Below are 115,343 nucleotides of genomic sequence, written 5' to 3'. Positions count from 1 at the left end.
GAATTTCGGAGGTCGCATCCATCCCAAATCCAGGTTCCATGGCTTTAATGCATGTAAAGTAAGCAACGTGTACATCTGTGTATATACGATAGCCCTTCGATGATCGTGCAGGTATAGGGACAAGACCTTTGGTCTCATAATTTCTTAAAGTGCTCGTGCTTATATCAAGTTGATTCGCAATATCGATGGGTTTAATCATCATGGTTCACCTCATCCTAGCATCCTTCTAAGATTAAAGCAGAAGAATAAGGTTATTGCAATCAATGCTTATTAAAATAGGGGATTTTTATAACAAACTTTTGAATTAGCTTTAATGTTGTAAGATAACTATATAGCATTTCATTGAGGAGGTACTTACGGACCTATGTTGCATGAGGAGTTCGAACGACAAGTCGAGAATCTAATGGTTAAAGGATATCCAGAGGTAGTTGGATTAACCGCGGCTGCATTTAAGAAGGAATTAGAACCGTTAAAGCATAAAATCTCAGAAATACATCTTAACCAAATAGAATCACAGTCAAGTAAGATTCCTTTTGTCATTGTGATTAAAAGTGATTGGTTACATGCAGAGCGGGCGATGCAGCTAGTGGAACGTGAAGGGAAGAACGGGTTCAGCGTCATGGATGTCGAGGAAATCAATCGCTTTCAACCTATTGAGGGGATTGGGCTCCCTGAGGGGAGGGCTTATCTGTTATTAGATATCGATACTGGCACAGGAACATTAAATGTGACACCAACCGCAGCGTTGGCCTCCATAACGCAAGAAAATCGTTCTCCGCTTACCATAGAAGAAGGGATTAGTGTAATTACCCATTTTCCTGAAGTGTTGCGTAAAAATAATGGCTTCTCTCTGCTCGGTTCTCGCTGTGGTGACCGAAGAGTTACTGCGCTATGGATTAGTGACAAAAAGCCAAAGCTTGGCTGGTGCTGGGCGGGAAACCCACATACGTGGCTAGGCTCCGCCTCTTGTAGAGCTAGATGCTAAACGATTTTCATGATTTTTCCATCTTGTGTGGCCAGGTAAAGCTCGCCTGCTGCGTCCTTACCGAAGGAAGCAATATTCAAACCGGATGCTAGTAAGGTTCGGTTCTTGATCGTTCCGTCACTTTGTTGAGACAATGCCCAAATGTTCCCCGTACCATAATCTGCGTACACGTACCAACCGTATAATTCAGGGAGCTTCGTGCCCCTATACACATAACCTCCGGTAATCGATACGCCTTGATCACGACCATAGGTAAACAGCGGTTGCTCTAAGCCAGCCTTATTGCAGCCTTCTTTTGGTTCATAGCATTCAAATCCTTCTTGTATGCGCCACCCATAGTTTTTACCTTTTTCTATGAGATTAATTTCTTCAAATCTATTCTGGCCAACATCGGCTGCCCAAAGTTTTCCTGTGACGGTATCGAAACTGAATCGCCATGGATTCCGTAGTCCGTAGGCATAGATCTCCTTTGCTCCTTTGCTAATAAAAGGATTGTCCTCAGGGATTGCATAGAGAAGTCCACTATCTTGCTTGTCTACGTCGATACGAAGTATTTTGCCTAGCAGGGACTGAAGGTTTTGGCTATTATTCTGAGGATCTCCGCTGCTGCCACCGTCTCCCGTCGCTATGTACAAGTAACCATCTGGCCCGAAAGCCAGTTGACCGCCATTGTGATTCGGGTAGGGTTGCTTGAAAGTTAGCAACACTTTCTCACTAGTTGGATCCAGAAGAGAGGGATTGTTAGGAAGCGTGTTGTATCGAGCGATGACTGTATGCGTCTCTGTCGTATAGTTTACATAGGCTAACGTTGGATCCTTCGGATGGAAGGCTAGTCCTAGCAAACCTTGTTCGTTTCCACTATCATTGACCCGATCCGTAATATCAAGTACAAGAGCAGGCTTTTCCTTCGGCTTATCCATATTCACGCTGATGATCCTACCAGGCTGCTCTACAATATACATGAGTTGCGGTGCGCTAACGCGATGCTCAAGTCCAACGGGATGATCGAAGTTGTTTGGCTCGAAAAAAGGAGTCAGCGAAATGCTGTTCGATGTCGTGGAGGAAGGTTCGGAATCTTTTGACCAAAAGCATGCAGGTAGTATAAATAGAAGGATTAGGCTCATACATGCAAGGATATAACGCTTAATCATAATCAACCTCCTTATGGAAGACGCTACAGATCTTCGGTGTTCATTTTTTTGATTTTCTTAAAAAACCATAGAAAATACCAATAGGATAATAATAGTGTGATCATTATCGAGATGAAGCTCATATACCATGACCAATTTAAATACTTGATTAAATCGGTGTTCTTTTCTAGTAAAACCTCGACTACTGTCATGATGGATGGGAAGCTAAGCGTATACAACGTTTTGATCAACCATGATTTATCACGAGGGAAATGCACGTTGAAGATGGCACTTACAGCTGGGAAAACGAAATATTCAAAGGTAAAACTAGCTTTATAGACAACGCTAAGAAAACCAACAGGGTATTCAATTAACCTTCCCTTAACAACTAATGTACCGAATAACCAAGTTGGGACTTGCATGAACATGAAACTTAATTGTGCTTTCAATAAATTCTTTCTTCTGATGAAAATCACCAAGAGAATAGCCGTAACAATCCAAACGCAATAAAGAATAAGCGTATCCATAGTTTAATGTCCCCTAATTATTAACTAAATTAAATTATGGTCATAACTAGGGAATATTAATCACGGATGAAGGGAACTCTCGGTTTGATTTACGAATTGCCCCACAAGACTATAGCGGCGGTCGATGCCATGTCTACGGGCTGTATTTTAGTGTCTACGAATCCTCGAAACGATAAGCTTGTGCTTCAATCGGGAGTCGATTATATAGAGGTAGCATCAGATGCACAAACCATTGCAAATGTGTTGTTGTGGATTAAAGCAAACTTTAAGGAAGCTCTGGAAATAGGAACTCATGGAGCAGAAACAATAAAAGAACGTTTTGATGTGAAAAATATTGTTCATTCAAAATTAAAGCATATGTTAGGAAATTAGAAATAACCTCTTCTACACTACAGTAGATTCTTTTTAAATACGGCTGGGACACCAGCATATAATACCCCTCCGGGCACTTGATCCTTTACAAAAGCTCCTCCGCCTATCATGGACCAAGGGCCTATAGTAATTTTCTCACGAACAGCAGATCCGGTCCCTATAAAAACCCCTTCCTCCACTGTGACATTTCCACTTAAGTTAACGCCAGGGGATAGGGTAACATAGTCAGATATTCTGACATCATGGGCGATCGTTACGCTGCTGTTAACTATAACAAAGTGACCAATGTGAACATTGATTGTAATGATGGTGCCTGCACCAATAATAGATCCGATTCCCATATGAATCTTTCTTGATAGTTGTACAGCGGGATGAACAAGACTATCTGCAAACGAAAAACCGAAGTCACTCGTTTTCTGAACGAGCCGTTTTTTTAATTGAGGGCTCCCGACGCCAGCGCAAACGACCTTTATTTGATCACGAAGGTGAATAATATCTGACAAGTCACCGAGTACTGGTATTTCATCAATCATCTGTCCGCGCATCTCCGACCGTTCATCTAGAAAACCTACAACCTCAATATTCAGTAGTTCACACAAATGGTTAACCTCACGGCCCATCCCTCCGCAGCCCCAAATGGCAAGCTTGCTATCCTTCATGTGAGAGCCCTCGCAAAATCTTTTGCACATGGCTTTGGTCCATGTCTTCCCACAACGGCAAATTGATGATCCGCCTTCCAATTTGTTCCGTTATATGAAGAGATGTGCGAGGATATGACTGAAAAGCAGTCTGTATATGACAGGATGGGGTAAAATAAGTACGGGCTTGAATGCCATGTTTGGCTAGCTTTTGAACGAAATAGGCATTGCTGCTTTTTTCAGGGCATAACAAAGAAAAGAATGAATAGGCAACGCTCCCCCTTACTTCTTGCAGTTGCCAGCCAAGCTCAAGGAGCCCCGTTTGCACAAGCTCTTCCATATACCAATCAAAAATCTGCGCGCGCTTTTGCTTTTTCTGATGGAATACATGGAGAGTGGCGAGTCCGATTGCAGCTGCGTATTCCGATACTTTCCCATTAAGACCCGTTTGCATGGATTCTCGATCTTCGTTAAATCCGAAGTTAGACGCTTGTCGCACCCTATTGATCATCTCTTTATCACTACTGTATATGAGCCCGCCTTCCCCAATCCCAAAGCCCTTCGTTGCATGAAAGCTAAACACAACAGCACCTGAAAAGCCTTGACCAAAATGCTGATTCAGCCTAGACCCTATGCTTGCCGCAGCATCAATAACTACGGGGATATTCCGTTCTTGGAGGGTTTCGTAATACCTTGTATCCATATTCGTTCCAAAGGTCGCATAGGGGACCACAACAGCCACCTCATCCCCTAATTGTTGGATCACTTGGTCCAGCAGCTCTTCATTCATGCACCAATCTCGTTCGTTTATATCTATAAAATAAGGCTCCAAGCCGCACCACATTGCTGCTAATGGTGTTGCAGCGAACGTGAAACTAGGCATCAGCGCATATTTACCTGGGCGTTTAATCTGGGAGATAGCTAGGATAAGTCCTGTTGTTGCGTTATTGACAGTTACAGCATACCCTTCGTTTTGAAACAAATCATGAATTAATTGCTGTTCAAAGCTTGTATTCAATGCTCCGTAATTGGTATAGGATCTAGAATCATCAATCTGCTTCAAATAGTCCATATATTCTTCTTTCACTACAAGCTTGGGCCTTAGAAAGGGGATTTCAAACATGAAGGTTCCCACCTTCCTTATAATGGTTGGTCAGGGACCAGGATTTTGATTTCGAGACAGCCAAATAATAATGATCATCCAAAATGGTCACTCTCCTTCAGGGTAGCTGGAAAACATACTGACTGCGTATCGACTGAATAATTTACATGGGATTATTATATGAAATATACAATTTCCAAGTATCAGCAGGTGTACTAGGTATTACAAAAACCTCTACGATTGGATTTTTCTGGATTTTTAGACATGAGAAAGCCCCCCGATTTTTTTCAAACCAGTACATCAATGGGAGAAATAATAAAAGGGATATTCCAGATTTATCTAGAATAAATATTAAATTAATAAAAATGAATCTGCTATGTGAGGAGAATGGTGAAGTGATCTATTTATACATAGTGATTCTAATACTCTTCTTCTTTTATATTAATTTTATCTTACCTACACAATGGCTAAAAATTGAACGGATTACATATCATCTGGATTTAAATTTAAAAATCCTACAGATTAGTGACTTGCATGTAGAACGTTTAAGAATAAGTCCTACAAAACTAACTACTATTATCAATAATGAAAAACCAAACCTTATATGTATTACAGGTGATTTTACCAAACATCGTAATAGTCTCTTCAAACTAGAGAAGTATCTAAGAGCTATGACTATTGGACATGTACCCATTTATTGTGTACTCGGCAACCATGATTATCAGCAAAAGAATGTCATGGATCTAATAAAACTATTAAGGAAATATGGCTTACATGTATTAAGAAATGAATCGGTACATATAGATCAAATTGAACTTATTGGCATTGATGATTTTGATTCAGGCAAGAGCAACATAGAAAAATCGTTTCAAAATGTTGACCAAACTAAACCTAAAGTTATTATTACGCACGATCCTAACATCGTTCTACATCTAAATAAGTCCTATGATTATTTAATGGCTGGACATTTGCATGGCAAACAATTTAATCTTCCATTTTTGTTTAAATTGAAAGACGCGGGTGAATTGCCCCGCATGGGGATATATAAGGGTCTACATACAAATCAATATGGGGCTTACTACATATCTAAGGGAATTGGGCAGACAGGTATTAATGCAAGATTTTTAGTCAGAAGTGAGGTAACGATGCATTATTTATAGGGTGGAAGCGGAATGGAATAGAGTTCACATAGAACACGATGTATGAGTCCACAAGTAAATGTCGAATGCCACTCGCTGCCAATCGTTCATCACGAACTAAAGGGCTCAGCCCCATGATCCATACAAAAAACCACGATCCCAAAGGATCGTGGTTTTTATTGTATGGAGCCTAGGGGGATGCCACTTGCAAGGCAACCCTTGAAAGGGATGTCCGACAATTTCCGTATATAATATATCGAGTAAATAATAAACTTTACCGCTAAAATGGTTTAGTAGTGGAGGGAAATGAATGTTACAACAATTTAATTAGTTAATGGACTACATTGAAACACATCTGACGGAAGAAATCTCTGGAAAAAACATATCCAAAATTGTTGGCCTATCTGATTATCATTATAAAAGAATGTTTTCATATATGGCTAGAATGTCGTTGAATGAGTACATCAAAAATAGGAGATCATCCGATGCAAATGTTGAATTAATTAACGGAGAAAAAGTTACAGATATTTCCTATAAATATGGTTATCATGCGCATAACCTCAAGGTTTACTCCTTCCAACACACAGCCGTCGTCGAAAGCTTTGAAATTGAATCCTTTTGTGAAACTCCCGCCGATTTTTCCCATGTTCACGCACATCTTTTTATATACATGGCCATTTTAGGGCTCGATAGCTACAAAAACACAGTGCTTCATGCTGTTTCAAGCGGCACGTAATGTGCTCCAAATTTCCGCTACACTCCCGCGAAAAATGCCCCGCTCACAATCTATGATTCTAGCATCTACTATACTATTCCATTAAGAAAGGAGAATGCTATATGATCAGCAAAAAAGCTCTTGCAGTGATTAAAAGAGCACAACTCAAAACCGGCAAAAAATACACTGCCGCACGTACAGTTAACTACAGCATCAAAAACGCAATCAAAGCAACCGCTTTAGGTAATGGTTTCGGACGCTTCGTCATTTCAACTACAACCTTACCGCCAAACACTTTTCGGAGAATAGAAGTCTTCGGAAACGGCTTCAACATCATCAGTGGATCTTGGGTGTTTAGTGGCGACGAGCAAGGATACATGCTCGATAGCTACTCCAGTGCCGAAGACCATTGGTTCTTTACAGCGTGGAACCCAACTAACTCCACTCGCTTGGTAACAGTTACTGTTATTGCCAAACGTAAACCATAATACTGACAAGCCTATGTGCCCCCAGTGGCGCATTTTTTTTGTCGACGCAGAAACACTCGCGTGTTGCTTGCAGATTTTATGCTAGTGCACAATGAGGTTGAAAAGGTGTCTCGTAAGTTTTAAGGTATGCTTAGAAAGTGGAACAATTCTCGTTTCCTCGTTTTAGTGACCTCCGTCCTCAACGTAACAACAACGCTCGCATAGTTAATATCGCTTTTTTTAAGTGAAATGACCTCGTTATATATTCGCGTATGAGCTCCGTTGTAATATTCCGTGAATCTGGAACTAACTAGCGATGCTCGATGTATTCGATAAAATAGCGTTAATTTCCCCGATAAGAATCCAGTGTGTTTTCTGCGCGTCCCACCGCCATCTTCGCACGATAAGAAATCTCGAATAATGTATCGAGTTTATACGCGTTTCCTACTTCTATACCTCTCGCTGATTTAATCGATTTTCCTTTACGCTTGTCCAATACAAAAACGCTCCTTTACCGTCTGAATTGAACGGAAGAGAAGCGTAGGATTCGAGATATCGGAATAAACGGGATGCACATCGCTGAAATGCGGTGGAGCGCATAACTGCGAAGTAGTCATCGTAACAGTCAACGTCATGTCAACGAAAAAAGTCCGCTAAGATAGCGGACTTTTGAAAGCCCTTTTTATTAGCGCAAGGATTGCAGGGTTACATTACGCGATGAATCTTAATGAATATTGAAATACATGAGGAGGAAAAACATTGGGTGATTATTTTGAATGCCAATTGAAAATTCACATTGAGGCAGAGACTGTGGTGACTACTGTATGGTTGCGACTGTTGCCCCAGGCCAAGTTCATAATAGCACATATCAAAACATCATTTTTTCAAATTCATTTGTATGTAACTGTTATTGTGGAGGTGCTCCTGGTGGATAGTAATATGGAGGGATTTTAATCCAACCACGCTCTCGCATCATAAATTTAATATTCGCTCCAAGCACCATTTTTTCTGCTTGAAATTGTGTGAATAAGAGCGCAACATCATTTCTTACTGATTGTGCTGAAGCCGTAGCAGCACTAATAATAAGCGATACGATCTTTACAGATAACATGTTAACTAGCTCATCATCTGTAAATTTAGCTCCAAGTGGTACAGCGTTAGCATCCGACTTGGGTTTTGATTCTGGAGCTGCTGGTAAGGGTACCCCCTCATTCAACATAAACGTTTGAAGTCGTTGAATTTGGGAGAGTCCAAGCTGATGATCTTCTTCAAGCACATGTCTTAATTGGTTATCTACACTTGTATTTAAAGCAGATTGGACAAAAGATTTTGCTTCTTGAAGTCCTCCTAAGTAAATCCAACAAGACATCACCTCTCCAACATGAAGCGGATCTTTGGGTTCATCAACGAATATCGATTTAATTGTATTAATAGCTGCTTCAATTACATTTTCCATTTTTTCAAATCCTCTATAATAGAATATTTTGGCTTTATTGTTTGTAGTTGCTTTATAAAGTATTCATGGAGTAGATCAACACCAACTGAATATTGAGGAACACGAGGTGAAAAAATGCCAATGTATGAGAGTCTTTATTCGTCAGAATCTTTACGGACGACTGTAATAAGTACTGAGGTTCGGTTATCCTCCTCCATCTGCTGAATAATCTCAAGCAAATAAATGGCAGAACTATAGTTTGCCCGATCAATGCATTCGCGGATGAGTTCAATAACGTCTTGCTTGGATGCTAAATAATATAGCTGCAAATGATCACTTCCCTGAATGAGTACTTGCATAATAATTTATGCAAAGCATTCATTACAAGTGAACACTGAGGATCTTAACTGAAAATTATTACCTCATATCTTCAATTAGTTGCTTGATTTCCTTTAATTCTCGCATAAATTTTCTGTAGGTCAGATAGCCGATCAGTGATTTGCAAGCAAAGAATATAATTGCTGCAACAATAATTAGTATGTAATTATGGCTGATGATTCTAATCCAATTGTTGAGTTTTTCAAGGTGATCTATTTTATCCATCTCGGGCTCCACGTTGTATAAAGCTTGGATTTTAGAATGCCCTGATTATTTCCAAATTATCTAAATGGAGGGGTAATATTAAGGCATTTTAGAGATATTTAAGAAGTGGCTGCATGGCAACCCCTAAAGGGATGTCCTAATCTTGATTTAAATGGCTAACGAAGCATACTCGACGAGGACTTTTAGCGGTGGATTCAGACGCCGTTTTCTTACCCCACAAAGTGAAGATAAGCGTTGAAGCAAATTCCGATTACTTTGCGGGGGCCCCTTATTACGCCTCTGGCTACGTCCGCGCGGGCGAACCCTGAGGGGTTCTCACCCCAATGATCCATACAAAAAAACACGATCCCAAAGGATCGTGTTTTCTATTGTATGGAGCCTAGGGGGATCGAACCCCTGACCTCATCGCTGCCAGCGATGCGCTCTCCCAGCTGAGCTAAGGCCCCGTGTTGTCGCTTACAAACGTCGACTTTTTGTATTATACATGAATATATCGCGGCAGGCAATACCTGTCATTCAGGATTTTTCTTGCAAATGTGTATCTTAGATGCTCTATGTCGATTCTGTTGCAAAGGGGGGCCGAACGTTGTTTTCGTGCGTATGTTCATGCTAACCTAGTAATATAAACTAGTTGAACGTTTGGGAGTGACGTAGAAGTGTCAAATGCAGTATTGTATTGGATTTACTTGGGTATCGCTTTCGTTGTACCGTTTGTGATTGGTGTTCTTTTGATGCGAAAAACGAACCGTTTAGGATTCTCCTTTTGGATCACGACGGCGTTAAATATTGTGCTGACAGGTTTTGCAGTTTTGTGGTGGAAGTCTGTAACGACAGATCAGTTTCAGATGATGTTTGGGATGGCATTTTATGGCGTATCCGCTGTGAATTTAATGGTTATTGAATTTTTTGCTTTATTCAGTATTCGCAAGAAAATGAATCCGTGAGTGAGAAAGGGGCCGTTATGCCGAAGTTAACACGATCGAAGACGGTATTCTACGTGTTCCTAGTAGCAGCCATTCTATGGATGGCTTTCATCTATATGAAGTCTGCCGAGCCATACCAGCAGCAGAGCTTGAAGCCATACTTGGAATCGAAATTTTCCACTGAAAAGTTGAAAGAACATATCCCCAAAGTGAAGTTTACCTATGATCAGCAAGTGATTTCATGGCAAGATCCCATTAATTTGATTGAATTCTTCATAAGAAAAGCAGGGCACGTTAGCGAATACGCTGTGCTTGCCCTGCTTTGGTCAATAGCTTTACTTGCAAAACCTGTCAGAATGAACATAGCTTTGATCAGCTCCTTCCTAATCTCATTGCTCTACGCAATGTCGGATGAATGGCATCAATCGTTCGTGAAGGACCGAACGGGGCACGGCATCGATGTAGTCGTCGACGGAGTTGGTATTCTGTGTGCGCTCATTCTGATTGTGTTGGTAGTTACGATACGGAATCGAATTAAATCCAGAAGAATAAGCTAGTTAGAAGCACGTAGACTTTTCTTTTTCTACCGGCTTGCCATTTCCAATGCTCACGGGACTGGCTTTCCAAATCGTGCTGTTGCCACTCCATTAATTTCTCTGATACATATAGGTCTGTTGGTTGCATACGAGGGTCACTTTCCTTTCTTTTCCTGATACGTTTAGTTTACGCTAGAATAAGGGGAACAAAAAGAGTATAATTCACTTCAATGATTTCCCCTTTTATCGAAAGGACGTTGAAGATGCAGCTACTTACTCATTTTCTGGAGCTACGCGCGGGTTTTGAGCATGGTGTTGAGAATAAACCGCAGCCCATTACATTAGAAGAATTAGCGGAAAGATTATATTGCTCGACACGGAATGTAAAGATTTTATTGAAAAAGATGAGTGATCAGAATTGGATTTCCTGGAAACCCGGTCGGGGTAGAGGGAACATCTCAGAGCTTACTTTTTTGGTCTCATCGGAAGACATGATCTCGAAACAAGCGATGGCGCTTGCAAATCGAGGTGATTATTTAGGCACGATTGAGCTGATTCATCAACTAGGCAAGGGAGAAGCACTTCAGGACTCCTTTATCGAGTGGTTGTTCAGCTTTTTTGGCTACCGGACGGTTGAGCTTGAGGAGCGGTTTAAGGATACATTGCGTGTACCTGTTTACAAATGGTTGGTGACGCTGGATCCTGCGCACACTTTTTTTGCGTTTGATTTCCATCTAGTGAGTCAAATTTTCGATACCCTCATACGATATAATCCGCAGGCAAGGGTGATCGAGCCGCACTTGGCCCATTACTGGGAAATCAGCGAGGATGGTTTGCATTATACGTTTTATTTGCGAAAAGGCGTGCTGTTCCATCATGGCAGAGAGATGACAGCGCATGATGTAAGTTACTCTTTGGCGCGACTAAAGAAGCTTGGCCAGTCTGCCACGCAAGGATGGATAACCGAAAGCATTGAGACGATTACAGTGCTGAATCGAAGTTCGATTGCAATTGAATTAAGCCAGCCGAATGTGCTGTTTCTTCAACAGCTGGCACATACGTCTATGGCGATTGTCCCCGAGGAAATTTGCCGGGATAATGAATCGATTTTTGGGCGAATGCCCATTGGGACGGGGCCTTTCAGGCTAGAGTGGAACGATGATTATATTTGCAAGCTGCGAGCGTTTGATAGTTATTTCGGTGTGAGGCCGCATATGGATCTCATCGAATTTTGGCTGCTGCCCTCGGATCTACAGGAATCAACACCAAGCTGGGATAAGATCCAAGTGTATCGTGGGCAATCGAATTCGAGTAAGCCGGTAGGCGTGATTGATAAAGATTCAGAATGGCATCAAATTGAACAAACCATTATGGGGTGCAGTTTATTAACATTTAATCGCAATAAGAGAGGGCCGCAGTGCCATCGTAACTTTCGTAAAGCGGTTGATTTGGTCATAGATCGTGAGCGAATGATTGGCGAGCTGGGTGGTTTTCGAGAAGCACCGGCAAGCAGTTTTATCCCGACAATGGAGCCGCTAGTGAGGTCAAGAACGGATTTTGCAGAAGCAAAGCGTTTGCTAAATGAAATGGGCTACAACGGCGAGACGTTACATATGTATGTCTATCGGAATAACAATGAGGATGCCATATGGATTTGCCAGCAGTGTGCGCAGATTGGTATTCCGATCGAGATCACGATTCGGAGTGAGTCCGACATGACGCAGATGGACACCATTGATGAAGCCGATCTTATTTTTTATCACATTTGCATGGAAAGCAATTATGACCTTCATATCATCCAAACATTGAAACAAAGCAACAGTTATGTACGTGCACATTTGAATGAAGATCGGCTGGTGTGGGTGGATTCGAAAATGGAGGGGATTCTGAGTAATCCTAACCTGGATGAGCGTATTTGTGGATTACATCAATTGATTGCCGAGCTTCAAGAGGAGAAATCGTTTCTTTTCGTCCTGCATCGATCCCAACAAACGACGTATCATGACTCGATTAAAGGAGTAACGATCAACGATTTGGGCTGGATTGATTTCCGGGAAATTTGGTTTACACCGAGTGTTTGAATATGAAAAAAACGACCTTACGGTCGTCTAGGAGCAGGCGGCTCAAAGCGGTATTCCATCGCTACCCAGCGTCCATTCGCAACGAAAAACCCAATGAAAGCGAATACGATTAGTCGAATTGGAATCCAAGCGGAATTAACGGATTGGAAGCTTATATATTCAAGCAAGGTCGTGAGGATCGCAGCACCGATTCCCCAAGGTACAATCCCGAACATAATTAAATATCTAGAGCGGCCTAGTTTCTTTCTCTTAAGCCATATAGCCTTATGCGAATCTTTCATGTCAAAGCTCCCTTTTTTCTTTCTAGTATAGCACTGCTGGCGAAAAATCTCGAATGATAGAAGCTCCTTGCCTTTAAGACTTTTTTTTCTTAGGGGAGGGGTAAACATAATCAGCATAATATGGTAGTATAAGGAAGTTGAAAAGGGGGAGTACACCATGCTAATCAAAATACTACTATTTGGATTACTCTGGCGGATCGTTGGTAATCCGTTTCTAGCATTACTCATTCTACTTGTAATTTTGTATTTTTTGGACAGAAGATACGTTGGCATCCTGCCGAATATTTGGAGACCATTTCAGTTAAATCGAAGAGCATCACGTCTGCGAATTGACCTCCATGCGAACCCGCACAATACATCAGCGAAGCTGGAATTGGCGCGCATTCTGATTGAACGCAAAAAATTTCAAGAAGCGCTGCCCTACTTGGAACAAACACTACCGATTATGCAGGAATCTGCCGACGTTCATTACGAAATTGGACTGTGTCAACTGAAACTTGGCCGAATCGCCGAGGGTGAATCCTTTATGCTGAAAGCGATCGAACTCAATCCACGTGTAAAATATGGCGAAGCTTACCTGCGCCTCGGCGAGGCTCTGGCTCCCCAGCTACCTAAACGTGCGGCGCAGTTTATTGAACAATTCCGCGACCTGCACTCTTCCTCGGTCGAGGCTTACTACCGACTCGGCCAGCTGTATCAGCAGCTCGGCCGCCAGGAAGATGCCAAGCGCGCGTATCGCGAAGCGCTGGACATTTACCGCGGCTTGCCTCGCTACAGCCGCAGACAGCAGCGGCGCTGGGCCTGGCTGGCGCGCATGAAATAGAAAGGTTCCGCTCATCTGCGAGCGGAACCTTTTTGGACTGCGCGAGCGTAGCCGCGCGTGAGCAGCAAAGCGCCCAGCAGCCCGATAAGTACGGCTGCTGCGGTGTGCACATCATAGAGCCATAGGCGCCCAGGCGCTGGCTCTGGCGAAACGCGATCCCACAGGGTGAGAATCGCGGGATGCACGAGATAGATGCCGAAGGAGGCTGCGCCTAAGGCAGATAAGAAGGCGCTGAAGCGTGAGCCGAGCGCTAGCTGGTTGCGCGCCCATGGCACACAGACGAGTGGGATGGTCAGGCAGTAAACGAGCAGAGCTAGCTCGAACCAAGTATTTTCGATTACAGCAAGACCATATTGCTGAAGCAGGAGCATGCCGACATAAGCGCCACCGGCCACATAGACGGCGATCCATATCCACCTTTTGAAACGGATCACCCAAGTCACTAGCGTTGGATAATAAATGCCCATAAAGGCACCGAAGCAGAACGTAGCCATATAACTTAAGCACAACGAGGCATATTCAGGCAGCGGGATTACCCAATGATGAAAGGTATAGGAAGCCGCTTGAATGCCGATACCTAGAGGAATCAGGCCGCGACGCAACCATGCGTAACGCTTGATCGCAGACATCATCAAGGGGAACAGCACATAGAACTGAACGATAATGATAATGTAATAGAGATGATAGCTCGCATTGCCCGATAAGAGCAATTTAAGTAGATGAAACGCATCGAGCTGTATCGTGCCATGAAACATGATTTGATTATACAAATAATAGAATATGGACCAAATGACATAGGGGATTAATATCTTTTGTAGTCTTTTTGTCCAAAAAACACGTGCCATCCCTGGCTCCCAACGCTCATAATAGGAATAAAACAAAACGAGACCGCTAATCCAAATGAACAAAGGAACGGTAAACAAGCTAGCTTTGTTCAGGATGAAAAAGAAAGCCTGGGAGCCTGTCCCTACAGGAAGTTGAGTGGCGCCAGACGTACCATGAATGAGTACGACGGCAAAGATGGCAAGTGCGCGTACGATGTCGATTTCTGACAGTTTGGGCTTAGATAACATCAGGCAAATTCTCCTTTTTTCTCTCGTTTCACTGTAACATGATCGCTATAGGAGGACAATGCTTTTAGGAATGAAAGCCCGCGTGGCTTGACGCTCTCACCTACCCGAGATAAACTGTTGATAGCATGTAAAGAGATCAATCAAGAGGGTGAATGAACGTGAGTTATGAATATTTGATGCAGGCGGTTTTGCTCATATTTTTGGTTATTATCACTTTTTTTGCGATGTTGGTATGGACGAAATGGCGAAAAAGAGGACGGAGATAGACCATGTATTTTATTAATCATGAACAAATTGATGGGCGCATTCAGTTTCTGTCGGTACTTGCTGAGGCAAGTCAGCAGTTAGAAGCGCAGTGGGCACAAGGGAAGCAAGACCTGATTTTTCAGCTTTCACAAGAACGATTACTTCATTTGGCGATAGAAACCGTGACGGATATTGGGAGCTTGCTCATTGATGCTTTTATATTAAGAGATGCAAGCAGCTACGAAGACATCGTAGAAATCGTACATGGAGAAGGGGCTTATTCAGAGTCTTTGACGGAGACGCTGTTGCAATTAGTGAAGCTGCGCAAGCCGCTAGTCCAGGACTTTGTAGAATGGCCACGACAAGACTTACATCCATTAATACCGAAACTCCCAGCGGCTTTTGAGGAATTCGCGGCATCGGTTCGTGCATTTATTAAAAGCGAATTGGCATAACATACATAAGTGTTTCATAATTTACTTATTGCCTGTGATGCTGTAAAATGAGACCTAAACGAGTTCCGAGGGCAGGTGAGAGCGTGAATCAAACACTAGAAACATCGACGCGTAAAGTGATTCTTTCTATGCTCAAAACGCAGGGACCGTTAAGTGTACAAGATATGGCTAAACAACTTGGGATTACAGAGATGGCCGTTAGACGACATATTCATTCGATGGAGAAGGATGATTTGCTCGAGGCTAAGCTCGTAAGGCAAGCTATGGGACGTCCTACAAGTGTATATACTTTAGCACCACAGGCTGACGAATTATTTCCCAAGAAATATTCGCAGTTAACTTTGGATTTATTAGACGAGTTATTAGAAGACGAAGGTCAAGATAAAATCGAACGGCTCTTTGAAGGTAGGCAGGGGAAGCTCGAAGCTCGCTATCAGTCAAGGATGCAAGCCAAAAGCTTAGAAGAGCGCGTGGCTGAACTAGCACACATTCAGAATGAGAATGGCTACATGGTTGACTGGTCCGCGCAAGGTGATGATGCTTATATCTTTAATGAGCATAACTGCCCCATTGCGAAGGTGGCCAATACCTTTCAGCAGGCATGTCAGTGTGAATTAGCGCTGTTTCGCAATTTGCTAGATGCCCAAGTAGAACGTACAGAATGTCTCGCCAAAGGTGCTAACAAATGTGTGTATATCATACGTAAAAATAAATAGCTTTGAAGGAGATAAGCAGACAGTGTCTGCTTATTTTTTTTTTGGGAATTTGAGATCACGGTTTCTCTACCCTATTTCAATCCACCGGACGTTCATTATCTATTATTTTCATATATTCAGTTTCATAGATTCAGAATTTGTTTATAAATACTTACGGGGATTATTTTTGGTACAAATTTCCAAGATACGGACTGAAATGGAACCTAATCTATCGAAGTCTATACTACATAGGTAGTAGAGGAGGTGAATCTATAGATGATGACAAATAATCAGTTCGATTCAAGATCAAGTCAAATAGAGAGAAAAAGGAGTGCATTTAGAGTGAAATCAATGATGGGGAAAATATCTCATGCTTTGGCTCTATTCATGATCGTTTCTATTCTAGTACCAGTGATTGCCTTCGGGGCGACGCTAGGTATAAAGTCGTACACATACGACAAGACGACTGGCAATGTGACAGCAACTGTTTATAGCGACGTTTATGACAATGTAACTGGCGCCGTTTATCTGAATGTGTATGCTCCTGATAACAGTCTGTTGAAGAAAGCTTACATGTCTAATTACACGAACACGGAGACAGTAAATGGCGTTACATACTACAATTTCACGTTCAATACAGGGATAACAGCTAATGTATATGACGCCGTATATTTAGCAGGCCAATATAATTCTACAGTATCTAGCCGCGTGTACGCGACTGATGCCAATCCTGATGTGCCAGGATGTACAAGTTACTGTGGCGGAGGGTATGGCGGAGGAGGATGGATACCACCAGTAACTGGGACTAGTATTAATGTTCCTACTAATGGTGAAGTTAACGAAGATACTCTGAAAAATGCACTAACTTCAAGTGTGAATATAGAACTCAAATTATCCGGTGACATCGCCCTTATTCCAGCTTCTGCTTTACTTGATGCTGTAGGTAAAGTGGGCTCCACGATTACTGTGCGTTCAGACAATGGAACTTATATACTTCCTCTTTCAATATTAGATCTGAATGCTCTAGCCAAATCGCTAGGTATTTCCATTAAGGATCTGAAGATCAAAGTAAGTATTACGAAGTTAACTGGTGATTCCGCTGCTGCGGTTACTTCTGCAGCCACTACAATTGGTGCTAAAGCCATCACTGATGCCGTAGACTTTAATGTCATTGCTCTAGGTCCTGGAGACAAAACAAGTTCGATTGATTTTGGCAAAACGTACGTTTCACGTTCGATTAACATCTCAAATGCTGTAGATACCAAGATGGTTACTGGCGTTCTCTACAATGAAACAACGAAGAAGCTAAGCTTTGTTCCTGCAATCTTTGAAGTTAAAGATGGCAAAACAGTTGCTACACTGAAGCGTAACGGTAATAGCATCTACACGGTTGTCGAAATGAACAAAAACTTTACAGATACGATTTCCCACTGGTCTAAGGATGATGTAAGTCTCCTTGCCAATAAGCTCGTGATTGATGGCATGACAGATACAACATTCGCTCCTGACCTTCAAATTACACGTGCGGAATTTGCTGCCTTGGCTGTTCGTTCCTTAGGGTTAGACCTGGAAACAACACTATCGACATTCAGCGATGTCCAAGCTTCCGATTGGTACGCAGCGACAGTTGCAACTGCAGCTAAAGCAGGTATTATCGATGGATATGAAGACGGCACATTTAAGCCAAATGCTCAGATCACTCGTGAAGAGCTTGCGGCTATGATTGTACGAACAATGAACTATGCAGGATTGGAATCCAATCTTTCTGATGCTCAGCAACTCGCGTTATTAAGCAATTTCAGCGATTCTAACAAGATCGTGTGGGCACAGAAAGAAATTGCTAGGGCTATCGATGCTGGTATTATCAATGGTTTGACGGATACAACCATCGGCTCTAGCAACCAGGCGACTCGTGCAGAGGCTGCTACTATGCTGAAACGATTCCTAAGTAAAGCTGGATTCATTAATTAATATGTTTTGAAATAAGACCTGATTCTGTGGACCCATGTGTCTAGGATCAGGTCTTTTTTATCTTTGCAACCCTTCAGCATACTTTCAGCTAGCATTCATGCGGCTATCAGCCCAATTTAAGTAACACTTCAGGTTGGCGGTCTATACTTGATCTATCAGCAAGATAACAAAATGATAGCAATCGAGAGGCGGTAATCGTATGAATGAAGATATGAACAATAACGTGAACTTGAATGACATAAAAGTTGTAAACAAACCAAGCAGTTCTAGAGTCAAGCCAATCTTTGCAGCTTTTATGGCGGGGGCAGTTGTCGTTGGTGGGTTGATGTTTACTTCGGACAAATTGAACCTTTTTGGCTATGATACGAAAACGGTACAGTCCAGCGCAACCGCGGTACCAGCGAACTCAGCAGCAGCTGGTGTCCAAACGGCGTCACTTAACAATTTAGGGACCAATAGCATTTCCCAAATTACGAAGGCATCGAGTCCGGCCATTGTCAAAATTGAAACAAAAGTTAAGCAAACAAGCACTCCAAGCAATCGAAGAAATTCGCAGCAGCAAGGAACGCAAAGTGGAGATACGATTGAGAATGGGATCGGTTCTGGCTTCATTTTTGAAGATAGCGGTTATATCTTAACGAATGAGCATGTCATTGACGGAGCAGACGAAATCGATGTTTACGTACAAGGGTATGATACCCCATTTAAAGCAACACTACTTGGCAGCAGCTATGATATAGATTTGGCTGTACTCAAAATTCAAGGAGACAAAGCTTTTCCAGCACTGAAAATCGGGGATTCAAATGCAGCTGAAGTAGGAGAGTGGGTTGTTGCGATTGGGAACCCGTATGACTTCGATTATTCCGTTACAACAGGTGTGTTAAGCGCCAAGGAACGCGAAATCAGCATTGATGATGAGCAGGGGACACGTAATTACAAGCATTTGTTACAAACAGATACAGCTATTAACCCTGGTAACTCCGGTGGTCCATTATTGAATTTGAATGGTGAAGTCATTGGGATTAATACGGCTGTCAACGCCGAAGCACAGGGAATGGGCTTTGCCATTCCGGCAAGCACCATTAGCTCGGTTGTAGATAAATTGAAAAACAACGAAACCATCCCGAAAGATCCAGCCCCCTACATTGGCGTAGCTTTGCAAAATATTACCGATGACATGCTGCAGGATTTGAAAATCAGCAGCACTAATGGCGTGGTGGTTGCTGAGGTACAGCAAGGTTCGCCAGCTTTCAAAGCAGGAATTCGCCAGTTTGATGTCATTACGGAAGTGAATGGGAAAGGAATTGCGAATACTGAAGAACTGACCAAAGCGGTTCAAGCCGCGGCAGTTGGTGATGCTTTGAAGGTGAAAATTTCGCGTGATGGTCAAACGAAGGACGTTTCTGTAGAAGTTGGGGATAAAAATGCAGTTACCGCCTATCAGAGCTAAATAGTCCACGAAGATGTAAAAAACGGAGCAGCGATCATTCGCGTGCTCCGTTTTCTTATACATCACAGTATTATGCACGCGACGCCGCGAGCAATTGAACCGCCTTATCCGTGATCCAGCCGAAATTGCCAGCTTCAATTTCCTTCAGGTTGATGAGTGAGCCGCCAATGCCTAGTCCATAGCAGCCGATGCTCAAAAATTGCTTGATATTGCCCTCGGTTACACCACCGACAGCTATCATAGGGATTGTATCCAGTGGTCCCATTAATTCCTTGATATAGGGCAAGCCTAAGCTTGCACTTGGGAATATTTTAACGGCCGTAGCTCCGGCTTTCCATGCTTTCACAACTTCGGTCGGCGTCATCGCACCAGGGAAGATCGGAATGCCCTCTTGCTTCGACCAGCGGATGACCTCCTCATCCAAATTGGGAGTGACCAGGAAAGCAGCTCCGGCAGCAACAGCTTGTTTAGCGTCCTCCAGATCCAGCACAGTGCCGGCTCCGATGAACATGTGATCTCCCCATTGCTTTTGAAGGTTAGTGATCATGGTGAGCGCACCAGGTGTGTTTAGCGTTACTTCCATAACGGTGACCCCACCTTGGTGAAGTGCTTCGGCAACAGACAGTATGTGTGCCTCTTGCACGCCTCGGACGATTGCCACGATACGCGTACGCTCAATTTCTTGTAGGCCTTGTTCTCGATTCATTTCTCGATTCCCCCAACTCAAATACGACGCATTTGCTATTTATTATGACAGGTTCCAGAAATTTTTCCAATCCGTTTGTGTCAAAACAAGCCCTACCTACCTATACTGTAGTAATTCATAGGCATTCGTCTAGAAGCCTCATCAACCCTCACAGCTTTCAGCTCATAGGAGGTGACCTACATGACATGGAGTGAGATCAGTATCGTCAGCTTGGCAGCCGCTTGTTTAGTGCTCATTGTCTTTACCGTTCGTATGTTCATTACGGCTACGCGAACGCTTCGCTTGTTAGGGGATACGGTTATTGAAGTTAAGCAGCAAGTTGTCCACACAACAGAACATGCGGAGAATCTAATGAAGCAATTAGGGCAGCTTACGGAAGAGGTACATTTGCAAGTCCTTGCCTTAGAACCAAGTATTCAATCGGTTGAAAAGGCAGGGAAGGCAGTTGGGGAAGTCGCTTCCACGCTGCGCAATGCCTCACGCATGATGAATGATTCCTTACTAGGTGCGGAAAAGGTCGTACACACGCACCAGAAGCGCATTCACGACATCATGGAATGGGCAACCACAGGGTATGAGCTATGGCAGAGATGGCAGGCGCAGCGGAGTGCGAAATCAGATCAATAAGGAGTGGATATCACATGTCCAATGGAAAAAAAGGAAAAGATCTTCTCATCGGTGCAGTCGTAGGCGGTTTAGTTGGAGCTGCAGCAGCGCTGCTGTTCGCACCGAAATCTGGTCGTGAACTACGAAGTGATATTGCAGAGGGAGCTACCGTAGTTAGCGACAAAACCGTGCAACTAGCCAGTACAGTTAGTCAAAAAACACAAGCAGCTGCCAAAACAGTGAGTACGACAACTACGGATCTCGTAGGTAAAGCAAGGGACACAGCAGCAAGTGTAGTCGAGACAGTTCGCTCGTGGAAGGATTCGCAATCTGAGGATGACATTCAAGACGAGATCGCGGCATCGGAAGCCGCTGAAGATTTGGTCATTGTAGGCCGATAGAATTCTAATGAAAGAAGCAGAGCGCTCCTTCTAGGAGTACTCTGCTTCTTTGTTGTTACCATTTGGAAGGATCAATTTTACTAATATCCAGCCCTTCCCAAACATTCTTAATATCAGCAGTCTCAGGATGATCGAAAAGCAACCATGCAGTAGGGAGATAGCGTTCACCGTATTCACTAGAAGGTTTATTAATAATAGCATTATTGTGCACCAGTACGGTTGAAGCGCCACCATCCAGGTTCGCCGCGGTAATTGCGCCATGCGCTAAGAAAATTTCCTGCACATCATAGAGCGTTGCACCTATACTGTGCGTTTGTCTGCCATCAATAATGGCGAATAGAATCGCTCCGTCCTTCGTTTGAGCCATGCACGTTCGCGGTGCGATACCCCAGCCATCTGCTTGACTTTTGACTTGGCCAACACCATTCACGATGAAACGTGGGCTGAAGGAGACGGCTTCTTGAACACCCATTTCGAGCAGCTCAGATACTTTGTATTTGCCTGAAATCATTCGGCCTTGCTTATCAATCCCAACGATCTGTACAGTACCGTTCATACCCTTGTCATTGTAGAAGATTTTGCCTCCGGAGATCACAACGCCTTCTGGTTGAAAACCATTGCCTTCCCAGTTCGGGTCAATAAATCCACCGCCATTCACACCGAGGATCGCCCCGGTACGTTTGACCATGGAGGATACTTTCTCCCCTTTACCTGCTTTCTCTGGCACTGCTATGCGAAGCTTGGTAGGGTCTGAAATGGTTACAAGCTTACCTTTGAAATTGGGACCCGAAATATTCTCGATGGTGACTAAATCTTTTTTTACTGGGGCTACAACTTCGGTAGGTGTGTAGGATGGCAAAGGTGCGATTTCTACAAGTCCTAAATCCTTCTCGGTACCCATTTCGTCAAAGCTTTTCGTATATGCGGCTACACGTTTCTGCAACTCGGATGTGCCTATTAAATATTTGGCCCAATCCCGATGCTGTGTGGTGATGATGGTATCGGCCATCATGAAACGCAGGCTCGACCCCGAAGCAGTCAGGAAAAACCAGCTTAAACCTAAAATTGCTAGAACGGTAATCGTAAGGACTGTATACGACAAAAAGCGTATTCCAGCAGAACGTTTGCGCTTTACGCGGGCTTGCAAAGTAGTCTGGGTGGTTGTTTGTTGAACAGCCATGCTTAGGCATCTATCCTCTCTAACACAAATCAAGTCCACACTGTCAACTAATAAGACGAAAAGAAAGGAGAATAAGTTTCAGAATTCCCTGAAATTATCTCCTTTTTTTGTAAAATGCTTAATTTTGTCGTTGAAGTGAAGCCAGTAGAGAGTCTTTACCCGTGCTTTTTTCAAATTGATATTCAAGATCGTTCCCTGCATGATAGGCGACACTGCGTAAAATAAGATCATGATATTTCTTCTGGCGCAGGGCAGCAATCGTCACACTCAGACTCACACCTAGCGGATCGAAATATAGTTTGCCTGCTTGTGCATCATATTTCTTAACGTGAGACAAATTGACGAATAGATCCGTATCCATTTTCTTAAACCCTTGATCTTCTAGTTGGTCTAAGAAATGACTGAAATCTAATAGTGACTGCATGGGAATCGTGCGATTACCGATCCGTGTATGATAGGTCATTTCGGTAGATCCAATTTCTATAAAAAGGATATCTTCTAGGGGCAGTGTCAACGGTGCCGATTGACTATCTGAGATACCTTTTTCAAGATATCCAGCTTTCTCCATAAGATCTGTATACGAAAACTTATAGGCATCCGACAGTTTCTTTAATGTGACAGGGGATGGCTTAATCTTTTCATTCGTCGAACGGTTACGTTCTAATTCTAAATCTCGAATATAGGCATGGGACAGGCCACTCTTGTTGGCAGCTTCACGTAAGGACATCTTTCCACGTAAGCTCTCCAAAAATTTACCGAATCCTTCAAATTGCTTCATCATAGGAATCCCTCCATATGTTAATTGTAATTGAATTGGCTCAAAATAGAAACGTTTATAGCACTTATTGGTACTAATTACCTGAGTAGAATGTGAACATCTTATATGATTCGTAAGTAAATTGCGAATTTGGTAGGTCGCGAGAATCAATCCCGTGACTTCTTACTTCTATTTTTTTATAATAGGGAAGTAGAAAGGGGACGATTTCATCATGTTTAAAAAATGGCTGAGAGACAACGGCATGCATATATCATGGCTAGTTGCCTTAGTTGCGACACTAGGAAGCTTATATTTTTCGGAAATCTTGCATTTTGCACCATGCAAACTTTGCTGGTATCAGCGAATTCTTATGTATCCATTAGTCGTAATTCTTGGCATTGCAGCTGTTCGTAGAGATTACAAATTAACTATCTACGTGTTGCCGTTAACGATTTGGGGAGCATGCATCTCCATCTATCATGTTTTATTACAAATGGGTGTTTTCAAAGAAACGGGTACAGGTTGCGGTCCCATTGCTTGTGATACCGATTATTTAAACTGGCTTGGATTTATTACGATTCCGATGCTGGCAGGAACAGCGTTTATTCTACTTACCGTTCTACAATACATGACTTATCGCGCTACAAAATAACCCCGAAAATCAATCGTTAGGCAGGTAATTTGTCATTCACTGTCGAATAGGGTGGAAGAAGAATCCATTCCCATCTCGAGGTGTATCTCATGATTAAACATACCCATAAAGCTGCACTGCTGATCGTACTGAGTGTTTCGTTGGTCGGTTGTGCAGATATAAGCCTAACTGCTCCTGTCGGCACGGAAGCGGCTTCCAAAGCCAGTCCAGTTATTTCTCCTAGATTTTCGCCAACACCTTCTCCCACACAAACCGTTAAACCATCGCCAACAACGACACCTGCGCCAACTCCACAGCCAACGACTGTGCCGAGTGCGTCACCAGCTACACCGACACCTAGTGCAACCCCTAAAGCCACAGCTGATCCTGCTAAAACGAAACCTTTGCCAGCAGATCGAACCCCTTATTCCTGGTACTATATGAAGAAAAAAACAGGGCAAGTTCCTGATTTTCCGCATGAAACCAAATCCTTTACCAGTGACCAGAAAGCGGTCTGGGTTGGGACAGGGAAAAAGGTCTATTTAACCATTGATGCAGGAGGACCGCTCATTGAGGTTGATCTCATGCTGAAATCACTCAAAGAGAACAATGTGAAAGCGAACTTTTTTATCACTGGAAACAACATCAAGAAGAACCCGGACTATTTGAAAAGGATTGTGGCAGATGGTCATTATGTAGCGAACCACACCATGACTCATACGGATTTTAATGACTTGACGGATGATCAGATACGCAAGGAAATTAAGGATTTTGAAGTCGTCTATAAACAAATCACCGGTAAAGAGGTCGGGAACTATTTCCGTTTCCCTTACGGGCATTATAATGCTCATAATTTAAGTTTAGTTTCTGACATGGGCTATACTTCTGTGTTCTGGTCTACAGCCATGCGTGATTGGGAGCCTAGAGCGAATGGCGCTGAGGATCCGTACAACGATATTATGAATAATTTGCATGATGGTAACGTGATTTTGATGCATCAGGGGTCTGTTGAGAACATGCAGGCGCTGGATCGGATTTGTAAAGAAATCAAAAAGAGAGGGTATGAATTCGGACTTGTAACCGAGCTTCAGCCGAAAAAGTAAGAAGATTAGGTCCAAATCTGTGTAGTACTCTTGGTACCTTTAAGCTTGGCCGCACATATCCTAACCATGTGGTTTATATCAATTCATCAACCGGCAAAGGAAGCGGATATGTGTGCAGCAAGCGATAGCCGTACTGGACTCCGGAGTCGGAGGGTTAACTGTTGTAAAAGAAATCATGAAACAGCTGCCGCATGAAAAGGTCATTTATTTTGGAGATACAGCCAGGAGCCCCTACGGCCCCCGACCTGCTAGTGAAGTTCGTCACTTTACTCGTCAAATTGTAGACTACTTACTTCAGTTTAATCCCAAAATGATTGTGATTGCCTGTAATACGGCAACAGCGGTCGCGATTGAAGACATACGTGCACGTGTCTCAATTCCTGTCGTGGGCGTGATTTCACCAGGAGCTAGAGCAGCAATCAAAATGACTCGAAGCGGTATGATCGGTGTCATTGGCACAGATGGAACGATTCGCAGCCAAGCGTATGAAACGGCGTTGAGGCAGATTTCAACAGATATTCATGTATATAGTGAGGCGTGTCCTTTACTAGCTCCATTTGTTGAGAGAGGACTTTTTAGTAGTGATCGTGCTCATTCCATCGTGGAACAATCACTGAGTCCTTTGAAAGATAAGCCGATTGATTGCTTAATTTTGGGATGTACCCATTACCCATTTCTGATGGAATCCATTTCTCAAGTGATGGGGCCTAAAGTGACATTAATTTCTTCGGCCGAAGAGACAGCCAGAGATATAAGTACGATCCTTTCTCAGAGAAGCATGCAAACGCAATCCAATGAAATACCGGTTCATCAGTTTTTCTGCAGTGGTACGCCAACTGTTTTCCGGCAGATTGCGGAGAATTGGCTCAAGGAATATATTTCTTTTATGCCTGTCGTGTGGCAGGTGCCGACTATTATTTAAGTGAACGAAATAGACCCTTATGGGTCTATTTTTATTTCATCTCGCGAAACTGAGATACCGCATGATTCCTGCGATCAAGGCATAAGCATAGCCATATGAAAGAAGTAAAAAGGCAGGTGGTTGTGTGTTAGGATATGGCTATCAGACATTAGCTCAGGAGTTGAATCGTTTAGGCAAAATATATCCATTTTTGCAAACGGCGTGTATTGGCCAAAGTGCGATGGGGAGGGACATTCATGCGCTGCGTATAGGGCACGGTACGAAGGAAATCCATTTCAATGCAGCCATGCATGCGAATGAATGGATAACAGCCCCCTTGCTGATGCAATTTGTTGAAGACCTGGCATGTGCGTATGCAAGAGGGACGGCATGGCAGGGGCGTAATGTTAGACGTATTTTGTCAGAGTATGCCTTGTGGGCCGTGCCTATGGTCAATCCTGACGGGGTTGAACTTGTTTTACATGGACTGCCTGAGGAACATCCGCATCGTGAAGCATTGTTGGCATGGAATAAAGGATCCTTATCGTTTATAAATTGGAAGGCGAATATACGCGGTGTAGACCTCAATGATCAATTCCCTGCCCACTGGGAAGAAGAGAAGCTGCGAAGAGAACACGTTGGACCCGGTGAACGTGATTATGGCGGTGAGGCTCCGCTATCTGAACCGGAAGCCGCGGCATTGGCCGGGTTCACCGAGTGTCATGACTTCGAGCTTGTGGTTGCCTTACATACACAGGGAAGAGAAATTTATTGGAATTACCGTGATTATGAACCAGCTGAAGCTGAAGCACTCGCAGAGCGATTGGCATTAGCAAGTAATTATGAAGCTGTGAAGCTTACAGGCAGTGACGCGGGGTATAAAGATTGGTTCATTCAACATTTTCGGCGACCAGGCTTTACAGTCGAGGTAGGGTTAGGCGTAAATCCGCTGCCTGTGGAAACCTTTGCTTTACTTTATGAGGAAGTCGTTCCAATCTTATTGACGGCTTTGGAATTATAATCTCAAGACAAGTTTCTTCAACTTGCTTGCCTTCGCTATGAACCGACTTTGCCCAGACTTCATATACTGAGGAAAGGAAGCTGTTGGGGAGGCGTGAACATGGCACCACCTAAAGGTAAAGGCAAAGTTGTTAAGAAGAAAAAGGAACTTTCATCCCGTGCTCAATACACGATGAGGATAGTTGAATCTGCCACTTGTTCGGTGTGCAAAACACCTTGCGCAAGGGGCATGCGCTATCTGGATATGATGTCACAGCCTGGGGCTGTCGGCAGAGGTGTGCCGTGTATTTTGACACGTAGGAAAATCAACTAACCAGGATCCGCCCCTTGGAGGGGTGGATTTTTTGTCTTTTAACTACTCTCAACAATCCGAACAAGCGTCAACTCCAACAACTCCCAAAACTCCCAAAACTCCCACAACACCCGCAACACCCGCACCTCGCGCACCTCGCGCACCTCCCGAAACTCCGACACCTCCCGCACCTCCCTCGAACTCCTAGTAACCCGCCGATTGTCACGATTAGATGGATTATATGTAGCTAATTCATTCGAATTTCGGCTGAAATTACGTTTATATGGATTATATACAGCTAATTAGCTGCGTTTTTGCAAATAGGATCGGATGAGGCCGAATTAACTACCTTTTTTCCATCTAAATTGAATATTGAGGAAGATTTCTCTAGAATAGCTGTACAATTTCCAGTTAATTCATTTGCGACGACCAACGCCGACGCAATAAAAAGCCCCACGAGATAATCTCGCGGGGCTCCATATGTGTATGAATTAATGGTTTGGTGTGAGTAATTTATCTGCTAAAGATTGTTTGAGCTTCTTCATTGCGTCTGTCTCAAGTTTGTTGCTTTGGGCAAATTTCGTTCCAGTTAGTGCAAGCGCTTCCTTCACTGTCATTTCAACACGAATAATTTCTTCGCCATGCGGAATTTGTAACATTTTCATCACTCCTATGTCAGCTTTTAAAAGCGAAAACCTTGATTCTACGCACTTTTAATATAACACATCATGTAAGGTTAATCAAGAGCAAAGCGAGCCTATTTTTCAAATAATTAAGGGGGCTTGTCCGAGTGCCTTAACACCTATACGAGCAATCAAAGTGGGAGGACCATCATTCAAGTCAGCATAAAAAGAACCGATCTCAACCACGAGGAACATGGCGATATCGGTTCTTTCATTCACACTATTTTAACGATAACAACGTAATTCCACGATTTCTACATGCGCAGAGCCATTCGTTGACGCCACTACGACACGCAGACGGTTCGTTGATACAGCGCTGTCTAACACATGAACATGGTGCCGAGTATGATTGTTAGTCGCCTCAACAACCGTTGTCCATGATTCCCCAACCCAAGCTTGCACTTGATAATCCTTAACGAGCTCAGGGATGATTTCGAATTCGGTACGATGGTGATGCAAGTTAATTAGATCCTCGTTGACGTCATCGTTGAACGTTACATGCACTTCCCTAATGCTATGAGTTTCCGTCCAGCTGGCTTCGAGCCATTCCTCAGCACCACTGCCTCCAGCGGAAGACCACAGATGCGGGCTACCGTAAGGCCGTTTATGGCCGTCTGCTGCTTTCTCAGCCGCGAAGGCGGAAGTAGGCGAGAGAAGTCGGAAGCAAATCGGCTTCCGAAGGAAGCCTCTTGGACTCCAGTCAATCACCGGTTGATGATGGTACATATCCCCGAAATCCACAGTATCCGCTGAAGTTGCATCATGCTTGAAGGATAGCACGCCAGACTGCGGACGACTCGACAGATGAACGGATACAGATGGATTGCTTTTAAGAATGATGAAGGCATTCTGAGCATGCTCAGGTTCCCATTGCAAAGCAGCAGTGACCCATTGCTCGGATCCCTCACTAACGGGCACGACAACCGATGAAACCAAAGCATGTGGGACATAATTCTGCGGCTTACCTGTGTTCCACAGCTCGACAGTAAGCTCTGTAGCAGCAGTAGCGTCGATGAATAACGCAATGCCATTTATAAACGGATCTACAGGCACTAGAAGCGCTACATGTGTGTTCAAAGGATAAATACCTGCCGACTGCTCCAAAGCAAGCTCTGTCAGCGTACTAGAGGCCGTCAAAGCCGCGCTGCGCACGAGATCTGCCTCATCCGTATTCGCTACACCGAGAATCGATGCATCCTGTCGCAGCAGCGTCTGCTGCAGCTCGCTCAAGTGCTCGCTGTGCAGCTCGCGCGGCGAGATCCCTTTGGCTGCGCAAAGCGCGGCGCCAGTGCCCGCAGCTTCGCCAATAACCGCACATGTCGCCATGACACGTGTTGTACCGAAAGCAACGTGGGACGCGCTGATATTGCGTCCACCCATGAGCATATTCGACACGTTGGTCGAATAGAGGGAACGGAACGGGATATGGTAGGAGCCATCCATATGCATATGTTTAGAACCTTTGGCAGTGGCGTACATGCCTTGCGGTGGATGCAAATCAATTGACCAGCCACCGAAGGCGACGCGATCCTCGAAAAGTTCTTGGGCAATCACGTCATTTTGATTCAAGACGTAGTCCCCTACGAAGCGACGGTATTCCCGTTTCCCTGGAATCGACCCGATCCATTCCAAGGTTAGATTTGCGCTGTCAAATTTCCCAGAGTTTTTGATATAATCCCAAATCCCATAGATAACGGAGGAGAGTTCATCTCGAATTCGCTCATTATCATGGACGGTGTCATGCTCGCCGCCCCATTCAATCCACCAGTAAGCGCAACCATTATCGCCACTGCGAATGACACGTTTCATGGGAATTGAAGTTTGCGTGATATCTTTAGCAAAACTCGGTGCGATATATTTCACGGGACGACCGGCATCCTTGGTGTAAAAGAGAAGCGTGCTTCCTAGTGTGATGTCATCTGGCACGAGTGGTGCCCATTCTTCGTTAAATTCATGTTGAGCTTCGCGGCCAATACGGAATTTAGCACCTGCTAGGAAGCCAACGAGGCCATCCCCCGTACAATCGAGGAAAACACGACTTTCGAAACGAATTCTTCGTTCCGAGCCCATCATCCAACCTGTGACGGCTTGAATGGTACGATGGTCGTCATCGCCTGACGCATCGACCTCATGCACATCTGTGTTGAGGAACAACGTAATATTGGGCTCAGCTTTTACTTTCTCAAGCACAACCAAATCCCAGATATAAGGGTTGCCATCGATATTGCGATATTGATTCTCGACAAATAGTTCACCCATAATACCGGTTTCCCGGGCGTTACGATGGACACCATGGGAAGTGGCACCACATACCCACACGCGTATTTCACTGCTTGCATTTCCGCCAAGAACAGGCCGATTTTGGACTAGAGAAACAGTTTGACCTAATCGGGCTGCAGCAACTGCGGCGCAAACACCAGCCAAGCCACCGCCAACGACGGTGATATCAGATGTAACGATTTCATGCTTCATTATGAGCACCTCACTAATATTAGAATATCCATGATTTCATTTTAGAATAGGTGATATCCTTTTAACATACAGTGAGTTACAATTATCATATACTTTATTTCATTATATGGAGAGTGAGACATGACCTATAGCGATCCAGCCTTGAAACTCTTATCTCATGTGTATTGGCATCAGAAAAAAGAGTTTATGTTTGAGCGTGATGACTACCCATGTTGGACGTTGTTTGCGGTGGAGGAGGGGAGCTTCTTTTATGAAATTCGTATGGAGCAAGGTGAGGCTAGATTCGGAGATCTGGTTCTTTGCCCCCCTCGAACCGTGTTTCGTAGAAAAACGATCGAGCCGCTGACTTTTCATTTTATACAGTTTATAGGGGAGCCCCATATGGAACAAGAAGCTACCTGGAAGGGAAAGCTTTCCGTACAAGATCTGCCGCGCTTGACATCCAGTTATCGCTATTTGCGAACTTTGCAAGGGTGGGATGAAGAGAGTACACAGCATAAACTGCATCTTGTGAATGATCTCCTCCGAATGGTACAAATGGAGAGGATGATCCAGGAGAGTCCCCCTGAGACCATCATGGATGAACAGATGGACCAAGCACGGAGTTTCCTTACCGATCATGCCTACGGCAATCTTTCGATGTTGAATTTGGCTCAGCAACTAGATTTGACGCCTGTTCAATTTACGCGTAGGTTTCGAAAAGCCTTTGCCCAAACACCAACAGAATTTATTAATGACTTGCGGTTAACAAGAGCGAGGCATCTATTAGAAAGTACGACATTCACGTTGGACGTGATCGCGTCCCAATGCGGGTATGAGAATGGCTTTTATCTAAGTCGTGTGTTTACGAGCAAAATCGGCATGGCCCCCTCGATCTATCGCAGCATGCATCGGGTATAACGACTGGCGGCCAAAAGCAAAAGAGCTAAGCGATTGAACTCGCTTAGCTCCTCTTTCAATTGCCCGTATACGGCAGTTTTCCTTCGGTATATTCGTTCTCCGGCTTACGGATCCAACGCTGTAAATATCCTTGCGTATGTAAGGCTTTGATCAGAATGATCAGCACCGGCGAGAGAATCACTCCGGCTACTCCAAAGAGGGATAGGGAAATAATCATAAACGCTAATGTTGTAAATGCGGATACCCCTAAGGATTCACCTGTGATTTTGGGTTCCATAATTTGTCTGACGAGAATCACGACGAGGAGCAGTGAACTTAGCCAGATGGCCAGCGTCGTATTGCCAACGATGAACAAGTAGATAATCCACGGAATGAATAAAGTGGAAACACCGAGCAAAGGAAGGACATCGAAAATCGCTGACAATAAGGCGATAGAGAATGCATTATTCACATTCAGTACAAGCAAGGCAATAAAAACAACGATGAACGTTAATGTGATGAGCTTGGCTTGTGCTTTTACGTAAGATACGATCCCCTTCACGACATTTTCTTTTAGAAAAAAGAAGGCGGACTTGAAGGTGTTCGGTGTTTGCTCACTTGCAATACGTTTCCAAGATTCAATTTCGATGCTTAAGAAGTATGCGAGAATAATGCCGACGATGAAATTGAACATGAACGTGGAGAAGGAGGTCAGGGAAGCGACCAAACCTGATAAAAAGGCGACAAGGAACGTAGACGCTTTGCCAGCAAATTGGCCAGCATAGTCTTTGGCTTTGCCAGTCACGTCCTCGGGCAGGGCTTGGAATCGATCATTTAACTCAGCAATCCGATGAATGATTTGCTCATTGAAAATTGCTGCGTAGTCATCGATTTTATCCACAAGGCTCATAATCTGACTGGTGAAGATGACGACTGCCCCAGCCAACGCACCTAGGATGATCAAGACGAAAACCAAGGTGGAAATGGCGGAGGCAAGCGATTTACGCATGCCTTTGCGATTCAAGAACCGAGCCAAGGGCTCGATCATCATGAAAATAATCAAGGCCAAGAAGATTGGCGTGGCGATGGCGTACAAATAACTGAATAACAACATGAATAAGTAGACGGTTAATACGATGAGCCCTATGTCGAATACCGTTCGCCAATATTTCTTGTAAAAAGAAAGCATCCCTTTTCCTCCAGATCGTTATTGTTCAGTTAAAATAATCGGTCCGTTACTTGTGATGGCAATCGTGTGCTCGTATTGTGCAGAGAGGCTGCCATCATAAGTTCTAGCTGTCCATCCATCTTGGTCAACTTTGGAGTGATATTTACCAACATTCAACATCGGTTCAATGGTGAAAACCATGCCTTCCTTGATGCGCGGCCCTTTGCCAGCCGGTCCATAATGCGGCACTTGGGGCTCTTCATGCATCTCGGAGCCGATTCCGTGACCGATGAAGTCTCTAACAACGGAGAAGCCGTGCGATTCCGCGTAAACTTGAATAGCGTTGGCGACATCGCCGATCCGATTGCCGATCACAGCTTTTTCAATACCTTTATATAAGGAGTCCTTGGTAACTTGCAGGAGCTTCTCTGCAACAGGTGAAATCGTACCAACCGCGTAAGACCAGGCGGAATCTGCTAACCACCCATCGACCCGAACGACCATGTCAATCGTAACAATGTCACCATCATTGAGCGGCTCTTTCTTTGGGAAGCCATGACAGATGACGTCATTTACCGAAGCACAGGTTGCGTAGGGATAGCCGTGATACCCTTTTTGCTCAGGTGTAGCACCATGTTTGGCCAGAAAGCCTTCGACAAATTGATCGATTTCCCACGATGTAATGCCCGGGCGAATCATTTTCGCGATTTCTTTATGGCAATCGGCAAGGATTCTGCCTGCTTTCCCCATGGCTTCAATTTGTTCTTTTGTCTTAATAGTAATCATCAAGTTTCTCTCCTCTTCAGCTAGCTTCCCTAATTGTTCATTATGTCCATTTTGCTGACCAAAGCTTCATCTCTCTAATAATTTGATGCAGATCCTGCCCTTTTGGTGTCAAGGTATACTCAACTGTAACAGGAACTGTAGGGAACGCCATGCGCTCGAGAACCCCATGTTCTTCCAGATGGCGCAAAATATCCGTAAGGGATTTGGGACTGATGCCCGTAATTTGGCGCTGCAGCTCTCCGAAACGCTTCGTTCCACAGAATAACTCACGAAGTACAAGAAATGCCCATTTCCCGCCAATAACCTCCAAAGTTCGCTCGACGGAACACTCGATTTCTTTGGGGATTTTGGGAACATAGTTGCTAAGTGGAGCGACTTTTTCATTTTCAAGAGTGGACATGAGATCGCTTCCTTTCATCAAAATCGTGTAGGGTACTTACTTTTAGGTTAGTAAGTTAACATTTTGTAATAAGGGATTAATACTCATACTACTATGTATTTTAAAGTTCCTTATGGAATTTGGCAATAGAAGGGCAGAATAGGACAAGGTTGATTTCATGCGCTAGATTCTTTACAATAGAGTTAAAATTAAAATTTATTGTTTCAGGAGATGTGTACATATGAATGTCAAAATTTCTCGTAATGCAGCAAAAGTACTTCAATTGGAGCTCAATAAAGAAGAAAACCAAGGTTTGTTGGTTCGCGTACAAGTGACGCATAAGCATGGTGATCATGCTCACTATGGTTTGGGTCTTGATGATAAAACAGAAAATGATGTTGTGGTAAACACGGACAAAGGAATTGATGTTTTGTTAGATCAATCCGAGCCGCTTCTAGACGGTATTCGTATCGACTACTTCTACACACCAGAGGAAGGCTTCATGATTACTAACCCAAGTAAGGGGAACCACGGAGACCACTAATGCGGAATGATATTCGCATTTGTGATAAATGCAAACACATGAAGGTGAAATCGGCGCTTGCCAAAATAAGTGCCATTGCACCGGATACGGAAGTCAAAGTTGCTTGCAAATCGTATTGCGGTCCATGTTCGAGATTCGCATTCATCTTTATTAATGGCCGTTACATTACGGGCGCAACGGAAGACGAAGCCATCGAAAAAGCAAAAAAATACGTGAAATGATTAAAAAAGCATCCGTCCAATGGGACAGGATGCTTTTTTTGGCTTATATAAGCTGGCATTATGCGTGAACTGCTGATTTCTCTAACAGCTTACGAATTTCACTATCGATCTTATGCGGCTTCGTAGTCGGAGAGAAGCGTTTAATCACATTACCATTTCCATCGACAAGGAATTTGGTGAAATTCCACTTGATGCCAGATCCGAATAGGCCAGATGCCTTGCTTTTCAAATAACGATACAAAGGATGGGCATCAGCGCCATTCACATCGATCTTAGCGAATAACGGGAAATTAACACCGAAATTAAGCTGGCACGCCTGTTCAACTTGCTTGTTATCGCCAGGCTCCTGATCCCTGAATTGATTGCAGGGAAAACCTAGGACACTAAAGCCTTGATTTTTATAGGTATCGTGTAACTCTTGAAGTCCTTGGAATTGTGGAGCTAATCCACATTTCGTCGCGGTATTTACAATAAGCAGGACTTGGTTCTTGTAATCGCTAAGAGATTTGTCCTCACCGCGAATCGTCTTCACTTGAAATTGATGTACACTCATAGTGACACTACCTTCCGCAACTAATATTTCTCGCAATTTAATTGTACACAATTTTAATTCGGAAGGGAAGTTATTTTTTTGCCAAATCTTCTAATGCACCTGCCAGCCAAGGAAAGCGCCACTTAAAACCATGCTCTTGCAATATACGAGGAATGACCTTCTGACCTTCTAGAAGCAGTACAGAAAGCTCGCCAAAAATCAACTTCATCATAAATGCCGGAACAGGGAAAAGATTGGGTCTTCGCATGGCAGTCGCAATCGCGCGTCCCAATTGCTTATTCGTAACCGGATTTGGAGCCGTGGCGTTAACCGGACCAACAATCGAGTCATTTTGAACGCAAAAATCAATTAGTCTCACCATATCATCGATGTGAATCCACGAATGCCACTGCCTGCCGCTGCCAACTGTTCCGCCTACTCCAAGCTTATAAGGAAGAGCCATCTTGGGGAACGCACCTTCTTTATTATCCAACACAAGTCCAACCCGCACCTTCACGATACGTGTTCCTTGGATAAGATCAGCCGCAGCTTCCCATTGCTTGACAACGCTGGCTAGGAAGTCCGTTTGTCGATAAGGACTCGTCTCGTCAAAAGTATCCGTTTCCGAAATGCCGTAATAGGACATGCCTGATGCATTCACAACGACCTTAGGCTTTGGGTCCATTGTCGCGACTAGCTTAGCTACATGATCAGCCGCTTGCAATCGGGATTGTACAATTCGCGTCTTAGCTGCTTGCGTCCAACGTTGACTGATGGATTCACCCGCCAAATTTACAATGACATCAAGACCTGCGAGGAGTTCCGTATTTCGCTCCAACTCGCCCCATGTTATCGTTCTAACACCTGGTACCTGCTTCGAAGATGAACGTGATATATTAATAAGTTCGTGACCTTGTCCCAGCCAGTAAGCGATTAATCGTTTTCCAATAAACCCGCTGCCACCTGTGATCGCTATTTTCATATGCAAGCACCTCCATATCGTTATTATAATTTCTCCACCCAATAAATACCATCTGTGAGATGGCGATAGAGAAAGGTAAACTTCCCTGTCTAAAATGACGACACAATTCGCTATTTTCGTGTATAATTGGAATTCGGATATTAATTAACCATAGGGTAATTCGTGTGTCAGCGAGAGGAGTCATCGTCTATGAATCGTATGCGTCAATTTCTTCAAGCTTATCATCCAATCGTACATACGCTTATCTTAGGTACGGTCATGGCCCGGGCTGCTTCTTCCATGAGTTTACCGTTCCTAGCCATCTACTTGGCGAAGCACTCTGATATGAGCCCAGGGCTCATTGGTATTGTAATAGGAATGGGTGCATTAGCTGGAACGTTCGGCGGCTTTATCGGCGGTACTTTGTCAGACCGATTTGGTCGACGTGTGATCATGCTAGCGGCACTCTTTGGGTGGGGATTCGTATTCCTCGGCTTCGGTGTTGTTAAATTACCGGTCTTATTTATGCTGCTCAATATGCTGAATGGACTTTGCCGTTCCTTTTACGAACCCGTATCGCAAGCTCTTATGGCAGATCTAACAGAGCCCTCCAAAAGGCGACAAGTATTTTCTCTTCGGTACATGGCGATCAACGTGGGTGTAGCTGTCGGTCCTTTACTAGGTGCTTTCTTTGCCACAATGAACGGAGCCTTACCCTTTCTGCTCACAGGCATCATTTATTTAATCTATGGCATAACACTTTACGCCCTTCTCATTAAGTTCGGGATTAAGAAAATTGAAGGTGAGAAGAAATCAATCGTTACTTTCCGCTCTGCGGTAGGTGTTATTCGTAAGGACATCACTTTCCGTTTATACATTATCGGGGGGATTATCGGAGCAATTGGTTATTCACAGGTTATGGTGACATTGTCGCAGTACTTACAAAGGGATTTTGCTAATGGGGTCAAAATGTTTGCCATTCTCATGAGCGCCAATGCCATTGTCGTCATTGCGATGCAGGTCCCTTTGGGGAGATGGGCTGAAAAGTATTCACCTCTAACGGCTATCGTTGTTGGCAACTTTATGTTTGCATTAGGCGATATCGGATTTGCATATTCACACACATTGGCATGGCTGATTGTTTCGATGGGGATTTTCACGTTTGGTGAAATTCTGAATTATCCTGCCGCGAACATGTTGATAGATAAGCTAGCTCCTGAAAATATGCGTGGAACCTACTATGGTGCTCAAACATTAACGAACATCGGTCACTTTATGGGGCCATGGATTGGTGGCTTTTTATTAGTTTCCTATGGCGGCAGCACACTCTTTCTCGTGATAGCGATTTTGTCGATGTTGGGCTCGATTTTCTATTGGAGAGGCACAAAACGTCGAAACACTGCGAAAATATCGTCGAAAATGCAAATATTTTGATGGATTTCGTAAAAATAGTTCCTACGAACTATTCGATTTCAAATCGTCATCCCTTATCCTTGAGAGTATAGTAAGAATTAGTTGATTGATTCATCTAAAAAGATTGTGCACATCATCTCGACAAAGGCAAAGCTGGCGAAAGCCAGTGACGCAAAGCTACAGGGGCCTTACTTCTCCTGCAAAGGACAAGCAGCCAGCCAGCCGCCGAACGATTGGGAATTCACTTCAGAACCCCTCTAGTCGGTTCACTACGGTGGGGTTTTTTCTCTGTCATAGCGAAGCAAATGAATGAAATGGAATGACACGTACAAAGGAGGCCCTAGCGGCATGAAATCGGAAGTAAAATTGCAGGATGAACAGGAAGCAACATCGTTATGCGGTAACCATGTTGCGCGATTGGTGCCATCCACGGATGGACCTAAGCTTATGATTAACCGAGAAGAATATGCATTAAATGAAGCGTGTTGGGATGTTGAGATGTTTCACGGGAGAAACAATAGCATTCTGATTTTTTACTGGAAAGGCGAAGTAAAGCTTTCTGTGAAAATGCCTCCGATGGCTCAAATCGAAGGGTTTGTCACAAGACTTTTGCAATGTCTATCATCCAAATTGAGAGTGGTTCAACCTATCTAGGTGAATCGCTCTTTTTTTTGTCACTGGAAGATCAAGCATCAGGTAATCTTGGTGATTTTCTCATTGTCACCTATCGACACTAGCTGATATAATATGACCATCACATTTCATAGTTCTTAAGAACTATATTAAAGGAGATGCATGGCATGAGATTGATCACACGTTCCGATTTCGATGGTTTAGTATGCGCGATGCTCTTCAAACAATTAAATATGGTGGATGAAATGAAATTTGTCCATCCCAAAGATATGCAAGACGGCTTAATTGAGGTTACTGAGAATGATATTTTGGCTAATGTACCCTATGTCGCAGGCTGTGGTTTATGGTTCGATCATCATTCCAGCGAACTCACACGGATGGGGGAATCCGTAACGTTCAAAGGTGAAACGCGGCTTGCTCCAAGTGCTGCGCGAGTTGTCTATGATTACTACGGTGGAAAAGAAACCTTCGGCGATATCGACGATATTATGCTTGGTGTAGATAAAGCGGACTCCGCACAATTTAGCAAAGAGGATATTTTGAATCCGAGCGGTTGGGATTTGCTTTCGTTTATCATGGATGCTCGAACCGGGTTAGGTCGTTATCGGGATTATCGCATCAGCAACTATCAGTTGATGGAGGATCTAGTGGAGCATTGTGCAACGAAATCCGTTGGCGAGATCATGGAGTTGCCCGATGTGAAAGAGCGTGTAGCTCGTTATTTTGAACTAGATGCGCTATACCGGGACATGTTGCAAAGTTACACACGGGTTGAGAGAAATGTCGTCATTACGGATCTTCGCGATGTGGAGACGATCTATCCAGGGAATCGTTTCATGGTCTATGCCCTCTATCCGGAGCAAAACACCTCGATTTGGATTGTTGATGGACGAAATAAGCAGAACTGCGTATTCGCTTGTGGGCACAGCATTGTCAATCGCACCGCACAAACAAACATAGGAGATTTGATGCTTCAACATGGCGGCGGTGGGCATCACGCTGCAGGGACTTGCCAAGTGGATTATGCGCAAGCCGATGAGGTTCTGCACAAAATCGTTGAAACGATGCAAGCAGCAGGTTAAAATAAAAGGACAAGCCGCAGCGGGGGAGCAACCCAGCGTGCGGTTTTTCTTTGTAAGGAGGCCATATTCAATGGAATTAAAACAGATGCATCACGTTGCGATTATTTGTTCGAATTATGAGCAATCGAAGCATTTCTATGTTGATTTACTCGGACTCACTGTCATTCACGAAACCTATCGCGCTGAAAGAGACTCGTACAAATTGGATTTGCGAATCGGGGATACCGCGCAGGAAATTGAATTGTTTTCTTTTCCGAATCCACCACTGCGTGTAAATCAACCAGAAGCTAGAGGACTACGTCATCTGGCCTTCGTTGTTGCAGATATGGAGCAAAGTGTACAAGAGTTAGAAGGCAAAGGAATTCAAGTTGAGCCAGTGCGAATTGATCCGATTACGGGGAATCTGTACACGTTTTTCGCGGATCCGGATGGACTGCCTTTGGAATTGGTGGAGATTGTTGGATAGGTGAAATTCTGAGCGGGCCAAAGTAGATCGGACAGCTGACTAAAAAATCGTAGATCGATTAGTCAGATTAATGGTTAACGGCCACCAGTGCCGTTATTGTACTGTATTTCATTACTTTATGCGCGTAACGGACACCAGAGCTCTTATTTGCTCATTTTCGGAACAAATTTCATTCTAAAATGGCGAATAGAAGCGCTGGTGTCCGTTAGCGTTCTGAATCGGCGATATTTCGCCGAATAAGGGCTTCTGTGTCCGTTGCCTTGGCTAGGGAATGGGATGCCTCTCTGTATGAGTAAACCAAAAACAGCGACAGCAAAGACGTAAAGTCTCGCTGCCGCTGTTTTATTTATCTGTATGCTACGACTCTTATCTGCGCGGAGGCAGAGGCCCTAGATACTGGAACAAATTACATTCGATCCGTCCGTTAAAAAGCTTACGCTTCTTATCAGCGCGGCGGTTCATATAATGCTCGAGCTGCGTGCTCGGGCTCAGGATGAACAGGCTCCACGACGGCATCGGCCGTGTTAATGCGCCGAGCTCGCGCAGCGCCAGCTCGACATCCGGTGCTTCACCAAGACGCTCGCCGTACGGCGGGTTGGTGATCAAGCAGCCATAGTCGCCACGCGGACGCGCTTTGGCGATGGGCTCAACCTTCAGCTGGAACTGCTTCGTCAGTCCAGCTGCCTTGGCGGCCGCCTCTGCCACTTCGATGGCAGCAGGATCAATATCACTGCCGACGATGTGCAGCGGCACGTTGTCTTTCACCGCGTCGAACGCTTCGTCGCGGGCTTTGTCCCACAGCTTGCGGGGAATGTTCCCCCAAGCTTCACTAGGGAAGCTGCGCCGCAGGCCTGGCGCGATGTTCCAGCCGATCATGGCTGCTTCGATCGGGATGGTTCCCGACCCGCAGAACGGGTCGTAGAGCGGCCGGTCGACGTTCCAGCGGCTTAACAGGATCAAAGCTGCCGCCATCGTTTCCTTCAGTGGCGCTTCGGTCACAAGCTTGCGGTAGCCGCGCTTATGAAGGCTGGGGCCGGTCGTGTCGATCGTTAGCGTCGCGATATCGTTCAGAAGCGCAACTTCAATCACGTAGCGAGCTCCGTTCTCGGGGAACCATTCGGTGCCATAGCGCTGCTTAAGCTTCTCAACGACAGCTTTCTTAGCGATCCCTTGGCAAGCGGGAACGCTGGATAATTGTGACTTATGGGAACGTCCCTCGACAGGGAATTCGGCATCGTTCGGGATCCAGTCTGGCCAAGCGAGAGCTTTGGTGCCTTCGAAAAGCTCGTCGAAGGTTGTTGCTTTGAATTGCCCCATTAGCACGAGGACACGATCGGCTGTTCGCAGCCAAAGATTCGTCCGACAGATGGCCAATTCATCACCAAAGAAACGGACGCGTCCATTCTCGACGGTCATTTCCTCATAACCGAGGTCACGGATTTCGCGGGCAACGATAGCCTCAAGTCCCATCGGACAAGTGGCGATTAGTTCAATTTTTTGTGGCATAGGTATAGTCCTTCCATCCGGGTTGTACAACGCTCAGAAAACTCATACAATTAACAAGTATAGGACAAATAGGTTACACTTACAAACGGGTATTGCAAAGTACCTATATACGATGCGAATTTAGGAGGACAAATACATGGAGACGATCTCTGCAGAAAGTTATATGGAAGGTTTATATGAAGAAGATGCCGTACTAACACGGGTGAAAGAGGTCATTGTTGCTCACAACATGCCTGAGATTTCTATCGCTCCAGGATATGGCAGATTGTTAACGATGCTGGTTACGATGATTGGTGCGAAGCGAGTGTTGGAAATTGGTGCGTTAGGCGGATACAGTGGGATTTGCTTAGCTAGAGGGTTGAAAGAGGGCGGCAAGCTCATTTCACTAGAGCTGAAACAAGATTTCGCGGATGTGGCGAAGCGCAACGTGACCGAAGCAGGTCTAGGCGAATTCGTCGAGTATCGGATTGGCGAAGCACTCGATCACTTGAATGAGCTGCTGGAGCGGGGCGAGCGCTTCGATTTCTTCTTTATTGATGCAGATAAAGTGAATTATCCGAACTACTTGGAGCTTGCGATCAAGCTGGCGAATCCAGGTGCAATCATTGCTGGAGATAACACGTTGATGCGCGGTAAAGTTGTTGATGAGAAGCAAACGAAGGCATCGGTTCAAGCGATGCGAACGTTTAATCAGCGGATTGCGACAGATGAGCGGCTGGAAAGTACGATATTACCGGCTTATGATGGTTTGGCTTTAGCTCGGGTGAAATAAATGAATTGAGAAAAAGAGCGATTCGCTGCTAGCAGCTGATCGCTCTTTCGTCTTGTTAGGAGGCCTTATCCTTCGTATGTAAATCAGAATCGATCATTTTCGTATCATTTATTTGTGGTTGAATTTGTGTTAATGGTGCCTGCGGTTGCTTGGCAGGTGCGAGGTGAGTCGTTGTACGTTGTTTCTTGAAGCTCATCGTGCTAAGGCTGTTCCAATAGATAAACAAACATTCTGCACAAACGATAATCAGTATGATTTTACGCCAATTTAGCTTCATTCAGATAAGCCTCACTTTCCATCGTACACCTATATTAGCATATAGTGGAATTAATTTCCATGAGTTTTCATCCAAGGGTAAAATCTTTCCCAATCCACAAGGCTTGTCGAATAAATGGAAACCTTCCAGCTAATTTTCGGTATTTATGCTGAAAGTTTGGATTAACTGGAAAAAAAGTACAAATAGGTGTTTGGAGCTGATAATACCGGGATATTTTCCATTTATCTTATCGGGTTGTGGGGAGGAAGTATAGGTGGGAGCATCAACTTAATCACCCAAATGCACCAATCCCGTCGTAATCTCCAATTCGTACCTTCGACTATCCGGCATTTTAACCTCATACGCCATCTGTACAGCTCGCTTAATATCATAAGGCACCCGCACAAATTGCAGCGAAACCCCTGCTTGAACCGCAGGATCTGTCTCCCCCTCGATCACGCAGTAGCACGCCTGAGGTATGCCGTCGTATGGAACGCCTACACTGCCTACATTGAACAGTATCAGCCCCTGGCGATCCCCAAGACTCGCACGCTGCGTCCCCGTACTCGTATTCTGTTCTGCCAGACTCACTGTCCCCAGGTCAGTACTCTGCTCCACATCGCCCGCTTTCCGTGCCCCTAAGCCAGCATTCCGCTCGCCCAGGTCCTCAACCGGCGCCCCCGTACTCGCACCTCTCTCCGAAGGGTTGCTCAACGTCAACATATACGGGATATGGATATCTCCGTAACCAACGATATCCGGCTCAGTCCCATCGTAAGGGATTCCGGTCATCTCCGTATTTTCAAACATCGCTAGTCGCTCATTCTTGGAAGCTTCCCGTTTCAATCGATGAAAGACGCTCTTAGCCGACGCATGGAACAAACGAATAAGTTTCCCGCTGAGCATCACGTCGATCGAGAAGGGAATCTGCTTTAAATAGGCTAGTCGCTCATCACCAAGCGATTGTTGCTGCCACAAGCCAGCAGGAAGCTCCTGCGGCATCGTAATGCCGAGATCCCAGTTGCCTTGCACAACGGCTTCACAAGTCAATCTAATAAGGTCAACAACCTCTGCAGAGCTTGGCCCCTTGCCAACAAGATCGCCTAAACAGAAGATACGTGTAAGGCCTCTACGCTCAATATCGTGAAGCACTGCTTCCAAAGCAGGTAGGTTTCCATGAATATCGGAAATAATGGCGATTTTCTCCAAGCGACCCGTGTCCTTTCTGTTCCTATGTATAGCTTCTGTTATACCACAAGGTTGGCATTCTGAAAATGTGAGTCTCTTCCTATTACCCAACGATGTCGACATCTGTTATAATTTGTAGGGGGAAAGGGGAATGTTTGAATTGGAATCTAGACTAGAACGTCACGGTAAATCGAAAAAAGAATCAAATCCGAGCAAAAAGCCTTCACTTAAAGTTTTAGGTGGCTTCACAGTTGCAGCGATTGCTTGTTTTGCCATTGGAATCGGGGCTTCTTATTTGTCCTCCAATTATAATAATGGGGAAGAAGAGGGAGCGGCTTCGACACCTTTGGCTGTAATTTCACCGAAACCATCGGCCTCCACTACGAATGGAAATTCGACTGTGCAGGTAAGTCCCAAAGCTTCTACCGTCGTTACCCCGACACCAACACCATCAGCGAATGCAGCAGCGGTACAGCAAGTAGGAACTGGCGCACAAGTGAAATTAACTTTTGTGGGTGATGTGATTATGGCCTCCAAAGTAGAAGATATTCTTAAGCAAAAAGGCTATGATTACCCGTACACGAATGTAAAAGATTTCTTGACCAAAGCTGATTTTACAATTGCAAATTTGGAATCACCAATAACGACTAGAGGCAGCGTTCAGAGCAAAGAGTACGTGTATCGTTCTGCTCCTGAGGCATTGCCCCCGCTTAAACAAGCAGGTGTTGACATTGTCAACCTAGCCAATAACCACATCATGGATTATGGATCTGAAGGCTTGCTAGATACGATGAAAGCGCTGGATGAAGAGGGCATTAAGCGAGTGGGAGCCGGCAAGGATAACTCAGAAGCCTACCAGCCGACCATCGTGGAAAAAGATGGCATGAAGATTGCTGTCTTTGGTTTCAGCCGTGTTGTTCCGGAAGCTTCTTGGAAAGCTGCACCTGGTCATCCTGGCGTTGCCGAAACATATAACTATAAGCCGCCTGTTGAAGCCATCGAGAAAGCCAAAGCAACAGCTGATCTTGTTGTAGTTGTGGCACATTGGGGTGTAGAACGCGATGACAATCCGGATAAAAATCAGAAGGAGCTCGCACATCGTTACATTGATGCAGGGGCAGATCTTGTTATAGGCGGACATCCGCATGTCCTGCAAGGTTTTGAACAATATAAGGGCAAATGGATTGCCTATAGTTTAGGGAACTTCATCTTTACGACGAATGACACGCCCAAAACTTGGGAAACCGTCATCTTGGAAGCGGCTTGTACGAAGGACAAGTCCTGCAATATTCATCTGGTGCCGATTTTGACGAAATTAGCCTTGCCTACTCCAATGAATGAGGAAGATGGGGCGAAGCTATTTCAACGATTAAGCAAGATTTCAATAGGTGCCACGGTGGATGCACAAGGGAATGTGAATAAGAAATAGAAGAGGAGTTCATCTAACATGACAGCAATGATCCGAAATATATATTGCGTTGGACGGAACTATCGCGCACATGCGGCAGAACTTGGGAACGACGTCCCTGATCAACCGATGATTTTCACGAAACCTACTCATGCATTAGTACATATGGATGGAGGCTCACTGTCTCTCCCAAATGATCAAGGTGAGATTCACTATGAAACGGAACTCGTCTTACATATTTCAAAGCAGTACTCGGAAGGTATAAAAGTCGATGAGATCGTCGATCAATATGCACTTGGAATTGATTTTACACTTCGTGATGTACAGAACGTGATCAAGAAAAAGGGACAACCATGGCTACCTGCTAAAGGGTTCCTGAAGTCAGCTCCAATCACAAGGTTCCGTCCGTTTCCAGGGGCGTCCGAATTGACGAAATCGAACTTCCAGCTTCGTCAGAATGGGCAAGTTGTTCAGGACGGGAACATTTCTCATATGATTTTCGATCTTCAAACCATCATCGATTACATTGCGAAGCATTATGGATTAGGTCCTGGTGACATCATTTTCACGGGGACGCCGGAAGGTGTAGGCCCTGTCCAAGATGGCGACCGCTTAGAGTTGCACTGGGGAGAAGAGCTATTTGGAGCTTTTTCCATTCATTTATAGCATAAAAGGGCAGTTCTCCAAGGTCACTGAGACCTCTGAGAACTGCCCTTTTCATTGGTATTCTATGTATTCGTTTCAATTGGATTGGCTAGAGCAGCATCCGAATATTGCTCTCTTACACGGAGAATAGCAGGTAATTGTTTGAAAAAGGCATCAACCACATCAGGGTCGAAATGCTCTCCGCGTTCCCCCTGAAACAATTGGAGAATACGATCGAGCTCCCAAGCCTTCTTGTAGACACGATCACTGCCAAGGGCATCGAAAACATCAGCTATAGCCGTTATGCGACCGTAAATATGGATCTCTTCACCTTTAATACCGCGAGGGTACCCTCGACCATTCCATTTCTCGTGATGCTCATAAGCAACGACCGCGGCGGTTTTGAGAATATAGCGGGTCGAATTTCGAAGCAGATTATAGCCGATCAGCGTATGATTTTGCATGAGTTTGAACTCGTCCTCGGTCAGCTTGCCCGGCTTATTGAGAACCGCATCAGGGATGGCTACCTTGCCGATATCATGCATAGGGGATGCAATCTTCAACAGTTCAGCCTCATCTTGACTCATACCTAACTCAAGCGCTATTAAATACGAATACTCGGCAACACGCTTCACATGATTACCCGTTTCCTTAGAACGGCTTTCACCAATTTCCCCCATCCGGAAAATGATTTCTTTCTGGGTTTCCTCAATTTCCATCGTGAGGAGAGCAGACTCTAAGGATTTTCCAGCGTAGGAGGAGGCCAAAGTCAAATATTCCATATCTTTATCGGAGAATTGTTCACACGCTGTTAGCTTATTAATCGCTTGATAAGCCCCCATAATCTCACCTTGACTATTCCGGAAGGGGATGACCATTAAGGCTTTTGTGCGATAACCCGTTTGTTGGTCCGTACGGAGAGCGCCATTTTGCAAATAAGATTTGTATTCTTCATTGGTATAAGCATCATGTATGAAGACAGCTTGATCATTCGTCACGGCATAGCCGACAAGGCCAGCTGAGCTTGGGATTCGGATTTCATCAAGACCATGAGCTACTTTAGACCATAGCTCATTCTTTTGTGTATCGAGCAGCCAGACGGTACAACGATCGGAGACAATCATCTCACGCCCCATATCCGCCATTAGCATAAGTACGTTATCAAGAAGCCGTTCGTTCGCAATCTTGGAAGCATAGTCGAAAATGACACGCAGCATGTCTTCGGGTTCTAGGTCTTTTTTGAAAGTGGAATTGGTAGTGAAGTGATCTTGCTCCATGTCAGCCTCCTATCGCTTATTACTTTTATAGTATCATAGAATAGGCTATTTATGGTTAACATTTTGCAGAAATAACCGAAAAATGTCGAATTAATTTTACAAAACGCAACAAGGAAGAGACTTGGAAGAATATGATACAATATACATAATTAATGTGTGCTCAGAAATTGAAATGAACGGGGAGAAACGTATTTATGCTGTTTATGCCGGTAGTCTATGGATTCATAGGAAGCGTAATAATTGCAGGTGCTGCCTATTGGAAGAAATCCTTATCTATAACTGGGCTGATAGCAGCGGTGCTGCTAGGAACGACGATGTATGCGTGTGGGAGGCTAGCGTGGTTCGGAACACTAATCGCCTTCTTCATCTCTTCTAGCTTGCTTTCAAAACTCAAACATCAGCGTAAGGCCGCAGCAGAAAGTGTCTATGCCAAAGGAGGGCGACGCGATGCAGGTCAAGTTGCCGCCAATGGAGGACTTGGTTTGCTGCTTTGTATCGGAAATGCGATCTGGTCTGATCCTGTCTGGTGGTATATGTATATAGGTGTTATGGCAACCGTGAATGCGGATACGTGGGCAACAGAAATTGGCGGCTTGAGTAAGTCGATTCCTCGGTCTATTGTGAATGGGAAGCGGGTGGCTGCAGGTACTTCAGGAGGAATTACAAGTTTAGGAATCGTAGCTTCCTTGCTTGGCGGAGCGTTTATCGGACTTGTGGGGGGCATTTTCAATCAACTAGGGGAGACACAGGAGATAAGTAATTCAATCATGTTCTTAGTTGCGGTAGGTGCAATTGCCGGCTTAGGTGGATCTCTCATGGACTCTTGGCTCGGGGCGACGCTGCAGGTGATGTTTCATTGCGAGGTTTGCGATAAAACAATTGAGAAGAAGGAACATTGTACTCAGAAAGCTAGGCAAATTCGAGGCATGAGATGGATGAGTAATGATGTGGTAAACGCAACCTCCTCATTAATCGGAGGGGTAATATGCTTCTACCTGAGCACCTTACCACTCTGATGGTTGTTTTTCAGTAAGTCTTAATAAGTCTATACACTTGGCTCATTCTTTTCTAGGTCGGAAACCGAGGTGGATGCGGTAGGTGGAAGTTGCGCTTCGTGAAGTTGTTTCTCTAATTGTTTAACTTTACGCTGCAGCTTATATTGACGAACCATGCCGAAGAGGCCAACAATTAGACCACCTAATAAGGTTGAGGTTAAAATGACGAGAATCAATGGTGTGGACGTCGTGACGAACATGAAGTTTACTTGTACAGGCTCCACATTGACGACAGCAAAAACTGCGGTTATAAGAGCAAACACTAAAGCACTGATTAGAATCCATTGCATCTTCATGTACTATCTTCCTCTCTTGTTATGAAAAAGGTTGAAAGCCTCTGCTTTCAACCTTTTCTTTGTTTGCTATCAGCCCACGAACTGCATTAAGAGGGCTTCCCATGTATCGATGAATCGTTTACTTCGTTAGCTCTTCCATCTGATCCAACAACGAGCTGAATACGCTCATAGCTTGCTTAATCGGCTCAGGTGTAGACATATCCACCCCAGCCTTCTTAAGAATGTTCAACGAGTAGTCGCTGCCGCCGCTTTTCAGGAAGCCGAGATAGCGGTCAACCGCTGGCTGGCCTTCGTCCAAAATCTGCTTCGCAAATGATGTAGCAGCAGAGAAGCCTGTCGCATATTTATAAACATAGAAGCTGTTGTAGAAGTGAGGAATCCGAGCCCATTCCATCTCGATATCTTGATCTACAACCATATCATTGCCATGGTACAGCTTATTCAAGCCATAGTAGATTTCACTGAACTCTTGTGGTGTCAGGGATTCGCCTTCTTCTGCCTTCTCATGCGTGATCATTTCGAACTCAGCAAACATCGTTTGACGGAATACTGTCGTCCGGAATTGATCTGCATAGTACGTGAGCAAGTACATTTTTTCCTTCGGATCCGTTACACGTTTTAACAGATAATCCATGAGAAGAGCCTCATTAAGTGTCGAAGCAACCTCTGCTAAGAAAATGGTGTATTGCGCATAACGATACTCTTGGTTCTCATCCGACAAATAGGAATGAATCGCGTGACCCATCTCATGTGTCAATGTAAACATGCTGTTTAAGTTATCTTTATGGTTTAACAGGACGTAAGGATGCGTACCGTAAGCACCCCAGCTATAAGCACCATTGCGTTTATTTTTGTTCTCGTATACATCGATCCAGTGGTTGTCGAAGCCGTCTTGAAGGATTTTCAAGTAATTTTCGCCTAGCGGTGCTAAGCTTTTCTTGATTTCTTCTTTGGCTTGCTGATAAGTAATATCCATCTTGAACTCTTCAACGAGTGGTGCAAACAGGTCATACATATGTAACTCATCGACCTTGAGCAGCTTTTTACGGAGTTTGAGATAGCGTTGCAGCTGTGGCAAGGATTCATGAATGGTGGAAATTAAGTTTGTATACACTTCTTTTTTGATATTGTCACCAAATAGAGTGGATTCAAGAACAGAAGGATAGTGCCGCGCTTTGGCGTAGAAAATGTTTTTATTGATATTCGCGCTTAGTGTCGCACCAATCGTATTTCGATTATTGCGGTACGTTTCGTACACCGCTTTGAAAGCATTCTTCCGAACCTCAGGGTCACGGCTCTCTAGGAACTGAATGTAGCTCCCGTGGGTAAGCTCAACTTCCTCACCTTTTTCATTCTTCACCTTCGGGAATTTCAAGTCTGCATTGTTCAGCATTCCGAAAATCGTACTTGGCGCCCCTGCCATTGTGCCGGCTTGAGCAAGTAGTGCTTCTTGTTCTTTCGATAACGTATGTGGCTTCTGACGAATCATTTCTTCAAGCGTATCTTTATAAAAAGATAAGGAAGGATCGCTCACAAGCTGCTGAAGCTTTTCGTCCGAGAGGCTTAAAATTTCAGGAGAAATGAAGGAAGCTGCTTCCCCAACTTCAACACTGAGTTTTTTTGCTTTTTCGGATAAAGCCTGATAAACAGGTTCAGCTGTATCTTCATGATGCTTCATGTTGGCATAGACATATAATCTTTCCATTTTCACAGAAAGCTCATCTTCCAATTGGAAAATTTGCTTCACGGAAGCCGCATCGTTAAGTTTTCCTTGGAAGGCACTGACTTTGCTAAGCGAGCTTTTTACCTCTTGAAATTCTTGATCCCAAGCCTTCTGATTAGCAAATAAATCCTCCAATTGCCAACGGTGCTCGGCCGGTACTTGCTTGCGTTCCAATAATTGAGTCATCGGAGCCCTCCTGTCCTTGTTTTGAGATTGGGGTAAGCTGGTATCCTTTGCGTGTAAATCAGCTATGGGGATGGAGCTAAGAAGAATTCCCATTACAGCTGTTACATAAAGAAGGCGCATTGCGGTCACGCTCCCGGCATATTCCCATGAGGGATGTTCTAACTGAAATCCCAATCCATGGTTTTCACCTAGTATGACCGATTGCAAGTTTAATTATCATTATATGAAAAAGCTGGAAGGAAGTAAATTCAAGTTCCTGCTCGGAAGAAGGTAAGCAAGATCAGAACGAAGGATATGGAAACCATAACAATCGCCAGCAGAGCCAGATAGCGTTTCATTTGTGCCGGAAGGCTGTCTTTTTTCATAATTAAAATGATCGCCAGGCAAAAGGATACAATTACAAATGTGAGTATAGATCCAGAATCGGTCATCGAAAATCATCCTTTTTCCTATAGAGTATGATACTTGTTCCATATCATACTAATTTTCGCTACGTAGGGTCAAACTCCTTTTTCAACCGGCATGCTGCATGGAATCTTGGTTCGAATCATCGTCTTCCTCTTTCACCAGAATAAACTTGCCGCGAGAATCCATTTTAACTGTGAAACGATCCTCAGGGGAAATTTGTGCCTCTTCACTAAGCTCTTTGGGAAGAGTTAATTGTCCGCTATCCCCGACACTTACTTGATAGCCAATCATCTTTGACCATTTACCTGCACCAAGCACGAGGACGACGAGTAATCCAATGAATAACCACTTACCTAACGGATTGGATTCGAAGAACGGGGCAAGGAACTTTTCGCCGGTAATCATCTTTCCAGCGGTAAGCGCCAGTACGCCTGCACCTATATAAATAATCGAAGGATACTTCTCGATCCATTTAATGAATAAGGTGCTACCCCAGACCACGATAGGAACACTGACAAGTAGACCAATAATGACGAGCAAGAAGTTGCCATGTGCAGCACCAGCGACTGCGATGACATTATCTAATCCCATGACTGCATCCGCGATAATGATCGTTCGGATTGCTGCCCACATAGTGTCCTTCACTTTCATATCCTCGTGACTTTTCTTTTCGCTGAGAAGCTTATACGAAATCCATAGAAGCAAGATACCGCCGACTAACAGCAGCCCAGGTATTTTGAGCAACGTAACGACCACAAGCGTGGCCAAGGCTCGAATCACGATCGCGCCAACCGTGCCCCAGAGAATGACTTTCTTTTGTGTTTCCTTTTTCAAATTACGTGCCGCCATCCCAATTACAATCGCGTTATCACCAGCAAGCACCAGGTCAATCAGAATAATACTTAGCAGAGAGACGAAAAAGCCCGTTGACAACCAATCCATACGCGAACACACTCCTTCAAGGTTTTTTTTAATGCAAAAAGAGCCCAGCACCTTTTGTACGGTGAAGGCTCTAATTCATCAAAAAAGACCTTCACCAATGAACATGGCAAAGGTCTTGCTAACAACGTTGTCGTTGCCAATAAAGCCGGGATCTGATGAGGATCCGAATTGACGACTTTACTGTATCAGCTACTCCCCTTTGGAGTGTTACTATGAGATTATACGTTTAGTATATGCGATGCGTTTCAAAATAGTCCGCTTTTTTTTACACGTTTTTAAAAGCATCCATAATAGCTTGCAATTCTTCTTCTGTACCATCGAAATTTTCTTTGGTAAAGCGCTCGTTGGCCCAGTGAAGCATGGCAGGTCGGCCAATAAAAGTATGGCACTCTTCGCCCCATTGATCAGAGATTTCGGTTAGAACGATTTTGGTACCTTGAACCTCGACATTCAGCATGTTCCATTTATCTTTTTTATAAATCGTATGTCTTTTGAAGGGTTGATGCGACATGGCTTTTTTCCTCGTTTCTGTAATAAGCTTATAGATGTAAACAATCGTATCATAAATTGCCGCTATTTCCAAACAGGGGGATCGATTTTTTCGTTATTTTCTTGTTGCGCAGGGCAATCTCTCGTGATAGAATTCTCCTAATCCTTTCCAGAGGGAAGGGGTTAGAGCCGAGTCGAGGAGAGATGAGCATGGAACAGAAGCGTGTTTATGAGCAAACTGGGGTCGCCATGACCTCAAGATCGTATGTTGAATACGAGAAAATGTTTATGTTGCAGAGGGTAGAGATGGTTGGAAAACGAGTGTTGGACGTCGCTGGTGGCGCATCTTCGTTTACGTCTGAAGCAAGGCAGCTTGGGATCTACGCAGAGGCGGTTGATCCGTTGTATGCGAAGTCGCCAAGTGCTATCTCAGAGCATGGCATGCAAGAGATTGAGCTTGTCGCCATGAAGATGGCCAAGTTAGTTGATGTATACGACTGGACGTTTTACGGATCTGTTCAGCAACATCGGGCAGGACGTATTCAAGCCTTACAACGTTTTATAGAGGACTTCTCAAGCACGGAAGGATCAGCCAGATATCATATGGCTGCTTTACCTTCTTTACCATTTGAATCGGAGAGTTTTGATCTCGTGATGTGCAGTCATTTTCTTTTTCTGTATGAAGAGCAGTTCGATTATGCGTTTCATGTAGGGGCTGTTCGTGAGCTGCTTCGTGTTTGCAAGCCAGGCGGCGAGGTAAGGATCTACCCCTTAATGAGTTTCCGCACAGAGGAATATTCGCGTCTGCCTGATCTAATCAACGAGTTCGTGTTGGCTGGATGTACCGTTCAAAAACGAGAAGCTAGTCTACCTTTTCTACCGAATTCTCATCAATTTTTAAGCATAAAAAAGTAGCCCTCTGCATAGTGGAAAACCTTGGTACATCAACAAATTTTAGCTTATCCACCTCGGAATTTCCGTTGATTTTTCACGACTCAAATGGTATAATTTCCTTATTCGCCATAGATGGCGATATTTTTAGGAGGTTGTTCATTTGAAGGGTACAGTGAAATGGTTTAACGCAGAAAAAGGGTACGGTTTTATTTCTGTTGATGGAGGCGACGATGTATTCGTTCACTTCTCCGCAATTCAGGGCGAAGGATTCAAAACATTAGAAGAAGGCCAATCCGTTGAGTTTGATATTACTCAAGGTAACCGTGGTCCTCAAGCAGCTAACGTCACCAAATTATAAGACTCTGGGATTCCCTACTTATAAATAGTGTCATAGCACAAGCAATAAAGACAGTTCTCGAGTTCGCTCGGGGCTGTCTTTTTTGTTTGCACGAATATCACGACAAAGGATGCTTCCTAATCGCTTTATCATTGTGGCGGGAATAAACCATGCCATAGAATGTCGATAATTTGCGTAGCGGCTTCACCTTCATGAGGAAACATTTTATTCCCGTCGTCGTCCGTCGCATGGCCCATCATGAGAAGTGAAGTATATGCGCGTGCAATCACACGTGGATTGACTGGACCGATTTCCCCGGAGTCAATCGACTTCTGGAATTCGGTTTCGAGCGCATCCAATATGCCTTGTTCGGATTTGCGCATGGCTTTCATTTGTTCTTCGGAAAGTGTGGCCTCCATCTTGCGCATGAACGAATGCAGGTCGAAATCGACAGCTTTCAGATGACCCTCTGTAATGCCTAGAAGCCTTTCGCGAAGCGGAGCAGGTTCGCCTAAGCGTTTAATGGTTACACGTCTTACGTTATCCATCAATTGGATCATGGAGGCTGTAAGCAAGTCGGATTTGGAAGGGAAATAGTAATAGACAGATGCTTTCGTTACCTGGCATTCTTTGGCTATATCGTCCATGGAGACGGACTCGAAGCCCCGGGACAAGAACATAGGAATAGCCGTCATTAAAATTTTCTGATTAAGAGGCATGTCGCCCTGGGAGACGCGTGGTCTGCCGAGAGGCTTTGATTTTTTTTCCATAAGAGTCACTCCTGAGAGGATTTTAAATAAAAAACTTGATTAATTAACTATATAGTATATATAATTAATTCTGTTACGAGATTAATTATAACACTATTTCATTTTTTAGGAGAGAGGCTACGTCATGCATGAAAATCCTTTTTTCAGTAAAATAGGCGGTATTGTCGCGGGTCGTCGCAGCAAATGGGTAACATTGGCCGTTTGGATTTTACTTACAGGCATTTTATCTGTCTTTCTACCTAACGTCAATTCACAAGAAAATAATGCAGCAAGGCAACTGCCATCCGATTCCTGGTCGCTCGAAGCAGCAGCGTTGATGAAAGAACAATTCCCAAGTAATGAGGGTGTGCCAGCGCTCGTTGTTTGGTATCGTGGATCTGGACTGACAGATCAAGATTTGGTAGCTGTTCAAAAGGTTACGAAACAGCTTACGGATACACCGTTAGCTGCTCAGAAAGGATTACCCCCTTTGCATCAGATGCCTGCTCCTGCACTTAAAGGCATGGTATCCAAGGATGGCAAGATACTCGTCCTGCCGATTTCGTTTAACGAAGGGACGGAAACGGAAGTTCTCCAGGAAGGTATGAAGAAGCTGGAAGAGATGACCGTAAGTCAATTAGGCATTGACCCCTTTGAAGCTAAAATTGAGGAAGATGGTTTGCATGCGCGAATTACAGGCCCTGTAGGCATTCAGACGGATGCAACAGCGCTATTCAAAGGAGCAGATTTCGCTTTACTCTTGGCAACGGTGTTGCTCGTTCTTGTTCTTCTAATCCTACTATATCGTTCTCCAATTCTGGCTTTTATTCCCTTAGTAGGCGTCGGCTTTGCTTATGGCATCATTTCACCTATTCTGGGTTACCTCGCAAAGCAGGGATGGATTACCGTTGATGCGCAGTCAATCTCCATTATGACTGTCCTATTGTTCGGAGCAGGAACGGATTATTGCCTCTTCTTCGTGGCTCGCTATCGACAAGCCTTATTGGACGAGAAAAATAAATATACCGCACTTCGCGTTTCATTCGGTGGATCAACAGGTGCGATTGGGATGAGTGGACTCACTGTAATTGTTTCATTACTGGGCTTACTATTTTCTCATTATGGTTCCAATCATCGGTTCGCGATTCCGTTTAGCGTAGCGATTTTCATTATGGCCGTTGCGAGCCTAACACTTGTTCCAGCGCTTCTTGCGATTATTGGACGTGTGTCTTTCTACCCATTCGTTCCGTTGACAGCAGAAATGCGAGCAGAGAAAGAAGCACGCAAAGGGAAACGCATTCGCGAGCAAAAGCCTGTTGGTGCCATGAATGCTGCACTTGGGCGAGTGGTGACGGAAAGACCCAAAAGCGTGCTCGCAATTTCACTAATCATTCTTATTGCGTTAGCAGCTTTCGCCCCGCAAATTAAGTTTACGTATAATATTTTGGAGTCGTTCCCTTCCGCTATGCCGTCACGTGAAGGATTTAGCTTGCTATCCGAGCATGTTTCACCGGGATCACTGGCACCAGTTAAAGTGGTCGTCAATACGGAAGGGAAGACGGCAGATGTCCAAGGAGCGCTTGCTAAGTTGCCTTATGTGGAATCGGTGAGCAAACCTGAGGATAGTAAGAAGGACGCCAATTATAAGGCGTTTGAGTTGATTTTTAAGCAAGATCCTTACGATTTGGATGTCATCAATCAGATTCCTGAGATTCGAAACACCTTGGAACAAAAGCTAACTGAGGCAGGTATTGCTAACCCTCAGGTTTGGGTTGGTGGCGAGACTGCCACCCAATATGACACCAAAACCGTCGTAGAGCGGGATACGAAAATTGTAATCCCAGTTGTTATCACCGTAATCGCGATCCTATTACTCGTATATTTACGTTCCATTGTTGCAACCGTCTATCTGATTGCAACGGTACTGCTTTCCTATTACTCAGCGTTAGGTGCCGGGTGGCTTATCTTGCACTATTTCATGGATACAGCAGCGATCCAAGGATTGATACCGCTATATGCATTCGTCTTCCTTGTAGCGTTAGGCGAGGATTATAATATTTTCATGATTTCGAGCATTTGGCAAGAAAGAAATCGGTTGAAACTGAAGGATGCGATACGATTAGGCGTTAGCTCAACGAGCAGTGTTATCACTTCGGCAGGCTTGATTTTAGCAGGCACCTTTGCGGTTCTAGCTTCACTGCCGATACAAGTGCTTGTGCAGTTCGGTGTCATTTGTGCCGTCGGTGTAATCTTAGATACCTTCATCGTTAGGCCGTTCCTTGTCCCTTCCATCACGATGCTGCTTGGGGATGCGGTGTTCTGGCCAAGTAAAGTGAAGCGGGCGCCACTCGCGTCTGGTTCTAAGAATTAAGTAAAGAAAAAGGAGCTATCCGCAATCGCGGACAGCTCCTTTTCATTAGTCGATGATTTCAAGAATATCGTCAACTTCTTTACGCGCCATTTTACCAGGTTTATCCTTCGGATAGCCAAGGGAAATGACCATGTTAATTTGATACTCTGCTGGAATCTCCAGGTAAGCCCGGATTTGATCCTGTGCTAATAACACAGGGCCTGTCATAGGGCACGTTGCTAGCCCTCTAGCATGCGCAGCAAGCATTAGGTTCTGTGAAGCTAGGCAAGAGCTCTTAATGCCTTCTTCAGCCCAAACATGATCATCGACCAATTGAATGGGGTCGAAGATGCGATCACGGAATTTGGATTCATAAGGTGTCGCCAAACAAATGATGAGAACAGGCGCGTCCGAGAAGGCTGTGGCATAAGGACCGAAGGATCTCACCAGCATGCGTGCTTCTCTGGATAACCCTTTCTCCTCGGCAGCCGCGGCACGGAGATGCAGCTGGTCCCAAGTCAATTGCTCGATATGTTTGATTTTTTCTGTATTTCGAATGGCGATAAATTTCCATGTTTGTGAGTTCGTATCGCTGGGAGCATAACGAGCACAATCGATGATTTCTCGAATATCTTCAACTGCGACTGCTTGCTCGGTAAAGTTGCGAATGCTGCGTCGTTCAAGAACGATGGTTTTGAAATCTTCATACATCATAATAAATGTGTACCTACCTTTGCTGCTCATAATATTCATCTTGGTTTATTACTTGGTACTAAGACTATATCCTTATTATAGGGGAGATCTATAAGGAGTACAACTGCTGTTACTCCCAATATGCTCAGGATATAAGGAAGTAAGCATTCTCTTATCATCGACTAGGAAGGGCATCCTCATTCTTTTGAAACACATACGTGCACAGAAAGCCTATGGCTGACGTTATCGATAAGCACGCTGCAATCATATAAACGGTACTTCCGCCAGCTTCATTATAGATCCAGCCACCTGCGGTGCCGCTTATCAAACCTGCTACACTAGACCAAGCGACAGCGAAAATGGCTTGACCTGAGGACCGGTACTCATCCGGAATAATTTGACTCAAATAACGATTCGCGGTGAAGAGGAAAACACCAAAAGTTAAGCTGTGTAGAAGCTGAATGCTGATAACCCAAATGGGATCCTGGATGAAGCTCATCATGACGAAACGGAAGGCGTAAATCACACCAGCAAAGGCAAGTAAGGGTAATTCCTTGAAGCGATGCCCGTGTTTGCTCAGATAGAAAAAGACCGGAATCTCGCTGAGTGCGGATGTCATCCACGCATAACCGATGAGCGAATCAGAAGCACCGAGTTGACGCATATACAGGGCTAAGAAGCCATCATTGAACCGATGTGATACTGACATGATGATCACAAGTGTAAGGAACCAAATGAATTTTTTGGAACGGATAATGTTCACCATACCGCCAAAAGCCATTTTTTTGCCGCCTTGACGCGTATCTTTCAGCAGAAAAAGAATAATTAATGTACAGCCTATCGTTATAAAAAGCAAGAGAGGTGTAAGTCCTGTTCCATATGCTCGTAGGATTAAACCGAAACCGCCAGCTGAAACTGCGAAGCCAATGGAGCCATACACGCGGAAGGAGGCATAGCTTTTCCCACTCGATCGGATATGCAGCATGACTTGACTGTCATTTAAGGAGTTCACTGGCTGTTGGAAGAAGAAAAACGCTGCTAAACAGACATAGAGCAGGGAAAACCAGCCTGCGGTAGAAACCAAGATGGCTGTGACGAGCTGGCCGAGGATCAGAATAATCATGATTTTCTTGACAGTTTGATACCGATCGCTCAGGAACCCCCATAATAGGTTGGTTGCAATGCCGATCAGTGGTCCAATGGCGTAGAGTAAGCCGATTTGGATTTTAGAATACCCTTTATAATCGAAATAGAGCGGGAAAAAAGTCACAACAATCCCCATCGTCATAAAAAAAGAAAAAGTAAACATTTTAAGCAATCGATCATTTCTATCAATCGCATTTGAATTTGCCAAGCGTAATCATCACCATTTCATTACATATTTTCTTGTGGCTGACTGGGTTGTTGCACATCATTCGTTCGTTTGAGCACATAGATGACGACAAGTAGTTCTGCCAACATGCCCACCGATTGGGCTAGCGCGCCGATCACTCCATTCCAGCTAGGAACCGTTGCAATGGCAACGAATAAAGTGAGTACAGTAATAGTAGCATTCGCAGATTGCGAGAAAACCATGATTTTTGTTTGGCCGCGCAGCATAATAATCCCATTCATATAATCTAGCCATGGGAATACAATCGTCATGATCATGAAAATACGCATGGCACTTAGACTGGCTTGCCTCAGTTCCGCATTTACACCCATGACATGCGTCATAAACCAAGGGCCGATCGGCGTATAAGCCAGTATGGCTATTAGAGTTCCTGGAATGAAGCTAAGCAGGAGAATGAATTTTTTGACTCTCACAGCATCTTTGCGATAGAAATTTAAGACGATTTGATGTATGTATGAGAAGAAACTCATCACTAACTGTGTTAAGGATCCAGCGATCGCAAAGGATGAGATGGCTAGATGGATATGTGTTGTTTTGCCTAACATAGCATTAATAGACGGTCCAATAATTACAGCGATAACAGATGAATATAAGAGCGGTTTGTAAAAGCTGAAAATTTGCTGTTTCGTCTCAATTGGATGATTGGGTGCTTTCTCTGGAATCACATGCTTGAGTAAGCTTGTCCCCTCCCAAATCGCAACAGTTGCTTCAATGACCATACCGACAAGGAAAATAATGGCACCTACTTTACCGCTGGAGACATTATCCGTTGTAATGAAATATAAAGATAAGAAATACATCGCGATAATCCGTACACCCATGCCGATGGTGAGCCATTTGGTACGCATATTGAAAATGATAATCCCATGAAACAAACAACGCAGGCCAGAGAAGATGCTTACATACATAAGGATGCGGTAAACACTTAATGTGGCAGCAAGCATTTCACGTTCTACGCCGAAAAAATAAAGAAACACCCATTCTCCAACCGGTGTGTAACAGAGTATGAGGCCGAGCAGGATGATACAGGCAAAAACGTATGAGCTGACAACGCCCATGGCACGGAAGGAAATCCTGTCCCTGACAAGTGCTGAGCAGGCTTGTCGTAGCAATACAACGGGTCTTTCAGTCAGTCCTAGTAGACTTAGGGGGATGGCATAGCTGGCGATGACAACCTCGGGATTATCAGCCCTAGCCAAGGTGCTGTTAATAATAACATGCGAGAGGGTTACAAGCGTTGCAGAAAGTCCGAGGGGGAGGAAAAAGGAGATGAGCTGTTTCCATGTGATGGTTTCCTTTAATGTCTTAGCATTCATCCAAATCGCACTCCTTCGCGTTTTGCAAAACATTTCTTAAGTATATCAGAAAATGAAATCGGGATGACATACAATTTTAACTGGAAACCGAAGGTTTGAAGTGATACATTTAAAGGTAGAATGTTTCTTGAACAAGACTGCCAGTTTTGCCTGCAAGGAGGTATACATGAATGAACAGCTATTTTCAGTATGATGAAAGACTCGGCATTGAGATTCCCGTTTTGGAATTGGAGTGGGAAATGTATGATGCTGCTGTTCGCATAAATCTGTTATTACAGTGGGAACAAATTCGAGGCGTTATTCCGGATCGAATTATGAAATTGGAAGCACAAATCATTGAAAAGCAAAATAAACTCGATAAGGAAGACGATTTTGTAACCTCCTGCCGTTTGAATTCCGATATTGCTGACTTGGCTTCAATCATAAATGATCTTCATCTCTGGTTCCGGACTAATCAGGATTTGGAATCAAAAACCCACCATTAATGGTTGTCAATGAAGGGAGAATGACTGCATGCATAGCAATAAGGATGGGAATAACTGGCTAGGAACGATAGCGAAACCACTTCTGGAGCATCTCCCTGCGCTTTATCCAATTGAAGAGTGGGACGTCGCAATGGATGCACGGATCGAAGGACTCTCAACATCATTGATTACGGAAGGAAGTCCTGAGCAGCTCCCCTATGGGTTAGCTATTAAAGCAGGCTTGTTTCTTCTAAATGAAAGTCTAGATAAATCTCACGATATCTCGCAGGAAATTACGAATCCTACCGGAAGTTACTGGCATGCTCTTATGCATCGGATGGAAGGCGACTATAGTAATGCGAAATACTGGTTTAACGACGTTGGTCATCATCCTATTTTTTCTAATCTAATCCAATTTGTAAGAGATAATCTATCGCTCAAAGACTTCATGGAATTGGAAAATGAAGCACTTCGACATAAGCTTGAAGTACTTGTAACATCGCCAGTTTGGAATCCATACGTATTTATTGATGTGATTGAAATTCAGGTATCGCTTGTTCAGAATCCTACAGTTGATAGTTGGTTACGCCAAATACAGCGATCTGAAATGCAATTATTACTTCAATTCTGCTATGAACAAAGTTGTGGAGGAAGTTTACTTGAAGCAATTGGACAAAAGTAGAATAAGGAGCCATGCGAAGGTTCCACAGGGGCCCATCCGATTAATGATTAGTGTTTATCGCTATATTTTACCTGGTGTCAATGAACAATTGAGCTTTTGGAAAAGTAGAGCTACGAGTATTCCCGATGAAGAGCTTCGTACTCAAGCACTAGCAAGCATTGCAACGAAGCAATTTCATTGTCAAGGAGGAGCTGTGTATGCAGCTGCTCATTTATCGATGCGCCACGTGCTTATTCCACTCATCGTCGCATTCCAGTCAATCAGTGACTACTTGGATAATTTATGTGATCGCAGCACGTCGCTGGATCCGAAGGACTTTCGACAATTACATCAATCTATGCTAGATGCAGTTGATCCTGCGAAGCCTCTGCATGATTACTATGCGTTCAGAGATGAGAAAGAAGACGGGGGCTATTTAAGAGATCTTGTTCAGCAATGCCAGACTTCTATTAGCCAGATGCCTTCATATTTGAAAGTGGCTGACCAGGTCAAAGAGTTTGTAGGCTTATACTGTGATTTGCAGGTGTACAAGCATATTCGTAAGGATTTACGCGAGCCACAGCTGCATCAATGGTGGGAAGATCATCACCATAAATATCGCCAGATTGATTGGAATGAGTTTGCTGCTGCAACGGGATCAACGTTAGGTATGTTTATGCTATTTTTGGGTGCGTGTGATCCAAATCTGACGGACAAGCAGGTGGAATCCATCCGGGAAGCTTATTTTCCTTATGTGTGTGGCCTTCATATTCTGCTTGATTATTTAATTGATCAGGAAGAAGATATTGTAGGTGGAGACTTGAATTTCTGTACCTACTACGATTCGTTAGATACAACCGTAGAGCGAATCGCTTTCATTGTCCAAGAGGCGAGAAGTAAAATTTTGTTCTTGGAACATCCGAGATTTCATCGTATGATAATCGAAGGTTTGCTTGCTCTCTATTTATCTGACCCTAAGGTCAACAGTCAACACCAAGTGAAAAAAATCTCAAAGCGTCTGATGAAAAATAGTCCTTTAACCAGGCTTTTTTTCTGGATAAATAGTATGTACATCCGTACGACATCATGAATGTCATTCACAAGAATTATGAAGGAGGAAATTTAATATGTCAGCAGTAAAATCAATTGCCGTTTTAACCAGTGGAGGAGATTCTCAAGGTATGAATGCAGCAGTTCGAGCGGTTGTTCGAAGTGCACTATACCATGGGCTCGAAGTGTATGCCGTTCAGCGTGGATATCAAGGACTTATTAACGATGATATTCGCAAAATGGACTTGCGTAGCGTAGGTGACATCATTCAGCGTGGAGGAACGATTCTCCAAACGGCTCGTTGTAAAGAATTTATGACACCTGAAGGACAGCAAATCGGTGCAGACAACTTGCGTAGACGCGGAATTGATGGCCTAGTTGTTATTGGTGGAGATGGTTCCTATCAAGGAGCGAACAAGCTTAGCAAATTGGGTATCAAAACAATGGGCCTACCGGGGACAATCGACAACGACATCCCATTCACTGATTTTACAATTGGATTCGATACAGCTGTAAGTATCGTTGTGGATGCCATTAATAAGCTGCGGGATACGATGACATCTCATGAACGTTCATCAGTTGTCGAAGTTATGGGACGTCATTGTGGTGAAATTGCCCTGTATGCGGGACTTGCCAGCGGTGCTGAAACCATTATTGTGCCAGAGGTGAATGTGGATGTTACAGAGGTTGCTAATCGGATGAAAGATAACTTCAACCATGGCAAGCGTCACAGTATTATCCTTGTAGCAGAAGGAGCAGGAACTGGTGAAGGTATTGCGAAGCAGATTACGGAAACGAACGGGATTGAACCTCGTGTGACCGTTCTAGGTCATATTCAACGCGGTGGTGCGCCTACGCATAATGACCGTATCTTGGCAAGCCGTCTAGGCGATTTTGCTGTTCGCAAACTGATGGAGGGTGATTCTTCCAAAGCTTGTGGTATTATCAAAGGTGAGCTTGTAGCAACGGATATCGATCTTGTTGTTAACACGAAACGTACCTTTAATATGGAACTTTATGAATTGGCTAGCCGTTTGTCTCAATAAGCCTAATTTTGCTAATAGGTGTTGATCTTCATTTGCATTTCGGCTATAATAGCGAACAATATATAAATCGACATCATGTCTATGAAGAGCATCCAACTCGGAGACGTTCATGATCGGAAGGACGCAAGATTCTTCTCTAAATAAACCGGCACCGCCCGTTATCGCGGAACCAAGCGGATGATGACCATTGATGTCATCATCAAGTTGGGTGGCACCGCGAGCAGAACGCTCCTCGTCCCAATCGGACTGAGGGCGTTTTTTGTCTTTTTCACCTATAAGAAGAGGAAGCGGTGACGGAACATGCTGGATATCAAATGGATTCGAAACAACCAAGATCAAGTGAAAGCAGCAGCTATTCAAAAAGGTGTAGAATGCCACGTGGAGGAACTGCTCGTAGTCGATGAGAAGAAGAGGGGATTGCTGGGCCAAGCCGATCTTCTGCGAGCAGATCGCAATCGCGCTTCGGAACAAATCGCCTCACTAATGAATCAGAGGAAAATCGCCGAAGCAGAAGGCTTGAAGGAGCAAGTTCGCGGCTGGAATCAAAGCCTCGCGGCACTGGAAGCGGAATTGAACGAGTTTGAACAGAAGTTCAAGGAACTCATGCTGAAAATACCGAATCTAGCTTCGCCGGATACACCAATAGGTGAGAGCGATCAAGAGAATGTAGAGCTGAAGGTCGTTGGAGATAAGCCGACTTTTAACTTCGAGATGAAAGATCACCTTCAACTTGGTGAAGCGTTGAGCATGATTGATGTTGGTCGGGGTGTGAAGATCGCGGGCAGCCGCAATTATTATCTCAAAGGAATGGGGCTTTATTTGCACAGGGCTGTCCAACAGCTGGCCATTGACTTACTGACGGATCGTGGATTCACCGTCATGGATGTACCGCTTATGGTGCGGGAGGAAACACTGCTCAATGCGGCTTTCTTTCCAGCAGGTAAAGATCAAACGTATGAGCTTCCTGCGGACAACACATGGTTAGTTGGTACTTCGGAAGGTCCGTTGATTTCGTACTATGCGGGAGAGATCGTCGATCTATCGGAGGGGCCAATTCAGTTAGCAGCCGTGTCGAATTGCTTCCGGAAAGAAGCGGGCTCAGCGGGAAGAGATGTACGGGGATTATATCGTGTCCATCAATTTGCGAAGGTTGAGCAAGTGATCCTCTGCGAAAATAATGCGGATGAAGCAGATCGCATGCTGCAGTTGATCACACAAAATGCCGAGGATTTACTTGCCTGTCTAGAACTGCCATACCGCGTTGTGGCGGTGTGTTCGGGGGACATGGGGGCCAAAAACTACAAGCAATTCGATATTGAAACATGGATGCCTAGCCGAGGGGCATACGGCGAAACGCATTCGTCGTCGAGCCTGCTGGATTTCCAAGCTAGACGCAGTAATTTGCGTTATCGAGATCAAGAAGGGGTGTTGCGTTATTGCTACACACTGAATAATACGGCCGTTGCATCGCCGCGGATCCTTATTCCATTGCTAGAAAATCATCAACAGGCAGATGGCTCAATCTACATCCCCCCTGCGTTGCGACCGTATATGCGAGGGCTGGAAGCCATTAGCGTTTAATCGTAGAAAGCCCCTTATCCTAAGTGTTTCGGTAGGATAAGGGGCTTTTTGTTGAGAGGGGCGGATTTGCTTTGGCTAGGATTTTCTGTGCTTACTGGCTTCCGAGCTTCTGAGCTCCCGAATCCCCGAACTCTCGAATACCTGAACTCTCTCGAATCCCCGAACTCCGCAAACTCCCGAATTCTTTTGCTCCAGATCACCAACTTATCCGCTAACGGACATAGAGGACGCTATCTGGCTTAAATAGACGCCTTTAAAACTCTAACTGCCACAGTGGATGCTATTCAGCAGAATTAGCTCTTTATTCGAGTCGAAATGGCACAATAACGTCCATCATGTCCGTTAGATTAACAAACATCCTTTTTGTGTAGAAATAACGATCATCATGTCCGTTAGAGTTCGTATGTGCATCTGCCTATCAAATTAATAACCCTCCGCCAAGTCCACAACATTGATCATCTCTCCGCCATCCAGCATCGCACGTAAATTGTGATAGAAAATGGTGGAAACACGATCCGTATAATGTTCAGATGACCCAGCAATATGTGGGGTTAGGATGACATTCTTCATATTCCAAAGGGGGGAAGCAGCTGGTAACGGCTCTTGCTCAAAAACATCTAACGCTGCGCCAGCAAGTTTGCCTTCCTGCAAGGCTTGAATCAAAGCATTTTCATCCAGCACATCGCCGCGAGCTAAATTAATGAAAAAGGCGCTCGGCTTCATAAGCGCTAGATGCTCTTTTTGCAAGAAGCCCCGTGTTTTCACTGTACTTGGAAGCAGAACGACAATGAAATCACTTTGAGATAGCAGCAGCTGAAGGCCATCTTCCCCGTGAACGGTTGTATCAAAGGCGGCTTGTGGTGTCCCCGAACGATTCAGGCCGATGACTGACATATCGAATGCTTTGGCTTTGCGAGCAACAGCCTCGCCGATGGCACCAGCACCAATAATTCCAATTGTTTTACTGTGCAATTCACCAAAGCGAACTTGATTATCCCACACGTGCTGCTGCTGATTATCATGAAGTAAATTAGCTTTCCGAACCCATTGCAGCATGAGACTCAGTGCAAATTCACTCATTTGAATGGTGTGAACACCTCTAGCATTCGTAACAATCACTTGACGTTGATCGAGCTCTGCAAGAGGCAGTTTATCAACGCCTGCGGATAAGGTTTGCACCCACTTCAACTTAGGGGCACGACTGACGATGTCAGGGTGTAATCGACCTGCTGAGATGATCACATCAGCATCAGGGAGCAGATCGCCAGCATCCTTGGAAGAGGAAAACCAATGAAACTGGATGCGTTCTTTCAAGTCTGGAGGGATTTGCTCTTGCATAGAAGTTAGATTCATGCCTGTTACAGCTACTATTTTCAGCATATCATCACATCCTTTTTATAATTCGAAATGACTACTACCATGATAAATGAAATGGAAACCGAAAGTAAACTCGGGCCGCACGCAAAAATACCCCGAGAGCATAAATAGTCTCTCAGGGTACTTACAAATTTGACGATTAATAATTTACATTAGCTGTGTAATTATTGTTGGCATTCCATAGTAAATACTCATTAACACCGTTATCCTTCAAGGCTCGAATCTGCTCATCTAATTCATGCTTGCCGTATTTAATATAGCCTGGCACCCAAGAAGCAGTAAAGTCTTGTATCCAAGGGCGGATAACCGGCTTCCAGCCTTTCTTATCAATAGCTTCAAGCTTCTTATTGGTATCCTTGGAAGCACCATTAATTGTGGCGTACGGTGCAGCATCAGGTACTTTGGAGCCGAACCAACCAGTACTGTAATGGCTTGGATAAATCATAGGAGCAATGACATCGACATTTTGTGAGATTTTCTCGAAATCTTGACCAATACCTTCAGCAGCCGGAACAGACGCTGCATATCCGAAAATGTCAACAGAGACGCGAACACCCAGTGGAGATAATTGCTCTCTCGCATATTTCACGAAAGAAGAGACCGCATCAATCCGTGAACGCTCATCTTTGGTATATTTGAGGATGTCTGCTCGTTTCTCGAAGCCTTCTGGGAAGCGAACGTAATCAAACTGAATTTCTTTGAAGCCTGCTTTGACTGCTTCTTTCGCAACAGCGATATTGTAGTCCCATACCTCTTTGCTGTACGGATTCACGAAGCTATCAGGAGGGTTTTTACCATTCCCCCACAATGTGCCATCTGGATTCACGAAAGATATTTCAGGTTTCTTTTTAGCAAGAACCGTGTCTTTAAAGACAACAATACGTGCGATTGGATAAATGTTATGTTCTTGGAGTGTTGTCATGAGACCTGGCATGTTGCCAATGATTTTCTGAGTGGTTCCCATTGCATCGAGCTCAGCATTCCCAGTTTCCCAAGTAATGTAGCCCCAGTCATCTTTCACATCGATAACCATCGCATTCAAATCGGTATCATCAAGTAATTTTACTAGCGTATTGAGTCGTGAACCGCCAGCACTGTGAGCAGTAGCGTAGATCCCTTTAACGACAGGGGCATCTTTCTGTGGATCTACCTTGTTGACTGGTGCGAGTGGATCCGTTGCATCCGTAGGTGTCGCAGGCGTGACGGGTTGAACGATAGCAACAGCGTTCTTCGCATCTAGCGAAGCTTGCACAAGCTGTTCAAAGCTTGCATCGGGGTTTGCGGCCGTAACATTACCCCAGATAAGGGCAAGCGAGGCGAGTAATATTTCCATGATGTATAAGTCCACTCCAATCCTTGTTTCTAGCTTTCATTATAAGCCAAGCGGGAAACTACGCACAGAGGAAATTTGTAGGCTTTTGTAGAAGCTTGTATGAGTCATTTGGCACATGAGGTACACAGTCTTAAGTAGGATTAAAAACAAAAACACCTAGAAGCTTGGCCTCCAGGTGCTTGGACTTACTTATTCGATTCGCTATTCGATACTTCAGGGTTAATTTCTTTCCGAGCAATCGAAGGTTGATCATCTGTTGATGAGTTGCTGCCGTTTCCATTTGTTGCATCTTTGAACTCTCGGAACATTTTGCCAAAACCTCGACCAAGCTCAGGCAGTTTATTAGGCCCAAATAAAAGCAGGGCAACGATCGCAACTAGTATGATGTGCCAAGGAGATAAAGCTCCCATTCCAGACACCTCCAGTAAAATTTATCTTAGCTATATTATATCATGGACTTATCATAACCCATATAGCCTATTTATTACAATTTTAATAACAGTATATGCCTAAGAGATCCAAAAAAAGACACCCTCAATGGTACAGGGTGTCCTTATGATGTTCCGAAATGCTAAATTGAATAATTTCCATGACATCTTCCGCTGCGAGTGCCTCTATACCGAACCGTAGTACGATCTCGGATTCCAACTCATTGCTGGTCAAAGAGGGATACAACTCGGGCGTTAATTTCATTACAATCCTGGATAATTTGACTGTCTCCACAAGCATCACCCTTCCAATCAGAAGATTAGAATAAGAACTACGCCTGAACCTACCATCGATGAAAACCAGAACTATATGAAATTATATTCATTATAACACAATTCAAAATGGAATAAAGGGGCAGTTGGCTTATTTCTCATTTGGGCTTTCGAAATTCCCCAACAACACCAACCGTTTCCACGATATTCACGAACGCTTTCGGGTCAATCTCTTTAATAATTCGCTTTAATTCCACGAGTTCATATCGCGTCGTAACCGTCATCAACATATCATGCTGCTGCTTCGTATAGGCACCTTCCGTTTTAATAAGTGTTACCCCTCTCGGGATCATGAGCAGCTTATTAATTATGGCATCCTTATGCTTCGTTACAATGAACGCGGTTACTTTAATATGGCGGATATGTATCATATCAACAGTTTTCCCGCTAATGAATATTGCTAACATTGAAAATAATGCAAGGTCCCAATTATCTTTGAAATAGCCGAGAGCGACGATAACAATCCCGTTCATCGAGGATAAAATGGTGCCAAGAGGAAAGTCGTATTTCCGTGTTAAAATCAGACCGACAATGTCAAACCCACCGCTGGATCCCCCAATGCGTAGTGTGATTCCGCTGCCAATACCAATGAGGACGCCACCAAAAACAGCACCTAACATGGAATCTTTGGCTACGAAGTTCATAGGAATGAGTTGCATCATCCAAGTGGTTAAGACGACAGAGGCAACGCTGATCATGATGAAACGTTTACCAATGGAGACGAGTCCCCAAATCATAAGTGGCATGTTAAACAATAAGTAAAGAAATCCGATATTGTAATCTGTAAAATAACCAATAATCATGGCAATACCTGAAACGCCACCGCTAAGCAGCTGATGGGGAATGAGAAACATATTGAAGCCGACCGCGACAAGCAGTGCGCCAACTAGAATGATTAGAACATCTAGCGCCTTTTTCAAAACAAATCACCTCTAAAATAGTATGCAGCATATTGCAAGTATAATTCATTCTTATAAAACTGCAATCATTATTTAGACAGTGGACAATTAATTCGAATTGCATAAAAAAAGCTGTGTCCAATAGATGGACAGCAGCTTGTGGATGAAATTTATCGGCGCTTAAAGGAGCCGGTTTTCTTGGTCGTACTTGGCTTGCTCGTACTCGGTTTACTAGTTGTTGGCTTCGTTACTTTATTAGGAGTTGAACCATCATTCTTACGCGCCGTTGAGGAGCTTCCAGAGCTTGGATTTGCTGCACCACTCGTGAAACCACCCGTCCGATCGGATGTAGTTGGCTTCGTCTCCTTGGTTGAACCTGTAGTCGGTGTTGTAGCCTTATAATTCGGCGTTTTTGTGTAGCCGCGGTAGTCATAAGAAGATCCTCTATTGTTATTCCAACCGCCACCAAATATAGATTGAAGCAGCGAGGCGGTTAAATATCCTTGCAAGAAGGAGGAGTCATAATGGCTCTTGGCATATTCAATGCTATCGAGTTGGACTAATGTATTCTTACTATCACTTGGATCTTTCTGGATATTGATAACCTTGTCCTTATACACAAGGAACATCTGATCCTCAGATTCCTTACTCTTCTCTTTGGGGGTTTCTTTGGCAGCCAGTTCATTCGCAACTGTGGGTACATTCTTGCCTTCAACTGAGTAAACCTTAGACATCGTGGTTCCCTTGCCATCAACGCTTACTAACGGATATTCATCCTTGATATAACGTCCGGCATCTGCGCCACATGCGGTAAGAAGAGCGATAATAAGTATGAAGGAAAGCCATGAAGTCCATTTCTTCATTGTCTGGTAGTCCTCCTTTCAGGGTGTTTCCGAAACATGCTTCCATGATAACATAGCTGTATCGTCATCAGTGTCGATATCAAAAATTTCTCAAAAATTTAATTTGGTTGCCTGGTGTGCGCTCGCCTTCTAGGGCAACGAATTTACCATCCTGCCATTGAAGGAAAAAGAAGCGCTGGTCCGGTCCGAAATAACGCCAGAAGATGATATCATCGCCGCTGCGGAAATCGGTGTTGCCTTCTGTCCGTGAGACGTCATTGCGATGAAATTCCAGATCGAAAGTGACATCTCCGTCCAATTCTAATCGGGTAGGCACATCATTGGGATCATCTAGAGCTCCTTCAATAAAACTACATAAGAAGCAATCATAGGTTCTGCCTTTTTCCACAATCAAGCACTGAATATTTTTACCGCTTTGTAGATAATAAGCATAGCGATGCGGCTCAAAGCCGCGGTCAAAATATATGACTTTACCGGAGATGACATATTCCTCTAAGTCTACATTGACAATATCGCCAACACGCGCGACTTCTAGCGGATTACCTACGGATGCGGCAGCAGGTGGCTGCTCCTTGTTACTGCGAAGAATGTTGCTGACACGTTTAAATATGGACATAGAAACTCTCCTCTGTACGATTCCGTTTTATTGTTCTCCCCTTTAATACGAGTTGCTTATTCATTCGGTTTCGTTCGAGTCGTTAAAAGTAGCCACTGGCAATGTGTGTACCACCTGTGCTATAATATTTTAGATGTTCTTAAGGGCGGCCAGTTGGATCATGGAAGATGACGAATCGAAAGTGTATTCCACCAAGAAACTATAGAGACGGATAGGAAGTCGTACTTAAGGGTAAAAAAGATACAAGGCATTAGCCTGCCCTGTACAAAAGGAGATTGAATTTATTTGAAAACATTTCAGGAGTTTGGTTTAGACGCATCGGTACTACGTGCGATTACGGAAATGGGCTTTGAAGAGTCCACACCAATTCAAGAGAAAACAATACCATTGGCCATGGATGGCCGTGATTTGATCGGGCAAGCACAAACAGGAACTGGGAAAACGGCAGCATTCGGTATTCCGCTAGTTAACAAAATCAATGTAAAAGAAGAGCGCATTTCGGCTCTAATCATGTGTCCAACACGGGAACTTGCCATTCAGGTTGCGGAAGAGATTGAAAAACTCGGTCGTTTCAAAGGCATTCGTTCTTTGCCAATTTACGGTGGACAGGATATCGTTAAACAAATCCGCGCATTGAAAAAGAAACCACAAATCATTATCGGAACACCAGGACGTCTTCTTGACCATATTAACCGCAAAACAATCAAGCTTGATGATGTTCAAACGGTTATTTTGGATGAAGCGGATGAAATGCTTGATATGGGCTTCATGGATGATATCCAATCTATTCTTAAATTAGTTCCAGCAGAACGTCACACAATGTTGTTCTCTGCAACTATGCCGACTAACATTCAGAAATTGGCTCAACAATTCCTTACTAATCCAGAGCACGTTTCGGTAATCCCGAAACAAGTGAGCGCTCCTTTGATCGAGCAAGCTTACATTGAATTGCATGAGAAACAAAAGTTTGAAGCACTTAGCCGTTTGATCGACATGGAAGCACCAGACCTAGCAATTATTTTCGGACGCACGAAGCGTCGGGTAGATGAGTTGGCAGAAGCTCTTCAAAAAAGAGGTTATGCTGCTGAAGGACTTCATGGTGACTTGTCCCAAAATCAACGCGATAATGTTATGAGAAAATTCCGTGATGGCAGTATTGATGTTTTAGTAGCAACTGACGTTGCTGCTCGTGGACTTGATGTATCAGGTGTTACTCACGTTATCAACTTTGACCTTCCACAAGATCCAGAGAGCTACGTTCACCGTATCGGCCGTACAGGTCGTGCAGGTAAAGAAGGTACTGCTTGGACTTTCGTAACACCACGAGAAATTGATCACCTTCACTTTATTGAGAAGGTTACACGCCATAAAATCAACAAAAAACCTTTGCCAAGCGTTGCAGAAGCGGTAGAAGGTAAACAAAAAATGACAGCTGAGCGTATTTTGGATATGCTTCAAAAAGAAGAGCATTCCGAATTTAAAGGCCTAGCTATTCAAATGCTTGAGCAATACGATTCCGTTAACTTGCTTGCAGCAGCGATGAAGCTTCTTACTGGAGACAAGAAAGATCTGAATATTGAACTGACACCAGAAGATCCGATTCGTGCAAGAAAGAAGAAATTCGATGTTCGCAGCTCCGGTAGACGTGTTGGCGGTGGATACGGTTCAGGATCAGGTTCAAGCGATCGTCGTCAAGGTGGCGGCGGTTACGGTGGATCAGGTTCAGGATCAGGCAATTCCTCAAGCGGTGGCTCACGTTACCCGCGTAAGGATAGCAGAGATTACGGTTCAAACAGAGAAGGCGGAAGCAGCTCAACTTCGAGAAACCGCGAATACGGAAGCAACAACTCCGGAAATCGTGATCGTTCCAGAGCGCCGCGCAAAAGTGAAGATACACTTGTAAATAAATAAGTTACAGCACTAAAAAGGCGGAGATCCTAAGGATCTCCGCCTTTTTCAAGTTGTATATGGATTAAATAACAAATGAGCTAGTGATGATAACTAACAAAATGAAAAGCACCAAAATAGCACCTGCGGATGTTCCAACTGGATGAGACATGGTATCAACCTCCTGAATAATGATTGGTGGTACGATTAGACAATACTATATTATGTAAAAGAACCTATAACGACTAGACGGCTACCTATATGATGAAAAATAGGCTATAATTGAGTATATATACAATTAAGACATGCTATCATCATGTCAGCAGTTAACAACGTAGAAAGTTTCCTGAAGGAAACGCTAAGGAGGAAGCAGTTTTGGAGTTTAAGGGAGTTATGGGAGGACTGTACAGAATATCGGAGTGGATTATGCGGTTATCCGTTATCAATTTACTTTGGATGCTTTGTTCGATTCCGGTATTCTTTTTCCTCTTTATGGGGTTAGTGAGTCAAACGCCGGACGCTTTGAAAGCTACGCTGCCGATTCTTGCAATTTTGGCACCGTTTACTTTATTTCCTGCGACAACAGCTATGTTTGCGGTGGCTAGGAAATGGGTGACTGGAGAAGAAGATGTTCCGTTGTTAAAAACATTTTTCCGTGGATACAAAGAAAACTATTTGCAAAGTATGCTTGGCGGTATATTCTTTGTACTAATCTTTGTTATTATTGCTGTGAACTATTTCTTCTATTTGAAGCAAGGCAGCTCGTTGAAAGTACTAGCCGTTCTTTTTATTGCTTTCACCGTGATCATGATTATTGCTTTGTTTAATTTCTTCTCCATTATCGTTCATTTGCACATGAAGATTTTTCAAATTGTTAAAAATTCAATTTTAATTACAATTGGCAATCCTATCAATTCGATTGTATTGCTCATTTGTAATGGTGTTATTGTTTATATTTGCTTAACGAAGTTCAATTTCTTCTTAGTCGTGTTCTTCATGGGTGCAATTGTTGCAACGTTCTCCTTCTGGCAGTTTAACCGAAGCTTTACGAAGCTTCAGACGAAACAACAGGAGCTGGAAGAGAAGGAACAGCAGCGACTTGCTGAAGCCGAAGCAGCTGAAGAAGGCAATGATGAAGCGAGTGAGAGCGAAGTTAATGAATCTCCGATTAGCTTGCATAAAAAAGATGAGAATGACAAGACTAAAGATTAATCCTTCCAGTTGATTATCAGCGAGGTAGGATCTATAATAAGAAAACAGAAGAAATCTGCGATGCTCGTAACGGTTTTAAGTTGTTTTAAACCAATGACTGTTTCTAGGGAGACCTATATTGAAGTGTGGCTGACATGCCCTCGAAAGGGGACCTCAAATACACGTCTGCGGACACCCACCTGCGAGAGCGGGTTTGAAGCACCAAAACCGGACGGCATAGGCGGGTTTCTTCGAATAAAAAAGAGGTTGAACAGGCATCATGCCTGCTCAACCTTTTTTTTATTGTTTCGGGAAGAGGGGGAAAGCTGAATCTAGAGCCGAATCGCCTCCGAAGCCGAACCTGACCCTGAGTCTGAACCTGAGTCTGAGTCTGAGTCTGAATCTGAATCTGAACCTGAACCTGAACTTGACCCCGCCCCCATCCCCGCCAAATCAGTTCAATGGATAAATCCAGTGAAAAACCCATTAAACAAGTTAAATTATCGATTTGATTGGATAATTCCATTCAAATCTTCATTTATGCAATATTTTAGGCCAGAATCAAGTGACTTTACTGGATTTATCCAATGTAGGGAGCTAATTTGGGCAGAGTACGAAGTTTTTACTGGATATATCCAATGGGGGAGCTAGAGTGAGCGGCTTCATAGGAGATGACATGAAAATATCTCGCTACTCACAAAAAAAGACCACCCGAGGGTGGTTAATTGGATATTAAGATTGATGCAACCATTTGCTAGCATCATTATAATATTCGTTCAAGCTAAACGAGTCCGTCCAAGATTGGCGGCTTAGTTAATTGTATCTGCTAAATCAGTCAATTGGTGGAACGTGCTTTGTAATGTAGGATAAAGGCTGCGATACACTTTATAGTACGCTTCATATTTGAGTTGGTTAGCTGGATTAGGTTCTACACGATTAGTGACTTCAATCCAATCTTCGCATAATTTCGTAATATCAACTTGAAGTACGCCTGATGCAGCCATGATTGCTGCGCCATACGCTGGGCCATCCGTTGAATTGACCGTCACAACGGGAATTCCGAAAATGTCAGCGATCATTTGACGCCAGAAAGGACTTCTAGCTCCGCCCCCGTTTACACGAAGCTCCGTAACTTCGATCCCGGATTCACGAATCAATTCCATAGAATCACGAAGTCCGAAGGTGATACCTTCAAGTACAGCGCGGGTCAAATGTGCTTTCTCGTGTCTTAGATTAAGCCCGATGAAGGCACCGCGTGCTTTTGGATCTGGATGTGGCGTACGTTCCCCGGATAAATAAGGAAGGAACAACAAACCTTCACTACCAAGTGGTGCTGTAGCAGCTTCTGCTGTCAGAATTTCGTACACATCTTTGCCTTCTTGCTCAGCGCGTGCAAGCTCTTCACTGGCAAAGTGATTGCGCCACCACTGGAATGAGCCGCCAGCCGCGAGCATGACGCCCATGCGGTGCCACTTGCCCGGCACGCCGTGACAGAAGGAATGAAGTCGGTACGCTTCATCCACTTGGTAGGTGTCGTCATGGACGAAGACGACACCAGAAGTGCCGAGCGCCACCGAGGCGATGCCTTGGCGGACGACGCCAACACCAACGGCGCCGCAAGCTTGGTCGCCACCGCCGACAACGATCGGAGTGCCTGGGACTAAGCCGGTGAGCGCTGCTGCCTCTGGCAGCAAATGCCCGGCAATGTCCCCGGACTCATAGAGCGGCGGCAGCCACTCGAGCGGGATCTCTAACCGCTCAGCGACGGTTTGAGACCAGCTGCGATTGGCTACATCGAGCAGCAACGTGCCACTGGCGTCGGCCATGTCCATGCCGAACGCACCCGTCAGGCGCAGCCTGACGTAGTCCTTCGGCAGCAACAGATGCCGAACGCGTGCGTAGTGCTCCGGCTCATGCTGCCGGAGCCAGAGGAGCTTGGGCGCGGTGAAGCCGGTCAGCGCCCGATTGCCTGTGAGGCGGCCGAGCTCGGCTTCGCCGACGGTCGCCTCGATGTAAGCGCATTGCTCCGCGGTGCGCTGATCGCACCAGAGCAGCGCAGGCCGGATGACCTGCTGCGCCTCGTCGAGGAAGACCGACCCGTGCATCTGGCCGGAGAAGCCAATACCAGCTACAGCATCGCTCGACACGCCCGTGCTAGCCAAGAGCCCTTGTATGCCTGCAATCGTGGCATTCCACCAATCTTCAGGATGCTGCTCAGCCCAACCTGGATGTGGTTGTTGCAGCGGATATTGGGCAGAATGTGAGCCGATAACCGTACCAGCTTCATCCACTAGAATGCATTTAATGGCAGAAGTACCTAAATCTAAACCCATAAAATAAGCCATGATGAGATCATCCTTTTTATAATGAATTAGGGTTATTTCTTCGATATTCTTTGTTTGTTTATTGAATATACAAAGATAACTTATTCAATGTATTCGCCCATGCTTTCAAATATCCTTCTTTTCCAGTCGAATATTCCTATGAATTTTTGCTGAGCAGGGTATGCTTAAAAGATTGGATCTACTCACTCTTATGAAAGTGGAAAAACTTGTCTCAAAACTTTCCCTAGGGAAAAATAATTTCGGTGGAACATAAAAGTTTACCTGTAGCATAAGATGGGGTTATGTAGTATACTACATATAAAAGTTTCCCTAGAACAACATTATTGGTCTTGCGAAAGAAGGGTTAAGCTATGGAGTTTGCAATGAAAAAACCGGATCAGGAACCGAATGGATGGCGAAAAGATTCTTCTACGCCAAGTTTACCTGAAGTTCATCATAGTATGAAAGTCCCTAAAAAAGCTGGATTTTTCCGAAAGCTCCTTGCCTTCGTGGGGCCAGGATATCTGGTAGCTGTCGGTTATATGGACCCCGGAAACTGGGCGACTGACTTGGCTGGCGGTTCCCAATTTGGATATACACTGCTTTCAGTCATTTTAATTTCAAATCTTATGGCCATACTTTTGCAGGCTTTGTCTGGTCGATTAGGTATTGTGACTGGTCGAGATTTGGCGCAAGCTTGTCGTGATCATTATAGTAAGCCTGTTTCTTATGTGCTTTGGTTTCTGTGTGAGCTTGCGATCGCTGCTTGTGATCTAGCTGAAGTCATCGGTGCCGCGATTGCTTTGCAGTTACTATTCGGGTTGCCACTCATTTATGGTGTGATTCTGACGGCATTAGATGTTATTCTGGTGCTTATGCTGCAGAAGAAAGGCTTTCGCTATATTGAAGCGATGGTTATTAGCTTAATTGCACTGATTATGGTTTGTTTTATTATGGAACTTATTTTCTCTCGACCTGAATTTGCAGCTGTAGCTGCAGGGTTCATTCCAACAACTGAAATTGTAACGAATCCAGCCATGTTATATATTGCCCTAGGTATTCTAGGTGCGACGGTCATGCCTCATAATTTGTATTTGCACTCATCCATCGTTCAGACGCGTAAAATCGAACCTACGATTGAAGCTAAACGTGAAGCGATCAAATTCTCAACCATTGATACAACAGTTGCCCTGATGCTAGCGCTATTCGTAAACGCGGCGATTCTCATTCTTTCGGCGGCAGCTTTTCATTCAGCTGGGAAAGAAGTTGCGGAAATTCAAGATGCTTACCATCTCCTTGGACCTATGTTGGGTACAGGGGCAGCAAGTATATTGTTCGCCGTTGCACTCTTAGCATCTGGGCAGAACTCGACGCTTACCGGTACACTGGCCGGACAGATCGTCATGGAAGGATTTCTGAATATTCGTCTAACACCTTGGCTGCGCCGGTTGATTACTCGGTTAATTGCCATTATACCTGCCGTCATCGTGATTGGTATTTACGGAGAAAGCGGAGCAACGGATTTACTCATTCTCAGTCAGGTTATTTTGTCCTTACAATTATCTTTTGCTGTGATCCCGCTCGTGACTTTTACTTCAGATCGTAAAAAGATGGGTGTGCTCGTGATCCCGAAATGGATGGCGGTATTGAGTTGGTTTGTGGCCATTTTAATCGCGGGATTAAACGCTTATTTGCTATATACGACATTTTTTGGATAAAGAAATATATGCTAAGCTAAAATCGGGGGAGAAATCCCTCGATTTTTCATTTACCTCTTTTTCTAAAGCCTAATCAATGGTATTATAGAGAATAGTGTTGAAATGGCAAGTGGTCTACATGCACTTCATTGAAGGGGGAAAGGGCTTTTGCTAAAGAGAACTTTAATCGGATTAGTACGTAGTCATGAAACGACAGGGGAAAAAGCTAGAGATCCTTTACTTAAAACTAGATATTTTAAGCTGCCGAAGGAGCAAGTTTGGGAAGAGGTAACGGCTGTTTTAAAGAAAACACCAGGTTACAAGCTATTACATGAGGTCCCTAACGTAGGAGAAATCCTTGCTGAGCGCAAAACGGTTACTGGAAGAACCCAAGACGTAACATTGACCTTATTCGCGATTAATCCTGTGAAAACGGCTGTTGATATCTATTCGGCTTCACGTGGTTCAATGGGGGATCTTGGATCCAATTATCGTACGATATTAGATATTTATAAACAATTAGATCGTAAGCTTGCTTCATATAAAATTGATGGATAACAAAAACAGCAGGGAAGCTTGGCCTCCTTGCTGTTTTATTTGTGTGGATTAAACTAATTTTTTAACAGCTTCTACAGCTGCTTCATAGTTCGGGTGAGCTGTCATTTCGCCAAGGTACTCAACGTATTGAACAGTGTCATTAGCGTCGATTACGAAAATAGCGCGCATATCCAATTGAATTTCTTTGATCAATACGCCGTAAGCTTCACCAAAGGATTTTGTTTTGTAATCGGATAATGTGATTACTTTGTCGATACCTGCAGCGCCACACCAGCGAGCTTGTGCGAAAGGAAGATCAACGCTGATTGTAAGTACAGCAACATTGTCGCCTAGGCCAGCTGCTTCTTCATTGAAACGACGTGTTTGTGCATCACAAACGCCTGTATCTAAGGAAGGAACAACGGAGATCAATTTCACTTTACCTGCGTAATCAGCAAGTGATACTTGCGTCATCAAATCTTTGTTGACTTTGAAATCAGGTGCTTTGTCACCTACTTTAATTTCGGGTCCTACCAAAGTGATAGGATTGCTTTTCAGGGTAGCTACACCAGTACGTTCTTGTGCCATTGAATGATTTCCTCCTTTATTATCCATGCTAAATAACAACTCATTTATTATAAGCTTTTTGCAGATAAGTTGTCCAATCGTTACTATCGAGCTATAATCGGAGTCAAAGAACGAGATTCGTTTCTTCATCATGAAGTTAAGTCGGGGGATTTACTCACGTGGAATTAAGACAATTGCAATATTTTGTTAAGGTTGCTAGGAAGCAGCACGTGACACAGGCGGCGGAAGAGTTGCATGTAGCGCAGTCTGCAGTTAGTCGGCAAATTCATTTGCTGGAAGAGGAACTCGGGGTTGATTTATTTGTTCAAAAGGGGCGCAATTTACATCTGACCTCGGTGGGGCATTTATTTTTAAGTCGAGTAGAAGGTATTCTTACGGATTTAGAACGTGCAGTGGGCGAAATACATGAGTTTCTTGATCCAGAGGCTGGCGAGATTCGTATTGGATTTCCACATAGTCTAGTTATCAATTTACTACCTGCTGTAGTTGCGGCATTTAAAAAAAATCATCCGAATGTGAAGTTTAGACTGCGTCAAGGTACATACACATCATTAATTCGTGATGTTTCGAGAGGGGAGATTGATCTCGCTTTTATATCACCATTTCCGGAATCCCACGAACACGTGACGGGTGAAATTTTATTGACAGAAGAGTTGTATGCTATCATTCCTTCCAATCATATTCTGGCAGACTATACGTCAATTCGCCTTGAGCAGTTGAAGAATGAACCGTTCGTAATGTTTAGTGAAGAGTATACGCTTCGAACGATCGTGATGGATGCGTGCCAGAAGGCAGGCTTTGTGCCTAAGATTGAGTTTGAAGGTGAGGAAACGGATACGATTCGCGGGCTTGTTGCCGCGGGTATGGGGGTAAGCTTACTTCCGGCGATGGCCTTATTGGAAAGTGGGCAAACACAGCCTGTCAAAATACGAGTAACAGATCCTCAAGTTACAAGGACAGTTGGTTTGATTTGTCGCAAGGATGTGAAGCTGCCTCTGGTGGCTGAAGTATTTCGGCGTTTCTTATATGAGTATTTTAAATGAGAAAAGCTCTCCCAACAGGTCGTGAAGAACCTGAAGGGAGAGCTTTTCTTTTATTAATCATCGTTATTGCGACCATTGAAAATCATAATGTACTTTAGAAGCTCGAGTACAGAGATCAATGCAGCGGCTACATAAGTAAGTGCGGCAGCATTCAAAACCTTAGCCACGCCACGTTCTTCTTCATTAGAGATGAAGCCTTGTGCCACCATTTCATTACGTGCTCGGTTACTGGCGTTAAATTCAACAGGTAACGTTACTAATTGAAAAGCAACGGCTACCCCGAAGAAGATAATGCCGATTTCCAATAACCAAGGGATACTTTGAAAGAAGAAACCCGCTAGGATCAAGATGGGAGCAACGCCAGAGGCGAAATTAACGACTGGGAACATCTTGTGTCTTGCGACGAGCATAGGGTAATGGACTTGGTGCTGAATAGCGTGACCTACTTCGTGACATGCGACTGATACAGCTGAGATTGAGCTCTGGAAGTAAACAGGCTCCGACAGACGTACAGTTCGAGCCATTGGATCGTAGTGGTCTGTTAATGTCCCAGGTACAGCTTCGACGGGTACGTCGTAAAGGCCATTAGCATCTAACATTCGTCTTGCGGCTTCGGCGCCAGTCATACGTGAGTAGACAGGTACGCCCGACCATTTGTTAAAAGTTCCTCGCACTCGGAATGAAGCCCACAATGAAAGGCCGAATGCAATAATAATTAGGAAATCCATAGGGTGAAAAAACATAGGGCATTCCTCCGTATTTCAATTATGAGAACGGATTTTTACCTAAAAGGACAATAAGTGCTTCGATGCAGGCTGCGGTCGGTTGTGTCAGAATATGATACAGCTTTTTTAACTGCTTAGGCTTCAATTGCTGAACAAGTGGGCTGAGTTCTTTGGCTTCCTTCATTAATTGTTCGAGATGCAACTGAAGGGATGTAAGCTTATCTGTCACAGAATCATCGGAGGTCACTTTACTCCATTGCTGTAAGTTGACTTTGATTTCCTCTAAGGTATATTTCTCGTTCTTCATTGTTTCAATACGCCTCAGTCGGTGCAAAGTTTCATCACTGTACAGACGATAGTTCGTATCGGATCTTCTTTCGGGTTCGATTAAGCTCAGCTTGGTGTAGTAATCAATGGTTCGAGGGCTGACATCAGCAAGCTTGGCGAGCTCTCCGATTTTATAAAGCTTCTCATTCCCCATGTTAAATTCACCTCTACTCCAATGGTTTGAATTTCTTTCTTCTATATAAACATGATACCTGATATTAAACCGTACAGTCAAACGTGATGCTTCGGAAAGCTGACATTGGATATTGGTGTAAAAAAGGTGTTTTGTGAACACTTATGAGCCGAAACACGAATTATGCCTGTTTCATGTCAGGTTATTTTTCGCTTTTTTCAATATATTAACGAAAATCCTATTGTCAAACCCAAATATCCTGTATATAATGACATTAAGAGTTTCATTACATGTTACTTAATCTAACATTAAAGGAAGTGGTCGTATGGTTAAGAAATTGTTGTTAGCTTTCGGCGTTATGTCATTACTGTTCCCTACACTCGCATTTGCAGCGGATGAGGCGACAGCACCACAACTACAGAGTGCAATTGATGCAGTATGGGTAATGTTGGCAGCAATCTTAGTCATCTTCATGCAAGCTGGTTTTGCACTTTTAGAAGCGGGGTCAACTAGAATGAAAAATGCCGGTCACGTAGCCGGTAAAACGATTTTAACTTTCGGATTATGTGCCATTGCATTCTGGGCTGTAGGATTTGGTTTCGCCTTTGGTGATGGAAATGCATTCTTCGGAGAAACGGGCTTCTTTGTAACAGGTTTAGAAGATCAAGCTGCAGCAGCATTCGGATCTCTTTCCTTCTCTGATGTGCCAATCGGTATCAAATTCTTGTTCCAACTAGCATTTGCTGGTGTATCCCTTGCTATCGCATGGGGCGGTTTTGCAGAAAGAGCGAAACTTCCGGTTTACTTCATTTTCGGAATTCTTTACACAGTCATTATCTATCCAATCGTAGCGCACTGGGTATGGGGCGGCGGCTGGTTGAGTAAATTGGGTATGCAAGATTTCGCTGGTTCAACAGTCGTTCACTTACAAGGTGCAACAGCAGCGTTAGTAGCAACTATCTTGCTTAAACCGCGTATTGGCAAATATAATAAAGATAAAACACCTAACTTAATTCCAGGTCACAACCAAGTATTGTCTGTACTCGGTGTTATCATCCTATGGATCGGTTGGTTCGGTTTCAACCCAGGTAGTACGCTTAGTGCAATGGGTGACGGATTCTTCGGTTATATCGCATTGACAACGAATATGGCTGCTGCGGCAGGTGCTGTAGCTGCATTGATTATCTCTTGGATGTACTTCGGTAAAGCAGATATTCCTAGCATGTTGAATGGTGTTCTGGCTGCACTTGTTGCCATCACTGCAGCATGTGCGTTCGTAGACGCTTGGGCAGCAATCGTTATTGGTGCAGTTGCGGGTATCGTAACATTCTTCACCGCACAATGGTTCGAAAGAGCTGGAATCGATGATCCGATCTATGCGTTCTCTGTACATGGTATCGCTGGTATCTGGGGTACACTTTCCACTGGTTTGTTCGCAACGCCTGAGCTTTCAGCAAAAGTTGGTATCGGTGGTGCAGGTTTATTCTACGGCGGTGGTTTCCACCAATTAGGAATTCAAGCACTTGGTCTTGCTGGAGCTTTGGCATTCGTACTTGTTCTTTCCTTCATTATTCTTGGTATTCTTAAAGCTACAATTGGCCTTCGTGTTACAGAAGAAGAAGAAATCATTGGTCTGGATCTTTCCGAGCATGGTTCATACGGATATCCTGAACAAATGAAAAAAGCAGCTCAAAACGGCGTGTCCGTTTAACAACACATATACTTTCTACTAGAGCAAAGGGGATGCAACATGAATCATCTCTCAATGGAACGGATCCTGGAACGCATTTATCAGTCGGAGCAATTCGAAGAGATGCGAATAACCAGAGATCAGGTGCATGAGATGTTTCGGGAGCATCTCCTTTTTTCCTATACATCTGAATTAGGGCAGCAAATCAATCAAGTGCATGACGCGTTGATTCAAAGAACGACTCAGATTGCTGAACATTTGCTTGAGGATGAAGGATACGGTAAGCCGCCTGTTGCGTATGCTTTTATCTTATTAGGCAGTGGTGGCAGGAGAGAACAGACGCTGTGGAGTGATCAGGACAACGGACTCATTTATGGTGATAGTGAAACGCATACCCAAGATGAATTAGATCTTTATTTCGATATGCTTGCCTCATATATCATTCGCGGTTTGGATGTGTTGGGTTATCCTCCTTGTGAAGGGAATGTCATATCCAGTAATCCGCAATGGCGAAAGTCGCTGCAAGGATATAAGGATATGATGATCGGCTGGTTTAAGGAACCTGATTGGGAAAATGTGCGCTATCTTCTCATTCTGGCGGATATGCGTTGTATCTACGGTTCAGAGCTATTAGTGACGAAGTTGAAACAATCGTTTCTTGATTATGTTCAGGAACATCCGGGACTTTTGAAATATTTATTGTCGAACACGTTGCATCACAAAATTTCGTTGGGTATATTCAGTCATTTAATTACAGAACGTTACGGTGAAGATGCAGGCGGATTTGATATCAAATATGGTGCTTATATTCCGATTGTCAATGGGATTCGGCTGCTTGCTATTCAAGCAGGAATTTTGGCCACTTCTACGATTGAACGAATTAAGCAGTTAAAGATGAAGGGGATTGTATCCGAAGGGCTAGCCAATGATTGGGAAATGGCTTTTTCTATCGCTTTAAAATTAAGAGATAGCACGCCTTTCCAATTAGATGAAGAGAAATATACGACAAGAGGTAAACTTACGGCAGATCAACTTAACAAAGAGATTCGCATGCAATTAAAGCAATGTTTACGAACGGGAATACAGTTACAGAAGTATGTCGGTAAATCCATAGGCTCACACATAGAGAGAGAAAAAGGTTAGAACTATCGGAATCGGAAATCACGTTTCATTGGCAGGGAGAGGTGACTCGCGTGAAGGATATGCGTCCGGCAGGTCGTATGTGGCATTTATATAAGATGGGTGGTTTAACGCCAGCTTTAACCTCGATGTTTGATGCGCAAAGTGCGCAACAAATGGCCTTTATTCGGTCGATGCTGAAAGAGCAACGAAAAGATTCTTTGTTTGAAATTCCTCTGCACGCGATGGAGATCGTGGTGTTTGATCTTGAAACGACAGGCTTTTCTCCATATAATGGTGACGAAATTATCTCGTTCGGCGCTGTCTCTGTTATTGGTGGTGAAGTGCAGACGCAAGATACCTTCTATAAAATGGTGAACCCCAAACGTAAAATTCCAGATGAAATCATAAAGTTAACGGGTATTACGAACGAAATGGCTGGCGACGCACCTGATTTAATCGGCGTTTTAAGTGATTTTTTAGAATTTGTTCAGCAGAAAATCTTAGTGGCTCATGCTATTGGACATGATAAAAGTTTTTTGAACTCGGCCTTGTGGCGTACGTCAAAAGTTAGCTTATCCCATCGGGTTTTAGATATTATGATGATTGCAAAATGGCTCATGCCCAAACGAAAAAATCTGGGTTTAGATTCTCTACTGCATGCTTACGACATCCCGGTTACCGTGAGACATCATGCTCTGGAAGATGCCCTTATGACAGCGCAATTATGGTCCAGATTTATGGAAGAAATAAGAGCGAGAGATGTAGACACATTAGGTGATTTATATGCTTTATTAAGCCATCATTGACCGATGACAAACGAAAGTTTGTGATATGCGGTAGTGGTGGTTTTTTTTAGGGAATAGACCTTGAGGTCAGGTTTCTCTTCGTGTTGCAGGGAAAGGATCCAGTAGGTGGGAATGGTGTGCCAGAGCGTTAAGAGGTCCTCGGTAGAGGGGGTTGATGCGGCTGTGGGGTGGGAATGAAAAATCCCGACGATCGTACAACGTTGATCTGTTAGGTAGGGAATCATGTCGATGGGATGGATGACGAATTGCTGTGTTGGATGCGCCGCGTGATTAGGAAGAGGGATAAAAGTGTGGATATGTAACTCATCTGTCGATGAGAAAGAAGCTTCCTGTATAAGGATGCCACATGCTTCGTTAGGGAGTGAGCGTATACTGTGTGAGATCATTTCGTCATATGATTTTTTAGATAAATGTATGCTCACTTGCGTTCACTCCCTCACATGGCATGGATATGAGGTTAGTATATCATGTTTGTTTTTGTAATTCTGCTTTGGGTTTGATGAAGAAAAACACCAAGGCTAACATAATAAGTGATAAAGAGGCGACCGTAATAAAGAGTGTCTTATGTGAGATGCTCATGAGCCAACCGAATAGTGGAGGACCGAAGGCGACTCCAATAAATCGTAAGCTATTATAGAGGGAAGTAATCATCCCGCGTTGCTCACGCTCTACCGATCCGGTAATGAGTGTGTTTAGGCATGGGAGCAGGAGTCCTGTCCCTATCCCGCTGAGCGACAATAAGCCAATAAAGACATACAGGTTCCCGTTTAGAAATGTAGCCAAGGCAAGGGATACAACCATGGTTATAAGTCCGATATTCATGAGCCAGCGCATGAGCTTGCCATTTTGTTTGATTTTCGCACCTGTAGTATAAGAGGTAATGACGAGGCAGAGTAACGGGATTGCAAGGATAAGGCCTTTGCGTACGCCTTCAATGTTGTAGGGTTTTTCTTCCAAAATCTGTGAGAGGTAGAAAAGCACGCCGAATAATATGAATAAGGTGATCGAACCAGCAATAAAGGCGGGAATTAGCCAATGACCTTTACTTTTGAGAATGGTTCTAATTTGCTTCAAATAGAGCTTAAGTGGTTCAGCTTCTTTCTCTTTGGCGGGTTCTTTGATCATGAAAATAACAGCTAGCAGAGCGAGTAAACAAAAAAGTGGAAAAGCAAAAAAAGGTGCAAACCAAATAATTAGCGCTAATAGAGAACCAAGAATAGGACTCACAACTTTGCCGATTCCGTTGGAGGCTTCAATGAGTCCGAGGGCTTTGCTGGCCTTGGGTCCCTTGTAAATATCGCCAACAAGTGCCATGGCAATAGGGGCTGTACCCGCGGCTCCGAGGCCTTGTATAGCTCTGGAAGCTATAAGTATAGGATAAGAGTTCCAAACGGCGCCAAGCCCTGCTAGAACCCCTGCGGCACCGTATATGATAAGCGAGGGGATGATAACACTCTTGCGTGTGAAGTGATCAGATAAATAACCGGATATCGGAATGATAAGTCCTGCGGTCAGTGAAAATAAAGTGATGATGAGTGAACTTTGAAAGCGTGAGATGTTCATTTTCTCTTGCAAATCTGGCAGAATCGGGACAAGCATAGAATTGCCAAGGACAAGCACCAAGGGGATGGAGGCAAGTGCGAGGTACTGCCAAACGCTTCCTTTCTCGTCCGTGTTTGTCTTTTTATTATTAGATGCGGCTTCTTCTTCATGCTCGTAAATTCTCATTTTATTGAGCGGTTTTTTACCTCTCGTTTTCGCGGCAGCTTGTTTCATTTCACTAGTTCCTTTCATTGCAAAGAGTACGTTTACTTTTCCCTAATAGGGTGAAAGCATACTTCAGGATTGTGATGTTGGAATTTTCGCTAATTTGGAGATAATATAGAGGGAGTGGAGGTTGATACTGTGAAGAAGAATCTCATCGTGATCGCTTTCGTCGTTTTATTGGCGGGCTTTGCGATTTATCAGAATGTACGTAATGAAGATAAACAAACCCTGATGCCAAGTGAGCAAGCGGCAAAGGTGAATTTCTTAGCTCCATCATTTACCTTACAAGGGTTGGATGGGAAGGACTATTCGGTAGGCGGGCCTCGTGAAAAGCCAATGTTTGTCAACTTCTGGGCATCCTGGTGTGGTCCTTGTGAGGAAGAAGCGCCTGATCTTGTGAATTTGTATAAGAAATATGAGGGGAAATTCGATCTTTATGCGGTGAATGTGACGCCCGGGGATAAAATGGACAATATTAAAAAATTCGTGGACACCTATCAGTATCCGTTTCCCGTGCTGCTCGATAAACAAGGGACGAATGCCGATACCTATAACGTGATCGCTATTCCTACAAGCTTTCTTATTGATAAAAATGGCGTGATCAGGGAAATTATTCATGTGCTTTCACCGAAGGAGCTCGACAAGAAGATGGCGAGTCTTCTGAAGGAAGAATGACAAAAAAGCTGCAAGAGAGGACTTCCCGCTCTTGCAGCTTTTTCGTATAAAGATCAATGGTTGACTAGACCTAATCGTTCTTGTTGCTCTTTGTTAGCTGGCTCCACGCGTTTTCTGCTAATGAGGGCATAACGTAAGCTGTCAACAAGTGCATACCAACTAGCTTCTATAATGTTGCTGGAAACACCGAGTGTGTTCCATGTCGTGTTAAAGTCAGTGGATTCCATAAGCACGCGAACCTTGCCAGCTGTTGCATCTTTCTCATCCAATACGCGTACTTTATAATCCGAAAGATGAACATTCTTGATGTCCGGATAGTATTGAATGAGTGCTTTCCGCAAGGCGTTATCAAGTGCATTGACAGGACCATTACCTTCAGCCGCGGTATAGATGGTTTCGCCATGTACTTTCACTTTGACGATAGCTTCTGAGACAACAGAATGATTGGCTGTTTTCTCAACGAGCATCTTGAATGATTCTAAGGTGAAAATTTCCTCAAGACCTTCAAAGGCTTCACGCAACAGAAGCTCAAGCGTAGCATCTGCGCCTTCGAATTGATAGCCTTGATGTTCCATATCTTTAATTTTCTCGATGATCTCTTTGGTTTTTTGGTGTTCTTTGTTGAAATCTAATTTAAGCTCCTGGGCCTTGACCAATACGTTGCTTTGACCAGCAAGCTCGGAAACAAGCACGCGTTGTTTGTTTCCTACATACTCAGGTTTCGTATGCTCATACGTACTTGCATCCTTGAGGATCGCGGAGACATGGATGCCGCCTTTGTGTGCGAATGCTGCGTTACCAACATAAGGCTGGTTAACAGGCATATGCATGTTGGCGATTTCACTGATGTATCTCGAAACGGATGTAAGTGACTTCAATTGATCAGGAGAGATGACATCATAACCTAGTTTCAATTGTAAGTTGGGGATAATGGAGCTTAGGTTAGCATTTCCACAACGCTCCCCATAGCCATTAATAGTCCCTTGGACTTGTCTGGCCCCAGCTTGTACGGCAGCTAAAGAGTTTGCAACGCCTAATTCACAATCATTGTGAGCGTGTATGCCTACTGGTGTGGAGACATGTTGCGTAACTGTCGTCACGATAGCCGTAATTTCGTTAGGTAACGATCCGCCATTCGTATCACAAAGCGTAATCCAATCCGCGCCAGCATCTTGTGCCTTCTTAATTGTTTGCAGTGCATATTCTGGATTGTTCTTGTAACCATCGAAGAAATGCTCGGCATCATAAATGACTTCCATACCACTGCTTTTCAAAAAGAGTACGGAGTCATAAATCATGTTCAAATTCTCTTCTAGCGTTGTTTGAATAGCTGTCGTTACATGAAAGTCCCATGACTTACCGAAAATCGTGGCGACTTGCGCGCCGGATTCCACGAGTCTATTCAAGTTAATGTCATCTGAAGCAAGAGAATCTTTCCGTCTTGTGCTACCAAAAGCAGTAATTTTCGCATTTGTGAAAGTCATCGTACGTGCCCGCTCAAAGAATTCAATATCTTTGCTGTTGCTGCCCGGCCATCCGCCTTCAATATAATGAACCCCGAGCTCATCGAGCTTACGGGCAATTTTGATTTTATCCTCTACGGATAGGGAGATACCTTCTCCTTGGGTTCCGTCTCGTAGGGTGGTATCGAAGATTTTGACTGATGTTGGCATGGGTTCCTCCTTCAAAAGCTAGCAAAGTGACTTCGGTGAAATTGATGTGAGTAGTTTCGCTTGCTTTAAAGCGCTAATGTATAATTTACGATTATAACATAAATGTACAGCTAAAGACATCATAACGTAAAATCGCGTCAGCTTGAATGATTATTTTTTTGACAACTCAGGTTGGTTGTGTTTCACTCGAGTAGACGGCTCTGAAATCTGATTCAATCATACTGGGAGGTAGTGAATATGGTGTCCGTAGAGCATCATTATCCCAAGCAAGGCAGAGTCATTTTACATATTGATATGAATGCATTCTATTGTTCGGTTCATGAAGCTGTAGAGCCTGACTTATACAAGGGAAAGCCTCTTGCTGTTGCTGGTAGTGTAGAGCTGCGTAAGGGGATCGTTGTTACTTCATCATATGCAGCGCGAAAGCTAGGGATCAAGACGGGCATGCAAGTTAGGCAAGCGTTGAAGATATGTCCTGATCTCATTTTAATCAAACCTGACTTTGATCTCTATCGAAATTTCTCGAGGCGGTTTATGCAGATAGTCTATGGATATTCACCGATGGTAGAATCTATGTCTATTGATGAATGTTTTGTAGATATCACTGGTTCCAAACAATTTGGTACGCCACTAGACATCGCAAATAGTATTCAAGGAAGAATTCTGCAAGAGTTGAAATTACCATGTTCGATTGGTGTCGCGCCGAATAAGTTGCTAGCCAAAATGGGATCTGATATGAAGAAGCCTAATGGGATTACGGTATTGCGACTTCGTGATGTGCCGACCGTTTTCTGGGATAAGCCGTGTCAGTATTTATATGGCATTGGGAGAAAAACTGCGGAGAAGCTTACGAAGCTTGGCATCCTAACGTTAGGGCAATTGGCTATTGCGGATGATGCGCTGTTAAGCAAGCACTTTGGCGTCATGGGTGCGCACTTGAAGCGCTCGGCCAACGGGATTGATCCTTCTGTTGTCAATCCGGAGCAAGAGCAGAGTAAGTCCATTGGACACACAACGACTTTGCCGCGGGATTATACGGATCGTACCGAAATTCATCGTGTTCTGCTTAATTTAGCCGATCAAGTAGCGAGGAGGCTTCGTAAGCAGGGGCTCATGACTTCGACAATTCAGATTACGATCCGAGATCCTGATATGAGGACGATTACGAGATCGCTTACCTTACCAACTCCGACGGAACATATGGATGATATTTATCGAACCTCCTGTCAATTGTATGATCATCAATGGGAAGACGGCAATCCTGTTAGGCTCCTCGGAATCACCTTGCAGAATCTGATTGCCAAAGAAGAATCTTACGTACAACTTGATTTATTTGATTATGAGAAGCAGCCTCGCAGGGAGAATCTGAATCGCGTGATGGATGGTCTGCGTGATAAATTTGGAGAAGGTGTGATTCTTACGGCAGGAATGATGAGTGATGACCCATCTTCCTTAATTCGAAATCACAAAGTAAGAGGGACGTCCTTGCAAATGGATCATTTGCGAAATAATCCTCTGCATACAGACTCAGGAGAGTGAGGATCATGGCTCATTGTTTGGGCTTCGCTGGATTTTCCAATAGTGGGAAAACGACTTTAGTAGCTAAGCTTATTGTTGAAATGAAACATCGCGGCCATCGGATCGCTGTAATGAAACATGATGCCCATGGACACTATAAGGAAGCGCAAGGTGCTGATTCCACCATCTTTGTCGAGACGGGTGCCGACGTTGTGGTTACACTTTCTCCAAATGGGGTACACATTTATGAGAAGAGGGAAACACCGAGTTTGGAAGAGCAGTTAGTAGCGTACGCCCATCTTGATTATATTTTTATTGAAGGGTTCAAGAGGGAAAAGCATCCAAAGATTGGGGTTTATCGTACAATAGAACAAAAAGAATTGCTTAAAGGATTGGCGGAAAGCCTGATTGCAGTTGCGACAGACCTAACAATTCTAGAAGATGATTTCATGCTTCCACACTTCAATTTGAATGATATCCGTGGTATTGCAGACTTTATTGAGCAGTATTTCATGAATTGTCAATTTTAAGGTTTGAACTTTGTCCGTATTTATATTATATTTTACAATGAGGATAATTAGAGGAGGAGTAGAAAACATGGCTAAGTATACATTTGTTGATAAAGATACGTGCATCGCTTGCGGCGCTTGCGGAGCTACAGCTCCAGATATCTATGATTACGATGATGAAGGTTTGGCAGAAGTGATTTTTGAAGGTGATGGAAACAAAGGGGTTACTGAGATTCCTGATGATCTATATGATGATCTACAAGATGCTCAAGATGGCTGCCCAACTGACTCCATTAAAGTTGCGGATTCACCTTTTAGCTAATCATAATTACAAAATCATTTTTGTGGAAATACCACGGAATGTCGAAAGAGCTCGTTTCCTGAGAAGGAACGGGCTCTTTTTTTGTTGAATAAATGTGAAATTTGTAACAATTTATTGCCAATTCGCAGCTAGCATCTTACAATGAAACTAGTAAACTCGGGGAGGATTATATGGGTAAGAAGAAATGGATTAAGACTTTAGTAGTAGGACTCTTATTAATGGTGTTTTCGACATATTTCTACACAGTGAACTCCAGCGGTTTATTTTATTTTGTCGAGGGTCCTCTCCAAGATATTTTGCGTGGTGCTAAGTCGGTGGATGAGCGTCAGCCGGATGATCGAATTAAGATTGTTAAAATTGATGAAAAATCCCTTTCTGCCATCGGGAAGTTTCCGTGGGATCGAAGTACATATGCGCAAGTCATAGAGAAATTAGAACAATCAGGTGCAGCTGCTATTGGGATCGACGTTGTGCTTGCTGAGCCATCGAAGAATCCAGCAGACGATAAAGCATTAGCTGACGTGCTAGCGAAGTATTCCAATATTATTTTGCCAGTTCAAATTAATTATCCCTCCAAACAACAGTCAGCAGGCGAACTAGTTCCTGAGCGAATTGATTATCCCTCCTCAACCCTAACTACCAAAAGAGATCAAATGGCCCATATCAATGTATTTGTTGATAAGGATGGCAAAGCTCGTAAACTTCCTGTCGGTTTGCCTGATGAGAAAGGTGCTTACATACCAGCATTCAGTGTCGCTCTTGCGAATTTAGTTTTAGATGAAAATGAAAAGGTAAAGCGTGATTCAGCTACTGGAGAATGGAAACGTGGAAATGAAATCGTACCAACGAACGATAGAAATCAAGTAACAACAGAGTTCTTCACACAACCAAGACAAAAGGTTGATGCGACGACAGGTTATGAGTTGCTATCCTTTGTTGATGTACTTAATAGTACAAAAGCACTGCCGCTAAAGGGTAGTATTGTGCTCGTGGGTCCTTTTGTTACGGCCATGCAGGATGAATACCCAACACCGATCTCCTCAGTCAAGATGTTCGGGATTGAAATTCATGCCAATATGATTCAAACCCTATTAGAAAGTGTTTTCTTTAAAGATGCTTCGAAATCGGCTGGTATCGCGATTATTCTACTTATTTCATTGTTGGCTATATTTCTATTTGAAAAGTTCAACGGGAAGACCGCACTATTTATTTTCCTAGGCATCTTCGTGGTATATGGTCTTGTATGGTTAGGATTCTATAGTATTGGTTCTATGTTCTTACCATTGGTGTATCCTCAATTTGCACTAGTAACGATCTATGTTTGGTCATTAGTTAGCCATTATTTAGAAGAACGAAAAGAACGGAATCGGGTTACTGGTATTTTCGGTCGATTCGTTTCCAAGACCGTTGTTGATGAGCTTCTGCAGTCAGGTGAAGATGTGAAGCTTGGCGGAAGCCGTAAGGATATTTCATTGATATTTGTGGATATTCGCGGATTTACACCGATGTCGGAACGACTAGAGCCTGAGCAGGTTATTCAGGTGTTAAATGAATATTTAGATGTTTGTACGAAAGCAATCTTTAAGTTCAATGGTACGTTAGATAAATTCATTGGTGATGGCGTTATGGCGATGTTTGGTGCACCGATTGAATATGAGAATCATCCTGAAATGGCCGTACGTGCTGCTATTGAGATGAAGTCTCAAGCCGATATTCTCGAGCAGAAATTGATTAAGAATTATGGTATCGGTGTGAAATTCGGATTAGGTATTAATAGTGGTCCTGCGGTTGTTGGTAACATCGGATCTGAAGATCTGAGGTTGGACTATACTGCCATTGGAGACACGGTTAATTTATCAGCACGACTAGAATCTAATGCGAAGCCAGGGCAGATTTTAATTAGTGAACAGACGTATGAGCGTGTCAAAGGTCTTTTTGAGATCGAATCCATTGGTGAAATTAAAGTAAAAGGGAAAGAAAAACCGGTTGCTGTTTATGAAGTTATCGGACATTTGAAATAGAATTGCTGGGAGGCATGCGGAGTGGGAATGACCAAGAAATCATTTATATCAGTCTTATTAAGTTTTAGCTTAGTGTTTAGTTTAGTTTCTGTGCTGTTGGTAAAACCCGTGGATGCGAAAACGGTCCGGGTTGCTATTATTTCAGCATTGTCTGGAGACGTCACGATTAAAAAAGGCGGCGGCTCCAAAACGTATGATGCGTATGAGAGTATGAGCTTAAACCAAGGCGATACCGTTTATACAGGAGATAGCTCCTCGGTAACACTTAACTTAGCAAGTGGAGACGCTGATGTTACATTAGGTGACAACGCGGAACTCAACGTATCAGACCTCAACTCTGCGAACGGAAATAAGAAATCCAAGCTGAAAGTTTGGGCAGGTTCCATGTGGGTCAAAGTTAAATCATTGGCTGGCGCGGATGATGAATTTGAAGTTGAAACACCAACGGCGGTAATGGGGGTACGCGGAACGCAATTCTACGTTTCAGTTGATCCTGTTTCTGGTAAAACCAAAATGGCTGTTGGATCAGGTAGAGTATCCGCTTCGACGGTAACGTCCAATTCGGATGAGACACAAACTACAACGATTACATACGTGAACCCAACTCAAGAAATTTCCTTGGATTCAAGAGATGAAACCAATGATCTGGATTTGAAAGTGGAATTTTTCGATTTAGAGGATTTTATTAAAAATGCTTCGCCAGAAATTATTAAAGAATTAATACTCAATAAAGCAGAAATAGATAAAGAAAACGATGAGTTTATTGCGAAAAAGCAAAAGGAAATTGCAGATGGATCGTTTACGGGTGATAAAAATACTTTGAGTATTAAAAATCAGTCTGATCTCGATAAAGTGAAACAAAACTTAGACAATCTAATCGGTAACGTAGCTAAACAAGCTATTGCTGATAAGAAGCTAGATCAAAAAACGGTAGACGCGATTATTGCTGAAGTCAATAAAAAAATCGATTCAACGGATAAGAAGTTGGATTTATCTAAAGTTAAGCCGCTGGATAAAACGGCAGGTGTGGATCCGGAACTAGAGAAAAAGAAGCAAGAAGAGTTGAAGAAGCTTGAAGAAGCGAAGTTGAAAAGTAAGCTTGAAAAGGAAAAAGCGGAAGCAACTGCTAAGCAAAAGCTTGCTGATGCTTTGAAGAAACTAGAGGAAGAAAAGAAAAAAATTGCTGAAGAAAAGTTAGCTGCTGAAGCGAAGGCGAAAGCTGAGGCGGAAGCGAAATTGAAGGCTAGTTTAACAGAGCAAGAGAAAAAGGCGTTCGATACCGCAAAAGAGGAAATTGCTAACGGGAAAAAACCTGAGGAAGAGCCTGCAAAGCCGTCGGTACCATCGGAACCATCAGGCCCATCAAATCCATCAGATCCTGACCCGCAACCAACTCCAGCGGCAATTACCTTGAGTACTTTGGCCTTTAATCCTGAAGGACAACCCGCTACGGATGGGCCGAATGTAGGTGCAGCTACGGTTCCATCGAATTTTTATTATTTGAACATCGACTTTACTGCAATTAAAGATATTTATGCTGTAGAGGTTCATTTGCTTTACGGTACACATACTTTTAATCTACCAGGCACTCTAATGAACAAAGATATTTTCTTCAAAGCAAATGATACGACGAGTGCGGACTATATTAGAGAATATACATCGGAATCAGGGAAAGAGCTGGTATATGCTGTAACCAAATTCGGGGACGGTCCTAGTGTATCTGCAATTCAGAAAACATCGCTGGTAAGTATTCCAATGACAAGTCTTTTTGCTGATCAAATCCGTGTTGGTAAAATTGTGATCGTTAAGAAAAATGGTCAAACCATTGAGAAATTGAATCTAGATAACCTGACGATTGCACCTGTGAACATCGAAGGATCTATCATTCCGCAATAGTAAAGATCGCTAGATAAAAAAGGAGATCCCCATGAAACCATTACAACAGATATTTGTTTCAAGTATAATCGTTGCTACTTTGCTTGGCGGCTCATCGGCTTGGGCGGCTGGTTTAAGTACTGATGCGTTGAAATCTAGCGAAGGTCAGATTCTATCGGATATATCGACCCTTGCAGGCATCGGCGATTTTGAAGATCGTGATGGGGATGCGCTGCAAGCGGCATTTCGTGCCCCTAGCAGCGTGCTGCAACTTCCAGATGGCAGCTTGCTCATCGCGGATACACGCAACCATGTGATTCGTAAAGTGAAGGATGGCCAAGTCTCCACTTTTGCTGGTCCTGCACTTGCTGTTACGAAAAGTGCACAAGGCTTCCCAACTGGAGGTCTTCTTGACGGGAAAGCTTCGGAAGCTTTCTTTAATGAACCGACAGGACTAGCGCTTGATGCTAAAGGCAATGTCTATGTGGCAGATGCCGGCAATCATGCCATTCGTAAAATAGATGTTAATGGGATTGTCTCCACAGTTGCAGGGAATGGCGTGCCAGGAAATAAAGACGGTAAGGGTTCGGAAGCTACTTTCAATCACCCGAGTGATATTGCTATTAGTGCTGACGGTATCGTATATGTGGCGGACTCACTTAATCATGCCATTCGTAAAATCGCAGCAGATGGTCGCGTTACGACGCTCTCTGCGCCTGTCACACGTGTGATTCAGGTTCGTCCAGGCGAAGCATCCTTTGCGGGAGAATATCACGACGGAAGCCTTTCTACGGCGACTTTTAATGAGCCTTCTGGACTTGCGTTGGATGGCAAAGGGAATCTCTATGTTAGCGATACAGGGAACCAGCGGATCCGTTATGTTGATTTTGCATCAGGAAATGTCTCGACAGTCGCTGGATCTACGCCAACAGTGGGTGCTTCGACGATCTATGGGAAGAATGAGTTATATGCAGCTGGTGATTATGCAGATGGTGAAGCTTTGAAAGCGAAGTTTGACTTCCCGAAGGGTCTGTCTGTGACCTCGGAGGGAGGGCTTCTCATCGCGGATAGCTTGAATCATTCGGTTCGATATCTGTTGAATGGACAAGTTACTACGGTAACTGGTACGCCTCAAACGGGGGAAGCGGACGGCGTTGAGCAATCTGCAGCTTTCTATAATCCTTCCGATGTACTTGTAACAACACAAGGTAATGTGGTTGTAGCGGATGCATCCAATAACAAAATTCGTAAGATTACACCCTATCAATTGCCAGAGACTGTTTCGAATGATGGACAAGTGAAGGTAGTTAGTGGTAACAAGCTCATTTCCTTTGATGCTCAACCTGAAATTCAAGATGGGCGCACCATGGTGCCAGTTCGTGCGATTAGTGAAACGTTTGGGTATAAGGTGACTTATGCTGAACGGGCTGGAAAATCAATTGTACAGCTCTCCAAAGGTGAGTTGACGGTTGAGTTAACCATTGGCGAAACGGGGATCACTCGTAAGCAAACTGGTCTGCCAAATTTGAAAATAGATACAGATGTTGCTCCTTATGTGAAGCAAGATCGTACTTATGTGCCAATTCGCTTCTTTGCTGAACAGATTGGATTGGATGTGCAGTGGCAAGCAGCGGTCCAAACGGCCATTTTACGTGTGAAAACATTTGTGAAATAGACTTGTAGTTAGAAAAGGTTTGGAAAGGGAGATTCCCTGACCAAGCCTTTTTCTCATTTGGACTTCAGCTTTGTGCCTCGATTGCCGATAAAAACGGAGAATAGTGGAAAGTGGACTGGAGGCATGAAAGCTTGAAGTCGAATAATCGAAACGATCAATTGACGAAATTCTTCCAACATAATCCGATCGAAGATACGCAATATCTCAAAAAATATGTCAAAGAGCATCCGGATCATAAAATGGCATGGTATTTACTAGGCAGGGAGTATACGGCTCAAGGGAAAGCTGGTAAAGCGGCATACTGCTTTGCACAGGCTGGAGAAATATATGAAGCTTTCGAACAGCAAAAAATAGTGTTGGAAGAGCCGTTACCTCCCAATTTGACGGCATCGAAGCTAATCAAAGAAGGAGCAGCAGCTGGAGATCGTCAAGCCCAATCACGTGGTAGGCGGAAATGGCTGCCATATCTTGTCATGTTCGTTTTACTTGCGCTGCCGGCGGGGATGGATCTAGCTAAATCGGATGGGATGGAGCGTGTGGTCGATGTAACAGAGCAAACTCAAGCGGGTAGCGCGGTTGCAACACTAGCAGACATTCAGGTGGATAATCCGGAATTAAAGTTGTATTTCTCTGATGGGGATTGGGGGAAGAAGCTGCAACAGATTTTACAACCCCCTGTTAGAGGGACGGGAGAATCTGTGATTATGGATGCGCCCTCTAGTAAAGATGGACATTGGAAAGAGTGGTATCGATCTGTTAGTCCCTTGCTTAGCGTGGAACATACAGCAACGGGTGGAAATCAAGCGGTGTTAAAGTATTATCAGGCACAAATTTGCTCTTGCCAGGTAGTAGACAACTCAAAGCTAGTGCCCGTCATTCAGGCTTGGATGCACGATCGTGAAGAAGCCATTATTTTGCAAAGTGCGATTAAGGCCTATCAAAATAAGACGGGTGGTTTACCAGATAAACCACAACAATTAACGAAGCCGTATCCAGATAATCTACTGCCAGGACTTACACCGCAAATGAAGGAGTCTTTTCCTGTTGCCCTACAAAAAGTGGCTGAGCTCGCGAGTGTGAAAGCAACTCAGGCACCTGTTCTAACAGGAGGGAGCGCTACGGGGGAACACTCTCCGCTATCGAATGAGAAGGGATTGGCAGCGAGCAGTTCGCAGCCTGTTGCCTCGTCAGAGCCGTTTGCGGAGCCATTAAAGATTATCATTGATACCGAACAGCATCAGCTGGCAGTCGTGAGTGGGGATTTCATCCTGAGGCGTTATCCTGTAGGTCTTGGTGGAGTGAAGACGCCGCAAGGTGAGTTTATAATTAGTGAAAAAGTAAGAAACCCGAATGGGCGATCGAATGGCGAGTTCGGGAGCCGCGGGATGACGTTGTCTAATACGCTTTATGCCATACATGGGACGAATAAACCAACGAGCATAGGCAAGGATGAGTCTCATGGGTGTATTCGTATGCTGCAGCAGGATGTGGAAGAACTGTATAACATGGTTCCTGGGCAAACGAAAGTAACGATTGGGAAGGGTGTGTTACCTCTTTCTGAAGCTGGTGAAGGAATGGGCGCTGGTGGTGGAATACCTCAGCAAGCGATCAGTTTGCCTTTGGAGACGAAGGATAATAATCCAGGTAAGGTATATAAATGGTTGGATTGAAAAAAGGAGGTGCAAGTTTGAAACTTGCCTCTCCTTTTTGGGTTAACACGCAATAAATTTTAGTATGTAGTTGCTGCAAGTTTTCTTCTTGACAATCTTTCAGAAAGCGATTACAATTCAAAATGTGAAGTTTTCAATCACTTTAATGAAATCATTTGTTCAAAATGAGCAGTAAAGTCATTAGCACTATAACAACTAAGAAAATCGATCCTGTCCAGTAAATCGCTTTCATATTAACTTCGTTTTTCTGTCTGCGCGAAGCGGTTACTGGTTTGCGTTTGGCCATAAGAATCACCTTTTCCATTAGGATTAAACGAGATGATTCTATCATATCATAAGAATGCGCTTTCAATGAACAATTAAAAATGAATGAATTCTTTTAAAAAGTGTATTGACGTTCATGTCATTTTATTGTAAGATTTAATCACACGAAACACCTAAAACAATTGAATATGTCAGTTTTAATAACATGTTACCGCAAGGGCATTAGTTATTAGAAGAAATGTAAGTCTTCTTCTATAACTATGCCCTTTTTATTTTGCCAATTATGAATCATGAAAGGGGTTGATCGTGCAAACTAAGACGAAATTTTAACTATCGGGTACACGCTTCACCAATAAATAATTAGATGAATTAAAAAAGGGAGAAGATGATCACATGAACATGAAAAAATGGTCAACAATTGGTTTGGCAACGTCAATGGCACTCGTAGCTGCAGGTTGCGGTAAATCCACGCCGGCAGAAACAACAAAACCAGCAGCATCTGTGGCTCCAACAACCGCAGCTTCCGCAGCTCCTACTGCAGCAGCTTCAACTAAACTTACTGGTGATTTTGAAATCCAATACTTTGTTGGCGGATACGGCGACAAATGGTGGAAAAAAGTTATTGCTGATTTCCAAGCGAAAAACCCTGATTTGAAAATTAAAGAAAGTGCGGGACCAAAAATCAACGAGCAAATGAAACCCCGTTGGATCGCTGGTAACCCACCTGATTTCGTATACATCGATGGACCTGAGTTGTTCGACCGCCAAATGGTTACAGACGGACAACTGGAAGATTTGACGGACTGGATCAAAGACGCTAAAAACGTAGATGGCGAGAAAATCATCGATTTGCTTGCACAAAAGCCACAACAATTTGACGGGAAAACGTACAACATTCCTTTCGTAATGAGCTCATGGGGTATTTTCTATGATAAAGCTCTTTTCAAAGACAAAGGTTGGGCTGAGCCAAAAGATTTCGAAGAGTTCTTGGCTGTAAGTGAGAAAATTAAAGGTGCTGGCATCAATCCATTCATCCACACTGGTAAATATCCGTACTACATCAACGGTGGCGTATTGCTTCCAGCGATCGTATCTGCGAACAACAATGACTACAAATTGCTGCAAGATATGTCCACAAACAATCTTGAGGCTTGGAAAAATCCTGCAATCATTAAAGGTCTAAACAAAATCGTTCAAATGCGTGATAAAGGCTACATCGACAAAGCATCCGTACAAATCAACCACACGGATTCCCAATCCTTGTTCCTACAACACAAAGACGCGTTCATTCCGAATGGTCTATGGTTACCAAACGAAATGGCGAAAGACGTTCCAGGCGGCTTTGACTTCGGATTCATTCCTTCCATCACACAAGATAAAGGTGGAAAAGTTGTAGCTAACACGTCCACAGCAACTTTCGGTATCGCGAAAAAAGCCAAAAACAAAGATGCTGCAAAAGCATTCATGCAGTTCGTATTCTCCAAAACACAAGCTTCCCAATGGGCTGAGCTAAGTGGTGCTCCTTCCAACGTTAAAGGTGACATTTCATCTTCCAAAGCTCCTAACTTCGTTAAGGATGCTGCGAAATTCTTGTCTTCCCCTGACACAGTCGTAGTACCAACTGTTTCCTTCGCTGCTGACGTAGATAAGGCTATGCAAGATGCAACAGTAGCTTTGACAATTGGCACAATTACGCCTGAACAATGGGTAACTCGTGTATCTGATGTTGTGGCCAAACAAAAGAAATAGGAACTGAATGAAGCAGTGCGGAGAACTTCAAAGGCAAAGCTGCCTAAGGCGTTCTCCGCCATTTTAATGATAGGACGGTGACGATAGAATGAAGACCAACGCGAAAAAGCTGAAAAGGAATTTATTCATCGCTTCATTCATCATTCCGACTTTTCTATTCTTCTGCGTATTTACGATATATCCCGTTATACAGGCATTACAGAAGTCTTTCTATGATTGGTCAGGAATGTCTGAAAATAGCGAGTTTATTGGTTTTGATAACTTCGTTGAGCTTTTCAAAGATCCGATTGTACTTAGAGCCATTGGAAATGACTATTTCCTAGTCGTTGGTAAAGTAATTGGGATTATGATTCTGGCGACTTTCTTCGCCGTAGCGTTAACAAGATTTAACCTGAAGGGTTCCGGTTTCTTTCGAGCCATTTTCTTTATCCCGAATGTCATTTCAGTCGTTGTCATCGGCGTACTTTGGAATTTCATTTACAATCCGCAAATCGGTTTCTTGAATGCTTTCTTGTCTCTCTTTACGGAGAAAAAAGTTGATATTACTTGGCTAGGATTTCCTCAGCACACGATCTGGATGCTTCTACCCCCTACAATTTGGGCAGGTATCGGTTTCTACATGATCCTAATGATTGCTGCAATCGTGAATATTCCTGCTTCCTATTATGAGGCAGCTAATATAGACGGAGCTGGTCAAGGGGCGCAATTCCGCCATATCACCATGCCGCTCATCTGGGAGCAGATTAAGGTTTCCATCGTTAACATCGTTATTACTACACTCAACGGATCTTTCGTTATTGTTCAGCTCATGACCAATGGCGGGCAGCCCGATAATACGACGCAAGTTATGGGTTCTTATCTGTATCGGATGGCTTTTCAACAGTATCATTTCGGTTATGGAGCAGCCATTGGAGTCATGATTCTGATCGTGTCACTTATCACAACACTGATCTTGCAACGTATCATGCGCCAAGAAACCATCGAAATGCACTAAAGTCATCATAGACAAAGATACTGAGGGAGGGAACCATCGTATGGCTATCAAAAATCCATTAGCGAAAATGTTAGTTTGGATCATTCTGATCATATGGAGTGTAGCCGTGCTCTATCCACTGGTGTGGACATTGCTTGATGCGCTCAAAAATAATGAACAATTTTTCTTAAATGCCCCATGGGCATTGCCAAAATTTCCATTACTCTGGTCCAACTTCTCGTATGTATGGAGTAAATACAATTTCAGTACATACTTCCTGAACTCCATTGTGGTGACGGTAGGAAGTACGCTACTTGGGATGATCCTTGCAGCGATGACGGCATATATTCTGGCGAGATACGATTTTAAAGGGAACAAACTTCTTCTTACGATCTATATCTCTTCCATGATGATTCCGTTCGCACTTGCATTGATCCCGTTGTTCTTCTTGTTGAATGATTTGCACCTTATTAATACTTGGCTGGGGCTGATCCTTGTCTACGCGGCACTCAACTTGCCATTCGGGATTTTCTTGCTTGTTGGGTTCTACAAGTCGCTGCCCAAAGAAATTGAAGAAGCTGCGATTATTGATGGAACTTCTCACTATGGTACGTTCTTCCGGGTTATGTTACCATTGTCACAGCCAGGTCTGATTACGGTGATGATTACGAACATGCTGAATAACTGGAATGAATACTTCCTAGGCGTTGTTCTTACGAACGAGCCTACTAAGTACACGCTGCCAATTGGTTTGGCTGTTATGCAAGCGGAGATGCAATATCGTGTAGAATGGGGTCCATTATTTGCCGGATTGCTGATCACTACATTACCGACTTTGATCGTATATATGATATATCAACGCCAGATTGCAAGTGGGATTACGGCAGGAGCTGTAAAATAACTGTACATGGCAATGCATAGAAAAAACACCTTAACCTAGAGGAATTTATCCTTTCGGGGGGGTGTTCTTTCTACTATAATGGGGATAGGTAAAAGCAAACAAGGAACGGCCAAACTTGTGGGCTATAGGTGAATCTGATGAGTGTAATGTATGCATTTCAGAAGATGGGGAGATCGCTAATGATCCCTATTGCGGTGCTGCCGGCAGCATCCATTCTTCTTCGAATTGGTAAAATGTCTTTTAATAATCCTTTCCTTGTGCATGTGGCTCAAATTTTCGAGCTAGGTGGAAGCGCAATTTTTGATAATTTGCCTCTTATTTTCGCAATTGGAATTGCGATTGGATTAACGTCTGGAGAGGGCATTGCTGCTTTAGCGGCTGCGGTAGGGTATTTGGTCTTTGATAACGTCCTTAAGCATTTTCAAATGGTTTCAGGCAGCTCAGAGCCATTGGATACAGGTGTGCTCGGTGGGATGATGGTGGGGATGCTTTCTGCTACATTCTTCAATCGATTTAGTCATATTCAATTGCCAAAGTCGCTTGGATTCTTCGGGGGAAAACGGTTTGTTCCACTCGTGACATCCCTAGTTATGGTTTTCCTGGGTGTAGTCGTTGGGCTCATTTGGCCTCCGGTACAGCGAGGGATAAGTGAAATAGGATTATGGATTGTAGATAACGGAAATATTGGGGTTTTCATTTACGGCATCATGAATCGCTTACTCATTCCTACAGGTCTGCATCATGTCATTAATAATATCGCTTGGTTTCAAATAGGGGATTTCGTTACACCAGCAGGCAAAATGGTACATGGGGATATTTCACGCTTTTTCGCAGGGGATCCTACAGCAGGCATGTTTATGACAGGTTTTTATCCAGTTATTATGTTTGGCTTACCAGCAGCCGCGCTTGCTGTTGTGAGAAGCACTTCTTCATCTACAAGGAAATTTGTAGCTCCTGTCATGTTAACTGCTGCACTGACAAGTTTCCTAACAGGCATTACAGAGCCAATCGAATTTGCGTTTATGTTCGTAGCCCCTGGTCTTTATGTGATTCATGCAGTTCTAACAGGTTTCTCAATGCTCATTATGAATATGCTTCAAGTGAAAATGGGTTTTGGTTTCTCTGCAGGCTTTATTGATTTCGTGTTGAACTGGCACTTGGCGACGAATCCATATTGGATATTACTCATTGGAGCCGTGTACTTCATTTTATATTTTATAACCTTTCGAGCTTATCTCCATTTCTTTCCGATGAAAGTTACAAGTAAGGATGACATTGAGCAATATGTTGAGGTAGAAGCCGCTGATGAGAAACCGTCTCTGCTAGATCGCCCAACACGTATTCTCCATCATATTGGCGGAGCTTCTAACATTATCTCCATTGATGCTTGTATTACACGACTGCGCCTTCTCGTTAAAGAAGAGGTGCTTGTAAAAGATAACGAGCTTAAGGAATTAGGTGCCATCGGTGTCATTCGGTTAGGAAAAGGCAACGTTCACGTTGTTTTTGGGACAGAATCAGAACAAATTCGTGAAAGCATTAAACCTTTGCTAGGTACAAAATGAGAAATAATCAGGACAAGCCTAAGAACGCGGAGGTGTCTTATGATTGATCGGACGATCATACATGTTCTATCGCATAACGTGGTGATGGCGCATTTAAGCTCAGGGAAAAATTCCATTGCATTCGGTAAGGGGATTGGATTCAAGAAAACACCAGGTATGATGATTGGTGAAGGTGAAATTACACAAGAGTTCCTTTTACATACATCAGAAGTACTGAAAAACTACGAACAAATTCTAAATGCCGTCGATGTGAAAATCATCGGGATCACCGAAGAGGTGATTGCTTACGCACAAAGCATGCTGGAAGGCGATTTCTCTGAAACGATCCATGCATCACTCGTAGATCATATTAACTTTGCGGTGGAGCGGCAGAAGCGTGGAATTTTCATTACGAATCCATTTGCCTATGAAATTGGATACATGTACCCTGAGGAATATAAGGTTGCTAAGAAAGCTGTTGAATTCTTGAATGAACATCTAGATGTGAAACTACCTGAGGATGAGGTTGCTTTCTTGACGATGCATTTCAACAGTGCGCGTAAGAAAGAGCAAGCATCTGATTCTCTTGCGGTTGTCAGAGTGGTCTCTCAAACGATCGAATCTGCAAAGGAACTTGGCTTTAATTTCGATGATTCGTTCTCCACACTTCGTTTTATCTCCCATTTAAAAGGTGTAATTGAACGGGTTAAATCAAAGAAAACTCTTCAAAACTCACTCCTTTCCAAAATTAAAGAAGAATACGGCGACACATACGTGAAGGCAAAGGTTTTATCGTTAATGTTAAGTGATTCACTTCAATTAGAAGTGCCTGACGATGAGACTGGATACTTAACGATGCATTTGGAGCGCTTGCTGCAACGTACAGAGGTTTAGGTGAAAAAAAATATGCTAGAGCATTCCCTTGCAACCTTTGTGGAGCGGGGATTTTTTGTGTGAATACAAGGTTTAAGGTCTTAAGTGGATTGCATATTTCTACATTGTCAGCTAAACTGACTGTTAGAGTACTTAGAGAGAACGGAGTGCATAGGACATGCTGTATAAGAAATTAGCCAAACCTGTTTTGTTCCGAATGGATCCGGAAAAAGCGCATCATTTAACGATTGACAGTCTTAGTGTTGTTGGAAATTTACCTGGGGGCAAGCAGTTGCTTAAATCCATGTATGGGGTCCCGGAATCACCACAACTAACACAGGACCTATGGGGATTACACTTCGGTAACCCAGTCGGCCTTGCTGCAGGGCTAGATAAAAATGCAAAAGCGGTCAAAGGATTTTCACAATTGGGTTTTGGATTTATGGAAGTTGGTACGATTACACCTAAACCACAACCTGGAAATGAGCAGCCTCGTTTGTTCCGTCTTCCAGAAGATAGAGCACTTATTAACCGGATGGGTTTCAACAATGTTGGTACAGCTGAGATGGCACACAACCTAGAGAAAACGGGGAAACGTGTGATTCCAGTAGCCGTAAACATAGGGAAAAATAAATCAACGCCAAACGAGCAGGCCGAAGAGGATTATCGTGCTTGCATTGGAGCGTTATATACATATGGAGATTTCTTTGTTGTTAACATAAGCTCACCAAATACACCTGATTTGCGTAATTTACAACATGGCGATGATTTGAAACGCTTGTTGTCTACGGTTCGGGATGAAATGCAAGTGCAGCATAAGAAGCATGGTGGTGCCGCGAAACCGGTTCTTGTCAAAATAGCGCCAGATCTAACGGATGATGAGCTTGTTCTTACTGTACAAATCATTAAGGAAAGCGGAGTATCTGGGATTATCGCAACGAATACCACGCTGAGCAGAGAAGGCTTAAGACATGCTAATCGCGAGCAAGCGGGCGGGTTAAGTGGATTGCCATTAACGAAGCGCTCAACAGATGTTATTCGACGTGTGTATCAATTAACAGATGGTAAGCTCCCGATAATTGGGGCTGGTGGGATTTTCACTGCGCAAGATGCGTATGACAAAATCCGAGCTGGAGCAAGTCTTATTGAAGTATACACCGCATTAATTTATGAGGGACCAGGTCTACTTGGGCGTATAAATAAAGGGCTTCAAGAACTGTTAAAGAAAGATGGTTTCACACATATTTCCCAGGCAATAGGCGTAGATTCGCACTAACTTCATTCAGAATGGAGGAAACATGGATGGATGGACGAGACTGGAAGAAATTTCTACTGCCTTATGAACAAGCGGTAGAGGAATTGAAAGTAAAGTTCAAAACATTACGTGGCGAACTCAAAAGTCGTGAAGAGTACGCACCGATCGAATTTGTAACGGGACGCGTTAAGAAAATTTCAAGTGTGTTGGAGAAAGCGAAGCGGTTGAGTGTGCCGATGGACCAGCTAGAATCAGGAATTGAAGATATTGCGGGCATTCGTATTATGTGCCAATTCGTAGAAGATACGGAAAGTCTGGCTGAGCTTATCCGCAGCAGACAAGATATGAGTGTTGTCTATGAGAAGGATTATATTACGAATAAAAAGCCAAGCGGATATCGCAGTTTTCATATTATTATTGAATATCCCGTGCAAACCGCACTTGGTATGAAGAAAATTTTGGCAGAGGTGCAAATCAGAACTTTAGCCATGAATTTCTGGGCGACGATTGAGCATTCTTTGAATTATAAATATAAAGAGCAATTGCCAGTTGAGGTTCGGGCTCGTTTAAGTAAAGCTGCAGAAGCTGCCTATCAGTTGGATCAAGAAATGTCGAGTATCCGCGGAGAAATAGTTGCCTCCCAAAGGATGTTTGAAGATAATTCTAATTTAATCAATCGTGTGCTGAATAATATTCAAGAGCTGTATTTCTACCATCGCGTACGAGAAGCTGCTCAGTTCCAATTGCGGTTCAATGAGATTTGGGAAACCGAAGAAGGACTTAGTGATTTATCTGCCGATATCGAGGCTGCCATCTCGCGAGCCAAAAAAGGAGATAATAGCTAAGCCATGAGCGAATATGACCGATTGTATGTCGCTTTTCTGTACTATTTTAATGATCAGCGGGATTATTTCGAATGTCATGAAGTGATGGAGGAGCTTTGGCTGGAAGAAGGCCGAAATCCGCTATATCAAGGTCTGCTGCAAATTGCAGTAGGCCTTTATCATCATTTGAACGGAAATCCTAGCGGTTCTATTAAACTGTTTAGTGCGGGGTTAGACAAGTTGGCACCTTACCCTGTTCATACGCTAGGGATTGATCTAGGTCTATTAGTGAAAGATAGCGAGGTTTATCTGGGGAAGTTGTTGAGATTGAAAGAGGAGCCGTTTCTTCCCTATGATTTAGATATTAAGATTTTAGATCAAGAGCTTGAATATCTGCTGGATGATTTGAGATTAGATCCACCGGCAGGTATTGATCATAATTGAAAAGAAAGGACTTCTCACCAATGGGTGAAGAAGTCCTTTTGTAGGTTTCGATATTTAATGGCATTAACCTTTATACTTCTGGAAGAAGGATTTGAATACTTCAGGAGTATTGCCGACTGTGGATCCAGCCTCAGGAACCCCGCCAACAATGCGATCTACTTCTACCCCATTTTTGTAATAAACTAAGGTAGGTGTGGATTCAATCTTGTACTTGTTCCATCCATCTTTGAACTCTTCCAAATTGAATTGCTTAACATCAAGATTAAGCTCTTTCTGTATTGGCACTAGAACTGGTGTTGTCACTTTGCAATGAGGGCAAGTTGACGCATAATAGTACTGGAAGAATGTCTCTTTGTTCTTCAATCTTGCATCTAAATCTGCAGGTAAAATCAAGTTCTGGTAGTTCGGATCGTTCAACTGTTTCACAGTCTCTGGATTGAGCTTGGATGCGGCAACACCATAGGGATTACCAGCATTCGCTTTATCCGAAGATTTGGTAGATTGCTGATTAACGAAGTATAAACCACCGAATAAAATAACAACTATGCCTAAATAAATAAGCAACTTCTTCATGCATGCACCTCTTTAAAATGTTTACTTTCTACTATCTTCTATAAAAAGTATAGCATATCCTGTAGGATTTCGTAAAAATATTGGCTGTTTCGTGACAACTCAGCTATAATACCGTTACACTGTACCATGGAAACACAAATTGTCGGATCATATGGGATTTTATATAGAAGGTGAAGATGACGAATGGCGAAGCAGCTACCACCCCTTTTTAGGGAGAAAATGATTGATTTACTGGGTAATGAGGAGTTTGAGCAGTTTTATGCTTCCTATGAGGAACCAAGAGTTTATGGATTACGAGTAAACACAGTAAAAGTGGAGTGCTCTGAATTTTTGGAGAAGAGTCCATTTCAATTGACTCCTATACCTTGGGTTACGGATGGTTTTTATTATCAAGAAGGGGAACGGCCAGGTAAGCATCCGTATTACCATGCTGGACTTTACTATATCCAAGAGCCGAGTGCGATGGCACCCGTAGAACTGCTAGAGGTAAAACCAGGGGAGCGGATTCTGGATTTGTGCGCAGCCCCAGGTGGGAAATCGACGCAAATCGCCGCGAAGCTGCAAGGTGAAGGCGTGTTAGTTGTTAACGATATTCATTCAGATCGGGTCAAAGCATTGGTGAAAAATTTAGAGCTGCTCGGCGTGCGAAATGCCGTTGTTTTGAATGAAAAACCGGAGCGGATGTTGACTGCATTCCAGGGGTATTTTGATAAAATTTTGATTGATGCACCTTGTTCAGGTGAAGGAATGTTCCGCAAGGAAGAAGAAATGATGGGACAATGGGAGCGACATTCTGTTCAGGAATTTGCTGCGATGCAGAGGGAATTGTTAGCTCAAGCTGCGGTGATGCTAGCTCCTGGAGGCAGGATTGTGTACTCAACCTGTACGTTCTCACCAGAGGAGAATGAGGCGCAGATTGCGGAGTTTCTGGACAAACATCCTGATTTTGATGTTGTGCCTATTGAGGGATTCAGTCCTGGACGGCCGGATTGGTTAAGAGAACCGTGGTGCGAGGCTGATGGATATAGTTCAATGGCAAAGGATGCTGTGGCAGGTACGGCGAGGTTGTGGCCGCATAAGTTGCGGGGTGAGGGGCACTTTTTGGCGGTTTTGGGGTGTGTAGGTGGGGGAAGTGAAGGGGAAAGTGTGAGTGCAAGTGCGAGGGGAAGTGCTGGGGCAGGTGCAGGAGCAGATCCAGGAGCAGGAGCAGGTGCAGGCGCAGGAGCAAATCCAAGTGCGGGGGCTGCCGACTTTGTTTCGGCAGCTTGGAAGCGTAGCGGTCGTCAAGCGCTACGTGGGAAGGGCCGTGCTGAGGCACCGCCTAGCACGGGGGTGAGCTTGGAGCCGCTGGAGGCGTTCTCCGGTGAGCTGCTGTGCAGCGAGCCTTTCGCCCTGAGGCGGCTTGTCTGTTACGGCGAGCACGCGTATGCGTCGCCGGTGGGCTTGCCCGAGCTGCACGGACTGAAAGTCGTGCGGCCGGGCTGGTATATCGGCGCGTTGCACCGCGGCCGATTTGAACCGTCCCATGCGCTAGCCATGGGACTGCGTTTGCGCGAGGCCAAGCGAGCGCTGAGCTTGGCTTCGAGCGACGAGCGAGCCCTTCGGTACCTGAAGGGCGAGACGCTCGAAGTCGCGGAGAGCGAGATACTCCGCGATCCGGAAGAGACCAAGGCAGCCAAAGGCTACTGCCTGGTCTGCATTGATGACCATCCCGTCGGCTGGGGCAAATGGCTCGACGGGATGCTGAAGAACGAATATCCGCCCGGCTGGAGGTGGACCTAAACGGTCATGAAACAAACACAACGACTCGATAAAATACTCGCCCATGTGGGCGTTGGCACACGTTCTGAACTTAAGCGCCTCGCCAAAGAAGGCGCAATTTACGTCAACGGCGTGAAGGTCAAAGACAGTGGTATGCAAGTGAATCCCGATAAGGACATCATTACCGTGAATGGAGGGGTTATCACTTACCGCGAGTTTGTTTATCTTATGATGAACAAACCTCAAGGGGTGGTCTCGGCAACTGAAGATAATCGGGATCGCACGGTCGTGGATCTTTTGGACGAAGAATATGCTCCGTTCGAGGTGTTCCCTGTAGGCCGATTGGACAAGGATACAGAGGGCTTCCTTTTGCTCACAAACGATGGCAAACTCGCCCATAACCTTCTCTCACCTCGCAAGCACGTTCCGAAGACCTACTACGCCAAAGTTGAGTGGGAAGTTAATGATGCGGATCGCGAAGCTTTTAGCCAAGGTGTAACCTTAGATGATGGCTATGAGACGTTGCCAGGTGATTTGAAGATTTTACAAACCGGCAATGAAGCCGCTGGAATACCATCTGAAATCGAGCTAACAATTATGGAAGGTAAGTTCCATCAGGTGAAACGAATGTTCCAAGCTGTTGGCAAGCAAGTAGTATTTCTGAAAAGAATGTCAATGGGGCCGCTTGGATTAGATCCCGAGTTGGCTCTAGGTCAAGTCAGAGAATTAAGTGTAGAAGAGCTCTCTGCTTTACGAAATGCCAACGAGAATCAAAATTAACTATACAAAAATACTAAATTATGGTATTTTCTTGTTAGTAGAATTTATTTGTGCGGAAGAACCGCCTAGTTATTGCTGATTTTTAGCAATGCTAGGCGGTTTTGCTGTTTTTAGTGGAAGTATGTCGAAAATAGGTAGACATTTACAATTATGAAATGAGATACTACCAATAATTGGGTTATTACAGACAGGGGAGATCTATTTGAAAAAAACATTCATTCTACTTTCAACTGTATTTTTATTCACTGCTTGTCAATCCTCAACCTCAGCCGCTGATTCACTATTACCAACTCCGAGCCCGGTCACTGCGATAAAATTAAAGGACGTTTCAGATCACTGGGCTATGACTGCAATAGAAGGCGCTGCGAAAAAAGGTTATGTTGACGGATATGAGGACTCCACATTTAAGCCTGAAAATAATGTTTCCCTTGCTGAGTTTATCAAAATGGTTATAACGGCGATAAAGGAGCCTGTAAAAAGTGTATCATCAGGGTCGGATTGGTCTTCTCCTTATGTAACAGCTGCTATAAACAAAGGAATTCTTAGAGAATCGGATTTCTCGATAGATAAATTAAAAGATCCGATTACGCGTTTGGAAATGTCGCGTATTTCATTGCGGGCTACTGATGTGACTTTACAGAACAAAGCAATTCAAATAGATAATGATTCTGTCATGTATAACTCTGCTAAAACGGGATTAATTCAAGGACTGGAAAAAGGGGCATTAGAGCCAAATAGCTCAACTACACGAGCTCAATCAGTAACAATAATTGAGCGTATTCTCAAAGTGAATCATGGCGGTACGCTAGAAATTGATAAGTACGCCGTTGGAAATGCTGAACTGGAATTGAAACACACTAATATATTTACGGTTATGCCTCATATTTTCGGAGGGGAACAGATTGAGAAATGGAATCCGGAAAATCTTACTTCTTGAAACCGGTGATGGACTTTACAAAGGAACGATGGATCAGATTGTTGCTATAGATCTGGAAGATCCTAATGATTCTAACCTGTATCTACTCGGTAATATAAGTAAAATCAAGTGGCACAACGGTATGACCGTAAAAACTAGTAAATATGTAAAAGATGGATATATGAATAGTTACGTACTATTTTTCAAAGGACATGTTGATTACAACAATGATCCATCAATCTATAAAAATAACCCTCAGCCAACTTATAGTCTATATGGTTTTAAAAATGGCGATCCCCAAGCGATGATAGATGGAGAACTAAATACTCCTACTCATTTATTTATTGATAAATTAGGAGATATGCCCGCTATGATCATCTCAAAAGATAAAAGTGTGTTGAGTTCATATGCTGGCATCTCAATTAGCGCTCCCGCAATTCCGCCAGCAAAGGATTATGACAAAAAAATATTCTACAGTTTAGTTCCGAAAAAATAAAGATAACACCTACTAGGATCGGAGGCGATCTTAATTGCCGCCAAAAGGAAAATATATTTGCATATGTCTTATAGCAATACTTGCAATTCAGATTTTACCAATCGATTATTTAAAATTTAGTTGGCCTTTTGCAAAAGCTGCTGCTGCTGATGATGAAATAAGAAGTATGACTTACGCTACAAACTTGCAAGCTGGTTATCAAGGGGTTTATAGTGATTCAAAATCGGCAAATACTTATCCTTTTACAATCACAGCTCCAGCAGGAAAGGTTATTAAAGAAATATCATTTTCTCTTGATGATCAGCCAGTATATAATGTTGTAGCAGCCATTGGTTTATCTATTTGGAGTACATCAGGTATTTCATTTAATGGAAAATCTGTTGAAGTAGTTTCTGATGATAACAGGTCTGCCAAGGGTTATTTTGCATGGTATCGCTATGCTCCTGGCACTTCAGGTAAAACGCTGGATTGGTATCAAGATGGTGCTCTTGGCTGTTCAGATCATTCAGGAAGAGACTATAGTGAGAACGTTAATGGCTCTTTAATGCCAGTCAGTCCAAATTGTTCTGGCGCAGGCCTTTCACTCACAGCTGATCGAACTTCAGGGTATGTTATTAAAGATACTGCAACATCGATTTCTTCAAGTATAGTAAATGCCTCGGATATTACCGCTGACGCAGAGGTTATTAGTACAAGTGTTTCTGGTCCTGCTGGTGTATCAGATGGTGTAACTGTTGCAGCTAAAACTCATTATGTTGAAACAAAAGGCATAACATCAGATCTCTTCGAAGTATTTTATACTCAAGATCTAAACTATGAATCAGACTATGCTAAGCAACTCGGACTTCCCGGTGCAAAAGTAATGGTCTACTACGCTGCTTTCAAGGTAAATCTAAAATCCAAAACATACAAATACCCTGACCACATAAAAATCACTTATGAAACCGCAACTGGCCCACCTAATCTGGGAAACGTTATCCTTGATGAAGAAGGGCAATGCATTGAGGTAAACAAATCAACAAACTACCACTTCTCCTTCACAAATACAGGTGGTACCGATATTACAACTTCCTTTAATGTGAAAGTCTTAATAGACGGCATAGTACTTAACACCTTTAACTACACAGGTATAAACGCAGGCGAGAAAAAGACTGGCACCTTCACCAAATCCTTCACATCAACTTCCCCCTATGGAATCTCTATCATCATTGATCCTATAACAGGTGAATCGAACACCTCTGACAACACCAAATCCATAACCATCACTCCCCAATCTACCTGCTCCATCCCCCCTTCTAAGGAAGAAATTACAGCCAAGTTTAAAATCGAAAAACCCTCAATTGAGTTCGGGAGTTACAACGGTGTTATAGCCGATGGCATTTCCGTTACTGGTGGTAATGGTTGTGCAATTCAAAATGTTATCTATACTGTTTCACAAAATGGAAACTCAAAGGTCTATTCAAATACTGGCGCTTTTTCATTCAATGTTGGTGACTTACCACCAGACCCTGGTTGGATGACAATCGGAACTGTCAGTGTCTCACTTAAAGTCACGTCCACGTGTGGTGGGGAAGCGAATGCAGTGCCAAAGACATTCCAGGTTATTTCACCAGCATCTTGTGTAGGATCTAATAGCCCACCGGTCGTACGTGTTGGTTGGTTCCAAGCTTACGATGGTGGAAGCATTATACCTGAGAGTATGTTTGCTGTAGATGAACGTGTTTGGCTGCGAGTCATTCAAAAATCAGCTATGATTCCTGGAGATCATGACGAACCTTATGATCCTGATGGAGATCCTTACTTTCTTACCTGGGATTTCCCAGGGAGCTCGAGTTCATGGGTACGACAACTGGGAACCGATTACGATTTATGGGATCACGAACCTAATGGATGGACGTACAATTTCAATGCAAATGTTCTTGGTACACATAGTATCAAGGTAACCGCAACGGATAAATGTGGTAATCAGTCACAAACTTCGGCAACCATGAGCGTTGTGCCTCCGAATCCAGTCCCTATCATTACATTACCGCCAAAAGTAGTCGAAGGCAGATCATTTACACCAGATATTAGCTGTACTAATAGTTACAGTCCGTATAAATCTAGGACAATATCAAATTGTGACTGGCACGGAACTAAACTGCCTATATATCCAGCTTTCGGTGATTACAACATTCAACTGGATGTAACAGATAGCGCAGGATTGCGGTCCCTTAATACAGCGCAATCTAATTTGAACGTCTTAGAAGACTTGCCACCTGTGGCAAAATTAGACTATAACGATATTGGGATACGAAATGTTTCCATGTCTTTCCAAGACAAATCCTACAGCCCTGATAGTGATCCAATTTCGGAGCACACAGTTACTTTAGCTTGCGACAACAATAATAATGGTTCGTTAGCAGACGACACATTAATTAATATCACCCCTGATGGTAATGGAAACTTTACATACACACCAACTCAAGTGGCGAAGACTTGTAATATTCACATTCACCTAAAAGAAGGTCTTGGTCTAAAGAAATCAACGGATAAAGATTTTCCATTCGAAGTGGTCAACCAAATGCCAGAAGTGGATTTCTCAGCTTTTGGGGTTCAACCTGAGCCATCTAACATTACGTCCGTTACGCCAACAGCTAATACATTGGTTAATTCGGCAACATGGACAGCCTCTTCCCACACAAGCACTTCGGCACCAAAACTATATAATTATCATGCAGGCGACAACTCGATTAGTACGAAGAATATGACAAATTACGAGCCGTATAAGTCAATTACTAGTTCCAATGTAATAACAAAATGGTTTAGCACATACAAGGGTTATTGTCATGATTGTGGTAATACAGGTAAATTAGATGGTTACTATGCTGCTTTTAACAAAGAAAATAGAATTGCCAAACATCTTTGGAAATCAGCGCAAAATGGCGATGCCATCTACTTTTATAATGAAGACAATCCTCAAATGCCCTATGGTTCGACACACAGTGCCGCGCCACAAATTAATAACAATGGCGGTTGGGGAGAGCCAGTAATACCAAAACTCAATTATGCTAACAAGACGGAATATAATTCGGATATGATATTTCAAAGACAGGGTGGATATAACTCATACTGGCAAAATAGTACTTATCATGAGATTGTAACCAGAATTTCTGACATCTTGAATTTTACGAAGAACGATACCAACCAATTGGTAGCTCCCGCATATACGGGTACCAAAACGTTAACATGTGGATCTGCGTGGTCTGATTCTCCTACTTGTCCACCACCAGAACCAACTACATATCCAACCATGTTTATTGGCCCGAATCCTACTATTACAAATGCAGGGGGGCTCATGGACTCGGTGGATTACTGGTATGATTGGGACGGTTATATGGTTCCTCGCGGAACCACTCAGTTTAGCTCACCTTTCAATAAGGACTCGAGTGGCAATGTCTACAAGAATAAGTGCGACTACGGAACTTATGACAATTACGCACATTCGTGTAGCCTAGTAAAGTATAACAGCGGTGGCGTTGTCATGTGGGAATATACGCCTACCCTAGCTTCTTGGGCATATAATCGGACAGGTATCAGCATAGATTACTTCTCCGATAATGAGTCTAGGATGGTTATTAAATATGGTGCTGTAAGAGTAGTTTTAAATTCAAATACGGGTGCTGTTGCGTTAGATCTAGTAGGTGGTGGGAATCCTTCCGATCCTCACAATAATTTGATTTACTACTTAGGTGTTTTTAATAATCGAATCGCTTATATCAAACAGACGGTTGAGAGCGGTTATTACACCACTGTTGGTAAGAATGGCTTTTGGGATTTGATGTTCTACGATCTAGGAACGGAACAAACGACGACGATAGATCGAGTGAAAACATACGGATATTTAATTCAATATTGGCCAGATGATGGCGACATTGCATATAGAAGTCCTATTCCAAAAGCTACAATATCCTCAGACGGAAAATTGATTATAGGTAACGGTGAAACGAACATATTGTCCTACGATATGACTACAGGTGTCAAAGAAGTGGATATACCAACAGGATTGGCTTTTACGAATTTCTCCGATTCAGGAAATGGAAGTCAGTCATATGGTATAAAAAGCATTAACTTGACAGAAGATGGCACAATAAAAGTTGTGTATCAAGGAATTTCAGATTACGGAGGTAGTCAGAATAGGCAAGAATGGATATTATCTGTGAAAACAGATGTAAACAA

General features: G+C 43.7%; 116 protein-coding genes, 1 tRNA gene, 1 other RNA gene and 1 riboswitch (2 of these 119 only partly in view). Of the genes, 68 read left to right on the top strand and 50 right to left on the bottom strand.

Annotation, left to right across the window (positions count from 1 at the left end):
* Positions 1–202 carry the start of a MerR family DNA-binding transcriptional regulator gene (locus ASL11_RS16680; RefSeq protein ID WP_056616550.1) on the bottom strand. It extends 506 nt beyond the left edge of the window, so only the first 202 of its 708 coding nucleotides appear in the window; its start codon is at positions 200–202; its stop codon lies beyond the left edge, outside the window.
* A gap of 162 nt (positions 203–364) precedes the next feature.
* On the opposite strand from ASL11_RS16680, the gene ASL11_RS16675 reads away from it, so the two are divergent.
* Positions 365–985, top strand: a complete 621-nt coding sequence (locus ASL11_RS16675) for a DUF5701 family protein (RefSeq protein ID WP_056616545.1) — start codon at positions 365–367, stop codon at positions 983–985.
* On the opposite strand, the gene ASL11_RS16670 is transcribed toward ASL11_RS16675, so the two are convergent.
* Both ASL11_RS16670 and ASL11_RS16665 read right to left on the bottom strand, forming a co-directional pair.
* Positions 982–2,136: a PQQ-dependent sugar dehydrogenase gene (locus tag ASL11_RS16670; protein ID WP_056616543.1), complete on the bottom strand. Its 1,155-nt coding sequence runs from the start codon at positions 2,134–2,136 to the stop codon at positions 982–984. The genes ASL11_RS16675 and ASL11_RS16670 overlap by 4 nt on opposite strands.
* A gap of 23 nt (positions 2,137–2,159) precedes the next feature.
* The gene (locus ASL11_RS16665; RefSeq protein ID WP_056616540.1) at positions 2,160–2,642 is read right to left on the bottom strand and encodes a CBO0543 family protein; all 483 of its coding nucleotides are present in this window, start codon (positions 2,640–2,642) and stop codon (positions 2,160–2,162) included.
* Positions 2,643–2,708: 66 nt separating this feature from the next.
* Here ASL11_RS16665 and ASL11_RS16660 point away from each other — a divergent pair, with 66 nt between their 5' ends.
* Complete coding sequence (locus ASL11_RS16660; protein WP_056616537.1) at positions 2,709–3,014, top strand: glycosyltransferase; 306 nt, start codon at positions 2,709–2,711, stop codon at positions 3,012–3,014.
* 17 nt (positions 3,015–3,031) lie between these two features.
* Here the strand turns inward: ASL11_RS16660 and ASL11_RS16655 are convergent, their stop codons facing one another.
* Together ASL11_RS16655 and ASL11_RS16650 are read right to left on the bottom strand one after the other, a co-directional pair.
* Positions 3,032–3,673, bottom strand: coding sequence for an acetyltransferase (locus tag ASL11_RS16655; RefSeq protein WP_056616534.1), 642 nt, complete (start codon positions 3,671–3,673; stop codon positions 3,032–3,034).
* Positions 3,663–4,775 carry a DegT/DnrJ/EryC1/StrS family aminotransferase gene (locus tag ASL11_RS16650; RefSeq protein ID WP_056616531.1) on the bottom strand — a complete coding sequence of 371 codons (1,113 nt, stop codon included), beginning with the start codon at positions 4,773–4,775 and terminating at the stop codon, positions 3,663–3,665. The genes ASL11_RS16655 and ASL11_RS16650 overlap by 11 nt, the downstream gene beginning before the upstream one ends.
* A 146-nt stretch (positions 4,776–4,921) precedes the next feature.
* Between ASL11_RS16650 and ASL11_RS16645 the strand changes: the two genes are divergently transcribed.
* On the top strand, positions 4,922–5,914 hold the full coding sequence (locus ASL11_RS16645) for a metallophosphoesterase (RefSeq protein ID WP_235550480.1): 993 nt from the start codon (positions 4,922–4,924) through the stop codon (positions 5,912–5,914).
* Between the two features lie 816 nt (positions 5,915–6,730).
* Complete coding sequence (locus tag ASL11_RS16635; protein WP_056616522.1) at positions 6,731–7,096, top strand: hypothetical protein; 366 nt, start codon at positions 6,731–6,733, stop codon at positions 7,094–7,096.
* A 322-nt stretch (positions 7,097–7,418) separates the two neighbouring features.
* On the opposite strand, the gene ASL11_RS36530 is transcribed toward ASL11_RS16635, so the two are convergent.
* The 4 genes from ASL11_RS36530 to ASL11_RS16620 form a co-directional block, all read right to left on the bottom strand.
* On the bottom strand, positions 7,419–7,571 hold the full coding sequence (locus ASL11_RS36530; RefSeq protein ID WP_157256941.1) for a hypothetical protein: 153 nt from the start codon (positions 7,569–7,571) through the stop codon (positions 7,419–7,421).
* Positions 7,572–7,982: 411 nt separating this feature from the next.
* A complete protein-coding gene (locus ASL11_RS16630) occupies positions 7,983–8,531 on the bottom strand; it encodes a DUF3231 family protein (RefSeq protein ID WP_056616519.1) in 549 nt (182 codons plus the stop codon).
* Positions 8,532–8,665: 134 nt separating this feature from the next.
* On the bottom strand, positions 8,666–8,839 hold the full coding sequence (locus ASL11_RS36525) for a hypothetical protein (protein WP_157256940.1): 174 nt from the start codon (positions 8,837–8,839) through the stop codon (positions 8,666–8,668).
* Positions 8,840–9,486: 647 nt separating this feature from the next.
* A tRNA-Ala gene (locus ASL11_RS16620) sits at positions 9,487–9,559 on the bottom strand.
* Between the two features lie 210 nt (positions 9,560–9,769).
* On the opposite strand from ASL11_RS16620, the gene ASL11_RS16615 reads away from it, so the two are divergent.
* The 3 genes from ASL11_RS16615 to ASL11_RS16605 all read left to right on the top strand — a co-directional run bounded on the left by ASL11_RS16615 (position 9,770) and on the right by ASL11_RS16605 (position 12,653).
* Entirely contained in the window at positions 9,770–10,057 is a 288-nt protein-coding gene (locus ASL11_RS16615) for a hypothetical protein (protein ID WP_056616513.1), read from the top strand.
* A 17-nt stretch (positions 10,058–10,074) separates the two neighbouring features.
* Positions 10,075–10,593, top strand: a complete 519-nt coding sequence (locus tag ASL11_RS16610) for a VanZ family protein (protein WP_056616508.1) — start codon at positions 10,075–10,077, stop codon at positions 10,591–10,593.
* Between the two features lie 242 nt (positions 10,594–10,835).
* Entirely contained in the window at positions 10,836–12,653 is a 1,818-nt protein-coding gene (locus tag ASL11_RS16605) for an ABC transporter substrate-binding protein (protein ID WP_162261656.1), read from the top strand.
* 17 nt (positions 12,654–12,670) lie between these two features.
* Here the strand turns inward: ASL11_RS16605 and ASL11_RS16600 are convergent, their stop codons facing one another.
* A complete protein-coding gene (locus ASL11_RS16600) occupies positions 12,671–12,934 on the bottom strand; it encodes a hypothetical protein (RefSeq protein ID WP_056616503.1) in 264 nt (87 codons plus the stop codon).
* 157 nt (positions 12,935–13,091) lie between these two features.
* On the opposite strand from ASL11_RS16600, the gene ASL11_RS16595 reads away from it, so the two are divergent.
* Positions 13,092–13,757 carry a tetratricopeptide repeat protein gene (locus ASL11_RS16595; RefSeq protein WP_056616500.1) on the top strand — a complete coding sequence of 222 codons (666 nt, stop codon included), beginning with the start codon at positions 13,092–13,094 and terminating at the stop codon, positions 13,755–13,757.
* Between the two features lie 11 nt (positions 13,758–13,768).
* Here the strand turns inward: ASL11_RS16595 and ASL11_RS16590 are convergent, their stop codons facing one another.
* Complete coding sequence (locus ASL11_RS16590; protein ID WP_056616497.1) at positions 13,769–14,830, bottom strand: acyltransferase; 1,062 nt, start codon at positions 14,828–14,830, stop codon at positions 13,769–13,771.
* 269 nt (positions 14,831–15,099) lie between these two features.
* Between ASL11_RS16590 and ASL11_RS16585 the strand changes: the two genes are divergently transcribed.
* From ASL11_RS16585 to ASL11_RS16570, 4 genes are all read left to right on the top strand, one after another.
* On the top strand, positions 15,100–15,531 hold the full coding sequence (locus ASL11_RS16585; protein ID WP_056616488.1) for a DUF86 domain-containing protein: 432 nt from the start codon (positions 15,100–15,102) through the stop codon (positions 15,529–15,531).
* An 83-nt stretch (positions 15,532–15,614) separates the two neighbouring features.
* Positions 15,615–16,247: a helix-turn-helix transcriptional regulator gene (locus ASL11_RS16580; RefSeq protein ID WP_268796203.1), complete on the top strand. Its 633-nt coding sequence runs from the start codon at positions 15,615–15,617 to the stop codon at positions 16,245–16,247.
* Positions 16,248–16,577: 330 nt separating this feature from the next.
* The gene (locus ASL11_RS16575) at positions 16,578–18,197 is read left to right on the top strand and encodes an S-layer homology domain-containing protein (protein ID WP_063795606.1); all 1,620 of its coding nucleotides are present in this window, start codon (positions 16,578–16,580) and stop codon (positions 18,195–18,197) included.
* Positions 18,198–18,396: 199 nt separating this feature from the next.
* Positions 18,397–19,647, top strand: a complete 1,251-nt coding sequence (locus ASL11_RS16570; protein WP_056616474.1) for a S1C family serine protease — start codon at positions 18,397–18,399, stop codon at positions 19,645–19,647.
* A 70-nt stretch (positions 19,648–19,717) separates the two neighbouring features.
* On the opposite strand, the gene ASL11_RS16565 is transcribed toward ASL11_RS16570, so the two are convergent.
* Positions 19,718–20,353, bottom strand: coding sequence for a bifunctional 4-hydroxy-2-oxoglutarate aldolase/2-dehydro-3-deoxy-phosphogluconate aldolase (locus tag ASL11_RS16565; protein ID WP_056616471.1), 636 nt, complete (start codon positions 20,351–20,353; stop codon positions 19,718–19,720).
* 180 nt (positions 20,354–20,533) lie between these two features.
* Here ASL11_RS16565 and ASL11_RS16560 point away from each other — a divergent pair, with 180 nt between their 5' ends.
* Both ASL11_RS16560 and ASL11_RS16555 read left to right on the top strand, forming a co-directional pair.
* The gene (locus ASL11_RS16560) at positions 20,534–20,980 is read left to right on the top strand and encodes a DUF948 domain-containing protein (protein WP_056616468.1); all 447 of its coding nucleotides are present in this window, start codon (positions 20,534–20,536) and stop codon (positions 20,978–20,980) included.
* 14 nt (positions 20,981–20,994) lie between these two features.
* Positions 20,995–21,360, top strand: coding sequence for a YtxH domain-containing protein (locus ASL11_RS16555; RefSeq protein ID WP_056616463.1), 366 nt, complete (start codon positions 20,995–20,997; stop codon positions 21,358–21,360).
* Positions 21,361–21,415: 55 nt separating this feature from the next.
* On the opposite strand, the gene ASL11_RS16550 is transcribed toward ASL11_RS16555, so the two are convergent.
* Together ASL11_RS16550 and ASL11_RS16545 are read right to left on the bottom strand one after the other, a co-directional pair.
* Positions 21,416–22,540 (bottom strand): phosphodiester glycosidase family protein, encoded by a 1,125-nt coding sequence (locus ASL11_RS16550; protein ID WP_056616459.1) that lies wholly within the window; start codon positions 22,538–22,540, stop codon positions 21,416–21,418.
* 118 nt (positions 22,541–22,658) lie between these two features.
* Positions 22,659–23,321: a helix-turn-helix domain-containing protein gene (locus ASL11_RS16545; protein ID WP_056616458.1), complete on the bottom strand. Its 663-nt coding sequence runs from the start codon at positions 23,319–23,321 to the stop codon at positions 22,659–22,661.
* 205 nt (positions 23,322–23,526) lie between these two features.
* Here ASL11_RS16545 and ASL11_RS16540 point away from each other — a divergent pair, with 205 nt between their 5' ends.
* The 5 genes from ASL11_RS16540 to ASL11_RS16520 all read left to right on the top strand — a co-directional run bounded on the left by ASL11_RS16540 (position 23,527) and on the right by ASL11_RS16520 (position 27,265).
* Positions 23,527–23,949, top strand: coding sequence for a disulfide oxidoreductase (locus ASL11_RS16540; RefSeq protein WP_442953069.1), 423 nt, complete (start codon positions 23,527–23,529; stop codon positions 23,947–23,949).
* A gap of 89 nt (positions 23,950–24,038) precedes the next feature.
* Positions 24,039–25,031, top strand: a complete 993-nt coding sequence (locus tag ASL11_RS16535) for a polysaccharide deacetylase family protein (protein ID WP_056616455.1) — start codon at positions 24,039–24,041, stop codon at positions 25,029–25,031.
* A 112-nt stretch (positions 25,032–25,143) separates the two neighbouring features.
* Entirely contained in the window at positions 25,144–25,953 is an 810-nt protein-coding gene (gene racE, locus ASL11_RS16530) for a glutamate racemase (protein WP_056616449.1), read from the top strand.
* Between the two features lie 124 nt (positions 25,954–26,077).
* On the top strand, positions 26,078–26,953 hold the full coding sequence (locus ASL11_RS16525; protein WP_056616444.1) for a M14 family metallopeptidase: 876 nt from the start codon (positions 26,078–26,080) through the stop codon (positions 26,951–26,953).
* 99 nt (positions 26,954–27,052) lie between these two features.
* The gene (locus ASL11_RS16520) at positions 27,053–27,265 is read left to right on the top strand and encodes a hypothetical protein (protein WP_056616437.1); all 213 of its coding nucleotides are present in this window, start codon (positions 27,053–27,055) and stop codon (positions 27,263–27,265) included.
* Positions 27,266–27,735: 470 nt separating this feature from the next.
* On the opposite strand, the gene ASL11_RS36985 is transcribed toward ASL11_RS16520, so the two are convergent.
* Both ASL11_RS36985 and ASL11_RS16515 read right to left on the bottom strand, forming a co-directional pair.
* Positions 27,736–27,903 carry a hypothetical protein gene (locus tag ASL11_RS36985; protein ID WP_162261632.1) on the bottom strand — a complete coding sequence of 56 codons (168 nt, stop codon included), beginning with the start codon at positions 27,901–27,903 and terminating at the stop codon, positions 27,736–27,738.
* 249 nt (positions 27,904–28,152) lie between these two features.
* Complete coding sequence (locus ASL11_RS16515) at positions 28,153–30,399, bottom strand: FAD-dependent oxidoreductase (protein WP_056616434.1); 2,247 nt, start codon at positions 30,397–30,399, stop codon at positions 28,153–28,155.
* Positions 30,400–30,519: 120 nt separating this feature from the next.
* On the opposite strand from ASL11_RS16515, the gene ASL11_RS16510 reads away from it, so the two are divergent.
* Positions 30,520–31,299: a helix-turn-helix domain-containing protein gene (locus tag ASL11_RS16510; RefSeq protein ID WP_056616431.1), complete on the top strand. Its 780-nt coding sequence runs from the start codon at positions 30,520–30,522 to the stop codon at positions 31,297–31,299.
* A 55-nt stretch (positions 31,300–31,354) separates the two neighbouring features.
* Here ASL11_RS16510 and ytvI read toward each other — a convergent pair whose 3' ends face one another.
* The 3 genes from ytvI to ASL11_RS16495 are packed head-to-tail and all read right to left on the bottom strand — an operon-like array spanning position 31,355 to position 33,632.
* Positions 31,355–32,467 carry a sporulation integral membrane protein YtvI gene (gene ytvI, locus ASL11_RS16505; RefSeq protein WP_056616428.1) on the bottom strand — a complete coding sequence of 371 codons (1,113 nt, stop codon included), beginning with the start codon at positions 32,465–32,467 and terminating at the stop codon, positions 31,355–31,357.
* Positions 32,468–32,485: 18 nt separating this feature from the next.
* On the bottom strand, positions 32,486–33,232 hold the full coding sequence (gene map, locus ASL11_RS16500; protein ID WP_056616425.1) for a type I methionyl aminopeptidase: 747 nt from the start codon (positions 33,230–33,232) through the stop codon (positions 32,486–32,488).
* Positions 33,233–33,272: 40 nt separating this feature from the next.
* Positions 33,273–33,632, bottom strand: coding sequence for a winged helix-turn-helix transcriptional regulator (locus ASL11_RS16495; RefSeq protein ID WP_056616422.1), 360 nt, complete (start codon positions 33,630–33,632; stop codon positions 33,273–33,275).
* A 220-nt stretch (positions 33,633–33,852) separates the two neighbouring features.
* Between ASL11_RS16495 and ASL11_RS16490 the strand changes: the two genes are divergently transcribed.
* Positions 33,853–34,155, top strand: coding sequence for a HesB/IscA family protein (locus tag ASL11_RS16490; RefSeq protein ID WP_056616419.1), 303 nt, complete (start codon positions 33,853–33,855; stop codon positions 34,153–34,155).
* Positions 34,155–34,376 (top strand): DUF1450 domain-containing protein, encoded by a 222-nt coding sequence (locus tag ASL11_RS16485; RefSeq protein WP_028556521.1) that lies wholly within the window; start codon positions 34,155–34,157, stop codon positions 34,374–34,376. The genes ASL11_RS16490 and ASL11_RS16485 overlap by 1 nt, the downstream gene beginning before the upstream one ends.
* Positions 34,377–34,434: 58 nt before the next feature.
* Here the strand turns inward: ASL11_RS16485 and ASL11_RS16480 are convergent, their stop codons facing one another.
* Together ASL11_RS16480 and ASL11_RS16475 are read right to left on the bottom strand one after the other, a co-directional pair.
* Positions 34,435–34,929: a glutathione peroxidase gene (locus ASL11_RS16480; RefSeq protein ID WP_056616417.1), complete on the bottom strand. Its 495-nt coding sequence runs from the start codon at positions 34,927–34,929 to the stop codon at positions 34,435–34,437.
* Between the two features lie 70 nt (positions 34,930–34,999).
* Complete coding sequence (locus tag ASL11_RS16475; RefSeq protein ID WP_056616414.1) at positions 35,000–35,890, bottom strand: TIGR01777 family oxidoreductase; 891 nt, start codon at positions 35,888–35,890, stop codon at positions 35,000–35,002.
* Between the two features lie 189 nt (positions 35,891–36,079).
* Between ASL11_RS16475 and ASL11_RS16470 the strand changes: the two genes are divergently transcribed.
* The 4 genes from ASL11_RS16470 (at position 36,080) to gloA2 (ending at position 39,463) form a co-directional block, all read left to right on the top strand.
* The gene (locus ASL11_RS16470) at positions 36,080–37,303 is read left to right on the top strand and encodes an MDR family MFS transporter (protein ID WP_056616412.1); all 1,224 of its coding nucleotides are present in this window, start codon (positions 36,080–36,082) and stop codon (positions 37,301–37,303) included.
* 115 nt (positions 37,304–37,418) lie between these two features.
* Positions 37,419–37,512, top strand: a riboswitch (cyclic di-GMP riboswitch).
* Between the two features lie 118 nt (positions 37,513–37,630).
* Complete coding sequence (locus ASL11_RS16465) at positions 37,631–37,936, top strand: hypothetical protein (protein WP_056616410.1); 306 nt, start codon at positions 37,631–37,633, stop codon at positions 37,934–37,936.
* Between the two features lie 146 nt (positions 37,937–38,082).
* Positions 38,083–38,997: a hypothetical protein gene (locus ASL11_RS16460; protein WP_056616406.1), complete on the top strand. Its 915-nt coding sequence runs from the start codon at positions 38,083–38,085 to the stop codon at positions 38,995–38,997.
* A 70-nt stretch (positions 38,998–39,067) separates the two neighbouring features.
* On the top strand, positions 39,068–39,463 hold the full coding sequence (gene gloA2 / locus ASL11_RS16455) for an SMU1112c/YaeR family gloxylase I-like metalloprotein (protein WP_056616404.1): 396 nt from the start codon (positions 39,068–39,070) through the stop codon (positions 39,461–39,463).
* A 366-nt stretch (positions 39,464–39,829) separates the two neighbouring features.
* Here the strand turns inward: gloA2 and ASL11_RS16450 are convergent, their stop codons facing one another.
* Positions 39,830–40,969, bottom strand: coding sequence for a THUMP domain-containing class I SAM-dependent RNA methyltransferase (locus tag ASL11_RS16450; RefSeq protein ID WP_056616402.1), 1,140 nt, complete (start codon positions 40,967–40,969; stop codon positions 39,830–39,832).
* 136 nt (positions 40,970–41,105) lie between these two features.
* Between ASL11_RS16450 and ASL11_RS16445 the strand changes: the two genes are divergently transcribed.
* The gene (locus ASL11_RS16445; RefSeq protein ID WP_056616399.1) at positions 41,106–41,741 is read left to right on the top strand and encodes an O-methyltransferase; all 636 of its coding nucleotides are present in this window, start codon (positions 41,106–41,108) and stop codon (positions 41,739–41,741) included.
* Positions 41,742–41,796: 55 nt separating this feature from the next.
* Here ASL11_RS16445 and ASL11_RS16440 read toward each other — a convergent pair whose 3' ends face one another.
* Positions 41,797–42,018: a hypothetical protein gene (locus ASL11_RS16440; protein WP_056616396.1), complete on the bottom strand. Its 222-nt coding sequence runs from the start codon at positions 42,016–42,018 to the stop codon at positions 41,797–41,799.
* 267 nt (positions 42,019–42,285) lie between these two features.
* Positions 42,286–43,206, bottom strand: a complete 921-nt coding sequence (locus ASL11_RS16435) for a metallophosphoesterase family protein (protein ID WP_056616393.1) — start codon at positions 43,204–43,206, stop codon at positions 42,286–42,288.
* A 130-nt stretch (positions 43,207–43,336) separates the two neighbouring features.
* Between ASL11_RS16435 and ASL11_RS16430 the strand changes: the two genes are divergently transcribed.
* Positions 43,337–44,614: a CapA family protein gene (locus tag ASL11_RS16430; protein WP_056616391.1), complete on the top strand. Its 1,278-nt coding sequence runs from the start codon at positions 43,337–43,339 to the stop codon at positions 44,612–44,614.
* Positions 44,615–44,632: 18 nt separating this feature from the next.
* The gene (locus ASL11_RS16425) at positions 44,633–45,259 is read left to right on the top strand and encodes a fumarylacetoacetate hydrolase family protein (protein WP_056616388.1); all 627 of its coding nucleotides are present in this window, start codon (positions 44,633–44,635) and stop codon (positions 45,257–45,259) included.
* A 62-nt stretch (positions 45,260–45,321) separates the two neighbouring features.
* On the opposite strand, the gene ASL11_RS16420 is transcribed toward ASL11_RS16425, so the two are convergent.
* Positions 45,322–46,515, bottom strand: coding sequence for an HD domain-containing phosphohydrolase (locus ASL11_RS16420; protein ID WP_056616385.1), 1,194 nt, complete (start codon positions 46,513–46,515; stop codon positions 45,322–45,324).
* A 203-nt stretch (positions 46,516–46,718) separates the two neighbouring features.
* On the opposite strand from ASL11_RS16420, the gene ASL11_RS16415 reads away from it, so the two are divergent.
* Positions 46,719–47,531: a DUF92 domain-containing protein gene (locus tag ASL11_RS16415; RefSeq protein ID WP_157256960.1), complete on the top strand. Its 813-nt coding sequence runs from the start codon at positions 46,719–46,721 to the stop codon at positions 47,529–47,531.
* A 29-nt stretch (positions 47,532–47,560) separates the two neighbouring features.
* Here ASL11_RS16415 and ASL11_RS16410 read toward each other — a convergent pair whose 3' ends face one another.
* From ASL11_RS16410 to ASL11_RS16390, 5 genes are all read right to left on the bottom strand, one after another.
* Positions 47,561–47,866: a LapA family protein gene (locus tag ASL11_RS16410; protein ID WP_056616379.1), complete on the bottom strand. Its 306-nt coding sequence runs from the start codon at positions 47,864–47,866 to the stop codon at positions 47,561–47,563.
* Positions 47,867–47,984: 118 nt separating this feature from the next.
* A complete protein-coding gene (gene pepF / locus ASL11_RS16405; RefSeq protein WP_056616376.1) occupies positions 47,985–49,775 on the bottom strand; it encodes an oligoendopeptidase F in 1,791 nt (596 codons plus the stop codon).
* A 248-nt stretch (positions 49,776–50,023) separates the two neighbouring features.
* Positions 50,024–50,206, bottom strand: coding sequence for a hypothetical protein (locus ASL11_RS16400; RefSeq protein ID WP_056616372.1), 183 nt, complete (start codon positions 50,204–50,206; stop codon positions 50,024–50,026).
* A gap of 82 nt (positions 50,207–50,288) precedes the next feature.
* Positions 50,289–51,125 (bottom strand): TerC family protein, encoded by an 837-nt coding sequence (locus ASL11_RS16395; protein WP_056616369.1) that lies wholly within the window; start codon positions 51,123–51,125, stop codon positions 50,289–50,291.
* A 265-nt stretch (positions 51,126–51,390) separates the two neighbouring features.
* Positions 51,391–51,636, bottom strand: coding sequence for a hypothetical protein (locus ASL11_RS16390; RefSeq protein ID WP_056616367.1), 246 nt, complete (start codon positions 51,634–51,636; stop codon positions 51,391–51,393).
* Positions 51,637–51,824: 188 nt separating this feature from the next.
* Here ASL11_RS16390 and ASL11_RS16385 point away from each other — a divergent pair, with 188 nt between their 5' ends.
* Entirely contained in the window at positions 51,825–52,529 is a 705-nt protein-coding gene (locus ASL11_RS16385) for a class I SAM-dependent methyltransferase (RefSeq protein ID WP_063795585.1), read from the top strand.
* A 139-nt stretch (positions 52,530–52,668) separates the two neighbouring features.
* Positions 52,669–52,866 (top strand): cold shock domain-containing protein, encoded by a 198-nt coding sequence (locus ASL11_RS16380; RefSeq protein WP_028556542.1) that lies wholly within the window; start codon positions 52,669–52,671, stop codon positions 52,864–52,866.
* A 128-nt stretch (positions 52,867–52,994) separates the two neighbouring features.
* Here ASL11_RS16380 and ASL11_RS16375 read toward each other — a convergent pair whose 3' ends face one another.
* Positions 52,995–53,615 carry a TetR/AcrR family transcriptional regulator gene (locus ASL11_RS16375; protein WP_056616361.1) on the bottom strand — a complete coding sequence of 207 codons (621 nt, stop codon included), beginning with the start codon at positions 53,613–53,615 and terminating at the stop codon, positions 52,995–52,997.
* Between the two features lie 124 nt (positions 53,616–53,739).
* On the opposite strand from ASL11_RS16375, the gene ASL11_RS16370 reads away from it, so the two are divergent.
* Positions 53,740–55,965 (top strand): MMPL family transporter, encoded by a 2,226-nt coding sequence (locus tag ASL11_RS16370; RefSeq protein ID WP_056616358.1) that lies wholly within the window; start codon positions 53,740–53,742, stop codon positions 55,963–55,965.
* 45 nt (positions 55,966–56,010) lie between these two features.
* On the opposite strand, the gene ASL11_RS16365 is transcribed toward ASL11_RS16370, so the two are convergent.
* The 3 genes from ASL11_RS16365 to ASL11_RS16355 all read right to left on the bottom strand — a co-directional run bounded on the left by ASL11_RS16365 (position 56,011) and on the right by ASL11_RS16355 (position 59,346).
* Positions 56,011–56,658 carry a nitroreductase family protein gene (locus tag ASL11_RS16365; protein WP_056617154.1) on the bottom strand — a complete coding sequence of 216 codons (648 nt, stop codon included), beginning with the start codon at positions 56,656–56,658 and terminating at the stop codon, positions 56,011–56,013.
* A 154-nt stretch (positions 56,659–56,812) separates the two neighbouring features.
* The gene (locus ASL11_RS16360; protein WP_235550479.1) at positions 56,813–57,991 is read right to left on the bottom strand and encodes an MFS transporter; all 1,179 of its coding nucleotides are present in this window, start codon (positions 57,989–57,991) and stop codon (positions 56,813–56,815) included.
* Between the two features lie 20 nt (positions 57,992–58,011).
* Positions 58,012–59,346, bottom strand: a complete 1,335-nt coding sequence (locus tag ASL11_RS16355) for a hypothetical protein (protein ID WP_056616355.1) — start codon at positions 59,344–59,346, stop codon at positions 58,012–58,014.
* 170 nt (positions 59,347–59,516) lie between these two features.
* Here ASL11_RS16355 and ASL11_RS16350 point away from each other — a divergent pair, with 170 nt between their 5' ends.
* The 5 genes from ASL11_RS16350 (at position 59,517) to serS (ending at position 64,148) form a co-directional block, all read left to right on the top strand.
* Positions 59,517–59,831 carry a hypothetical protein gene (locus tag ASL11_RS16350; protein ID WP_056616352.1) on the top strand — a complete coding sequence of 105 codons (315 nt, stop codon included), beginning with the start codon at positions 59,517–59,519 and terminating at the stop codon, positions 59,829–59,831.
* A 28-nt stretch (positions 59,832–59,859) separates the two neighbouring features.
* The gene (locus tag ASL11_RS16345; protein WP_056616349.1) at positions 59,860–60,492 is read left to right on the top strand and encodes a hypothetical protein; all 633 of its coding nucleotides are present in this window, start codon (positions 59,860–59,862) and stop codon (positions 60,490–60,492) included.
* A gap of 43 nt (positions 60,493–60,535) precedes the next feature.
* Complete coding sequence (locus ASL11_RS16340) at positions 60,536–61,561, top strand: tetraprenyl-beta-curcumene synthase family protein (protein ID WP_082595551.1); 1,026 nt, start codon at positions 60,536–60,538, stop codon at positions 61,559–61,561.
* Between the two features lie 37 nt (positions 61,562–61,598).
* Positions 61,599–62,567, top strand: a complete 969-nt coding sequence (pfkA, locus tag ASL11_RS16335; RefSeq protein WP_056616343.1) for a 6-phosphofructokinase — start codon at positions 61,599–61,601, stop codon at positions 62,565–62,567.
* 300 nt (positions 62,568–62,867) lie between these two features.
* Positions 62,868–64,148, top strand: coding sequence for a serine--tRNA ligase (serS, locus tag ASL11_RS16330; protein WP_056616340.1), 1,281 nt, complete (start codon positions 62,868–62,870; stop codon positions 64,146–64,148).
* Between the two features lie 423 nt (positions 64,149–64,571).
* Here the strand turns inward: serS and ASL11_RS16325 are convergent, their stop codons facing one another.
* The 7 genes from ASL11_RS16325 to ASL11_RS16295 form a co-directional block, all read right to left on the bottom strand.
* Positions 64,572–65,528: a D-2-hydroxyacid dehydrogenase gene (locus ASL11_RS16325; RefSeq protein ID WP_056616336.1), complete on the bottom strand. Its 957-nt coding sequence runs from the start codon at positions 65,526–65,528 to the stop codon at positions 64,572–64,574.
* Positions 65,529–65,664: 136 nt separating this feature from the next.
* On the bottom strand, positions 65,665–66,858 hold the full coding sequence (locus ASL11_RS16320) for a putative glycoside hydrolase (protein ID WP_056616332.1): 1,194 nt from the start codon (positions 66,856–66,858) through the stop codon (positions 65,665–65,667).
* 185 nt (positions 66,859–67,043) lie between these two features.
* On the bottom strand, positions 67,044–67,268 hold the full coding sequence (locus ASL11_RS16315; RefSeq protein ID WP_056616329.1) for a Sec-independent protein translocase subunit TatA/TatB: 225 nt from the start codon (positions 67,266–67,268) through the stop codon (positions 67,044–67,046).
* Between the two features lie 124 nt (positions 67,269–67,392).
* Entirely contained in the window at positions 67,393–67,587 is a 195-nt protein-coding gene (locus ASL11_RS16310) for a hypothetical protein (protein WP_056616326.1), read from the bottom strand.
* Positions 67,588–67,717: 130 nt separating this feature from the next.
* Entirely contained in the window at positions 67,718–68,539 is an 822-nt protein-coding gene (locus ASL11_RS16305) for a YitT family protein (protein ID WP_056616324.1), read from the bottom strand.
* Positions 68,540–68,688: 149 nt separating this feature from the next.
* Positions 68,689–69,381 carry a DUF4247 domain-containing protein gene (locus ASL11_RS16300; RefSeq protein WP_056616321.1) on the bottom strand — a complete coding sequence of 231 codons (693 nt, stop codon included), beginning with the start codon at positions 69,379–69,381 and terminating at the stop codon, positions 68,689–68,691.
* A 79-nt stretch (positions 69,382–69,460) separates the two neighbouring features.
* Entirely contained in the window at positions 69,461–69,997 is a 537-nt protein-coding gene (locus ASL11_RS16295) for a DUF4178 domain-containing protein (RefSeq protein WP_056616318.1), read from the bottom strand.
* 285 nt (positions 69,998–70,282) lie between these two features.
* On the opposite strand from ASL11_RS16295, the gene ASL11_RS16290 reads away from it, so the two are divergent.
* From ASL11_RS16290 to ssrS, 3 genes are all read left to right on the top strand, one after another.
* Positions 70,283–71,908 carry a DEAD/DEAH box helicase gene (locus tag ASL11_RS16290; RefSeq protein ID WP_056616316.1) on the top strand — a complete coding sequence of 542 codons (1,626 nt, stop codon included), beginning with the start codon at positions 70,283–70,285 and terminating at the stop codon, positions 71,906–71,908.
* A gap of 351 nt (positions 71,909–72,259) precedes the next feature.
* The gene (locus tag ASL11_RS16285) at positions 72,260–73,096 is read left to right on the top strand and encodes a YesL family protein (RefSeq protein ID WP_056616313.1); all 837 of its coding nucleotides are present in this window, start codon (positions 72,260–72,262) and stop codon (positions 73,094–73,096) included.
* A 49-nt stretch (positions 73,097–73,145) separates the two neighbouring features.
* A non-coding RNA gene (gene ssrS, locus ASL11_RS35445) (6S RNA) lies at positions 73,146–73,327 on the top strand.
* A gap of 557 nt (positions 73,328–73,884) precedes the next feature.
* Here the strand turns inward: ssrS and xylB are convergent.
* Positions 73,885–75,420: a xylulokinase gene (gene xylB, locus ASL11_RS16280; protein WP_056616311.1), complete on the bottom strand. Its 1,536-nt coding sequence runs from the start codon at positions 75,418–75,420 to the stop codon at positions 73,885–73,887.
* A gap of 350 nt (positions 75,421–75,770) precedes the next feature.
* On the opposite strand from xylB, the gene ASL11_RS16275 reads away from it, so the two are divergent.
* The gene (locus ASL11_RS16275) at positions 75,771–77,117 is read left to right on the top strand and encodes an Nramp family divalent metal transporter (protein ID WP_056616309.1); all 1,347 of its coding nucleotides are present in this window, start codon (positions 75,771–75,773) and stop codon (positions 77,115–77,117) included.
* Between the two features lie 147 nt (positions 77,118–77,264).
* The gene (locus ASL11_RS16270; RefSeq protein WP_056616306.1) at positions 77,265–77,654 is read left to right on the top strand and encodes a DUF1499 domain-containing protein; all 390 of its coding nucleotides are present in this window, start codon (positions 77,265–77,267) and stop codon (positions 77,652–77,654) included.
* Between the two features lie 48 nt (positions 77,655–77,702).
* Here the strand turns inward: ASL11_RS16270 and tpx are convergent, their stop codons facing one another.
* Positions 77,703–78,221, bottom strand: a complete 519-nt coding sequence (gene tpx / locus ASL11_RS16265) for a thiol peroxidase (protein WP_056616303.1) — start codon at positions 78,219–78,221, stop codon at positions 77,703–77,705.
* A gap of 158 nt (positions 78,222–78,379) precedes the next feature.
* On the opposite strand from tpx, the gene ASL11_RS16260 reads away from it, so the two are divergent.
* Entirely contained in the window at positions 78,380–79,264 is an 885-nt protein-coding gene (locus ASL11_RS16260; protein ID WP_056616300.1) for a LysR family transcriptional regulator, read from the top strand.
* A 53-nt stretch (positions 79,265–79,317) separates the two neighbouring features.
* Here the strand turns inward: ASL11_RS16260 and ASL11_RS16255 are convergent, their stop codons facing one another.
* Both ASL11_RS16255 and ASL11_RS16250 read right to left on the bottom strand, forming a co-directional pair.
* A complete protein-coding gene (locus ASL11_RS16255; RefSeq protein ID WP_056616296.1) occupies positions 79,318–80,007 on the bottom strand; it encodes a zinc metallopeptidase in 690 nt (229 codons plus the stop codon).
* A gap of 22 nt (positions 80,008–80,029) precedes the next feature.
* A complete protein-coding gene (locus tag ASL11_RS16250; protein WP_056616292.1) occupies positions 80,030–80,470 on the bottom strand; it encodes a MerR family transcriptional regulator in 441 nt (146 codons plus the stop codon).
* A 304-nt stretch (positions 80,471–80,774) separates the two neighbouring features.
* On the opposite strand from ASL11_RS16250, the gene ASL11_RS16245 reads away from it, so the two are divergent.
* Genes ASL11_RS16245 through ASL11_RS16235 form a run of 3 tightly spaced genes read left to right on the top strand, consistent with a single transcriptional unit; the run spans position 80,775 to position 84,067 of the window.
* Entirely contained in the window at positions 80,775–82,160 is a 1,386-nt protein-coding gene (locus ASL11_RS16245; protein ID WP_056616289.1) for an ammonium transporter, read from the top strand.
* Positions 82,161–82,199: 39 nt separating this feature from the next.
* A complete protein-coding gene (locus ASL11_RS16240; RefSeq protein ID WP_056616286.1) occupies positions 82,200–83,282 on the top strand; it encodes a DUF294 nucleotidyltransferase-like domain-containing protein in 1,083 nt (360 codons plus the stop codon).
* Between the two features lie 50 nt (positions 83,283–83,332).
* Positions 83,333–84,067: an exonuclease domain-containing protein gene (locus ASL11_RS16235; RefSeq protein ID WP_056616283.1), complete on the top strand. Its 735-nt coding sequence runs from the start codon at positions 83,333–83,335 to the stop codon at positions 84,065–84,067.
* Here ASL11_RS16235 and ASL11_RS16230 read toward each other — a convergent pair.
* Positions 84,061–84,489, bottom strand: a complete 429-nt coding sequence (locus ASL11_RS16230) for a Mov34/MPN/PAD-1 family protein (protein ID WP_056616280.1) — start codon at positions 84,487–84,489, stop codon at positions 84,061–84,063. The two genes, ASL11_RS16235 and ASL11_RS16230, sit on opposite strands and share 7 nt — an antisense overlap.
* A gap of 43 nt (positions 84,490–84,532) precedes the next feature.
* Positions 84,533–85,843, bottom strand: coding sequence for an MFS transporter (locus ASL11_RS16225; protein WP_056616277.1), 1,311 nt, complete (start codon positions 85,841–85,843; stop codon positions 84,533–84,535).
* Positions 85,844–85,972: 129 nt separating this feature from the next.
* On the opposite strand from ASL11_RS16225, the gene ASL11_RS16220 reads away from it, so the two are divergent.
* Positions 85,973–86,509 carry a TlpA family protein disulfide reductase gene (locus ASL11_RS16220; protein ID WP_063795584.1) on the top strand — a complete coding sequence of 179 codons (537 nt, stop codon included), beginning with the start codon at positions 85,973–85,975 and terminating at the stop codon, positions 86,507–86,509.
* 53 nt (positions 86,510–86,562) lie between these two features.
* Here ASL11_RS16220 and cimA read toward each other — a convergent pair whose 3' ends face one another.
* Positions 86,563–88,182, bottom strand: coding sequence for a citramalate synthase (gene cimA, locus ASL11_RS16215; protein WP_056616274.1), 1,620 nt, complete (start codon positions 88,180–88,182; stop codon positions 86,563–86,565).
* A 237-nt stretch (positions 88,183–88,419) separates the two neighbouring features.
* Between cimA and ASL11_RS16210 the strand changes: the two genes are divergently transcribed.
* The 7 genes from ASL11_RS16210 (at position 88,420) to ASL11_RS16180 (ending at position 97,772) form a co-directional block, all read left to right on the top strand.
* The gene (locus tag ASL11_RS16210; RefSeq protein WP_056616270.1) at positions 88,420–89,721 is read left to right on the top strand and encodes a DNA polymerase IV; all 1,302 of its coding nucleotides are present in this window, start codon (positions 88,420–88,422) and stop codon (positions 89,719–89,721) included.
* 5 nt (positions 89,722–89,726) lie between these two features.
* Positions 89,727–90,230, top strand: coding sequence for a molybdopterin-guanine dinucleotide biosynthesis protein B (gene mobB, locus ASL11_RS16205; protein WP_056616267.1), 504 nt, complete (start codon positions 89,727–89,729; stop codon positions 90,228–90,230).
* Between the two features lie 67 nt (positions 90,231–90,297).
* Positions 90,298–90,531, top strand: coding sequence for a ferredoxin (locus ASL11_RS16200; protein ID WP_056616262.1), 234 nt, complete (start codon positions 90,298–90,300; stop codon positions 90,529–90,531).
* Positions 90,532–90,701: 170 nt separating this feature from the next.
* The gene (locus ASL11_RS16195; RefSeq protein WP_056616260.1) at positions 90,702–92,552 is read left to right on the top strand and encodes an adenylate/guanylate cyclase domain-containing protein; all 1,851 of its coding nucleotides are present in this window, start codon (positions 90,702–90,704) and stop codon (positions 92,550–92,552) included.
* Between the two features lie 27 nt (positions 92,553–92,579).
* The gene (locus tag ASL11_RS16190) at positions 92,580–94,448 is read left to right on the top strand and encodes a FecR family protein (RefSeq protein WP_235550495.1); all 1,869 of its coding nucleotides are present in this window, start codon (positions 92,580–92,582) and stop codon (positions 94,446–94,448) included.
* Between the two features lie 31 nt (positions 94,449–94,479).
* Positions 94,480–96,102: an NHL domain-containing protein gene (locus ASL11_RS16185; protein WP_056616252.1), complete on the top strand. Its 1,623-nt coding sequence runs from the start codon at positions 94,480–94,482 to the stop codon at positions 96,100–96,102.
* 131 nt (positions 96,103–96,233) lie between these two features.
* Complete coding sequence (locus ASL11_RS16180) at positions 96,234–97,772, top strand: L,D-transpeptidase family protein (protein WP_056616249.1); 1,539 nt, start codon at positions 96,234–96,236, stop codon at positions 97,770–97,772.
* A 151-nt stretch (positions 97,773–97,923) separates the two neighbouring features.
* On the opposite strand, the gene ASL11_RS37865 is transcribed toward ASL11_RS16180, so the two are convergent.
* On the bottom strand, positions 97,924–98,058 hold the full coding sequence (locus ASL11_RS37865) for a hypothetical protein (protein WP_268796201.1): 135 nt from the start codon (positions 98,056–98,058) through the stop codon (positions 97,924–97,926).
* 371 nt (positions 98,059–98,429) lie between these two features.
* On the opposite strand from ASL11_RS37865, the gene ASL11_RS16175 reads away from it, so the two are divergent.
* From ASL11_RS16175 to ASL11_RS16140, 8 genes are all read left to right on the top strand, one after another.
* Positions 98,430–99,785, top strand: coding sequence for an ABC transporter substrate-binding protein (locus ASL11_RS16175; protein WP_056616246.1), 1,356 nt, complete (start codon positions 98,430–98,432; stop codon positions 99,783–99,785).
* A gap of 88 nt (positions 99,786–99,873) precedes the next feature.
* Positions 99,874–100,779: a carbohydrate ABC transporter permease gene (locus ASL11_RS16170; RefSeq protein ID WP_056616242.1), complete on the top strand. Its 906-nt coding sequence runs from the start codon at positions 99,874–99,876 to the stop codon at positions 100,777–100,779.
* A 40-nt stretch (positions 100,780–100,819) separates the two neighbouring features.
* Positions 100,820–101,659: a carbohydrate ABC transporter permease gene (locus ASL11_RS16165; RefSeq protein WP_056616238.1), complete on the top strand. Its 840-nt coding sequence runs from the start codon at positions 100,820–100,822 to the stop codon at positions 101,657–101,659.
* 146 nt (positions 101,660–101,805) lie between these two features.
* A complete protein-coding gene (locus ASL11_RS16160) occupies positions 101,806–103,224 on the top strand; it encodes a PTS transporter subunit EIIC (RefSeq protein WP_056617146.1) in 1,419 nt (472 codons plus the stop codon).
* Positions 103,225–103,263: 39 nt separating this feature from the next.
* Entirely contained in the window at positions 103,264–104,097 is an 834-nt protein-coding gene (locus ASL11_RS16155; protein WP_056616235.1) for a PRD domain-containing protein, read from the top strand.
* Between the two features lie 157 nt (positions 104,098–104,254).
* Positions 104,255–105,352: a quinone-dependent dihydroorotate dehydrogenase gene (locus tag ASL11_RS16150; protein WP_056616232.1), complete on the top strand. Its 1,098-nt coding sequence runs from the start codon at positions 104,255–104,257 to the stop codon at positions 105,350–105,352.
* A gap of 26 nt (positions 105,353–105,378) precedes the next feature.
* Entirely contained in the window at positions 105,379–106,176 is a 798-nt protein-coding gene (locus ASL11_RS16145) for a GTP pyrophosphokinase (protein ID WP_056616229.1), read from the top strand.
* A 3-nt stretch (positions 106,177–106,179) separates the two neighbouring features.
* A complete protein-coding gene (locus ASL11_RS16140) occupies positions 106,180–106,599 on the top strand; it encodes a DUF309 domain-containing protein (RefSeq protein ID WP_056616226.1) in 420 nt (139 codons plus the stop codon).
* 63 nt (positions 106,600–106,662) lie between these two features.
* On the opposite strand, the gene ASL11_RS16135 is transcribed toward ASL11_RS16140, so the two are convergent.
* Positions 106,663–107,172, bottom strand: a complete 510-nt coding sequence (locus ASL11_RS16135) for a thioredoxin family protein (RefSeq protein WP_056616221.1) — start codon at positions 107,170–107,172, stop codon at positions 106,663–106,665.
* Between the two features lie 183 nt (positions 107,173–107,355).
* On the opposite strand from ASL11_RS16135, the gene ASL11_RS16130 reads away from it, so the two are divergent.
* From ASL11_RS16130 to ASL11_RS16110, 5 genes are all read left to right on the top strand, one after another.
* The gene (locus ASL11_RS16130; protein ID WP_056616216.1) at positions 107,356–108,954 is read left to right on the top strand and encodes an RsmB/NOP family class I SAM-dependent RNA methyltransferase; all 1,599 of its coding nucleotides are present in this window, start codon (positions 107,356–107,358) and stop codon (positions 108,952–108,954) included.
* A gap of 6 nt (positions 108,955–108,960) precedes the next feature.
* Positions 108,961–109,713, top strand: coding sequence for a pseudouridine synthase (locus ASL11_RS16125; RefSeq protein WP_056616212.1), 753 nt, complete (start codon positions 108,961–108,963; stop codon positions 109,711–109,713).
* Positions 109,714–109,915: 202 nt separating this feature from the next.
* The gene (locus ASL11_RS16120; protein WP_056616210.1) at positions 109,916–110,650 is read left to right on the top strand and encodes an S-layer homology domain-containing protein; all 735 of its coding nucleotides are present in this window, start codon (positions 109,916–109,918) and stop codon (positions 110,648–110,650) included.
* Positions 110,616–111,125, top strand: a complete 510-nt coding sequence (locus tag ASL11_RS16115; protein WP_056616207.1) for a hypothetical protein — start codon at positions 110,616–110,618, stop codon at positions 111,123–111,125. The genes ASL11_RS16120 and ASL11_RS16115 overlap by 35 nt, the downstream gene beginning before the upstream one ends.
* A gap of 34 nt (positions 111,126–111,159) precedes the next feature.
* A protein-coding gene (locus tag ASL11_RS16110) for a glycoside hydrolase family 78 protein (RefSeq protein ID WP_056616204.1) crosses the window boundary here: on the top strand, positions 111,160–115,343 show its 5' portion. It continues 2,437 nt past the right edge of the window; the window shows 4,184 of its 6,621 coding nt (coding positions 1–4,184); it begins with the start codon at positions 111,160–111,162; its stop codon lies off the right edge, out of view.

The sequence above is a fragment of the Paenibacillus sp. Soil750 genome (assembly GCF_001428045.1).
Taxonomy (GTDB): Bacteria; Bacillota; Bacilli; order Paenibacillales; family NBRC-103111; genus Paenibacillus_E; species Paenibacillus_E allorhizoplanae.
This window is presented reverse-complemented; position numbering and strand designations above follow the sequence as displayed.

Coding starts and splice junctions, on each gene's coding strand:
- ASL11_RS16675 (WP_056616545.1), top strand. CDS start 365: ATGTTGCATGAGGAGTTCGAACGACAAGTCGAGAATCTAATGGTTAAA.
- ASL11_RS16670 (WP_056616543.1), bottom strand. CDS start 2,136: ATGATTAAGCGTTATATCCTTGCATGTATGAGCCTAATCCTTCTATTT.
- ASL11_RS16665 (WP_056616540.1), bottom strand. CDS start 2,642: ATGGATACGCTTATTCTTTATTGCGTTTGGATTGTTACGGCTATTCTC.
- ASL11_RS16660 (WP_056616537.1), top strand. CDS start 2,709: ATGAAGGGAACTCTCGGTTTGATTTACGAATTGCCCCACAAGACTATA.
- ASL11_RS16655 (WP_056616534.1), bottom strand. CDS start 3,673: ATGAAGGATAGCAAGCTTGCCATTTGGGGCTGCGGAGGGATGGGCCGT.
- ASL11_RS16650 (WP_056616531.1), bottom strand. CDS start 4,775: ATGTTTGAAATCCCCTTTCTAAGGCCCAAGCTTGTAGTGAAAGAAGAA.
- ASL11_RS16645 (WP_235550480.1), top strand. CDS start 4,922: ATGGGATTATTATATGAAATATACAATTTCCAAGTATCAGCAGGTGTA.
- ASL11_RS16635 (WP_056616522.1), top strand. CDS start 6,731: ATGATCAGCAAAAAAGCTCTTGCAGTGATTAAAAGAGCACAACTCAAA.
- ASL11_RS16630 (WP_056616519.1), bottom strand. CDS start 8,531: ATGGAAAATGTAATTGAAGCAGCTATTAATACAATTAAATCGATATTC.
- ASL11_RS16610 (WP_056616508.1), top strand. CDS start 10,075: ATGCCGAAGTTAACACGATCGAAGACGGTATTCTACGTGTTCCTAGTA.
- ASL11_RS16605 (WP_162261656.1), top strand. CDS start 10,836: ATGCAGCTACTTACTCATTTTCTGGAGCTACGCGCGGGTTTTGAGCAT.
- ASL11_RS16600 (WP_056616503.1), bottom strand. CDS start 12,934: ATGAAAGATTCGCATAAGGCTATATGGCTTAAGAGAAAGAAACTAGGC.
- ASL11_RS16595 (WP_056616500.1), top strand. CDS start 13,092: ATGCTAATCAAAATACTACTATTTGGATTACTCTGGCGGATCGTTGGT.
- ASL11_RS16590 (WP_056616497.1), bottom strand. CDS start 14,830: ATGTTATCTAAGCCCAAACTGTCAGAAATCGACATCGTACGCGCACTT.
- ASL11_RS16585 (WP_056616488.1), top strand. CDS start 15,100: ATGTATTTTATTAATCATGAACAAATTGATGGGCGCATTCAGTTTCTG.
- ASL11_RS16575 (WP_063795606.1), top strand. CDS start 16,578: ATGATGGGGAAAATATCTCATGCTTTGGCTCTATTCATGATCGTTTCT.
- ASL11_RS16570 (WP_056616474.1), top strand. CDS start 18,397: ATGAATGAAGATATGAACAATAACGTGAACTTGAATGACATAAAAGTT.
- ASL11_RS16565 (WP_056616471.1), bottom strand. CDS start 20,353: ATGAATCGAGAACAAGGCCTACAAGAAATTGAGCGTACGCGTATCGTG.
- ASL11_RS16560 (WP_056616468.1), top strand. CDS start 20,534: ATGACATGGAGTGAGATCAGTATCGTCAGCTTGGCAGCCGCTTGTTTA.
- ASL11_RS16555 (WP_056616463.1), top strand. CDS start 20,995: ATGTCCAATGGAAAAAAAGGAAAAGATCTTCTCATCGGTGCAGTCGTA.
- ASL11_RS16550 (WP_056616459.1), bottom strand. CDS start 22,540: ATGGCTGTTCAACAAACAACCACCCAGACTACTTTGCAAGCCCGCGTA.
- ASL11_RS16545 (WP_056616458.1), bottom strand. CDS start 23,321: ATGATGAAGCAATTTGAAGGATTCGGTAAATTTTTGGAGAGCTTACGT.
- ASL11_RS16535 (WP_056616455.1), top strand. CDS start 24,039: ATGATTAAACATACCCATAAAGCTGCACTGCTGATCGTACTGAGTGTT.
- ASL11_RS16520 (WP_056616437.1), top strand. CDS start 27,053: ATGGCACCACCTAAAGGTAAAGGCAAAGTTGTTAAGAAGAAAAAGGAA.
- ASL11_RS36985 (WP_162261632.1), bottom strand. CDS start 27,903: ATGTTACAAATTCCGCATGGCGAAGAAATTATTCGTGTTGAAATGACA.
- ASL11_RS16515 (WP_056616434.1), bottom strand. CDS start 30,399: ATGAAGCATGAAATCGTTACATCTGATATCACCGTCGTTGGCGGTGGC.
- ASL11_RS16510 (WP_056616431.1), top strand. CDS start 30,520: ATGACCTATAGCGATCCAGCCTTGAAACTCTTATCTCATGTGTATTGG.
- ytvI (WP_056616428.1), bottom strand. CDS start 32,467: ATGCTTTCTTTTTACAAGAAATATTGGCGAACGGTATTCGACATAGGG.
- map (WP_056616425.1), bottom strand. CDS start 33,232: ATGATTACTATTAAGACAAAAGAACAAATTGAAGCCATGGGGAAAGCA.
- ASL11_RS16495 (WP_056616422.1), bottom strand. CDS start 33,632: ATGTCCACTCTTGAAAATGAAAAAGTCGCTCCACTTAGCAACTATGTT.
- ASL11_RS16490 (WP_056616419.1), top strand. CDS start 33,853: ATGAATGTCAAAATTTCTCGTAATGCAGCAAAAGTACTTCAATTGGAG.
- ASL11_RS16485 (WP_028556521.1), top strand. CDS start 34,155: ATGCGGAATGATATTCGCATTTGTGATAAATGCAAACACATGAAGGTG.
- ASL11_RS16480 (WP_056616417.1), bottom strand. CDS start 34,929: ATGAGTGTACATCAATTTCAAGTGAAGACGATTCGCGGTGAGGACAAA.
- ASL11_RS16475 (WP_056616414.1), bottom strand. CDS start 35,890: ATGAAAATAGCGATCACAGGTGGCAGCGGGTTTATTGGAAAACGATTA.
- ASL11_RS16470 (WP_056616412.1), top strand. CDS start 36,080: ATGAATCGTATGCGTCAATTTCTTCAAGCTTATCATCCAATCGTACAT.
- ASL11_RS16465 (WP_056616410.1), top strand. CDS start 37,631: ATGAAATCGGAAGTAAAATTGCAGGATGAACAGGAAGCAACATCGTTA.
- ASL11_RS16460 (WP_056616406.1), top strand. CDS start 38,083: ATGAGATTGATCACACGTTCCGATTTCGATGGTTTAGTATGCGCGATG.
- gloA2 (WP_056616404.1), top strand. CDS start 39,068: ATGGAATTAAAACAGATGCATCACGTTGCGATTATTTGTTCGAATTAT.
- ASL11_RS16450 (WP_056616402.1), bottom strand. CDS start 40,969: ATGCCACAAAAAATTGAACTAATCGCCACTTGTCCGATGGGACTTGAG.
- ASL11_RS16445 (WP_056616399.1), top strand. CDS start 41,106: ATGGAGACGATCTCTGCAGAAAGTTATATGGAAGGTTTATATGAAGAA.
- ASL11_RS16440 (WP_056616396.1), bottom strand. CDS start 42,018: ATGAAGCTAAATTGGCGTAAAATCATACTGATTATCGTTTGTGCAGAA.
- ASL11_RS16430 (WP_056616391.1), top strand. CDS start 43,337: ATGTTTGAATTGGAATCTAGACTAGAACGTCACGGTAAATCGAAAAAA.
- ASL11_RS16425 (WP_056616388.1), top strand. CDS start 44,633: ATGACAGCAATGATCCGAAATATATATTGCGTTGGACGGAACTATCGC.
- ASL11_RS16420 (WP_056616385.1), bottom strand. CDS start 46,515: ATGGAGCAAGATCACTTCACTACCAATTCCACTTTCAAAAAAGACCTA.
- ASL11_RS16415 (WP_157256960.1), top strand. CDS start 46,719: ATGCCGGTAGTCTATGGATTCATAGGAAGCGTAATAATTGCAGGTGCT.
- ASL11_RS16410 (WP_056616379.1), bottom strand. CDS start 47,866: ATGAAGATGCAATGGATTCTAATCAGTGCTTTAGTGTTTGCTCTTATA.
- pepF (WP_056616376.1), bottom strand. CDS start 49,775: ATGACTCAATTATTGGAACGCAAGCAAGTACCGGCCGAGCACCGTTGG.
- ASL11_RS16400 (WP_056616372.1), bottom strand. CDS start 50,206: ATGACCGATTCTGGATCTATACTCACATTTGTAATTGTATCCTTTTGC.
- ASL11_RS16395 (WP_056616369.1), bottom strand. CDS start 51,125: ATGGATTGGTTGTCAACGGGCTTTTTCGTCTCTCTGCTAAGTATTATT.
- ASL11_RS16390 (WP_056616367.1), bottom strand. CDS start 51,636: ATGTCGCATCAACCCTTCAAAAGACATACGATTTATAAAAAAGATAAA.
- ASL11_RS16385 (WP_063795585.1), top strand. CDS start 51,825: ATGGAACAGAAGCGTGTTTATGAGCAAACTGGGGTCGCCATGACCTCA.
- ASL11_RS16375 (WP_056616361.1), bottom strand. CDS start 53,615: ATGGAAAAAAAATCAAAGCCTCTCGGCAGACCACGCGTCTCCCAGGGC.
- ASL11_RS16370 (WP_056616358.1), top strand. CDS start 53,740: ATGCATGAAAATCCTTTTTTCAGTAAAATAGGCGGTATTGTCGCGGGT.
- ASL11_RS16365 (WP_056617154.1), bottom strand. CDS start 56,658: ATGATGTATGAAGATTTCAAAACCATCGTTCTTGAACGACGCAGCATT.
- ASL11_RS16355 (WP_056616355.1), bottom strand. CDS start 59,346: ATGAATGCTAAGACATTAAAGGAAACCATCACATGGAAACAGCTCATC.
- ASL11_RS16350 (WP_056616352.1), top strand. CDS start 59,517: ATGAACAGCTATTTTCAGTATGATGAAAGACTCGGCATTGAGATTCCC.
- ASL11_RS16345 (WP_056616349.1), top strand. CDS start 59,860: ATGCATAGCAATAAGGATGGGAATAACTGGCTAGGAACGATAGCGAAA.
- ASL11_RS16340 (WP_082595551.1), top strand. CDS start 60,536: ATGATTAGTGTTTATCGCTATATTTTACCTGGTGTCAATGAACAATTG.
- pfkA (WP_056616343.1), top strand. CDS start 61,599: ATGTCAGCAGTAAAATCAATTGCCGTTTTAACCAGTGGAGGAGATTCT.
- serS (WP_056616340.1), top strand. CDS start 62,868: ATGCTGGATATCAAATGGATTCGAAACAACCAAGATCAAGTGAAAGCA.
- ASL11_RS16325 (WP_056616336.1), bottom strand. CDS start 65,528: ATGCTGAAAATAGTAGCTGTAACAGGCATGAATCTAACTTCTATGCAA.
- ASL11_RS16320 (WP_056616332.1), bottom strand. CDS start 66,858: ATGGAAATATTACTCGCCTCGCTTGCCCTTATCTGGGGTAATGTTACG.
- ASL11_RS16315 (WP_056616329.1), bottom strand. CDS start 67,268: ATGGGAGCTTTATCTCCTTGGCACATCATACTAGTTGCGATCGTTGCC.
- ASL11_RS16310 (WP_056616326.1), bottom strand. CDS start 67,587: ATGCTTGTGGAGACAGTCAAATTATCCAGGATTGTAATGAAATTAACG.
- ASL11_RS16300 (WP_056616321.1), bottom strand. CDS start 69,381: ATGAAGAAATGGACTTCATGGCTTTCCTTCATACTTATTATCGCTCTT.
- ASL11_RS16295 (WP_056616318.1), bottom strand. CDS start 69,997: ATGTCCATATTTAAACGTGTCAGCAACATTCTTCGCAGTAACAAGGAG.
- xylB (WP_056616311.1), bottom strand. CDS start 75,420: ATGGCTTATTTTATGGGTTTAGATTTAGGTACTTCTGCCATTAAATGC.
- ASL11_RS16275 (WP_056616309.1), top strand. CDS start 75,771: ATGGAGTTTGCAATGAAAAAACCGGATCAGGAACCGAATGGATGGCGA.
- tpx (WP_056616303.1), bottom strand. CDS start 78,221: ATGGCACAAGAACGTACTGGTGTAGCTACCCTGAAAAGCAATCCTATC.
- ASL11_RS16255 (WP_056616296.1), bottom strand. CDS start 80,007: ATGTTTTTTCACCCTATGGATTTCCTAATTATTATTGCATTCGGCCTT.
- ASL11_RS16250 (WP_056616292.1), bottom strand. CDS start 80,470: ATGGGGAATGAGAAGCTTTATAAAATCGGAGAGCTCGCCAAGCTTGCT.
- ASL11_RS16245 (WP_056616289.1), top strand. CDS start 80,775: ATGGTTAAGAAATTGTTGTTAGCTTTCGGCGTTATGTCATTACTGTTC.
- ASL11_RS16240 (WP_056616286.1), top strand. CDS start 82,200: ATGAATCATCTCTCAATGGAACGGATCCTGGAACGCATTTATCAGTCG.
- ASL11_RS16225 (WP_056616277.1), bottom strand. CDS start 85,843: ATGAAACAAGCTGCCGCGAAAACGAGAGGTAAAAAACCGCTCAATAAA.
- cimA (WP_056616274.1), bottom strand. CDS start 88,182: ATGCCAACATCAGTCAAAATCTTCGATACCACCCTACGAGACGGAACC.
- ASL11_RS16210 (WP_056616270.1), top strand. CDS start 88,420: ATGGTGTCCGTAGAGCATCATTATCCCAAGCAAGGCAGAGTCATTTTA.
- mobB (WP_056616267.1), top strand. CDS start 89,727: ATGGCTCATTGTTTGGGCTTCGCTGGATTTTCCAATAGTGGGAAAACG.
- ASL11_RS16200 (WP_056616262.1), top strand. CDS start 90,298: ATGGCTAAGTATACATTTGTTGATAAAGATACGTGCATCGCTTGCGGC.
- ASL11_RS16195 (WP_056616260.1), top strand. CDS start 90,702: ATGGGTAAGAAGAAATGGATTAAGACTTTAGTAGTAGGACTCTTATTA.
- ASL11_RS16190 (WP_235550495.1), top strand. CDS start 92,580: ATGACCAAGAAATCATTTATATCAGTCTTATTAAGTTTTAGCTTAGTG.
- ASL11_RS16185 (WP_056616252.1), top strand. CDS start 94,480: ATGAAACCATTACAACAGATATTTGTTTCAAGTATAATCGTTGCTACT.
- ASL11_RS37865 (WP_268796201.1), bottom strand. CDS start 98,058: ATGGCCAAACGCAAACCAGTAACCGCTTCGCGCAGACAGAAAAACGAA.
- ASL11_RS16175 (WP_056616246.1), top strand. CDS start 98,430: ATGAACATGAAAAAATGGTCAACAATTGGTTTGGCAACGTCAATGGCA.
- ASL11_RS16170 (WP_056616242.1), top strand. CDS start 99,874: ATGAAGACCAACGCGAAAAAGCTGAAAAGGAATTTATTCATCGCTTCA.
- ASL11_RS16165 (WP_056616238.1), top strand. CDS start 100,820: ATGGCTATCAAAAATCCATTAGCGAAAATGTTAGTTTGGATCATTCTG.
- ASL11_RS16160 (WP_056617146.1), top strand. CDS start 101,806: ATGTATGCATTTCAGAAGATGGGGAGATCGCTAATGATCCCTATTGCG.
- ASL11_RS16155 (WP_056616235.1), top strand. CDS start 103,264: ATGATTGATCGGACGATCATACATGTTCTATCGCATAACGTGGTGATG.
- ASL11_RS16150 (WP_056616232.1), top strand. CDS start 104,255: ATGCTGTATAAGAAATTAGCCAAACCTGTTTTGTTCCGAATGGATCCG.
- ASL11_RS16145 (WP_056616229.1), top strand. CDS start 105,379: ATGGATGGACGAGACTGGAAGAAATTTCTACTGCCTTATGAACAAGCG.
- ASL11_RS16140 (WP_056616226.1), top strand. CDS start 106,180: ATGAGCGAATATGACCGATTGTATGTCGCTTTTCTGTACTATTTTAAT.
- ASL11_RS16135 (WP_056616221.1), bottom strand. CDS start 107,172: ATGAAGAAGTTGCTTATTTATTTAGGCATAGTTGTTATTTTATTCGGT.
- ASL11_RS16130 (WP_056616216.1), top strand. CDS start 107,356: ATGGCGAAGCAGCTACCACCCCTTTTTAGGGAGAAAATGATTGATTTA.
- ASL11_RS16125 (WP_056616212.1), top strand. CDS start 108,961: ATGAAACAAACACAACGACTCGATAAAATACTCGCCCATGTGGGCGTT.